This is a genomic window from Rhodanobacter sp. B04 (assembly GCF_002001125.1).
Taxonomy (GTDB): domain Bacteria; phylum Pseudomonadota; class Gammaproteobacteria; order Xanthomonadales; family Rhodanobacteraceae; genus Rhodanobacter.
This window is the reverse complement of the sequence record NZ_MUNV01000009.1, coordinates 1-115343: the sequence shown is the minus strand read 5'-3', so window position 1 is coordinate 115343 and position 115343 is coordinate 1. Positions and strand designations below refer to the sequence as shown.

88 protein-coding genes and 2 tRNA genes (1 of these 90 running past the window's edge) are annotated in these 115343 nt (G+C 63.4%); 58 read left to right on the top strand and 32 right to left on the bottom strand.

The window, feature by feature from the left end; genetic code table 11:
• Both B0E46_RS08275 and B0E46_RS08270 read right to left on the bottom strand, forming a co-directional pair.
• Positions 1–397 carry the 5' portion of an autotransporter assembly complex family protein gene (locus B0E46_RS08275; RefSeq protein ID WP_077555316.1) on the bottom strand. Its footprint begins 1376 nt before the window's first position, so the window shows 397 of its 1773 coding nt (coding positions 1–397); its start codon is at positions 395–397; its stop codon lies off the left edge, out of view.
• A gap of 165 nt (positions 398–562) precedes the next feature.
• Entirely contained in the window at positions 563–3163 is a 2601-nt protein-coding gene (locus tag B0E46_RS08270) for a glycosyltransferase family 2 protein (protein ID WP_077555315.1), read from the bottom strand.
• A 334-nt stretch (positions 3164–3497) separates the two neighbouring features.
• On the opposite strand from B0E46_RS08270, the gene B0E46_RS08265 reads away from it, so the two are divergent.
• On the top strand, positions 3498–6161 hold the full coding sequence (locus B0E46_RS08265; RefSeq protein ID WP_077555314.1) for a pitrilysin family protein: 2664 nt from the start codon (positions 3498–3500) through the stop codon (positions 6159–6161).
• 221 nt (positions 6162–6382) lie between these two features.
• Here B0E46_RS08265 and B0E46_RS08260 read toward each other — a convergent pair whose 3' ends face one another.
• On the bottom strand, positions 6383–6850 hold the full coding sequence (locus B0E46_RS08260; RefSeq protein ID WP_077555313.1) for a Dps family protein: 468 nt from the start codon (positions 6848–6850) through the stop codon (positions 6383–6385).
• A gap of 119 nt (positions 6851–6969) precedes the next feature.
• Between B0E46_RS08260 and hrpA the strand changes: the two genes are divergently transcribed.
• Positions 6970–11040 (top strand): ATP-dependent RNA helicase HrpA, encoded by a 4071-nt coding sequence (hrpA, locus tag B0E46_RS08255; RefSeq protein WP_077555312.1) that lies wholly within the window; start codon positions 6970–6972, stop codon positions 11038–11040.
• A 9-nt stretch (positions 11041–11049) separates the two neighbouring features.
• Here the strand turns inward: hrpA and B0E46_RS08250 are convergent, their stop codons facing one another.
• A complete protein-coding gene (locus B0E46_RS08250; protein WP_168171167.1) occupies positions 11050–11493 on the bottom strand; it encodes a hypothetical protein in 444 nt (147 codons plus the stop codon).
• A gap of 349 nt (positions 11494–11842) precedes the next feature.
• Positions 11843–12322 carry a hypothetical protein gene (locus B0E46_RS08245; protein WP_077555310.1) on the bottom strand — a complete coding sequence of 160 codons (480 nt, stop codon included), beginning with the start codon at positions 12320–12322 and terminating at the stop codon, positions 11843–11845.
• A 169-nt stretch (positions 12323–12491) separates the two neighbouring features.
• Between B0E46_RS08245 and B0E46_RS08240 the strand changes: the two genes are divergently transcribed.
• The 5 genes from B0E46_RS08240 (at position 12492) to B0E46_RS08220 (ending at position 20294) form a co-directional block, all read left to right on the top strand.
• Entirely contained in the window at positions 12492–14618 is a 2127-nt protein-coding gene (locus B0E46_RS08240) for a bifunctional (p)ppGpp synthetase/guanosine-3',5'-bis(diphosphate) 3'-pyrophosphohydrolase (RefSeq protein WP_077555309.1), read from the top strand.
• A 138-nt stretch (positions 14619–14756) separates the two neighbouring features.
• On the top strand, positions 14757–16457 hold the full coding sequence (locus tag B0E46_RS08235) for a hypothetical protein (protein WP_077555308.1): 1701 nt from the start codon (positions 14757–14759) through the stop codon (positions 16455–16457).
• Between the two features lie 7 nt (positions 16458–16464).
• Complete coding sequence (locus B0E46_RS08230) at positions 16465–17304, top strand: NAD-dependent epimerase/dehydratase family protein (protein WP_077555307.1); 840 nt, start codon at positions 16465–16467, stop codon at positions 17302–17304.
• 108 nt (positions 17305–17412) lie between these two features.
• Positions 17413–19758, top strand: a complete 2346-nt coding sequence (gene mrcB, locus B0E46_RS08225) for a penicillin-binding protein 1B (protein WP_077555306.1) — start codon at positions 17413–17415, stop codon at positions 19756–19758.
• A 2-nt stretch (positions 19759–19760) separates the two neighbouring features.
• Positions 19761–20294: a tetratricopeptide repeat protein gene (locus B0E46_RS08220; protein ID WP_077555305.1), complete on the top strand. Its 534-nt coding sequence runs from the start codon at positions 19761–19763 to the stop codon at positions 20292–20294.
• Positions 20295–20745: 451 nt separating this feature from the next.
• On the opposite strand, the gene B0E46_RS08215 is transcribed toward B0E46_RS08220, so the two are convergent.
• Both B0E46_RS08215 and B0E46_RS08210 read right to left on the bottom strand, forming a co-directional pair.
• Positions 20746–21138, bottom strand: coding sequence for a BPSL0067 family protein (locus B0E46_RS08215; protein WP_139350471.1), 393 nt, complete (start codon positions 21136–21138; stop codon positions 20746–20748).
• A 128-nt stretch (positions 21139–21266) separates the two neighbouring features.
• Positions 21267–21656, bottom strand: coding sequence for an MAPEG family protein (locus tag B0E46_RS08210; protein WP_077555304.1), 390 nt, complete (start codon positions 21654–21656; stop codon positions 21267–21269).
• 105 nt (positions 21657–21761) lie between these two features.
• Here B0E46_RS08210 and B0E46_RS08205 point away from each other — a divergent pair, with 105 nt between their 5' ends.
• From B0E46_RS08205 to B0E46_RS08195, 3 genes are read left to right on the top strand one after another with little or no spacing between them, the layout of a single operon-like run.
• Entirely contained in the window at positions 21762–23720 is a 1959-nt protein-coding gene (locus tag B0E46_RS08205; protein WP_077555303.1) for an ATP-dependent DNA helicase, read from the top strand.
• 11 nt (positions 23721–23731) lie between these two features.
• Complete coding sequence (locus B0E46_RS08200; RefSeq protein ID WP_077555302.1) at positions 23732–24100, top strand: VOC family protein; 369 nt, start codon at positions 23732–23734, stop codon at positions 24098–24100.
• A 43-nt stretch (positions 24101–24143) separates the two neighbouring features.
• Positions 24144–24548: a DUF4440 domain-containing protein gene (locus tag B0E46_RS08195; protein WP_077555301.1), complete on the top strand. Its 405-nt coding sequence runs from the start codon at positions 24144–24146 to the stop codon at positions 24546–24548.
• Between the two features lie 4 nt (positions 24549–24552).
• Here B0E46_RS08195 and lepB read toward each other — a convergent pair whose 3' ends face one another.
• Entirely contained in the window at positions 24553–25227 is a 675-nt protein-coding gene (gene lepB, locus B0E46_RS08190; protein WP_077555300.1) for a signal peptidase I, read from the bottom strand.
• Between the two features lie 312 nt (positions 25228–25539).
• On the opposite strand from lepB, the gene tsaB reads away from it, so the two are divergent.
• Entirely contained in the window at positions 25540–26232 is a 693-nt protein-coding gene (tsaB, locus tag B0E46_RS08185) for a tRNA (adenosine(37)-N6)-threonylcarbamoyltransferase complex dimerization subunit type 1 TsaB (RefSeq protein WP_077555299.1), read from the top strand.
• 59 nt (positions 26233–26291) lie between these two features.
• Positions 26292–27014: a phytanoyl-CoA dioxygenase family protein gene (locus B0E46_RS08180; protein WP_077555298.1), complete on the top strand. Its 723-nt coding sequence runs from the start codon at positions 26292–26294 to the stop codon at positions 27012–27014.
• Here the strand turns inward: B0E46_RS08180 and B0E46_RS08175 are convergent.
• Positions 26970–28010, bottom strand: a complete 1041-nt coding sequence (locus B0E46_RS08175) for a YeiH family protein (protein ID WP_077555297.1) — start codon at positions 28008–28010, stop codon at positions 26970–26972. The genes B0E46_RS08180 and B0E46_RS08175 overlap by 45 nt on opposite strands.
• A gap of 87 nt (positions 28011–28097) precedes the next feature.
• Between B0E46_RS08175 and B0E46_RS08170 the strand changes: the two genes are divergently transcribed.
• Positions 28098–28991 (top strand): LysR family transcriptional regulator, encoded by an 894-nt coding sequence (locus B0E46_RS08170; protein WP_077555296.1) that lies wholly within the window; start codon positions 28098–28100, stop codon positions 28989–28991.
• A gap of 126 nt (positions 28992–29117) precedes the next feature.
• Here B0E46_RS08170 and ptsP read toward each other — a convergent pair whose 3' ends face one another.
• From ptsP to B0E46_RS08110, 12 genes are all read right to left on the bottom strand, one after another.
• Positions 29118–30860 carry a phosphoenolpyruvate--protein phosphotransferase gene (gene ptsP / locus B0E46_RS08165; protein WP_077555295.1) on the bottom strand — a complete coding sequence of 581 codons (1743 nt, stop codon included), beginning with the start codon at positions 30858–30860 and terminating at the stop codon, positions 29118–29120.
• A gap of 139 nt (positions 30861–30999) precedes the next feature.
• The gene (locus B0E46_RS08160) at positions 31000–31269 is read right to left on the bottom strand and encodes an HPr family phosphocarrier protein (RefSeq protein ID WP_077555294.1); all 270 of its coding nucleotides are present in this window, start codon (positions 31267–31269) and stop codon (positions 31000–31002) included.
• Between the two features lie 8 nt (positions 31270–31277).
• Positions 31278–31670: a PTS fructose IIA subunit family protein gene (locus B0E46_RS08155; RefSeq protein WP_077555293.1), complete on the bottom strand. Its 393-nt coding sequence runs from the start codon at positions 31668–31670 to the stop codon at positions 31278–31280.
• Positions 31671–31707: 37 nt separating this feature from the next.
• A complete protein-coding gene (gene rapZ, locus B0E46_RS08150) occupies positions 31708–32610 on the bottom strand; it encodes an RNase adapter RapZ (RefSeq protein ID WP_077555292.1) in 903 nt (300 codons plus the stop codon).
• A gap of 4 nt (positions 32611–32614) precedes the next feature.
• The gene (gene hprK / locus B0E46_RS08145; protein WP_217316335.1) at positions 32615–33586 is read right to left on the bottom strand and encodes an HPr(Ser) kinase/phosphatase; all 972 of its coding nucleotides are present in this window, start codon (positions 33584–33586) and stop codon (positions 32615–32617) included.
• A gap of 97 nt (positions 33587–33683) precedes the next feature.
• Positions 33684–34007, bottom strand: coding sequence for a ribosome-associated translation inhibitor RaiA (gene raiA / locus B0E46_RS08140; RefSeq protein ID WP_077555291.1), 324 nt, complete (start codon positions 34005–34007; stop codon positions 33684–33686).
• A 146-nt stretch (positions 34008–34153) separates the two neighbouring features.
• Complete coding sequence (locus B0E46_RS08135; protein WP_077555491.1) at positions 34154–35620, bottom strand: RNA polymerase factor sigma-54; 1467 nt, start codon at positions 35618–35620, stop codon at positions 34154–34156.
• A 103-nt stretch (positions 35621–35723) separates the two neighbouring features.
• Complete coding sequence (gene lptB, locus B0E46_RS08130; RefSeq protein WP_077555290.1) at positions 35724–36443, bottom strand: LPS export ABC transporter ATP-binding protein; 720 nt, start codon at positions 36441–36443, stop codon at positions 35724–35726.
• A 3-nt stretch (positions 36444–36446) separates the two neighbouring features.
• Complete coding sequence (gene lptA / locus B0E46_RS08125) at positions 36447–37043, bottom strand: lipopolysaccharide transport periplasmic protein LptA (protein ID WP_343124468.1); 597 nt, start codon at positions 37041–37043, stop codon at positions 36447–36449.
• Positions 37012–37689 carry an LPS export ABC transporter periplasmic protein LptC gene (gene lptC / locus B0E46_RS08120; protein WP_077555288.1) on the bottom strand — a complete coding sequence of 226 codons (678 nt, stop codon included), beginning with the start codon at positions 37687–37689 and terminating at the stop codon, positions 37012–37014. The genes lptA and lptC overlap by 32 nt, the downstream gene beginning before the upstream one ends.
• Positions 37686–38225, bottom strand: a complete 540-nt coding sequence (locus tag B0E46_RS08115; protein ID WP_077555287.1) for an HAD hydrolase family protein — start codon at positions 38223–38225, stop codon at positions 37686–37688. Before B0E46_RS08115 ends, lptC begins: the two co-directional genes overlap by 4 nt.
• A gap of 44 nt (positions 38226–38269) precedes the next feature.
• On the bottom strand, positions 38270–39280 hold the full coding sequence (locus tag B0E46_RS08110) for a KpsF/GutQ family sugar-phosphate isomerase (protein WP_077555286.1): 1011 nt from the start codon (positions 39278–39280) through the stop codon (positions 38270–38272).
• A 205-nt stretch (positions 39281–39485) separates the two neighbouring features.
• On the opposite strand from B0E46_RS08110, the gene B0E46_RS08105 reads away from it, so the two are divergent.
• Both B0E46_RS08105 and murA read left to right on the top strand, forming a co-directional pair.
• Positions 39486–39725, top strand: coding sequence for a BolA/IbaG family iron-sulfur metabolism protein (locus B0E46_RS08105; RefSeq protein ID WP_077555285.1), 240 nt, complete (start codon positions 39486–39488; stop codon positions 39723–39725).
• Between the two features lie 40 nt (positions 39726–39765).
• Positions 39766–41025 carry a UDP-N-acetylglucosamine 1-carboxyvinyltransferase gene (murA, locus tag B0E46_RS08100; RefSeq protein ID WP_077555284.1) on the top strand — a complete coding sequence of 420 codons (1260 nt, stop codon included), beginning with the start codon at positions 39766–39768 and terminating at the stop codon, positions 41023–41025.
• 36 nt (positions 41026–41061) lie between these two features.
• Here murA and B0E46_RS08095 read toward each other — a convergent pair whose 3' ends face one another.
• Positions 41062–42270, bottom strand: coding sequence for a DUF4105 domain-containing protein (locus B0E46_RS08095; RefSeq protein WP_077555283.1), 1209 nt, complete (start codon positions 42268–42270; stop codon positions 41062–41064).
• Positions 42271–42324: 54 nt separating this feature from the next.
• A complete protein-coding gene (miaB, locus tag B0E46_RS08090; protein WP_077555282.1) occupies positions 42325–43668 on the bottom strand; it encodes a tRNA (N6-isopentenyl adenosine(37)-C2)-methylthiotransferase MiaB in 1344 nt (447 codons plus the stop codon).
• A gap of 241 nt (positions 43669–43909) precedes the next feature.
• Between miaB and B0E46_RS08085 the strand changes: the two genes are divergently transcribed.
• A complete protein-coding gene (locus B0E46_RS08085; protein ID WP_077555281.1) occupies positions 43910–45070 on the top strand; it encodes a lytic transglycosylase domain-containing protein in 1161 nt (386 codons plus the stop codon).
• Between the two features lies 1 nt (position 45071).
• On the opposite strand, the gene B0E46_RS08080 is transcribed toward B0E46_RS08085, so the two are convergent.
• Entirely contained in the window at positions 45072–46253 is a 1182-nt protein-coding gene (locus tag B0E46_RS08080) for a trypsin-like peptidase domain-containing protein (protein WP_077555280.1), read from the bottom strand.
• Positions 46254–46412: 159 nt separating this feature from the next.
• On the opposite strand from B0E46_RS08080, the gene petA reads away from it, so the two are divergent.
• The 5 genes from petA to B0E46_RS08055 all read left to right on the top strand — a co-directional run bounded on the left by petA (position 46413) and on the right by B0E46_RS08055 (position 50212).
• Positions 46413–47018: a ubiquinol-cytochrome c reductase iron-sulfur subunit gene (gene petA / locus B0E46_RS08075; RefSeq protein ID WP_077555279.1), complete on the top strand. Its 606-nt coding sequence runs from the start codon at positions 46413–46415 to the stop codon at positions 47016–47018.
• On the top strand, positions 47018–48319 hold the full coding sequence (locus B0E46_RS08070; RefSeq protein ID WP_077555278.1) for a cytochrome bc complex cytochrome b subunit: 1302 nt from the start codon (positions 47018–47020) through the stop codon (positions 48317–48319). The genes petA and B0E46_RS08070 overlap by 1 nt, the downstream gene beginning before the upstream one ends.
• Positions 48320–48332: 13 nt before the next feature.
• A complete protein-coding gene (locus tag B0E46_RS08065) occupies positions 48333–49061 on the top strand; it encodes a cytochrome c1 (protein ID WP_077555277.1) in 729 nt (242 codons plus the stop codon).
• A 70-nt stretch (positions 49062–49131) separates the two neighbouring features.
• Positions 49132–49770, top strand: a complete 639-nt coding sequence (locus B0E46_RS08060) for a glutathione S-transferase N-terminal domain-containing protein (RefSeq protein ID WP_077555276.1) — start codon at positions 49132–49134, stop codon at positions 49768–49770.
• Positions 49757–50212: a ClpXP protease specificity-enhancing factor gene (locus B0E46_RS08055; protein WP_254425089.1), complete on the top strand. Its 456-nt coding sequence runs from the start codon at positions 49757–49759 to the stop codon at positions 50210–50212. Before B0E46_RS08060 ends, B0E46_RS08055 begins: the two co-directional genes overlap by 14 nt.
• A 34-nt stretch (positions 50213–50246) precedes the next feature.
• Here the strand turns inward: B0E46_RS08055 and B0E46_RS08050 are convergent, their stop codons facing one another.
• From B0E46_RS08050 to B0E46_RS08035, 4 genes are all read right to left on the bottom strand, one after another.
• The gene (locus tag B0E46_RS08050) at positions 50247–50657 is read right to left on the bottom strand and encodes a DUF3301 domain-containing protein (protein WP_077555274.1); all 411 of its coding nucleotides are present in this window, start codon (positions 50655–50657) and stop codon (positions 50247–50249) included.
• 45 nt (positions 50658–50702) lie between these two features.
• On the bottom strand, positions 50703–51560 hold the full coding sequence (gene nadC / locus B0E46_RS08045; RefSeq protein ID WP_077555273.1) for a carboxylating nicotinate-nucleotide diphosphorylase: 858 nt from the start codon (positions 51558–51560) through the stop codon (positions 50703–50705).
• Entirely contained in the window at positions 51557–53869 is a 2313-nt protein-coding gene (locus B0E46_RS08040) for a DUF1631 domain-containing protein (protein WP_077555272.1), read from the bottom strand. Before B0E46_RS08040 ends, nadC begins: the two co-directional genes overlap by 4 nt.
• Before the next feature lie 129 nt (positions 53870–53998).
• A complete protein-coding gene (locus B0E46_RS08035; RefSeq protein ID WP_077555271.1) occupies positions 53999–54271 on the bottom strand; it encodes a Trm112 family protein in 273 nt (90 codons plus the stop codon).
• Positions 54272–54340: 69 nt separating this feature from the next.
• Between B0E46_RS08035 and purE the strand changes: the two genes are divergently transcribed.
• Both purE and B0E46_RS08025 read left to right on the top strand, forming a co-directional pair.
• On the top strand, positions 54341–54844 hold the full coding sequence (gene purE / locus B0E46_RS08030) for a 5-(carboxyamino)imidazole ribonucleotide mutase (protein WP_077555490.1): 504 nt from the start codon (positions 54341–54343) through the stop codon (positions 54842–54844).
• Positions 54841–55995, top strand: a complete 1155-nt coding sequence (locus B0E46_RS08025; protein ID WP_077555270.1) for a 5-(carboxyamino)imidazole ribonucleotide synthase — start codon at positions 54841–54843, stop codon at positions 55993–55995. Before purE ends, B0E46_RS08025 begins: the two co-directional genes overlap by 4 nt.
• 72 nt (positions 55996–56067) lie before the next feature.
• Here the strand turns inward: B0E46_RS08025 and B0E46_RS08020 are convergent, their stop codons facing one another.
• Complete coding sequence (locus tag B0E46_RS08020) at positions 56068–56646, bottom strand: Fe-Mn family superoxide dismutase (RefSeq protein WP_077555269.1); 579 nt, start codon at positions 56644–56646, stop codon at positions 56068–56070.
• A gap of 110 nt (positions 56647–56756) precedes the next feature.
• Between B0E46_RS08020 and grxD the strand changes: the two genes are divergently transcribed.
• The 8 genes from grxD to B0E46_RS07980 all read left to right on the top strand — a co-directional run bounded on the left by grxD (position 56757) and on the right by B0E46_RS07980 (position 68743).
• Positions 56757–57080 carry a Grx4 family monothiol glutaredoxin gene (grxD, locus tag B0E46_RS08015; RefSeq protein ID WP_077555268.1) on the top strand — a complete coding sequence of 108 codons (324 nt, stop codon included), beginning with the start codon at positions 56757–56759 and terminating at the stop codon, positions 57078–57080.
• A complete protein-coding gene (locus B0E46_RS08010) occupies positions 57077–57847 on the top strand; it encodes an SDR family NAD(P)-dependent oxidoreductase (RefSeq protein WP_139350470.1) in 771 nt (256 codons plus the stop codon). The genes grxD and B0E46_RS08010 overlap by 4 nt, the downstream gene beginning before the upstream one ends.
• A gap of 66 nt (positions 57848–57913) precedes the next feature.
• Positions 57914–58513, top strand: coding sequence for a YhgN family NAAT transporter (locus B0E46_RS08005; RefSeq protein ID WP_077555489.1), 600 nt, complete (start codon positions 57914–57916; stop codon positions 58511–58513).
• 114 nt (positions 58514–58627) lie between these two features.
• Positions 58628–60340 (top strand): lysophospholipid acyltransferase family protein, encoded by a 1713-nt coding sequence (locus B0E46_RS08000; RefSeq protein ID WP_077555266.1) that lies wholly within the window; start codon positions 58628–58630, stop codon positions 60338–60340.
• A 582-nt stretch (positions 60341–60922) separates the two neighbouring features.
• Entirely contained in the window at positions 60923–63367 is a 2445-nt protein-coding gene (locus B0E46_RS07995) for a TonB-dependent receptor (protein WP_077555265.1), read from the top strand.
• Between the two features lie 317 nt (positions 63368–63684).
• On the top strand, positions 63685–67044 hold the full coding sequence (locus B0E46_RS07990; protein ID WP_077555264.1) for a carboxypeptidase regulatory-like domain-containing protein: 3360 nt from the start codon (positions 63685–63687) through the stop codon (positions 67042–67044).
• Positions 67045–67195: 151 nt separating this feature from the next.
• Complete coding sequence (gene ppnN, locus B0E46_RS07985; RefSeq protein ID WP_077555263.1) at positions 67196–68596, top strand: nucleotide 5'-monophosphate nucleosidase PpnN; 1401 nt, start codon at positions 67196–67198, stop codon at positions 68594–68596.
• Positions 68597–68666: 70 nt separating this feature from the next.
• Positions 68667–68743, top strand: a tRNA-Asn gene (locus B0E46_RS07980).
• A gap of 55 nt (positions 68744–68798) precedes the next feature.
• Here the strand turns inward: B0E46_RS07980 and B0E46_RS07975 are convergent.
• Positions 68799–69293, bottom strand: coding sequence for a GspH/FimT family pseudopilin (locus B0E46_RS07975; RefSeq protein ID WP_168171166.1), 495 nt, complete (start codon positions 69291–69293; stop codon positions 68799–68801).
• A 218-nt stretch (positions 69294–69511) separates the two neighbouring features.
• Here B0E46_RS07975 and uvrB point away from each other — a divergent pair, with 218 nt between their 5' ends.
• The 15 genes from uvrB to B0E46_RS07900 all read left to right on the top strand — a co-directional run bounded on the left by uvrB (position 69512) and on the right by B0E46_RS07900 (position 87384).
• Positions 69512–71530, top strand: a complete 2019-nt coding sequence (uvrB, locus tag B0E46_RS07970) for an excinuclease ABC subunit UvrB (RefSeq protein ID WP_077555261.1) — start codon at positions 69512–69514, stop codon at positions 71528–71530.
• Between the two features lie 82 nt (positions 71531–71612).
• Positions 71613–71687 (top strand) — tRNA-Val (locus B0E46_RS07965).
• A 984-nt stretch (positions 71688–72671) separates the two neighbouring features.
• A complete protein-coding gene (gene tssB / locus B0E46_RS07960; RefSeq protein ID WP_077555260.1) occupies positions 72672–73193 on the top strand; it encodes a type VI secretion system contractile sheath small subunit in 522 nt (173 codons plus the stop codon).
• A 6-nt stretch (positions 73194–73199) separates the two neighbouring features.
• The gene (tssC, locus tag B0E46_RS07955) at positions 73200–74696 is read left to right on the top strand and encodes a type VI secretion system contractile sheath large subunit (RefSeq protein ID WP_077555259.1); all 1497 of its coding nucleotides are present in this window, start codon (positions 73200–73202) and stop codon (positions 74694–74696) included.
• A gap of 130 nt (positions 74697–74826) precedes the next feature.
• Positions 74827–75315 (top strand): type VI secretion system tube protein Hcp, encoded by a 489-nt coding sequence (locus B0E46_RS07950; protein WP_254425088.1) that lies wholly within the window; start codon positions 74827–74829, stop codon positions 75313–75315.
• Positions 75316–75506: 191 nt separating this feature from the next.
• Complete coding sequence (locus B0E46_RS07945; RefSeq protein ID WP_077555257.1) at positions 75507–76298, top strand: type VI secretion system accessory protein TagJ; 792 nt, start codon at positions 75507–75509, stop codon at positions 76296–76298.
• A gap of 18 nt (positions 76299–76316) precedes the next feature.
• A complete protein-coding gene (tssE, locus tag B0E46_RS07940) occupies positions 76317–76820 on the top strand; it encodes a type VI secretion system baseplate subunit TssE (RefSeq protein ID WP_077555256.1) in 504 nt (167 codons plus the stop codon).
• Between the two features lie 6 nt (positions 76821–76826).
• Entirely contained in the window at positions 76827–78710 is a 1884-nt protein-coding gene (tssF, locus tag B0E46_RS07935) for a type VI secretion system baseplate subunit TssF (RefSeq protein ID WP_077555255.1), read from the top strand.
• A complete protein-coding gene (tssG, locus tag B0E46_RS07930; protein WP_077555254.1) occupies positions 78674–79696 on the top strand; it encodes a type VI secretion system baseplate subunit TssG in 1023 nt (340 codons plus the stop codon). Before tssF ends, tssG begins: the two co-directional genes overlap by 37 nt.
• Positions 79697–79805: 109 nt before the next feature.
• Positions 79806–82538 (top strand): type VI secretion system ATPase TssH, encoded by a 2733-nt coding sequence (gene tssH, locus B0E46_RS07925; protein WP_077555488.1) that lies wholly within the window; start codon positions 79806–79808, stop codon positions 82536–82538.
• Between the two features lie 108 nt (positions 82539–82646).
• Entirely contained in the window at positions 82647–83258 is a 612-nt protein-coding gene (locus B0E46_RS17290) for a hypothetical protein (protein WP_139350469.1), read from the top strand.
• Between the two features lie 132 nt (positions 83259–83390).
• The gene (locus B0E46_RS07915; protein WP_077555252.1) at positions 83391–84314 is read left to right on the top strand and encodes a hypothetical protein; all 924 of its coding nucleotides are present in this window, start codon (positions 83391–83393) and stop codon (positions 84312–84314) included.
• A 42-nt stretch (positions 84315–84356) separates the two neighbouring features.
• Positions 84357–85487, top strand: coding sequence for a hypothetical protein (locus tag B0E46_RS07910; protein WP_077555251.1), 1131 nt, complete (start codon positions 84357–84359; stop codon positions 85485–85487).
• Between the two features lie 112 nt (positions 85488–85599).
• A complete protein-coding gene (locus B0E46_RS07905; RefSeq protein WP_077555250.1) occupies positions 85600–85887 on the top strand; it encodes a PAAR domain-containing protein in 288 nt (95 codons plus the stop codon).
• Between the two features lie 120 nt (positions 85888–86007).
• Positions 86008–87384 carry a tetratricopeptide repeat protein gene (locus B0E46_RS07900; protein WP_077555249.1) on the top strand — a complete coding sequence of 459 codons (1377 nt, stop codon included), beginning with the start codon at positions 86008–86010 and terminating at the stop codon, positions 87382–87384.
• 32 nt (positions 87385–87416) lie between these two features.
• Here B0E46_RS07900 and B0E46_RS07895 read toward each other — a convergent pair whose 3' ends face one another.
• Together B0E46_RS07895 and B0E46_RS07890 are read right to left on the bottom strand one after the other, a co-directional pair.
• Positions 87417–88079, bottom strand: a complete 663-nt coding sequence (locus B0E46_RS07895; protein WP_168171165.1) for a lysozyme inhibitor LprI family protein — start codon at positions 88077–88079, stop codon at positions 87417–87419.
• A gap of 142 nt (positions 88080–88221) precedes the next feature.
• The gene (locus B0E46_RS07890; RefSeq protein WP_217316334.1) at positions 88222–89232 is read right to left on the bottom strand and encodes a glycoside hydrolase family 19 protein; all 1011 of its coding nucleotides are present in this window, start codon (positions 89230–89232) and stop codon (positions 88222–88224) included.
• Positions 89233–89475: 243 nt separating this feature from the next.
• Here B0E46_RS07890 and tssI point away from each other — a divergent pair, with 243 nt between their 5' ends.
• The 12 genes from tssI to B0E46_RS07830 form a co-directional block, all read left to right on the top strand.
• A complete protein-coding gene (tssI, locus tag B0E46_RS07885; RefSeq protein ID WP_254425087.1) occupies positions 89476–91500 on the top strand; it encodes a type VI secretion system tip protein VgrG in 2025 nt (674 codons plus the stop codon).
• Positions 91501–91515: 15 nt separating this feature from the next.
• Positions 91516–92064, top strand: a complete 549-nt coding sequence (locus tag B0E46_RS07880; RefSeq protein ID WP_077555247.1) for a hypothetical protein — start codon at positions 91516–91518, stop codon at positions 92062–92064.
• Between the two features lie 564 nt (positions 92065–92628).
• Complete coding sequence (gene tagH / locus B0E46_RS07875; RefSeq protein ID WP_077555246.1) at positions 92629–94008, top strand: type VI secretion system-associated FHA domain protein TagH; 1380 nt, start codon at positions 92629–92631, stop codon at positions 94006–94008.
• Positions 94009–94135: 127 nt separating this feature from the next.
• The gene (gene tssK / locus B0E46_RS07870; protein ID WP_077555245.1) at positions 94136–95473 is read left to right on the top strand and encodes a type VI secretion system baseplate subunit TssK; all 1338 of its coding nucleotides are present in this window, start codon (positions 94136–94138) and stop codon (positions 95471–95473) included.
• A 4-nt stretch (positions 95474–95477) separates the two neighbouring features.
• The gene (gene icmH, locus B0E46_RS07865) at positions 95478–96851 is read left to right on the top strand and encodes a type IVB secretion system protein IcmH/DotU (RefSeq protein WP_077555244.1); all 1374 of its coding nucleotides are present in this window, start codon (positions 95478–95480) and stop codon (positions 96849–96851) included.
• Positions 96852–96856: 5 nt separating this feature from the next.
• A complete protein-coding gene (tssM, locus tag B0E46_RS07860) occupies positions 96857–100390 on the top strand; it encodes a type VI secretion system membrane subunit TssM (RefSeq protein WP_077555243.1) in 3534 nt (1177 codons plus the stop codon).
• 4 nt (positions 100391–100394) lie between these two features.
• Entirely contained in the window at positions 100395–102002 is a 1608-nt protein-coding gene (gene tagF / locus B0E46_RS07855) for a type VI secretion system-associated protein TagF (protein WP_168171164.1), read from the top strand.
• Positions 101999–102721, top strand: a complete 723-nt coding sequence (locus B0E46_RS07850; protein WP_077555241.1) for a PP2C family serine/threonine-protein phosphatase — start codon at positions 101999–102001, stop codon at positions 102719–102721. The genes tagF and B0E46_RS07850 overlap by 4 nt, the downstream gene beginning before the upstream one ends.
• 16 nt (positions 102722–102737) lie before the next feature.
• Entirely contained in the window at positions 102738–107210 is a 4473-nt protein-coding gene (locus tag B0E46_RS07845) for a protein kinase (RefSeq protein WP_077555240.1), read from the top strand.
• The gene (locus B0E46_RS07840) at positions 107207–107563 is read left to right on the top strand and encodes a hypothetical protein (protein ID WP_077555239.1); all 357 of its coding nucleotides are present in this window, start codon (positions 107207–107209) and stop codon (positions 107561–107563) included. Before B0E46_RS07845 ends, B0E46_RS07840 begins: the two co-directional genes overlap by 4 nt.
• A gap of 633 nt (positions 107564–108196) precedes the next feature.
• Positions 108197–109789: a ShlB/FhaC/HecB family hemolysin secretion/activation protein gene (locus B0E46_RS07835; RefSeq protein ID WP_077555238.1), complete on the top strand. Its 1593-nt coding sequence runs from the start codon at positions 108197–108199 to the stop codon at positions 109787–109789.
• 135 nt (positions 109790–109924) lie between these two features.
• Positions 109925–115343: filamentous hemagglutinin N-terminal domain-containing protein (locus B0E46_RS07830; protein WP_168171163.1), on the top strand; the 5419-nt coding region annotated here is incomplete at its 3' end.

Here is a 115343-nt window from a genome sequence, read left to right as displayed (position 1 = left end):
TCACGCGTTGCGCCCGGCGGATCTCGGCAATCTCGGCGGCGTCCTTGTCCAGCTGGATGTCGATGGCGATGACCGTGACCGGCGTACCCGGTTGCACGTGCAAGGTCACCTGCCAGTCCTTGCCAACCTGACGCAAGTCACCGTTGACCGTGGCGTCGTAATAGCCATACGGCTCAAGCGAGGCTCTCACCTGATCGGTTGCACGCTCATACAGGCGTCGCACCTGTGCGTCGCTGACCTCGCGGGTGGCATATTGAGACAGCTCGACGCCCGAGGTCACCGCAGCTTTCAGCGGGTCGTCGACCCCGTCCACCACCAACTGCACGCCGGCATGGGCTTGTGTCGACAACAGCACCAGCGTCAGCAGCAGGCTCAGGCGTCGGGGGATTCGGCGCATGCGTGGGGTTCCGTCCTCGATGGCGTCTTCGCAGGGTAAGGCCAGCTTACCCAAGTCGTTGTTGGCTGGGTACGAACACGGCTCGCTGCCTCGGCGTCAGAGCCGAGGCGCCATGCTTGACAGCAGGACAGGTGTGCCTGATTTGCCGATGCGGCCGTGGCCGCATCAGCCCGCCTTGTCGCCCGCCTTGTGCGCGATCCATGCACCGACCACGGCCGAGACGTAGGGAATCGACTGTGCGGCGAGGATGAACATCCACAAGGTGCCTTCGATGTAGCGCGTGCCATAGCCCAGCGCCATGCCGACGATGCACAGCAACAGGGCGATCGCCATCAGCGCCTCTTCGCGCACCGGCGCGAACGCGGCGAAGTTGCTGCCGCCCAGCCGCCGGCTCTTGGCGGTGACCACGAACGAGGTCTTCTCGCGGGTCAGGCCGTGCAGGATGCCCCGCGCGATGGCGTGGCTCAGGCCCATGCTGGCCAGCGAGGCCATCAAGGTGTCGTACCAGCTGCACGGCACGCGGGCGCGATAAAGCACGATGCCGAAGATCGCCTTGGCGAAGAAGAAGCCGATCACCGGGATCAGGAACAGCTGCATCGGCAGGCTGAAGTACTGCGGATACGCCACCATGCCGGCGGTCCAGAACAGCGCCATGAGGGTGAAGATCAGGTGCAGTGCATCGGCGAACCAGCTGAACCAGCCGGTGAGGAAGTGGAAGCGCTGGCCGGCCGAAAGCGGGCCTTTCTTCGTCATCCAGTCCCAGCGGCCCTTGAGGATCTGCATCGCGCCGAACGCCCAGCGGTAACGCTGGCTCTTGTACGCCTTGAAGTCGGCCGGGGTGAGGCCCTTGCCCATCAGCTCGTCGACGTAGACCAGCTCGTAGCCGGCGTGCATCAGGCGCAGGCCGAGCTCGGCGTCCTCGCAGATGGTCCATTCCGACCAGCCACCGGTGCCTTCCAGTGCGGTACGCCGCACCATCGTCATGGTGCCGTGCTGGATGATCGCATTGCGTTCGTTGCGGTGATGCATGCCGATGCGGAAGAAGCCGTCGTATTCCCACGCGGTCATCCGGCGGAACGTGTTGTGCACGAACTCGCGGTGTGCCTGCGGGCACTGCACCACCGCCACCTTCGGGTCATGAAAGTAGCCGGTGAGAGTGGCCAGCCAGTCGGCGCGTACCTCGTAGTCGGCGTCGATCACCGCCACCACATCGGCGCGCGGATCGGTTTCCTTCAGGCCGAAGTTCAGCGCGCCGGCCTTGTAGCCTGGCCACGGTTCCAGGTGGAAGAAGCGGAAGCGCGTGCCGAGCTTTTCGCAGTATTCCTGCACCGGCTGCCACACCGCCGGGTCCTTGGTGTTGTTGTCGATCACCAGCACTTCGAAGTTGGCGTAGTCCAGCGCGGCCAGCGAATCGAGCGTGACGATCACCATCTCCGGCGGCTCGTTGTAGCAGGCCAGGTGGATCGACACGAACGGCTGCTTTTCCGGCGGGTCCGGGCGCAGCATGCCGGCATGGCGCACCCAGCCGCGTCGCCACAGCACCTCGGTGAACTCGAAGCCGTTGATCAGCAGGATCGACAGGATCGCGATCTGGGCCGGGAACAGCAGCACCAGCATGGTCCAGTCGACCCAGCTGAGGTAGAAGTTGAACGGCAACGTGGCCGACCAGGTCAGCAGGCCGCAGGCGAGCTGGATCAGCATGCAGAAGAACAGCCGTCCCATCAGCTTGAAACGGCTGAAGCGGCGCGCGAACCAGATCATCGGCAGCAGCGACAGCAGGCTGGCGGCAATCGCCTTCCACGGCCAGGCGGTGTCCTCGGTCACCGGGCCGGTGAACGGGAATTTCGGCTGACGGTCGGCGTTGAAGATGCCCCAGTAGGCACCGGTACGGCCTTCGCCGAGGTTTTCCTTCCACGGCTGATCGAAGGCTTCGAGCAAGTAGTATTCGATGTGGTGCTGCTTGGCTAGGTTCAGCCAGTTGCGGATGAAGATCGCCTCGTTGGACACCGAAGGATCCGCGTACTCATGGCGGTCGCCGTTAGATGGCCAGCCGATCTCGCCGACTACGATGTGCTTGTTTGGAAAGCGCTGTTGGATCTCGTTGTACGCGCCCAGGGCTGCAGGGATAGCATCGCTGCGCGGTATCCCGTTCCAGAACGGGAACAGGTGGATGGTGATGAAGTCCACATGATCGGCCAGCTCGGGGTACTTCAGCCAGATGTACTCCGGTTCGGCGATCGACACCGGCTGGTGCAGGGCGGCACGTACCCGGTCCAGGTACGCCATCATCTGTTCGGGCGTGAGGTCGTTGCGGAACAGCACCTCGTTGCCGACGATGACGCGGGTGATGGTTTCCGGGTACCGGCGCGCCTTGGCGATCAGCAGCTCGATCTCGCGCTCGTTGTTGTCCAGGCGCTTGTCGATCTCGGCGCCGGCCATCACCTTCAGGCCTTCCTTCTGCGCCAGCCGATACAGCTGCGGGTTCTGCTGCATCGTGTAGGTGCGCACGTTGCCGGTGTATTTGCTCAGCAGGTGCAGGTCGGCGGCGATCTCGTCGTCGCTGGGGTAATCCTGCTTGAACGGGCTCTGGTAGCGCTGGAATACCGACAGCGAGAACCCGCTGATCTGGCCGTGCCAGTCGTCCGGGCCGTGCGGCAGGTTGCCCCACCACCACAGCCCGATATTCATCGCGGCCACGACCAGCGCAAGCACCAGGGCGGTGAACAGGGGATGCCGGCTGTCGTGGTTTGCTGCAGTGGCGCTCAAAAAAGTCCCCGGCGAAGCCTGCGCAACAGGCGATAAAGCTTGGGGAGCTTAACCAATGCATGCCCATGGGCTCAACAAAGATCGTCGGTCATGGTCAGCGCGAGGTCAGGCGCAGCAGGGAATCCGGAGCCAGGGCCGGGATAGAAACCTTGGGCGAGCCCAGTTCGGCACAGTCCGCGGCTGTGGCCGTTCTTGCCCGGTCACTCGCCTTGTGCAACGGTTATCCGGCTTTTTGTCGAAAGAGCCGATCCGGCATGCTGCAGATCACCGTGGCCAGTCGGTGGCCGGGCAAGTACCGAAACCCTGCTGCAAACCGTCTATAAGAGGACACCTTGTGAACAAGTCCATGGGATATCTCGCCGCCGCGATCGCGCTGGCCCTGGCCGGTACGGCTGCCGCGGCGACGAACGACGCGGACGTCACCCGCGCCACCCTCGACAACGGCCTGCGCGTGGTGATCGTGCGCGACTCGCTGGCGCCGGTGGTGACCACCGAGATGAACTACCTGGTCGGCTCGGACGAGGTGCCGGACGGCTTCCCCGGCAGTGCGCACGCGCTGGAGCACATGATGTTCCGTGGCAGCCCGGGGCTGTCGAAGGACCAGCTGGCGGCGATCGCCGCGAACATGGGCGGCGCGTTCAACGCCGACACCACGCAGGCCGTGACCCAGTATTACTTCGTGGCGCCGTCGCAGGATCTGGATGTGGCCCTGCACACCGAGGCCTTGCGCATGCGCGGACTGGACATTGCCGACGCCGAATGGGCGAAGGAGCGTGGTGCGATCGAGCAGGAAGTGTCGCGCGACCTGTCCAGCCCCGACTTCAAGTTCTATTCGCAGTTGCTGGCGCAGCTGTTCGCCGGCACACCCTACGCGCACACGCCGCTGGGCACGCGCGAGTCGTTCGACAGGACCACGGCGGCCATGCTGCGGCAGTTCCACGCCAGCTGGTATGCGCCGAACAACGCGATTCTGGTGATTGCCGGCGACGTCGATCCGCTCGCCACGCTGGCCACGGTGAAGGCCAAGTTCGGCGATATTCCGCGCAAGGAGTTGCCGGCACGCCCCGCATTCGACTTCAAGCCGGTGCAGGCGAAGACCGTGCAGCTGCCTACCGACAGCCCGTACGGCTCGGTCTATATCGGTTACCGCATGCCCGGCATGAAGGACCGGGATTATGCTGCGGCGCTGGTTCTGGGCGAGGCGATGGGCTCACAGCGAGCGGCGCTGTTCGGCATGGGCATGGACGGCTCCGCGCTATATGGCGGCTTCTCCGGCGAATGGATGCCACAGGCCGGCGGGGCCGTGGCGGTAGGCATCTTCCCGCGTGGCGGCAATCCGCAGCCGGTGCTGGCGAAGATGCAGGCGATTCTTGCCGATGCGGCCAGCAAGGGCATCGACCCAGCGCTGGTCGACGCGGCCAAGCGCAAGGCCATCGCCGGGCTGGAATTCAAGAAGAACTCGGTGGAAGGCCTGGCCAATGCATGGTCGGAGGCACTGGCATTCCAGGGGCTGGAGTCGCCTGACGCGATGAAGCAGGCGATCGAGGCGGTGACGCCGGAGGCGGTGAATGCGCTGGCCCGGCGCACGTTCGATCCCGCGCATGCGGTCACCGCGATCCTGACTCCGCAGAGCTCGGGCAAGCCCGGCAGCGGCAAGGGTTTCGGCGGCGCCGAGAGCTTTGCCTCCAGCCCGGACAAGCCGGTGGTTCTACCGGACTGGGCCGCTCAGGCCTTCGCCAAGCTCGAACTGCCACGCTCCACCTTGCAGCCGGTGTCGTACACGCTGGCCAATGGGCTACGCCTGATCGTGCAGCCGGAGACGATCAGCGACACCGTGCAGGTGTACGGCAAGATCAAGACCAATGGCGACCTGCAGGCACCGAAGGATGAGGACGGCGTGGACGACGTGCTCGGCGGCCTGTTCGCGTTCGGCACCACGAGCATGAATCGCCTGCAGTTCCAGCAGGCGCTGGACGAGATCAGCGCAGGCGAAACTGCCGGATCGAGCTTTTCGCTGGAAGTGCCGGCCGCGCATTTCGCCGACGGCATGAAGCTGCTCGCCGACAACGAACTGCATCCGGCGTTGCCGGCACGGGCGTTCGCCGTGGTGCAGCAGCAGGTCGCGGGGATGGCGGCCGGTGAAATCCAGTCGCCCGACTTCCTTGCCCAGATCGGCCTCTACAAGGCACTGTTGCCGGCGCACGATGCGCAACTGCGCTATGCCACCCCGCAGACGGTGGGCAGCCTCAGCCTGGACAAGGTGAAACGTTACTACGCGCAGACCTTCCGTCCGGACATGACCACCATCGTCATCGTCGGCAAGGTCGATCCCGCGCAGGCCAGGCAAGTGGTGGAACAGAGCTTCGGCGCGTGGCAGGCCGGCGGTGCCAAGCCCGATGTCGACTACGCTGCGGTGCCGCCGAACAAGCCCGGCCAGCTGCACGTGCCGGACAGCAGCGCCGTGCAGGACAGCGTGCAGATGGCGCAGACCATCGACGTCACCCGCGACGACCCCGCGCGCTATGCGCTCAATCTCGGCAACGAGGTGCTCGGCGGCGGCTTCTACGCCTCGCGGCTGTACCGCGATCTGCGCGACAAGCGCGGGCTGGTCTACAACGTGAATACCAGCTTCGCGCTGGACAAGCACCGCAGCACCTACAGCGTGTCGTTCGGCAGCGATCCGGACAAGGTCGCCGCAGCCGGTGCGCTGGTGGTGCGGGACTTGCAGCAGATGCAGCGCGAACCGGTATCCGCCGACGACCTGCGGCGCGCTAAGGGCATCCTGCTGCGGCAGATCCCGCTGGGCGAGTCGAGCTTCGCTGCGATCGGCCACCAGTTGCTGACCCTGGCGACCCAGGACCGCCCGCTGGATGCCATGAGCATCGCCGGCCAGCACTACCTGCAGCTGACCGCGCCGGAAGTGCAGCAGGCGTATGCCAAGCACATCCGGCCTGATGCCTTCGTCACGGTGGTGAAGGGGCCGGCGCCGAAGGGATAAGGCGCGCCACTCTCATCAGGCAGGGCCTGAAACGGCGCCGCCTCAAGGGAACCTCGAAAAACCGGGCTTTTGCTCGTCATTCCTGCGAAAGCATGGATCCAGCGCCATTGGATACAGTTGCTTGAAGTCGCTCGATTCCTGCTTTCGCAGGAATGACGATGTTTTTTTCGAGGCTGCCTTGGGGCGGCGCCGCTTTTCCTGGAGCCTGTGGGCTGTCGTGCCTATTTCAGCAGCGAGCGCAGCATCCAGGCCGTCTTCTCGTGTTCCTTCAGCCGGCCGGTGACCAGGTCGGCGGTGCCCTCGTCGCCGGCGGCATCGGCGCCCTTGATCGTCTCGCGGGCGGTGTGCGCGGCGATCTCGTGCCCTTCGACCAGCTGGCCGACCATCTCCTTCCACTCCGGTACGCCGGATTCCTCCTTGATCGAGGTGAGCTTGCCGAACTGGCTGTAGGAGCCCGGCGCGAAGACGTCCAGGGTGCGGATGCGCTCGGCCACTTCGTCGGCGGCCAGCCACAGCTCGTTGTATTGGGTCTCGAACATGGTGTGCAGGCTGTTGAACTGCGGCCCGGTGACGTTCCAGTGGAAGCTGTGCGTCTTCAGGTACAGCGAATAGGTGTCGGCGAGCAGCTTGGACAGCTGTTTGGCGACTATCTCGCGATCCTTCTTGGCGATACCGATATTCATGGCCATGCGCTTGCTCCTGATGGGTGAATGGAAAAGCTCGCCGGCTAGGTTAGCCATGGGTCCTTTTGCATGGAAATGAAAGCTTTCGATCCCGCCGATAGCCAGCGGCTATCATGTGCGGTTCCATGAATGACGTCACGCCGCCTGCACCCGCCATTTCCCCCGACGCCCGCCTGCGTGCCTTGCACAAGGCGCTCGACGGCGTGTGCAGCCGCGACTTCGGTCGCCTGCTGGGGCGCTGGCGCGGGCTGTCGCGCAAGCCGGAGGCGGGCAGGCTCGATGCGCTGGCCGCCGATATCGAACGTTCCGCCGCCAAGCGTGCCGCGCGCAAGGCGTCCAAGCCGGCGATCCGTCTGGACGAATCGTTGCCGATCACCGCACGCGCCGACGACATCGTCGCGCTGATCCGCAAGCACCAGATCGTGGTGATCGCCGGCGAAACCGGTTCGGGCAAGACCACCCAGTTGCCGAAGCTGTGCCTCGCCGCCGGTTGTGGCGAGGCCGGCATGATCGGCTGCACCCAGCCGCGTCGGCTGGCCGCGCGCTCGGTGGCACACCGGGTGGCGGAGGAGCTGGGCACGCCGCTGGGCGAACAGGTGGGTTTCCAGGTGCGCTTCAACGACCAGGTGTCCGAGCGCAGCCTGATCAAGTTCATGACCGACGGCATCCTGCTGGCCGAAACACAGGGCGATCCGTGGCTGTCCGCGTACGACACCATCATCATCGACGAGGCGCACGAGCGCAGCCTCAACATCGACTTCCTGCTCGGCTATCTGAAGCAGCTGGCGAAGAAACGTCCGCAGCTGAAGATCATCGTCACCTCGGCGACGATCGACACCGCGCGGTTCGCCGAGCATTTCGATGGTGCGCCGGTGGTCGAGGTGGAAGGGCGCGCGTATCCGGTCGAGTTGCGCTGGCGCTCGCTGGACGAAGTCGCCGCGCGGCAGGGCCGCAGCAAGGACATGCAGCAGGGCAGCGCCGAGCATATCGCCGCGGTGCTGGATGAAATCAGCCACGACGACCCGCGCGGCGACGTGCTGATCTTCCTGCCCGGCGAGCGCGAGATCCGCGATGCGCATCTGCTGCTGTCGCGCCGGCAGTACCGCGAGACCGAGATCATGCCGCTGTATGCGCGGCTGTCCGCCGGCGACCAGGACCGTGTGTTCAAGCCCGGCATCAAGCGCCGCGTGGTGCTGGCGACCAACGTGGCCGAAACCTCGCTGACGGTGCCGCGCATCCGCTACGTGATCGACACCGGCACCGCGCGGGTCAAGCGTTACAGCCAGCGCAGCCAGCTCGAGCGGCTGCACGTGGAGCCCATATCGCAGGCCGCCGCCGACCAACGCAAGGGCCGTTGCGGTCGCGTGGGCCCGGGCATCTGCTACCGCCTGTACGACGAGGCCGATTACGCCAGCCGCGCCGCATTCACCGATCCGGAGTTGCTGCGCTCGTCGCTGGCCAACGTGATCCTGCGCATGCTGGCCTTGCAACTGGGCGAGGTGGACGAGTTTCCGTTCATCGAGGCGCCTGATCCGCGCGTGGTGGCGGACGGCTATCGGCGCCTCGCGGAAATCTCGGCGATCGACGACGCGCGCAAGCTCACCGCGATCGGCCGCACGCTGGCGAAGCTGCCGATCGACGTGCAACTGGCGCGCATGCTGGTCGAGGGCGAGAAGCTGCATTCGTTGCGCGAACTGCTGACGATCGTGTCGTTCCTGAGTATCCAGGATCCGCGCGAGCGTCCATCCGACGCGCGCCAGCAGGCCGATGCCGCGCATGCCGCCTTCGCCGACCCGAAGTCCGACTTCGTCGGCGTGCTGAACCTGTGGAAGGCTTATCACGACGCGCACGAGGAAATGACCCAGTCGAAGCTGCGCGACTGGTGCTCGCGGCACTTCCTCAGCTTCATGCGCATGCGCGAATGGCGCGAGCTGCATCGGCAGTTGCTGCTGGTGGTGCAGGAGTTGGGGTGGAAGCTGGATGCTCTTGCTCCTTCTCCCCTGCGGGGAGAGGGCCTGGATGCGGGGGTAATCTCGCGAGAGAGCGGAAAGGAAAAGCGCGCTTCGCCTGTGCGTTCCCGCGAGCACCGGCCCCTCACCTCAATCCGCTCTCCAAAGGGAAGAGGAGGCGAACGCGAAGAGCAGGTTGTTGATGAAAAAGACACTGCACGTCTTTTCGAATCCATCCACCGCTCCCTGCTCGCCGGCCTGCCGACCCAGGTCGGCCGCAAGGACGAGAAGGGCGTCTACCAGAGCACGCGCGAGCGGAAGTTCCAGCTGTTCCCCGGTTCGGCGTTGGCGAAAGTACCGCCGAACTGGGTATTCGCCGCGCAGATCCTCGATGTGGGCGGCAAGGTGTGGGGCATGATGAATGCGCGCATCGAACCGCTGTGGATCGAGCAGCAGGCGGCGCATCTGTTGCGCGCGTCATGCCGCGATGCGCACTGGTCGAAGAAACGCGGCTGCGTGATCGCCTACGAGCAGGTCAGCCTGTTCGGCCTGACCCTGGTCGAACGCCGGCCGGTGACGTTCCAGCAGCAGGACCCCGCGCTGGCGCATGAAATCTTCCTGCGCGAGGCACTGGCCCGCGGCGACATCGACAGTCGTGCGGACTTCGTGCGCGCCAACCAGCGTGTTTTGGAGGATGCCCGCGGCATCGAGGCGAAGCAGCGTCGCGAAGGTCTGATCCGCCACGAGGACGAACGGGTGCGCTTCTTCGAGGGCAAGCTGCCGCAGGAGATCGCCAGCGGTCGCGCACTGGATGCCTGGTATCGCAAGGCGCGCCCGGCCGAGCAGGCGGCACTGCGCTGGTCGATCGACGATGTGATGCAAGGTGGTGCGGGGCTTGATACGAAAGCGTTTCCTGCGGCGCTGGAAATCCCCCCGCAACGTTACCGCCTGGAATACCGCTTCATGCCCGGCGACGAGGCCGATGGCGTCACCCTGCACCTGCCTCTGGCGATGTTGAATGCCTTGCCGGTGGCACGTTGCGAATGGCTGGTGCCGGGCCTGCTGGGCGAGAAGGTGGCCGAGCTGATCCGTGGCCTGCCCAAGTCGCTGCGACGCAACTTCGTGCCGGCGCCGGATTTCGCGCGTGCCTTCGGCGAAGCCGAAACGCCGCGTGACGAGACGTTGCCGAAAGCGTTGGCGAGTTTCCTCAAGCGAACTACGGGTGTCGAGATTGCTGCCGGTGAATTCGCCGCGGTCGAGCTTCCGGCACATTTCCAGATGCGTTATCGCCTGCATGACGAGCAGGGCAGCACGCTCGGCACCTCGCGCGATCTTGCTGCCTTGCGCGGGCAGTGGGAGGGACAGGCGCGCGAAGCGTTCTCGCGCAAGACCGACATCGAACTGACCCGTGAGGACGTCGCCCGCTGGGACTTCGAGGAAATCCCGGCGCAGGTACGTTCCGACGGCGGCCTGCTGGCGTTCCCGGCACTGGTCGACCTGGGCGAGACGGTGGCGCTGCGTGTGTTCGAGCGTCGCGACGAGGCACGGGTGGCGCATGCGCAAGGCGTGATACGGCTGCTGCGCAACGCGCTGGCCAGCGACATGAAGCAGGCGCGCCGCCGCCTGCCGATCGCCAATCCGCTATCGCTGAAATACGCGCCGCTGGGCAGCGTCGATGGCCTGCGCGAGGATCTGGTCGAAGGCGGTTTCGCCGACCTGCTGGAACGCCACGATCTGGATGTCCGCACGGCTGGGGCATTCGAGAGCCTGCGCGCACAGGCCTCACACGGGCTGTTCGCCGCCGCCATGGAACGGTTGAAGCTGGCCGAGCCGATCATCGAGGCGCAGGCCGAGCTGAAGCCCTGGCTGCAGCCGCCGCTGATGGGTTTCGCCCGCGCCAGCTACGACGACCTGCGTGAACAGCTCGACGCACTGCTCAGCTCAGGCTTCCTGCGTGCATTGCCTGCCGCACGGCTTGCCCACTATCCGCGCTACCTGAAGGCGATGCGCCTGCGTGGCGAGCGCCTGCGCCAGGATCCGGCAAAGGACCAGCAACGCATGCTGCAGGTGCTGCCGTACTGGCGCGCGTACCTGCAGCACCGCGCCGCCGGCACGCCGGCTCTCGACGAACTGCGCTGGCTGATCGAGGAGTGGCGCGTCTCGCTGTTCGCGCAGGAACTCAGGACTGCCGAACCGGTGTCGGCCAAGCGGTTGGCAAAGGCGCTCGACATGCTGGTCCGAGCTTGACGATGCGGCTCAGTTGACCGGAGTGACCCGTGCGCTGGCGTTGTAGCCCTTGACCTTGAGCAGCCAGCCGCCGAGCAGGCCGGGCTTGATGGTCACTTCGGGATCTTCAAGCGTCTTGCCCGTGGTCAGGTCGCTGTCGTCGATTACGCGCCACTGCTGGCCATTCTGCAGGGTGAACGTGGTGTGCGGGCCCCAACCCTTGAAGCTGCCGGCGATGCGGTTGAGCACGGTATCGTCGGGCACTTCGGTCTTGTTGGCCGATGTGCCGTGGTGGCTGAACCAGCCACTGCTCCGCGCGGGCTTGCCGGCGGCGGCCGAGGCCGAGGCCGCCTCGGAAGCAGGCACCGCTGCGGCCAACTCGCCGGCGTGGACGGATAACCATTGCTGCAGATGCTTCAGTTCGGCCGGAGTGAGCCGGTCCAGCCCCGACTCGTGGAAATCGTTTTCGCCCATATGCTGCTGCAGCGTGCTTGCCTGTTGGGCGTGCAGCGAGAGGCATGGCAGAGCAAGTGCGCACAAAAGAGGCAGGAACAAGTGGCACGAACGTGTCGTCATGACGAAGGTCCCGTAACGGAGATGTGGCGGACAAGAGGCGGATTCTGCGTGGCAAACCGGTATCGCACAATCGCCATCGCCAGGGCGATGACAACGCCGTTCCGTGAGGAAGCTACCGTTCACAGTTCAATGCGCATTTGGAATCACGATCCTGCCCTTCGGGGGCTTCGGGCAGGCACTCGGGATCGCCGCGCCGGCATCTGCCCGGCGTCGGCAAAGACCCTGGGCCCTGTCCTGGCTGGTGCGTTCAGCGCACGCGTTCGACGTGCACACTGTCGTTGCAGCCATCCACATACATGAGCCAATCGCCCATGATCGATGGCTTGACCTTGGCGGCCGGATTGTCCGAGTTCGCGCAGGAAGGGGCGTCCGACCCTACCTGTTTCCATATCTGGCCGTTGTCTAGCGTGAACTGGTCATGGCCATGCCAGCCGGCGAAGTGCCCCACGATGTGTGCGTTGATCTTGCTGCGCTCGGACTTGGCCGTATAGAACACCGGGTTGCCACTGGAGTCGACGACCTTGGTCGTGACCTTGCCATGCGAGTTCAGCCAGTTATCGAGGTTGGCCAATTCCTGTGGCGAGAGCTTGTCGAGTCCGGCAGCCTTGAATTCGTCGCTGCTCATGCGTTGCTGAAGGTCATTGGCCTGCTGGGCGTGTATCGAGATGCAGCAGAATGGGAGTGCAAGCAGCAAGGGCAGGATCAGGTGGCGTGGGCGAATCGGCATGGATGCATCCTCTGGCTGTGTTGGACCGCGGAACATGAGGGCAATTCTGCGCGGTAAGCACCATCAGGCCAAGCCTTGTGTCTGCTGCGGCCGTTTCATGAGATGCAGGGTGTGATGGGTACCGTCCGGCTGCGGCTACTATGACAGCCGACAGCAGGTACTTTTTCCCATGGCCCGAGCCGATAAATCTCCAAGCCTGCAGCAATGGCGCGACCGCGCCAGCAGCTTGCCGCCCGCGCTGGCCGAGGCGCTGCAGGCGTGCGGCCAGCACCCGGTGCCCGATGCCGAATGCTGCGATGTGCTGGATCTGCTGGGCATGCTCGGTTGCGACGCACAGACCCAGGCGGCGGCACTGTGGTTCGAGCTGGCGCGGGTGGATCCGGCGCTGTGGGCTGCACGGGCAGCCGGATTGCCGGCCGAGCTGCAGCGACTGGTCGGTGGCCAGCAGGCCGCCGAGCAGGTGTGGGCGCTGCATGCGCAGCGTGCCCCCGAAGGCGGTTCCGAAGGCTTGCGCCGGCTGCTGCTGGCGATCGTGCGCGATCTGCGCGTGGTATTCGTGCTGCTGGCGCGCCAGCTGGCACGGATGCGCGCGGCGGCCGCGCTGCCGGCGGAACAGCGTGAGGCACTGGCGCGGCTGACCCGCGACATCCATGCGCCGCTGGCGAACCGGTTGGGTATCTGGCAATTGAAATGGGAGTTGGAGGATCTGGCCTTCCGCTTCCTGCAGCCGGAGACCTATCAGCGCATTGCCAAGCTGCTGGACGAGCGCCGCGCCGATCGCGAAGGCTTCATTCGTGACTCGCTGGCCGAATTGCAGCAGGCGCTGACCGTGGCCGGCATCCGTGCCGACCTGGCCGGGCGGCCGAAACACATCTACTCGATCTGGAAGAAGATGCAGCGCAAGGCGCTGGAGTTCTCCGACCTGTACGACATCCGCGCGGTGCGCGTGCTGGTCGACAACGTCACCGACTGCTATGCCGCGCTGGGCGTGGTGCATGCGCGCTGGCCACACTTGCCGGGCGAGTTCGACGACTACATCGCACGGCCCAAGAGCAACGGCTATCAGTCGCTGCACACTGCCGTGCTGGGTCCGGCTGGACGTACGTTGGAGGTGCAGATCCGCACCCACGAGATGCATCGCGCGAACGAACTGGGCGTGGCCGCGCACTGGCGCTACAAGGAAGGCGGCAGCGCCGATGCCGAGTTCGAGGCGAAGATCGCCTGGATGCGCAAGCTGCTGGAGCCGCGCGGAGACGACGACAGCGCGCTGGCCGCCGACCTGCATACCGAGCTGCTCGAAGACCGCGTCTACCTGCTGACGCCCAAGGGCGAGGTGTTCGATCTCGCGCGCGGCGCCACCGTGCTGGACTTTGCCTATCTGGTGCATACCGAGGTCGGCCATCGCTGTCGTGGCGCCAAGGTCAACGGCCGCATCGTGCCGCTGACATTCCAGCCGCAGAGCGGCGATCGCGTGGAGATCCTCACCGCCAAGGTGGCCGATCCCAGCCGCGACTGGCTGTCGCCGCATCACGGTTACCTCAACACGTCCCGCGCGAAGGACAAGGTGCGCGCGTGGTTCCACCGGATCGCCCACGACACCAACCTCGCGGTCGGCCGCGGCATGTTCGAGCGCGAGCTGAAACGCCTGGCGCTGTCGACGGCGGATGTCGCGAAGCTGCCTGCGCATTTCCACCTGAAGAACCACGACGAATTGCTGATTGCGTTGGCGCTGGGCGAGATCACGCCCGGCCAGATCGCCCGCGTGCTGCAGGAGGCTGCGCAGCCGGTCGAGCCGGTGCCGGCGACAACGCCGGTTACGGCACGGCTGAGCACGCCCGAGCACGGCGCGCTCAGCATCGAGGGCATCGGCAACCTGCTGACCACGCTGGCGCGCTGCTGCCAGCCGTTGCCGGGAGATGCCGTACGCGGCTTCATCACCAAGGGCCGCGGCGTGTCGGTGCATCGCGCCGATTGCGGCAGCCTGGCGCGGCTGGCACGGCGCGATCCGGACCGGGTGATCGAGGTCAGCTGGGGACGTGTCGCGGCGAAGGCCTACGAGGTGGACGTGGAGTTGCGCGGCTACGATCGCAAGGGTCTGCAGAAGGATGTCACCGGTCTCATCAGCAATGCCGGTGCCCACATCATCGCCTCGTCCAGCCGGCTGATCGCGAATACCGGCGAGGTGGAGATGCGCTTCACCCTGCGTGTGCGCGACTTCGACCAGTTGTCGACCCTGCTCGGCAAGCTGCAGGCGCTGCCCAATGTGGTCGATGTGCGGCGTGTGGGTGCGGGCTGAACTCCCGGCATCCCCGCGAGTCTCAGGTCCGGTAGCCTCGCCACGGGTCCGCCGCAAGCTGAACGCCGGTTCGAGCGGCGCGAAGCGCGCCGGGGGCCCGATGCTAAGCTGCATCCGTTGCTTGCACAGACATGGAACATGAGCGGACGCCGAGACCAGCACGAAGCGAATTCACACGGTCGCACCGAACCTACCCTGGGTGATCTCGATCACCTCGACGAGTCGCCGCGCGTAAGCGCAGGCGATGGTTTGCCGCAAGTCAGGATCGAACCGCGCCGCCCGCGTGAACGGACGACGTCGCCAGCGTCGGGTCGCGCCGGTCGGCGCGGCTGGCTGGTGCCGTTTCTGCTGTTGCTGGTGATCGCCCTGGCCGCGGCGCTGTGGTTCAACCAGAACCGCCTGCGCGGCATGCTGCCGCGCACCGATTTCAACAACGTGCTGGGACAGGCGCAGCAGGCCTTGCAGGCTGGCCATCTGGACGGCCAGGACGGCACCAGTGCGCGCGAGCTGTTCCAGGCTGCATTGGCGCTGGCGCCGGACAACGATCGTGCCCGCGATGGCCTGCGCCAGGTGGGTCAGGCCGAATTGTCCCAGGCCGATGCCGCGCTGCAGGCCGGCCAGCTTGGTCAGGCTGCACAGCAGGCGGCGGTGGCGCGCGAGTTGCTCGGCGGCGGCAGCGACATCGACCGGCTCGACCAGTCGATCAGCAGTGCGCGTGCGGCGCAGGTGCATACCGTGGATCTGGTGGATCGCGCTCAGCAGGCACTCGCTGCCGGCCAGTTGGATGGCCCCCAGGGCGCCGGGGCTCTGTACCGGCAGATACTGCAGGCCGATCACGGCAATGCCGTGGCGTCGCACGGGCTGGACCAGGTCGGTGATGCACTGGCAGTGCGCGCGCGCAAGGCATTCGATGCGAATGACAGCACGACAGCGAACGCCAGCATCGAACAGCTCGCCGAACTGCAGCCGAACAATGGCGCGCTGCCGGCGTTGCGTGCGCTGCAGTCACAGGTGCGCCAGCAGGACAACACGGCGCTGGATGCAGCGCTCAAGCAGGGCCAGGATGCGTTGCGCGCAGGCCGCATCGGTGGTGCCGGCGAGGATACCGCGCTGACCCATTTCCAGGCTGCACTGGCGCTGGATCCTGACAACGTGCAGGCCAGGCGCGGTCTCGGCGACGTGGCGGAGGCACTGACTGTGCAGGCGAACGCAGCGATCGATGCCGGTGACACAGTCCAGGCCGGCAAATTGCTTGACCAGGCAGCTGCACTGGCACCGAAATCGGCCGATCTCGCGGCGGCGCGGGCGCGACTGGCCAGTGCCGCGCAGGCACCGGCTGCCACGGCGTCGCCGGATGACGACAACGTCGCGGCTCCTGCACCGGCACCGTTGTCGCCCCAGCAGAGCGCCCAGGTGGCGCGGCTGGTGCAGCGCGCCCAAGTGGCGACTCGCAGCGGCAACATCATGATGCCGCCCGGCGACAGCGCCTATGACCTGTATCGCAGCGCCTTGGCGATCGACGGCAACAATGCCGCCGCCATGCAGGGCCTGCAGGGGCTGCCGGGCCAGGTCGAGCAACAGTTCAACCAGGATCTCGCCAATGGCAGGCTGGGGCAGGCCAACGACATGCTGGCGAACCTCGCCGATCTGGCGCCGGGCGATGCGGCGCAAGGCGCGCTCAGCAACCGGCTGGCGTCGGCGTGGCTGGATCAGGCCGAACAGCAGCTGTCGAACGGCGATCGTGTGGGCGCGGCGCAGTCGCTTGAACGGGCCCGCAAGCTGGCGCCGAGCCACCCGCGCGTGCTGGACCTGAGCGCGCGCCTGCAGGCCAGCCAGTGAGCGCGGAATGACGGTACTGGTTCTTGGTGGCAGCAGCCAGATCGGTCATTTCCTGTTGCCGCGGCTGCGAGCCAGCGGCGAGCATGTGCTGGCGCTCAGTCGCCATCCACGACCGCTGCAGGCGGGCGTGGACTGGCTGCACGGTGCGCTGCCCGATGCCGTGCCGGAGCTGCCGCCGTTGTCGGCGATCATCAGTTTCGGGCCGCTGTGGGCGCTGGCCGAATGGCTGGCGCAGGCCCCGCTGCACGATGCGCCACGGGTGGTTGCCACCAGCTCGATGAGCGCCGAGACCAAGCGTGATTCCAGCGTGCCGGCCGAGCGCGAGGTCGCGCGCCAGCTGCGTGATGGCGAGGTGGCGCTGGCTACGGCCTGTGCCCGTCACGGCTGCGCCTGGACCGTACTGCGGCCAACCCTGATCTATGGCGCCGGGCTGGACAAGAGCCTGACGCCGATCGCGCGGCGTGCCATGCGGCTGCGACTGTTCCCGTTGCCGGCCGGCAGCGGCCTGCGCCAGCCGGTGCATGCCGACGATATTGCGCAGGCCGTGCTGGCCGCACTCGAGTGTCCGGCTGCCGCCGGTCGCATCGTGTCGATCGGCGGTGGCGAACGGCTGCCGGCCGCCGCCATGTTTGCGCGCGTGCGCCAAAGCTTGCCGCGAGCCACCGTGCCGCTGCCGCTGCCGGCATGGCTGCTGCGGCTTGGGCAGCATGCCGTGCCGCCGCTGCGCGGGCCACTGAACCGGCTGGACGCCGATCTGGTCGCCGACAACGACGAGTTGCAGCGTTTGCTCGGCATCAGTCCGCGGCCGTTCCGTCCCGAATCGTCGATGTGGATGTCGCCGGTGTAGACGCGGCCACGTCGCCCTTGTTCTGCCCCGAAATCGGCCGTGGCGTTCATATGCGCGCCGGGGTGCAGGCCCTATCATCGAACCACTTTGCTACCGGATTCCCCCACGTTGGCCTTTCTGACCCGTACTCGCTCGTTCGCGCATCGTTGCTGGCCGTGGTTGCGCATCCCGTTCTGGATCGGCACCGGCCTGTTGTTCGGCTTCGTGTTGCCGTACACGCTGGTGCTGAACAAGCGCGTGCAGGATCGCTTCAATGACCTGGTCTTTGCCGTGCCCACGCGCGTCTATGCGCGGCCATTGGCGCTGGCTGCCGACACGCCGATGACACCGGCGGCGCTCGAGCTGGAGCTGACCTTCGCCGGCTACAGCCAGGATGGCCACGGCCAGGTGGCCGGCAGCTGGGTGAAGCAAGGCACGCACTACACGATTTCCTCGCGCGGTTACGCCGGTCCGGATGGCGGCGAGCTGCCCAAGCGCATCCGTGTCACGCTGGGCAGCGGCGTGGTGCAGTCGGTGCAGGACATGGGCACCGGCAAGAACATGGCGCTGGCCCATCTGGATCCGGCGCGCATCGCCACGTTGTACGGCGCCAAGCAGGAAGAGCGTCGCTTCGTGCGGCTGGCCGACGTACCGCCGCTGCTGCTCAGCGGCTTGCAGGCGGTCGAGGATCGCGATTTCAAGCACCATCTCGGCGTCGACTTCAGTGCGATCGCGCGTGCCGCCTTCGCCAACCTGCGTGCAGGGCATACCGTGCAGGGCGGCTCCACGTTGACCCAGCAGCTGGTGCGCAACCTGTTCCTGAATCGTGACCAGAATTTCACGCGCAAGATCAACGAAGCCCTGATGTCGATGCTGCTGGAGGCGCACTACAGCAAGGACCGGATTCTCGAGGCGTACGTCAACGACGTGTTCCTGGGCCAGCAGGGCGACCAGGCCGTGCATGGGTTTGCCGCCGCGTCGGAGTTCTACTTCGGACGCCGGCTGGAGGACCTGCGGCCGCAGGAGATCGCTCTTCTGGTCGGCATGGTGAAGGGGCCAAGCTATTACGACCCGCGCCGCGCGCCCGAGCGTGCGCTGACCCGGCGCAATCTGGTGCTGCAGGAGTTCGTCAGCACCGGCCTGCTCAGCGCCGCGCAGGCCAATGCGGCGCAGGCTGCGCCGCTGGATGTGGTCAGCAACGGCCAGCTGCCGCACAACCGCTTCCCTGCCTTCATGCAGTTGGTGCGCACGCAGATCATCAATGATTTCGACGACCAGACCCTGAGCCAGGGCAACCTGTCGGTCTTCACCACGCTCGATCCGGCCGCCCAGCTCTATACCGAACAAGCCATTGCCAGTGCAATGAAGGGGCTCGGCAAGCGTGCCGATGCGCTGCAGGCGGCGGGCGTGGTGACCGATGCGCAGACCGGCAGCGTGCTGGCCGTGGTCGGCAGCAAGATTCCAGGCGACCAGGGCTTCAACCGCGCGCTCGATGCACGCCGCCCGGTCGGTTCGACGATCAAACCATTTGTCTATCTGGTGGCGCTGACCCAGCCCGCGCGCTGGAACCTGGCCAGCCAGCTCGACGACAGCCCGATCAGCATGCGCCAGCCCGATGGCAGCAACTGGACGCCGCAGAACGACGACAACCAGAGCCATGGCCAGGTGCCGATGGTCAATGCGCTGGCGCAGTCCTGGAATCTCGCCAGCATCCGTCTGGGTCTGGACGTTGGCCTGCCGCGGATCAAGTCGTTTCTCGAATCGTTCGGCCTCAGCAACGTCAATCCGGGCCCTTCGCTGCTGATCGGTGCGCTGGATCTGGCACCGATACAGTTGACCCAGCTGTACCAGTATCTGGCTGCGGACGGCCATGCGTTGCCGCTGGTGGCAGTGCGCGGCGTGGTCGATGGCAACGGCCTCACCATCAAGCGTTACCAGGTACAGGGCGGCAACGGCGAATACCAGGATGCCGTGCATCTGACCACCTGGGCGATGCAGCAGGTGGCGTTGCGCGGCACGGCCAGTGCGATCGGCAATTCCGGACTGGCCTGGCTGCACGCAGCCGGCAAGACCGGTACCAGCAACGACACGCGGGACAGCTGGTTTGCCGGCTTCACTGGCGAACATCTGGCGGTGTTCTGGATGGGTCGCGACGACAACAAATCGACCGGCCTGTTCGGCGCCACCGGCGCGCTGCGCGCATGGCGCGAGCTGTTCGCCAAGTTGCCGACCCAGCCGCTCTCCGCCGCGCCGGCCGCCGGGCTGGAGATGGCCTGGATCAACCCGGCCGACGGCAAGCGCACCGAGTCGCAGTGCGAAGGTGCGCTTGAGGTTCCGGTGATTGCGGGCACAGTTTCCACCGATACCGAAGGCTGCTTCTGGCAGGGTGTGCAGAACCTGTTCGGTGGTGGCGATCACCCGGCATCAGCCAGCAGCGCCGCACCTGCCGCCACCGATACTCCCATCCGGAACTGACCATGCTGCATCCGTTCAAGCGTTTGTCCGCCACTTCCATGCTGCTTGTCGTCAGCCTGCTTGCCGGCTGCAGTTTGTTCGAGCGGGCGCCGGCGCCGGCTACGCCGGCCGTGGTGCCGGATCACGACATGATCGGCGCGATCCATGCCGCCGGCGATCGCGAAAAATCCGTCATCGATGTCAACCCGCTGCGCGATCCCGGCGTCACCCTGTTGCAGGATCAGGCCCGGAGCGACGAGCAGGCCGGTCGCTATGCCGACGCGGCAACCAGGCTCGATCGGGCACTCAAGCTGAGCCCGGAGTCGCCCGACCTGCTGCAGGAGCGCGCCGAAATGGCGATACGCCTGAAGGACTACGCCACCGCTGAACGGCTCGCCCACCAGTCGTGGTCACTCGGTCCCAAGCTGGGGCCGCTGTGCGCACGCAACTGGCAAACCATCGTGGAGATGCGCCTGCAAGCTGGTGACGAAGCCGGCGCCGAAACGGCGCGCAAATGGGTGAAGCAGTGCCATAAGGGTGGTGTTCCGCGGTATTGAGTCAGCGTGACATCCTGCCGCTACTGGCAGTGAGCATCGAGGACACTCAACCTTGAACCGTTGCGTAATGTCCGGTACCGGACTTCGCAACGGTGCGTACCTTGCTGCACGGGTCTGGCGATGAAAAGCGAAGTGCCCGTATAAATGCACGCAGCCCAGATGGTTTCTTTGCGACTCGGTGGAAATGTCCAGTTGTCCCGGGATACTCCTTGCGCAGTTTGGCTGTCATCCGGAACCAGCGAAACCTGTTCCGAGGGCGGTCCGGCATAGAACCCGATCCGGTCGAGTACATGGTTTTTTGATGAATCGGCAATCTGCCAGCCAGCCGGCGGATTTGCCGAATTCTGCACATCGAGTGTTGTAGGGCAGTCCACCGGATGCGAAGCAGCCCAGCCGAGTGACGGCATTAGCAACATCAACCATAGGCAAGTTTTCATACGTTTTGTCTTCATTATTCGATCACGTAGAACGTATCGCCGCTATTGCTGCGTTTCGTACCTGGCGGCTTATGAAAGCTGATTGTTCTCTCCAGAACTTCTTCCTGGCTGTTCCATTGGTCCAATACAACGATGCCTCGATTGTCATGACTGAGGTAAATGGCTGCATGCTTGCCCAAGGCATCAGTGGGATATTTCCCGTTGTCGTCGAATGTGGCAATGGCGGTACCTCTCTTCAACTCGCCGGATTTGAAGGACTTGACCAGCCGCCCTCGAGTCCACTTTGAAGTTTCAGGTGCGCTCGTAGCCTGACGTATGAATTCGACGCACTCAGTGTGGTCTTTCGCGTTGACGAATTTCTTTTTCCCATAGACGGAGTTTTCTTCGACGTTCAGCAGATAGGGCATTTCTATCCTCCTTGATAGAAGCTGATGAGGCGCTTGTTCCTTCAACGCACCGACTTCAGTAGAAACTTCATCGCACAAACAGCCATGCGCGACGCAAGGCTGCTAGCCTTCACGCTTGCGATTTTGTTTCAGAACAGGGCGATCAGCAGCAGCGCGATGCCGACGATGCTTGCCAGCCAGATCAGAGTCCGCAAGTAGGGTATGCCTGCCGCATAAACCGGCACGTAAGCCAGCCTGGCCCAGAAGTAAAGTTGGGCGCCCAACACAGTCATGCCGCTGTGACGCTGCAGCAGATGGCCGGTCAGCACGATAGCGATGAAGAACGGGAAGGTCTCCAGGAAATTGGCGCGGGCACGATCCAGTCGGGCGGCCACGCCGGTCAGCGCTGGCGCGACGGCGTCGCGTGCGCCTGCGGCCCAACCCAGTCCGCGCTGACTGACCGAACAGGTCGCGGCAAGCGCGATCTGCACCAGCCCCAGCACGGCACTCCACACCAGCATGCTCAGTTCGGTCGTCATGGTGCGCTCCCCCCGTGATGGTGTCGGCATGGTGAACCTTCGCGGCCGCACACACCAGTGTGCGGCCTGGTTTGCCGCGACAGTCCACTCGGCCATACTTGAGGAATGACTGATCTCGATGATACCGGGTCCGACGACATCGGCACCCTGCTCGGTGCCGATGGCCCGTTCGCACGCGAGCTGCCGAACTTCGCGCCGCGGCTGGCGCAGCAGGCAATGGCGCGGGCGGTGCAGCACGCGATCGCCGGACGCGACACGTTGATCGCCGAGGCCGGCACCGGCACCGGCAAGACGTTCGCCTACCTGGTGCCTGCGCTGCTGTCGGGCGAGCGGGTGATCATCTCCACCGGCACCAAGACGTTGCAGGATCAGCTGTATTTCCGCGACCTGCCCAAGGTGCGTTCGGTGCTGGGTGCGCGGCTGAAGACGGCATTGCTGAAAGGGCGCGCGAATTACCTGTGCCTGTACCGGCTCGACCAGACCGTGCGCGAGGGCGCCACCTACGAGCGCACGCACGCGGCGCAGCTGGCGACGATCCGCGCTTGGTCGGCGCGCACGCACCGCGGTGACCGCATGGAACTGGCCGAGGTACCCGAGGAATCACCGCTGTGGCCACGCGTCACCTCCACGCCGGAAAACTGCCTCGGCGTGGAGTGTCCGTTTTTCGACGACTGCCATGTGGTGAAGGCGCGCCGCGAGGCGATGGAGGCCGACGTGGTGGTGGTCAACCACCATCTGTTGTTTGCCGATCTGGCGCTGAAGCAGGATGGCTTCGGCGAGATCCTGCCGGGCGCGGCAGCCTTCATCCTGGACGAGGCGCACCAGATTCCCGAACTGGCCGGCCAGTTCTTCTCGCAAAGCATCAGCGCGCGACAGCTGGCCGAGTTGGCGCAGGATGCGCTGACCGAGTGCAACGGCATCACCGGCGCGATCGGCCTGCTGCTGGAGCCGGTCGAAGCGCTGCAGGAGGCATTGCGCAAGTTGCGGTTGGCGATGGAGGCGCTGCCGTCGCGCGGTGCGCTCCAGCAACTTGAGGATCGCGTCGGCGTGCGCGAAGGGCTGCACGATCTGCGCGAACTGCTCGCCACACTGGCCGAACTGCTCGCCTCGCAGGCCGAGCGCTCGCGCGGCTTCGCCAACCTGCACGAACGCGCCGAGTTGTTCACCGGACGGCTGGACCGCATCGTCGAATCACACGGCGATCGCGACGTACGCTGGTACGAAACCTTTCCGCGCGGCTTCGCGCTGTACGCCACGCCGCTGGATCTGGCGGTGCCGATGCGCGGCTTGCGCGAGCGCACTCATGCGGCGTGGATCCACACCTCGGCCACGCTGTCGGTGGCGGGCAACTTCGACCACTTCGCGCGCCAGCTCGGGCTGGATGATCCACAGACCTTGAGCCTGGAAAGCCCGTTCGACTATGCGCGGCAGGCGCTGTGCTATCTGCCATCCGGCCTGCCCGATCCGAACGCCCGCGATTACACCGAGCAGGTGGTCGAGACGGTACTGCCGGTATTGCATGCCTCGAACGGTCGCGCCTTCCTGCTGTTCACCTCGCACCGTGCGTTGCGTCGCGCGGCCGAGCTGCTGCAGGACAAGGTGCCATGGCCGCTGTTCGTGCAGGGCAACGCGCCGCGACCACGTCTGCTCGAGGAATTCCGTGCCAGCGGCCACGGCGTGCTGCTCGGTGCGGCGAGCTTCTGGGAAGGCGTCGACGTCGTCGGCGAGGCGCTCAGCGTGGTGGTGATCGACAAGCTGCCATTCGCCGCGCCGGACGATCCGGTGCTGATGGCGCGGCTGGAGGCGCTGGAGCAAGCCGGCATCAACCCGTTCATGGGCTGGCAGGTGCCCAGCGCGGTGATCGCATTGAAGCAGGGCGCCGGCCGGTTGATCCGCGACGTGCACGACCGCGGCGTGCTGGTGCTGTGCGACCCACGGCTGACCACCAAGGGTTATGGCAAACTGTTCCTGGCCAGCCTGCCACCGGTGCCACGCACGCGCGAACTGGCGGATGTGCAGACATTCTTTGACGATGCGAATGCCGCGGCAACAGCCACGGGCTGAGGAGACAGGAGATGGCGAAAGCAATCGGAATCGGTGGGATCTTCTTCAAGGCACGCGACCCGGCGGCACTCAGCGCCTGGTATGCGAGGCATCTGGGCCTGCCTCTGGAAGACTGGGGCGGCGTGCGCTTCGACGAAGATGCGACACGTCCCGGCTCCACGTTGTGGGCGCCGTTCGCCGCCGACACCGGTTACTTCGCGCCGAGTACCCAGCCGTACATGGTGAATTTTCGCGTGGACGACCTTGATGCGCTGCTCGCGCAGTTGCGCGCCGCGGGAGTCACGGTGGACGAGCGCACGGATACCAGTGAACTGGGCCGCTTCGGCTGGATCATGGATCCGGAAGGCACGCGCGTCGAGTTGTGGCAGCCGCCGGCGTAAACGCGTGTGCCTGCGTTTCACTGCGGGCGCGGGAGTCCGATAGGTGACGGCCGAGACGGAACCCGATCTGTCCACCGCGCCTGAACTTCTCGGCGTGCAGGAGGAACTTCGTCGACGCGAACCGATCTTCCATCGCCCCGAAGTCGGCAGCACCCGCGCCGACTTCGAGCGCATGACCGAGGTGGACTTCTGGGAGGTGGGTGCCTCCGGTCGGCGCTATAGCCGGAGTTACGTCCTCGACGTGCTCGATGCGCGGCGCGACTCGCCCGAGCCGGACGTATGGGAGACCTCCGGGTTTCACTGCCGCCAGCTCGCCACGGATCTATACCTGCTCACCTACACGTTGCGACAGGGTTCGCGGCTGACCCGGCGCTCGACCATCTGGCGGCAGGTATCCGGCGGCTGGAAGATCGTGTTCCACCAGGGCACCGAAGTGGTGGGTGCCTGAGCGGTCAGTCCAGGGCTGCGCCAAAGCGATCCCCGCGCGGAAGATAGTGATGCTGCGGGTCCAGCGAGGCGGCCACGTAGCGCGAACGACCGACGATCTCGCCGCGCGGGAAGAAGCCGAGATAGCGCGAGTCCATGCTGTTGTCGCGATCGTCGCCGAGCAGCAGGTACTGGCCCGCAGGGACCTTCACCGGTCCGAAGTTGCTGGCCGGGCTTGGCCAGTTCGCCGACAACCGTATCGCATGGCGCATGTCGCCGTAGTGCTCGATTTCGTAATGCGCCGGGTTTTGCAGATCGTCATGGATGCCGTCGTAGCTGCTGGTGACGTAACTGGCTGCGTGGCCGTTGATGTAGAGCACGTTGCCGCGCATCGCCACCTCGTCGCCAGGCAGGCCGATCACCCGCTTCACCAGCCGCTCGTTGGCGGCGTGCGAATCCAGCACCACGATATCGCCACGCCGCGGGTCGGCCAGATGCAGCAGCGAGATATGGGTCAGCGGCAGGCGGATGTCGTAGGCCGCCTTGTCGACGAAGATGCGGTCGCCGATCTTGATGGTGGGCTGCATCGAGCCGGTCGGCACCACGTTCCAGTCGGCCACCGCGCTGCGGAACATGATCATGCACAGCATGAAGGTGAGGAAACCCTTGTTGCGGGTCAGAAACTTCGCCAGCGTGCGCATTGGAACCCCCAGGCCGAGTGGATGGGTGCATCCACCTCGACCAGGTCAAGGCGCGGATGCCCGAGACTGAGGGACCACATCGACTGCACGAAGTTTCTGCAGGGCAGCACCTGCTGGGGTGGAAAGGGTCCGGGAGCCCTGACATCGGGGCTACGCGGACGGCGTCGCAGGCCATGGCTGAATACCCGTCACGATCTGTTCCCGAGGGGCAGGCCCATACTCGTTACTGAACCGCCGACGGCCCTCGCACTGCCCGTCATTCGCCACTCCGGCGTGCTGTCATGGTTTTCCCGCGAATGCGAGAATGTCGTCATGAACCTGCTTGCCATCGAAACCGCCACCGAAGCCTGCTCCGTCGCCCTGATCCACGGCGACGAACTGATCGCGCGCAGCGAGATCGCACCGCGCCGGCACACCGAGCTGGTGCTGCCGATGGCCGATGCCCTGCTGGCCGAGGCCGGCATCGGCCGGCACGCGCTCGATGCGATTGCCGTCGGCCGCGGCCCTGGCGCGTTCACCGGCGTGCGGCTGGGCGTGTCGCTGGCACAGGGCATGGCGCTGGCACTGGACCTGCCGGTGATCACCATTTCATCGCTGGCCGCGCTGGCGCTGGAAGCGCCGGAAGAGGAAGGTACGGCGATCCTCGCCGTGATCGACGCGCGCATGGGCGAAATCTATGCCGCCTGTTACCGCCGAGACGACAACGGCGGAGTGATCGCGCTGGACGACGAACGCATCTGCACCGCCGAGACCCTGCAGTTGCCGCAAACCGGCGCGTGGCAGGTCGTCGGCAGCGGCTGGGCCACCTATGCCACGGTATTGTGCGAGCGCCTGACCGGCCCCCTGCATTCGGCCGATGGCCTGCGCTATCCGCAGGCTGCGCATGTTGCCGAGTTGGCGCTGCGCGAATTCAAGGCTGGTCGCATGCAGGCGCCGGAGCTGGCTTTGCCGGTGTATTTGCGCGACAAGGTGGCGTTGACGCTGGTGGAGCAGGGGAAGGCGTGATGTGTTTCATCCAAGTTTCATCCAGTCGTTCAGAACAGCCATATGCATGACGTTCGTTCATGCAGTTAAGTCAGGCTACATTTGACAGGCAGGGCTTTGCGATTTTGCCTTCCGTCATTTCGGAGGCAGAGTGCGACCGCCTGGTGTCTGCGGTCGAAGGGGCCGACAAGGCAATCGCCGGCTCCCGCCGGCTCCTTGGTGTTGAATCGCTGGCACATGCAGCCGAGAGCATCCGGAGCCATCCCGTCATCAGCCAGTTTCTTGCGGCGCGATCGCGGGCAGTGCAATGCACTTTGTTTTCGAAAGGACTCATGACGAACTGGTCGGTTAGTCCGCACCAGGACTTATGCATTCCAGTGCAGCAACGTGTGGAAACTCCCGGATGGTCAGGCTGGTCGGTTAAAGAGGGAATAACTTTTGTACAGCCACCAGTACATATCCTGGAACAACTTGTTGCCGTGCGATTGCAACTGGATACGCATTCTTCAGAAACGGGGCCGCTTGAGGTGGTGCCGGGTACACATCTTCTGGGTAGGCTTGGTAATGCGGAAATCCTGGAGCATGCGTCACGTGGAAAATATCGCTGTGTAGTCCCGCGATGTGGTGCGGTTGTCATGCGCCCATTGATTGTTCATTCGTCGGGCAAGTCGGTTATGGACAGACGCCGCCGCATACTTCATTTTCTGTTCGGGCCGCCGTTACCGATCGGCTTGGGATGGGCTGAAATGGCTTGGCGGTCAAAGTTGCCCGATCATCCATTGCACCAGCAGGCTGCTCACTGAGACGGCGATCCATACGCCCAGACCCAGCAGGATCGGCCGCGCACCGCTGGCGGCCATCCGACGCAAGTTGGCTGACAAGCCAATCGCGGTCAGCGCCACGATGATCAGGAATTCCGCCAGAAGATGGATGGCGGGCTGGATGGCGAGCGGTACCAGCCCGGCGGTGCGCACCGCCGAGGCGACCAGAAACCACAGGATGAACCACGGGAAGATGCTGGCGAGGCTGAAATGGCCGACGCTGCCTGCCTGCTTGTGCCGGCGCTTCTCGCGCGCGGCGACGGCGAAGGCGAGTACTAGACAGACCGGGATGATCAGGGTGGCGCGGGTCAGCTTGACGATGGTGGCGTAGTCGCCTGCCATATGGCTGTAGCTGTAGCCGGCCGCCACCACCGACGAGGTGTCGTTGATCGCGGTGCCGGCCCACAGGCCGAAGCCCATGTCGGACATGTGCATCAGGTGGCCGAGCAGGGGAAACAGCAGCACGGCGACCAGGTTGAACAGGAAGATGGTGGAGATCGCGAACGCGGTGTCGTGGTCGTCCGGGCGGATGATCGGTGTCACCGCGGCAATTGCCGAGCCGCCACAGATCGCAGTGCCCACGCCGATCAGGATCTTCAGCTTGTCGTGCACGCCGAGCCAGCGCCCGAGCAGCCACGCGGCGAGGAAGGCCACGGTCATCGTGACCAGGGTCACCGACAGCGATTCGAGGCCGGTCTTCGCCACCTGGCTGAGGCTGAGTCCGAAACCGAGCGCAATGATCGACCACTGCAGCACGTACTTGCCGGTGAACGCGATGCCCGGCTGGTAACGTTCGCCCGGCGGCAACAGGTTGCGCACGATGATGCCCAGCACGATGCCGATCACCGGGCCGCCGATCAACGGCATGCAACGCCCCAATGCCATGGCGACCAAGCCGATCGTCAGCGCCAGCAACAAACCGGGTGTGCGCATACGCAGCGTGGGACGGATAAGGGCGGCGATGGGTGACGCGTTCATGCATGGGCTCCGGCAACTGCGCCATTGTCCGTGTCTGCATCAATCAGGAAAATTTGGAATATCTGATCAGATGTATAAGATAGGCTGATGATCAACATCAGCCCGCGCCAGCTGGAAGTGTTCGTGCAGATCGCGCTGCATGGCAGCGTGCGTGCCGCCGCCGAGCGGCTGCACCTGACCCAGCCGGCCGCCAGCATGGCGCTGGCGGAAATGGAGCGGCAACTGGATGCGCCGGTCTTCGCACGCGAGCGCGGCCGCCTGCGGCTGAACGCGCGCGGCCGCGAACTGTTGCCGCTGGCGCAGGAGTTGCTGGAGCGGCATGCCGAATTCGGCCGCCGCGGCAGTGAAAATGGGGTGGCGCTGGGTGGCGAGTTGCGCATCGGTGCCAGCAATACGGTGGGTAATTACCGTGTAGGTGAATTGCTGGGCGCGTTCGTGCGCGCCCATCCGCAGGTGGCGATCCGCCTGCGCGTGGCGAATACCGAAGCGATCGCCGCCAGCGTGCTCGACCACAGCCTGGACATCGGTTGTGTCGAAGGACCGGTAACGCACCCGTTGCTGGAAGTGCGGCCGTGGCGCGATGACCTGTTGGTGGTGTGCGCCCCGCCGGAACATACGCTGGCGCGCAAGCGCAGCCTGAAGCCGGCGGATTTCGCCGGCGCACGCTGGGTATTGCGCGAGCCGGGCTCGGCCACGCGTACGACCAGCGAGCGCGTGCTGGCGCAGCTGCCGCCGGGTGAGACCGTGCTGGAACTGGATCAGATCGAGGCGATCAAGCAGGTCGTGGTCGCCGGCCTCGGTATCGCCTGCCTGCCTGTGGTTGCGGTGACCGATGCGCTGGCGACCGGGCGGCTGAAGGCACTGAAAACCCCGTTCCTCGATCTGCGCCGCAAGCTGTCGCTCTTGCTGCACCGGCAGAAATACCGCGGCGCGCTGCTGGACGAGTTTCTCAAGCACGCCGGTTTCGATCGGGCGGATTGAGCCGTCCCCGATCCGGCAACGCATGACATGAATGCGGAGCGAGGGTGGGCTGCGTCAACTGGGCAAAGCAAAAAAGAAGCCCTTCTTGCCCGAGGCGGGAGGCAGAGGCTGTTCGCGGTCGATCGGCTATGCGGCTGACGAGCCCACGATCTCGTTCAGCAGCGCCTCGGCCTGTTCGTGGGTATGCGCGCGCAGCAGCCGGGCGGCATGACGGCGCAGATGGGCGTGGTCCAGCGTGGCGAGGCGGTCGCGCACCTGCAGGATCTGGCCGGGATGCATGCTGAATTCGTGCAGGCCCAACAGCAGCAGCAGCGCGGTGAAGTTCACGTCGCCGGCGATCTCGCCGCACAGGCTCACCGGCTTCTTCGCGCGGCGGCCGGCGCCGATCACGTGCGAGAGCAGCCTCAATAGTGCCGGTTGCAGCGGGTTGTAGATGTTCTCCAGCGCATCGTTGCCGCGGTCGGCGGCGAGCACGTACTGGGCCAGGTCGTTGGTGCCGATCGCGAGGAAGTCGGCATGCTCCAGCAGGGCGCGCACGTTGATCGCCGCCGCCGGCACCTCGATCATCGCGCCCAGCGGCAACTTCTCCGGCAGGTCGATGTTCTCGCGTTTCAGATCCTGCCGGGCCAGCTTGAACAGCGTGCGCACCGCGATCAGTTCGTCCGGCTGGGTCACCATCGGCACCAGCACGCGTACCGGGCCGTAGCAGGCGGCGCGCAGGATCGCGCGGATCTGGGTGGAGAACACTGCGGGATAACGCAACGACAGGCGCACGCCACGCACCCCGAGCGCGGGGTTTTCCTCGCCGCGCAGCACCAGGCCGGCGGCATCGGCCTTGTCGGCGCCGAGGTCCAGCGTGCGGATCGTCACCGGCAAGCCGCCCATGCCCATCACCAGGTCGCGATAGGCGATGAACTGTTCGTCTTCCGACGGCAGTCCCTTGTGCTTGAGGAACAGGAATTCCGTACGGTACAGGCCGACGCCGTCGGCGCCACGCGCACGCGCGCTGGCCACGTCGGCAGGGGTTTCGGCGTTGGCATACAGGCAGATTTCGACATCGTCGCGGGTGCGCGTGGGCGCGTTTGCCAGCTTGGCCAGGCGGCGCCCCTCGATCGCCGCCTCGCGCTGCCAGGCGCGATAGCGCGACAGGTCCTGCGCGGTGGGATGCACGATCGCCTCGCCGCGCTCGGCGTCGAGCAGGATCAGGTCGTCGTCATGGATGGTCGACAACGCATCACGGGTGCCGACCAGCATCGGCAGGCCGAGGCTGCGCGCGAGGATTGCGCTATGCGAATACGGGCTGCCGGAGCTGCCGACCACGCCGAGCAGGCCGTTGCCGGCCAGTTGCGCCATGTCGGCCGGCGCGATGCTGTCGGCGATCAGGATCTCGCCGACGCGCGCGGCCAGCTTGCGCTCTTCCGGGCTGGTCTGCCGCTGCAGGGCGGAGATCACCCGGTTGATCACCTGTTCGACGTCTTCCTTGCGGCTGCGCAGGTATGGGTCGTCCATCGCCTCGAACACGGCGGACAGGCGGTCGCGTTGTTTCTTAAGTGCGGCACCGGGGCGGTAATGGCCGATCCGCACCAGGTCATCCAGTCCGCGCAACAACTCGGCGTCGTCCAGCAGCAGGCTGTGCGCGTCGATGAATTCGTTGACCTCGCGCGCCAACGCGCCATGCAGCTTGCCACGCAGCTCGCGCAGTTCCTGCCGGGCCGTGTCCAGCGCGCGGTGCAGATGCTCCAGCTCGACCTCGATCTCTTCCTCGGCCAATGGCCGGGTGTCGACACTGTAGCGGCTCGGCTGCACCAGCCGGGCCCGGCCCAGTGCCATGCCGTGGGCGGCGATCGTGCCGTTGAGCACGTGCCTCATGCGCGGGTTCCAGTGGGAGCGGGGAATCCCGCAAGGGGACTTCCTGACGGTCGCGGGAAACGGGGAGCGGGGCACAGAGAAGCAGCCAGCGCGTTGCGCAGGTTCGGTCGTTCGCCGTTCCCTGTTCCCTGCTTCATCCTCAGGCTCCTTCGTCGAACTTGCGCTCGAACAGCGCGACCACGGCATCCAGGGTGGATTGCTCATCCGGGCCATCGACACGGATGGTCAGCGGCGTGCCGATGCCGGCGGCCAGCATCATCACGCCCATGATGCTCTGCGCATTGATCTCGCGACCCTTGCTGACCAGCCACACGGTGGATTTGAAACCCTGCACCAGCTGCACCAGTTTGGCCGAGGCGCGGGCATGCAGGCCGAGCTTGTTGGAAACGACGATCTCTTGCTCAAGCATGATTGAAGTCAGGCATGGTCGATGAAAATTCCCCCGCGGCCACCGCTGGCCGCGATCTCGGCCAGTTCGTCCAGTGGTTTTTCCGCATAGTTGAGTACGCGCAGCAGCATCGGCAGGTTGAGGCCCGACACGCAGCGCAGGTGGACGCCCAGCGCACCGAGCGACAGGCCGATATTGCACGGCGTGGCGCCGTACAGGTCGGCCAGCACCAGCACGCCATCGCCCTGATCGAGTTCCCGCGCATGGCGCGCGGTCAGCGTACGCATCACGTCCGGATCGGATTGTGGCGGAATCTCCACGGCAGCCACCTGCAGCGGCAGTTTCGGCATCACGTGATGCGCGGCGGAGATCAATGCCTGGCCGACCGCCTCATGAGTCATCAACAGCACGCCGACGCTCATGACCGGTTCCTCGTGGCGCCTGCAGGCGGCATGGTCTTCACTCCAGCTCTCGATGGAAGGTGAGTACGCCTTCGCGGCGATCACGGTAATGCGCGGCGAGCTTCTCGACCAGATAGACCGAACGATGCCGACCACCGGTGCAGCCGACCGAGATCGTCACGTAGCTGCGGTCGTCCTGCTCGAAGCGCGGCAGCCACGCATCCAGCCAGCGCGCGGTGTCGAGAAAGTATTCGGTGACGAGTGGCTCGGCATCGAGAAATTCGCGCACCGGCGCATCCTTGCCCGACAGCGGCCGCAAGTGTGCATGCCAGTGCGGGTTCGGCAGACAGCGCGCATCGAACACGAAGTCCGCATCCAGCGGCAGGCCGCGACGGAATGCGAACGACTGGAACATCAGGGTGAGCCCGGCGGTTGCCTGGGCGTAGCCGGTGGCGACGAGGCGGCGCAGCTGGTGCACGTTGAGCTCGCTGGAATCGATCACCTTCTCGGCGATCGCCATCAGCGGGCGCAGCAGTTTGCGTTCTTCGACGATCGCGTCGGCCAGCGACACGCCGCGCGTGGCCAGCGGGTGCCGGCGGCGGGTTTCCGAATAGCGCTTGATCAGCACCGCGTCGCTGCAATCCAGAAAGATCAGATGCACCTGCACGCCGGCGCCAGCCAGTTCCGACAGGACGGTCGGCATGTGCGAGAAATCCGCGCCGCGGTTGCGCACATCCACGCCGACGGCGATGCGCCGGTGCTTGCTGTTGCCCTTGATCACGGCATTGACCAGCTGCGGCAGCAGCGCCGAGGGCAGGTTGTCGACGCAGTAGAACTCCAGGTCTTCCAGCGCGCGCAGCGCCACGGTCTTGCCGCCACCGGACATGCCGGTGAGCACGATCAGGTGGATCTCGTGCGGATCGACCAGCGGATTGAGCAGGGGCGTATCGGCTTCGTTCATGGGCTCACCACGGCGGCAGCCGACGCAGCTGGTGCGCCTGGCGGTCGATGAAGGTCTGCGCCGGATCGATGCCCTTGCTCTTCAGCGCGTGGCTGCGCACGGCGGCTTCGACCAGCACGGCAAGGTTGCGTCCCGGCGCCACCGGGATGGTGATCATCGGCACCGGCACGTCGAAGATCTCGCGATGGCCGATGTCGCCGGTGAGGCGGGTCAGTGCATCGGTTTCCTCGCCCTCGCGCATGGGCTTGAGGTGGATCACCAAGCGCAGGTACTTGGACGGCTTGACCGACATGTGGCCGAACATCTCGCGCACGTTGAGCACGCCCAGGCCGCGCACTTCCAGCAGGTCCTGCAGCAGCTCGGGGCAGGTACCGTCGATCACGTCCGGCGCGATCAGGGTGAACTCGGTGGCGTCGTCGGCGACCAGCCGGTGGCCGCGGCTGATCAGTTCCAGCGCCAGCTCGCTCTTGCCGGAACCGGCCTCGCCGGTGATCAGCACGCCGATCGAGAACACTTCCAGGAACACCCCGTGCAGGGTGGTCTTCGCCGCCAGCATGCGCGCCAGATGATATTGCAGATAGGTCAGCAACTCATGCCCGCGCTTGGGACTGATCCACAGCGGCGTGTTGGTTTCCTCGGCGACCTCGCGCAGGTCGGCCGGCACGGCCTGGTCCTTGGTCACGATCAGCGCCACCGGCTGGTAGGCGGCGATCTTGTGCATGACCTCCCAGCGCTGGCGCGAATCCAGCCCGTCGAGGAAGTTCAGTTCCTCGGTGCCGATGATCTGGATCTTGTTCGGGTAGATGACGTTGAGGTAGCCGATCAGCGAAGGCCGGCGCGACTGCGCGGCACCGGGCTCGATCGCGCGCGTTTCCCCGCGCATGCCGGACAGCCAGCGCAGGGCCATGCGTTCGTGGACGCCATCGTAGAGTTGTCGTGCGCTGATCCGGTCCAAGCGAAGATCCTTGCGTCGCATGGGGGCTGCTGCGACGGCATGACCATTGTGCCAGCTTGGACGAAGACGCGCCTTCGGAACGGAAGCGGCCCGCCGGAAGGGCGGGCCGCGGGAGGGATCAGCCGTACTGGCGCGCTTCGCGCGCTTCCTGCTGATGCTTGTCGCTGACCTTCTCGCGATGCTTGCGCAACTGGTTGACCAGCTTGTCGAACAGGATATCGATGGAGGCATACATGTCGGCCTCGGTGGCCTCGGCATGCAAGGTGGCGCCGATCACGCCCAAGGTGCCCTCGGCACGTTGTCGGAGCTTGTCGACGGACAGCACGACCGCGAGGCTGAGCAGTTTGTCGTCGAGGCGAGTGAGGCGATCGAGCTTGGCGGTGGCGTGTTCGCGCAGGGCCGGGGTGACTTCAATCTGCTGGCCGCTGAGTTGGAATTGCATGGGGCGCCTCCTCTGGTGCTGCAGGCCGCGTTTCGCGGCGGGATGGACGTGCCGTAGCCGGGAAGGCGGCGGCACATCGTCAATCATCTTTCAGGTATGGGAACGCTTTTGTGAGAACCAAGTTCCCGCACGGACGTGAATGCGGATCAGCTGGCGCGCTGACGTTCGCTGGAGCTGGGAATGCGCAGTCCCTCCCGGTATTTGGCCACGGTGCGACGGGCGACCTGGATGCCCTTGCGCTGCAACTCCTCGGCGATGGCCTGGTCGGAAAGCGGCCTGCGTGCGTCCTCCGCATCGATCAGCTTGCGCAGCATGGCCTGGATGGCGGTAGCCGAGGCGCTGCCGCCGTCCTCGGTGGAGACGCCGCTGGAAAAGAAGTACTTCAGCTCGAACGTGCCGCGCGGGGTATGGATGTATTTGCGGGTGGTGACCCGCGAGATGGTCGATTCGTGCATGCCGACCTCCTCGGCCACTTCGCGCAATACCAGCGGGTGCATCGCCTCGGGGCCGTAATCGAGGAATGCGCTTTGCCGGCGCACGATCGCCTCGGCCACCTTGAGCAGGGTTTCGGCGCGCGATTCCAGGCTCTTGATCAGCCAGCGCGCCTCCTGCAGCTGGCCGCGCATCCAGCTGGCGTCCTCGCCGCGCGCCTGCGCGATCAGGCCGCAGTAATGCTGGTTGAGGCCCAGCCGCGGCTGCGCATCCGGATTCAGGCTGACCCGCCAGCGGCTGCCATCGCGCAGCGCGTAGACATCCGGTGCGACATATTCCACCGGGGTGGCATCCAGGGCGGCACCCGGGCGGGGGTCGAGGCTGCGGATCAGTATCGCGGCGGCGGCCACCTCGTCCTCGCTGACCCGCAGGCGGCGCGCCAACCGCGCGATGTCGTTGCGCGCCAGCAGTTCCAGCTCGCTGTCGACCATGCGCAGGGCCAGCTCGCGCTGCGGCGTGCCCGGATCGAACTGCTCCAGTTGCACGCGCAGGCAATCACGCAGATCAAGGCTGCCGACGCCGGCGGGGTCGAAGCCCTGCAGCCGCCGACGCACGGCATCGACCTCGTCGAGCCCGGCCTTCAGGTCGGCCGGGAGAACCGCCAGTACCGCGTCCAGCCCCTCGGAGAGATAGCCGTCGGCATTCAGGAAGTCGATCAGCACGGTGGCGATCAGATGCTGGCGCGGGTTGAACGACGCCATGTTGAGCTGCCACAGCAAGTGTTGCTGCAAGGTCTCCGGCGCGGCGTTCTGCGGTTCGAAGTCGTCATCGCCGCGCGAGCCGACGCTGCCGCTGCTGCCGGCGCTGCTGCTGGAGAAGTCGATCGGCGATTCGGCCACGACGCCATCGGCCCACTCGCCACCGTCATCGCCGTCATTTGGGCTGCTGCCTGCGTCAGCGATGCTCTCGGCGCTTGGGTATTCGCTTTCGGCGCTTTCGCGATCGACGGTTTCCTCGTCCTCGATCTCTTCGGCGAACTCCAGCAGCGGGTTGCTCTCCGCGATCTGCCGCAGCTCGGCTTCCAGCTCCAGCTGCGACAGCTGCAGCAGACGGATCGCCTGCTGCAGTTGCGGCGTCAGGGTCAGCTGCTGGTGGAGACGAAACTGCAGTGCGGGTTTCATGCCAGCCAGGTCGAAGGAATTCGCGGCCATCCTAACGCTTGCCCGCGGGCGCGGCCATAGCCGTGCGCAACCGCTTGTCGCACAAACCTTAAGAGCATGGGGATCAGAGGCGGAATTCGCGGCCCAGATAGACCTCGCGCACCTTTTCGTCGGCGAGGATGTGCGCCGGGGTGCCGCGGGACAGCACCTCGCCTTCGCTCATGATGTAGGCGCGGTCGCAGATGCCCAGTGTTTCGCGCACGTTGTGGTCGGTGATCAGCACGCCGATGCCGCGCTCCTTCAGGTGGCGGACGATGCGCTGGATTTCGCCGACCGAAATCGGGTCGACGCCGGCAAACGGCTCGTCCAGCAGCATGTAGCGCGGCCGCGCGGCCAACGCGCGGGCGATTTCAACGCGGCGACGTTCGCCGCCGGACAGGCTGACACCTTTCTGGCCGGCGATATGGCTGATCTTCAACTCGTCGAGCAGGCCTTCCAATTCGCTGTTGCGCTGCTGTTCGCTCAAGCCCTCGCGAAGTTCCAGCACTGCCAGGATGTTGTCGGCCACGCTGAGCCGGCGGAATACCGAGGCTTCCTGTGGCAGGTAGCCGATGCCGAGCTTGGCGCGGGCATGCATAGGCAGGCCGGTGATGTCCTGCTTGTCCAGCTTGATGCTGCCGGCGTCGGCTTCGATCAGCCCGACCACCATGTAGAAGCAGGTGGTCTTGCCGGCGCCGTTCGGGCCGAGCAGGCCGACGACCTCGCCCTCGCGGATCGAGAAAGCGAAATCCCGCACCACTTTGCGCGCCTTGAAACTTTTCTGCAGACCTTCAGCGGAGAGCATCGGTTATGGCTGCCTCTGCGAAGACGCCGACGAACTGCTGGCCGGCGCCGGCGCGGGCTTGGCGCCCGTACTCGATGCCGAGGCGGGTTTGGTGCTGGAGGGTGTGGCCACCGGCTCGCCGGCGGCCGGCTTGCCTGGCGCCACCGGGTGGGGTTTCGGCAGGAAGGTCATGTGCACGCGGCCATCGCCGTTGCTTTCACCGGTGATGTAGGAGGTCTGGGTGTTATAGGTGAGCTTGTCGCCATGCGCCTCGCCACGGCCCTGCTGGTGCACCACGGCATTGGTGGTGAGCACGGCAATGCCGTTGATGTTGTCGTAGTCCAGCGTAAGCGCGTCGCCGGTCACCAGGTTGCCGCTGTCGTCCAGTTGCTCGATGTGTGCCGGCTTGCCGGTCACCACGATGCGGCTTACCTGCTGGTCGCCGTCCACGTGGATCTTGGCCAGATCACCGGTCACCTTCATGGTGCCCTGGGTGATGAGGATGTGGCCGGTCAGCGTGGTGATGCTGTTGGGTGCATTGAAGCCGTCGAAACTGTCGGCGTGCACCACGTTCATCGGCTGGTTGCGGTCATCTTGCTTGGCCAGCACCGGTTGCAGCACCAGCAGCCCCAGGAGTACCAGGCCGAACCGGATGGTTCTTCTGGCGCGGGATAAGAGTGCCGTGGACGTCATGGAGTAGCTCCAGATGATTTTCGTTGAGATTGGCGCGCATGCCGACGCCGTTCATTCTACTGTCGCCCTGCGTCATCAAGGCAGGCTCCGCGGTTTCCATGCGGTTTTCCTTGGGCCAGGCGGTGATTTCCGAGGTGTGCAGGGTGGCTACCGGCTGGGTCACGCCTTGTGCATCGACGAAGGCCGGACGGTGCAGGTAGACCGGGCCCTGCAGTTTGAGCAGGGTGCCCGGCTTGTTGACCCAGCCGTACAGGGACTCGCCCTCCCAGTCCGGTATGCCCGGTTGCTTGGCAGGCATCTGGAAGGTGGGTGAATTGAGATAGAGCGAGTCGTCGCTCTCGCGCCGCTCCAGGTGCGGCGACTGCACCCTCAGCCCGGGCATGCCGTCGACGTCGTATTCGGTGACGCGCGCATTGGTCAGGGTATAGCCGGAGCGTGGCGGCCCTACAAAATCCTGGTTGGACGACGGTGGCCCCAGCCACCACTGCAACACCTGCAGGATGCCTGCCGCCAGGGCGATCAGGACAATCGATGCAGGCAGGCGGCGGTCGCGCAACCAGAGCCACAGCTTCACTGCCAGCGCTCCCGCTCGGCCGCGCTCTTGCCCTGGGCAAGCAGGATCAGGTCGCACACTTCGCGCGCGGCGCCCATCCCGCCACTCTTGCTAGTCTGCCAGTGCGCCTGTTCGGCGACCCAGGGGTGCGCATTGGCCACGGCGATGGACAGGCCGGCAATGCGCATCGGCGACAGGTCGGGCAGATCGTCGCCGATAAAGGCGACCTGCTCAGGCGCGAGATGCAGTGCGTCGAGCAGCTCCAGCAGGCAGGCGCGCTTGTCGCCCTGGCCCTGGTAGACATGGGCGATATCCAGTTCCTCGGCACGCAGCGCCACCGGATGGCTGATCCGCGCGGTGATCAAGGCCACCTGCACACCGTTTGCCTGCAATTGCTTCAGGCCGAGGCCGTCGTGCACATGGAACACCTTGGTCTCGTGGCCATCCTCGCTGTACCACAGGCGCCCGTCGGTCAGGGTGCCGTCGACGTCGAATACCGCCAGGCGCACCTTGGCGGCACGGTCGAGGACGTCGGCAGGTAGATCAGCCAGATACATGGAGGGCGCGGACTCGAGCGGTTGTGATTGAAGGCGACGCGTGATCAGACCACACGTGCACGGAGCAGATCATGAATGTTCAGCGCACCAACCACGCGGTGCTCGTCATCGACCACCAGCAAGGCGTGGATCTGGTGCTTTTCCATCAGCTGCGCCGCTTCGGCGGCCAGCTTGTCGGCGCCGATCGTCTTCGGGCCGCGGGTCATCAGTTCGGCCACGGTGGCGCCACGCAGATCCACGCCCTCGTCGTCCAGCGCGCGGCGCAGGTCGCCATCGGTAAAGACGCCCAGCAAGCGTTGTTCGGCATCGACCACGGCGGTCATGCCCAGATGCTTGCGGGTCATCTCGACCAGGGCGGCGGTAAGACTGGCGTCCGGCGGCACCCTGGGCACGTCGTCGCCGCTGTGCATCACGTCGCTGATGCGCAGCAGCAGGCGCCGGCCAAGGCTGCCGGCCGGATGCGAGCGGGCGAAATCGTCCGAGGTAAAGCCGCGCGCGTCCAGCAGCGCGATCGCCAGCGCATCGCCCAGCACCAGCGCCACCGTGGTGCTGGTGGTCGGTGCCAGGCCCAGCGGGCAGGCCTCGCTGGAGATGCTGCCGTCGAGATGCACGTCGGCCTGGCTCGCCAGCGAGGAGCCGGGCTTGCCGGTGATCGCGATCAGCGGGATGCCCTGGCGCTTGATCACCGGCAGGATGAACAGCAGCTCGTCGGTCTCGCCGGAGTAGGACAGCGCCAGCACAACGTCCTGCGGCAGGATCATGCCAAGGTCACCATGGCTGGCCTCGCCCGGATGCACGAAGAACGCCGGCGTACCGGTGGAGGCCAGGGTGGCGGCGATCTTGCGCGCCACGTGCCCGGATTTGCCCATGCCGCTGACGATCACGCGGCCCTTGCAGGCCAGGATCAGCCGGCAAGCCTCGACGAAGTCCGGTCCGATCCGCGATTCCAGCGCCTGCACCGCCGCCGCTTCGGTGGCGACCACCGTGCGGGCACTGCGCGCGATGGCGTCCGGGTTCAGGTCGATCGGGGCGGGAGGGGCGATGCGTGCGTTCATGAGTTCTCGGGAGAAGGGGGCGGATGCCGGCATCGCCATGGCGACTGCGCAGTGGTCAGGCCGGTCGGCAGTTGCCGTCGTTTCTGTGCCAGAGGATTTCCATTACCATGGCATATTCTCATTTTAACGTCATAAGCCGCATCCTGGATTTGGCACGCGCCGGAATCCTGCCGCGGCGACCCCAGTTGTGTACGGAATATTCCCGATGGATCCAGCCAGCATCCAGGCAATGATCGAAACCGGCCTGCCCGGAGCACAGGCCGATGTCAGCGGCGCCGACGGCGTGCATTTCGAAGCCACCGTGGTGGCCAGCCAGTTTGCCGGCAAGTTGCCGTTGGCGCGGCATCGGCTGGTCTATGCCACGCTGGGCGACTTGATGGGTGGCGCGATCCATGCGCTGGCGTTGAAGACCCTGACTCCCGAGGAAGTCGCGGCGCGCCGTTGAGGCTGCAGCCGGATTTCCCCCTCATTATTCAAGGAAAACGATGGCCAAGATCCTGATCAGTGGCGGCACGCCGCTCCAAGGCGAGGTCGGCATTTCCGGCGCCAAGAACGCCGTATTGCCGATTCTCGCCGGCTGCCTGCTCGCCGACGAGCCGGTCAGCATCGGCAATGTGCCGCACCTGCACGACGTCACCACCTTCATCGAGTTGCTTGGCCAGATGGGCGTGCGGCTGGTGCTGGACGACCGCATGAAGATGCACGTCGATCCGCGCACCACCAGCACCTGCGTGGCGCCGTACGACCTGGTGCGCACGATGCGCGCCTCGATCCTGGTGCTCGGCCCGCTGGTGGCGCGTTTCGGCCAGGCCGAAGTCTCGCTGCCGGGCGGCTGCGCGATCGGCTCGCGTCCGGTCGACCAGCACATTCGCGGGCTGCAGGCGCTGGGCGCCGACATCACGGTCGAGAACGGCTACATCAAGGCGAAGGCTTCGCGGCTGAAGGGCGCGCGCATCCTGATGGACATGGTCACCGTCACCGGCACCGAAAACATCATGATGGCCGCCACCCTGGCGCAGGGCACCACGGTGATCGAGAACGCCGCGCAGGAACCCGAGGTGGTCGATCTGGCGCACTGCCTGATCGCGATGGGCGCCCAGATCGAGGGCGCCGGCAGCTCGACCATGATCATCCATGGCGTCGAGCGCCTGCACGGTGCCGAGTACGAAGTGCTGCCCGACCGCATCGAGACCGGCACCTTCCTGGTCGGCGCGGCGATGACCGGCGGCAAGGTGCGCGCGCGGCATGCCCGCGCCAATACGCTCGATGCCGTGCTGGCCAAGCTGGAAGAGGCCGGTGCGCACATTTCGACCGGCGACGACTGGATCGAGCTGGACATGGGCGGCCGCCGGCCGAAGGCGGTCAACATCAGCACCGCGCCGTATCCGGCGTTCCCGACCGACATGCAGGCGCAGTTCACCGCGCTCAACTGCGTCGCCGAAGGCACCGGCGTGGTCACCGAGACGGTGTTCGAGAACCGCTTCATGCATGCGCACGAACTGCAGCGGCTGGGCGCGGACATCCGCCTCGAGGGCAATACCGCCGTGGTGCAGGGCGTCAAGGAAATGAGCGGCGCCCCGATCATGGCCACCGACCTGCGCGCCTCGGCCTGCCTGGTGCTGGCCGGCCTGGTGGCCAAGGGCGACACCATCGTCGATCGCGTCTATCACATCGATCGCGGCTACGAGAACATCGAGGAAAAGCTCGGCGTACTCGGCGCGAAGATCCGTCGCCTGCCGAACTGAACTGGCAGGTCGTGAGCTGTAGCTGCGGCGATGGCGTCAGCCGGTGCGCCGCAGGCTCCATGCCAGTGCGATCCAGCACGGCAGGGCGAGCAGCAGCCAGGGTTGGTTCTGCTGCACGACACCGGGCAGCAGATGCAGCAGCACGGCAGCCAATCCGGCCAGCAGCTGCAGTGCGATCACGCCATCGATGAAGCGCCCCGCGGCCTGGCCGCGGCGTGCCCGCCACAGCGTCGGCAGCAGCGCGAAGGCCAGCGGATTGAACAGCAGCAGGTTGGCGTTGGCCCAGGCCGAGTGGTGCGAGGTCAGTGTCCACAGGGCAAGCAGCAGGACGCCGACAAGGCCGGCCGGCAGCAGGTAGAGCGTGCCGAGCAGGGCGTAGCCGGTGGGCCACCAGCGTCGTGTCGCGACGATCAACATGGCGATCAACACCCCGCCCAGCGCCAGCGGAAGCCGCAAATCGGGTGCGCTGGGCGGTGGCACGTCCAGCCGGTTCGGCGACAGCAGCTGTTCGTCCTGCAGCAGTGGTTGCAGGGCACCGTGGCCGCTGTCGATACGGACGTCGCGCATCTGCGTCTGCAGCACCATCGGCAGAAAACTTTCCTGCCAGGCGTTGAGCGGCTGGTCCGCATACGGACCCAGGCCAAGATCCAGTACCAGCATCAGCCACGGCTGCGCGCTCATCAGGCGCGCCGTCTGCTGGCGATAGGTCATGCCGCCGGTACGCGCGCTGAGCTGGGTCTTCAGCACGCCGCCAAGCGCCTTGTCCAGCGCATCGCGCACGCGGGTGGTGCAGTTGTCGACGTAGTAGTCGTAGTTGTAGCCGGCATTTTCCGGGCGCAGGTTCCACAACAGGAAGTCGCGCAGCGCGGCGGCCTGGTCGGCGTCCAATGCCAGTCGCTGGCGGGTCACCGAGCGACCGGCGGTGACGTAGTCGCTTTCGTCGAGCGTACTCGGTGCGGCATCCATCAGGTAATGCATGCGGCCGCGGGCGAAGTTGACGAAGAAGTTCGACTCGTTGAAATCGAACACGCCGTAGTTGAAGTTGATCGCTTCGCCCGAGGCGCTGTCGCGCAGCTCGATCGCGTCATGGCCGAAGCGTTCCCAGTAGGTTTCGCCGGGACCGTAGGTGATCAGCGACACCTCAAGGTTTGCACCGGGTGCATTGGCGATGCTGGCATGGGCGCTGGAGAGCATGCCGAACAGCAGCAACGCGAACAGCAGCAGAATGGAACTGGTGCGATGCATGCGGCGGAAGTCTCGGCAGGGGGCGTGGGGTGTCGTGCTAAGGCTAAGAACGAATCAGGCGGCCACGCCGTCCGCCAGCTGCAGACGCCCGCGCAGCGAATTGCTCATCGCTTCGGTGATCACCACATCGACGAACTGGCCGATCAGGCGCGGATGACCCGGGAAGTTGACGAAGCGCATGTTCTCGGTGCGCCCGGTCAGTTCGCGGGCGTCGCGCGTGCTGGGCTTTTCCACCAGCACGCGCTGCACGCTGCCGATCATCGCCTGGCTGATCCGCTTCGCGTTTGCGTTGATGGTTGCCTGCAACCGGGTCAGCCGGGCGTGCTTTTCCGCCGCAGGCGTGTCGTCGGCGAGATTCGCCGCCGGCGTGCCGGGGCGCGAGGAGAAGATGAAGGAGAAGCTCTGGTCGAAGCCGATGTCGTCGATCAGCTTCATGGTCTTCTCGAAATCCGCCTCGGTCTCGCCGGGGAAGCCGACGATGAAATCGGAGGACACGCAGATGTCCGGGCGCACCGCGCGCAGCTTGCGGATCTTCTGCTTGAACTCCAGCGCGGTGTAGCCGCGCTTCATCGCGCTGAGGATGCGGTCGGAGCCGGCCTGCACCGGCAGGTGCAGATAGTTGGCCAGCTGCGGCACGTTGGCGTAGGCCTCGATCAGCGAGTCGGAGAACTCCAGCGGGTGCGAGGTGGTGAAGCGGATGCGGCCGATGCCATCGATCTGCGCGATCGCGTGGATCAGCACGGCGAGGTCCGCGATGCCGCCGTCGTGGGTCGGGCCACGATACGCGTTGACGTTCTGGCCGAGCAGGTTCACCTCACGCACGCCCTGCGCGGCGAGCTGGGCGACCTCGACGATGACGTCGTCGAATGGGCGGCTGATTTCCTCGCCGCGGGTGTACGGCACCACGCAGTAGCTGCAGTACTTCGAGCAGCCTTCCATGATCGAGACGAAGGCGGTCGGACCTTCGGCGCGCGGCTCGGGCAGGCGGTCGAACTTCTCGATCTCCGGGAAGCTGATGTCCACCTGCGGCTTGCCGCTGGCGCGCTGCTGCTCGATCAGCTGTGGCAGGCGGTGCAGGGTCTGCGGGCCGAACACCAGGTCGACGTAGGGCGCGCGCTTGACGATCGCGTCGCCTTCCTGCGATGCCACGCAGCCGCCAACGCCGATCAACACCGGCTTGCCGTCCTTCTTGTGCTGCTTCCAGCGGCCGAGCTGGCTGAACACCTTCTCCTGCGCCTTCTCGCGGATCGAGCAGGTGTTGATCAGGATCACGTCCGCCTCGGACTCGTCCTGGGTCAATTCCATGCCATGCGACGCCTTGAGCACGTCGGCCATCTTGGCCGAGTCGTACTCGTTCATCTGGCAACCGTGGGTCTTGATGAAAAGCTTGCCGCTCATGGCGTGGGAATACCGTGGTTCGTGGCGCAGTAGGTGCAATCCGCTGAACCGCGCAGTCTACCTGTCTGCAGGCATGCCTGCCAGTCGATGGCATGGAGGATCAAGCACTTGCGGCAGCCGGCGCGGTATCGGACAGCTGCCCCGACTGTTGCAGAATCGAAGTGTTCGGCGAACGGTGCACGGTGCACGAAATGGCGATCGCGTACTTGGCGCCGGAAGCGCGTGACGGCACACTGCATCCATGTTCGACGTCGCAAGCCACGGGGGAAGCGTCGATCGGCCTGCCCGGAGCTTCCCTTCACACTCGATCCTGTTCCGGGTCGTGCTGGGCTGTGCGCTGCTGTGGGCCGGAGGCTGGTGCGCACAGGCACGGGCCGGCACGCTGTATCGGTGCACCGGGGCCAGTGGCGAAGTGGCCTTCAGCAGCAGCAAGATCGGCTACCACGGCTGCAAGCCGATAAGTACCTATGCCGCGTCGGCACCGGCGCACCAGGCGCCGCCGCGCATTTCGCTGACGGGAGTGACCGGTTCGGTAGAAACCAGCGCGCGCCGCCTTGTTGCGGATGAGGTTGAGCCGGTTTCGCTCGCCCGCGTGCAGGCAACGGTCGAGACCACTGCTCGGCCGCTCGATGCGGGCCAGCTGCGGCACGCATCGCTGGCGGCGGTGCATGGCTCGGTCGAAACGACGGCCAAGCTGCCCTTGGCCGCGGCCGCCGCAGGCACGCCCGGTCAATGGAGCTATCACGAATCACACGATGCACCGGCGCCGCCGGCGGTAGTCGCGGATGACCCGGGCACCCGCATCCTGCGTGGAGCGGTCTACCGCATCGTGCGGGCAGACGGCAGCGTGGAGTACACCAACCTGCCTGTGGCGGGGCAGAAGGGTCGCACCGTGACCATGTTGTTCAGCTATATCGCCACCTGCGTCGCCTGCGACCTGCATTCGACGATCCGCTGGGGCAGCGTTTCGCTCAACCTCACCGCCTATGCCGACACGATCCGCGCCGCCAGCATGGAATATGGTGTGGACGAGGCGTTCCTGCGCGCAATCATCCATGCCGAAAGTGCATTCAACCCGCGCGCGCTGTCGCTGAAGGGAGCTCAGGGCCTGATGCAGTTGATGCCTGCCACGGCCAGCGACATGGGTGTGCTGGATGCGTTCAATACCGATCAGAATATCCGTGGCGGCGCGCGCTACCTGAGCCTGCTGTTGCACAACTTCAATGGCAACGAGCGGCTGGCTGCAGCCGCCTACAATGCCGGGCCGGGTGCGGTGCAGCGCTATAGCGGGGTGCCGCCCTATGCCGAAACCCAGGTGTACGTGGAGCGCGTGGAAACCCTGCGCAAGCGTTATGGCGCGGCGATCCATCCGCCGCTGGCGAGCGCGCGCGGTCCGGGTTGAATCAGTCGCCCAGCGTGGTGTTGGCGCTCATCGGCGGCCGTTGCGCCAAGGTCACCTCGACGTGGAACGGGCTACCGTCGCGCAGGCCGGAGACTTCCACCACATTGCCCGGTTTAAGCGCAGCTTCGCGCCGGCGCAAGTCGGCGGGGTCGAGGATGTCGTCATTGCCAATGCGCAGCAGGATGTCGCGTGCCTTGATGCCGGCCTGCTCGGCCGGGCCCCCGGGAGTAACCTCGGTGACCTGGACGCCACGCGCCGCCGCCGGCAGGCCGCCATTGGCAGCCAGCGGCACGAAGGCATAGTCGGCGCCCAGCCAGCCACGGACGACATGCCCGGTGGTGATGAGCTGGTCCAGCACCTTGCGCGCGGTGGCGACCGGTATCGCAAAGCCGATACCTTCCGCGCCGGCGGCCTTGCCGATCAGCAAGGTATTGATGCCCACCAGCTCGCCTTCGGTATTGATCAGGGCTCCGCCCGAGTTGCCCAGGTTGATCGCCGCATCGGTCTGGATGAAATCCTCGGCGCTGGCGCTGTTCAACTGACGTCCCACCGCGCTGACGATGCCCATCGTGACGGTCTGGTTGAGCCCGAGCGGGTTGCCGATCGCCAGCACCACGTCACCCGCCCGCAGCAACTGCTGGTCGGCCATGCGGATCACCGGCAGGTTGCTGGCGTCGATCTTCAGGACCGCCAGGTCGGTCTCCTCGTCCGCGCCGACCAGGGTGGCCTTGGCGATGCGGCCGTCGTACAGCAGCACCTGGATGTCGGCGGCCTGGGCGATCACGTGGTTGTTGGTCAGTACGTAGCCCTGGCCCTGCGCACTGACGATGACGCCCGAGCCGAGGGTCTGCTCTCGATGCTGGTAGGTCGTGGGCTGGCCACCGAACAGCTGCTGCAGCACCGGGTTGTCGTACATCTTCACCGCCTGCTCGGTGACGATCTTGTTGGCATAGATGTTCACCACCGAGGGAGCGGCGATGGCCACTGCATCGGCGTACGAGACCGGGCCGTTGCCCATGTGTACGGTGCCGGATGCCGGGGCCGGCGATGACGTGGACAGGCCGAACCGCGCGCGCAGCCGCTCGCCGCTGCCGGGCCAGAACAGGCTGACCACAAACGCCATCGCCAGGCCGAGGACGACGAAGCGAGCGATGAAGGCAAGCGTGCCGGCGGCATGTTTCATGTCGAAAGGAGAGGGTTCCGGCAAATCATGGCGAGGGTCGCGGCGGATCAACTTCGCCGGGATGCGGTTTTATTGTACGGGGCAAGGCCTGACGCTACACTAACGCGATTTTTGCGGGGTCCAAAACCCCACCATGCATCGCAAGTACCGGAGAGCCTGATGGCGAACGAAGTCGTCGATCACGGCCGCCGCCGTTTCCTGACAGCAACCACTGCGGTGGTGGGTGGTCTTGGAATCGTGTCGGCAGCTGTGCCCTTCATCAAGTCGTGGGAACCCAGCGCGCGCGCCAAGGCCGCTGGTGCTCCGGTTACCCAGTCGTTGAAAAAGATCGAGCCAGGCCAGCAGTTGATCGTGGGCTGGCGCAGCCTGCCGGTATTCATCGTCAACCGCACGCCGGCCCAGCTGGCGACGTTGCCGCAGCAGGACCCGCGGCTGGTCGATCCGAAGTCGGACGGCAGCTCGGCCACGCAGCAGCCGAAGTACGCCCAGAACGAAACCCGCTCGATCAAGCCCGAGTGGCTGGTGATGGTCGGCATCTGCACCCACCTGGGCTGCGTGCCGAACTTCGTGGGCGAGATCAAGCCGGAGCCGTTCGATCCGAACTGGCAGGGCGGCTACTACTGCCCCTGCCATCATTCGCGCTACGACATGGCAGGCCGTGTCTACCAGGGTGTGCCGGCGCCGAAGAACATGGAAATCCCGCCGTACAACTTCATTGACGACAACACCATCCAGATTGGCGTGGATCCGAAGGGGGCTGCGTAATGGCCAACGTATTCACGAGCATCGGTGACTGGGTCACCGAGCGCGCGCCGAACATGATGCCGATGTACCGCAAGCACATGACGGAGTACTACGCGCCGAAGAACTTCAATCTCTGGTACTACTTCGGTTCGCTGGCGATCGTGGTGCTGATCAACCAGATCGTCACCGGCATCTTCCTCACCATGAACTACAACCCGAGCGCGGCGGGAGCCTTCGACTCGGTGCAGTACATCATGCGTGACGTGGAGTGGGGCTGGCTGATCCGCTACATGCATTCCACCGGCGCCTCGCTGTTCTTCGTGGTGGTGTTCCTGCACATGTTCCGCGGCATCATGTACGGCTCGTACAAGAAGCCGCGCGAGCTCGTGTGGCTGCTCGGCATGCTGATCTTCCTGGTGCTGATGGCCGAGGCGTTCATGGGCTACGTGCTGCCGTGGGGCAACATGTCGTTCTGGGGCGCCAAGGTGATCGTGTCGCTGTTCGGCACCATCCCGGTGATCGGCGGCACCCTGGTCGAGTGGATCATGGGCGACTTCCTGCCGGCCGATGCCACGCTTAACCGCTTCTTCGCGCTGCACGTGATCGCGCTGCCGATCGTGCTGCTGCTGCTGGTGGTGCTGCATCTGGCCGCACTGCACGAAGTGGGCTCGAACAACCCGGACGGCGTCGAGATCAAGAAGGGGCCCAAGGGCAACCGCTGGGACGCGCTGAAGCCGGCCGACGGCATCCCGTTCCACCCCTACTACACGGTGAAGGACCTGTTCGGCGTGGGCTTCTTCCTGCTGATCGCCGCGTTCATCATCTTCTTCGCGCCGACCTTCGGCGGCTGGTTCCTCGAGCATGACAACTCGATCATGGCCAACAACCTGGTCACTCCGGCCGAGATCAAGCCGGTGTGGTACTTCACGCCGTTCTACGCGATCGTGCGCATGGTCCCGTCCTTCCTCGGCACCGCCGTGTGGGGCGTGCTGGCGATGTTCGGCGCGATCGTCGTGTTGTTCCTGCTGCCGTGGTTCGACCGTGGCCAGGTCAAGTCGATCCGCTACCGCGGCACCGGTTACAAGGTCGCGCTGGGCGTGTTCGTGATCGCGTTCCTCGGCCTGGGTGCGGTCGGTGCCGGCATCACCGCCGAGGTGATCCCGGAGTGGTTCGGCAACGTCGACCTGACAACCTGGGAAAACGCGTTCGGCCGCACGATGACGCTCATCTATTTCGGCTTCTTCGCATTCCTTTGGGCCTACACGCATTTCGGCTGGGAAAAGACCAAGCCGGTTCCGGATCGGGTGACGATGCATGACTAAGCGGCAGATCACGATGAAGCATTTCCTCTCCGCGGCCGCGCTAGCGTTCGGTCTCCTGGTCGGCGGCATGCCGGCGCACGCCGAAGGTGAAGCCGGGCTGCTCAAGTCCGGTTCCGATGTGCGTGACCAGGCGTCGCTGCAGCGTGGTGCCAGGTTGTTCTTCAATTACTGCGTCGGCTGCCACTCGCTGAAGTATGTGCGCTACTCGCGCATTGCCGAGGACCTGGGTCTTTCCGAACAGGAGGTGATGCAGAACCTCAATTTCACCGGGGCCAAGTTCGACGACCCGGTGGTTTCGCACATGCCGGCCGACTCGGCAGGCAAGTGGTTCGGCAAGGCCCCGCCGGATCTCTCGCTGGAAGTGAGCGCGAAGAGTGCGGACTGGGTCTACACCTACCTCAATACGTTCTACCTGGATCCGCACAGCCCGATCGGCTGGAACAACACCACCTTGCCGAATGCCGCGATGCCGTTCCCGCTGTGGGAGCTGCAGGGCATGCAGGCGGCGGTGATGAAGCCGGGTACCGACGAGGTTGAGAAGCTCGAACTGGCCAAGCCGGGCAAGCTGACGCCGGCGCAGTACCAGCAGGCCACCCGCGACCTGACCAGTTTTCTGGAATACGCTTCCGAGCCGGCTGCCCTGCAGCGCCATCATTACGGTATCTGGGTGTTGCTGTTCCTGGCGTTCTTCACCTTGTTGGCCTACATGCTCAAGAAGGAATACTGGAAGGACGTCCACTGACGCCTGGTGGCATCATCCGACTGCGGCGGCCACGAGCCGCCGCAGTCGTCTCACCGATGGGGAATCGAGCATGGTTCAAAGCGTTCGCTCGCGTACCGTACTTACGCTCTACACCACAGCGGATGACATCCAGTGTCATCGCGCTCGCTTGGTGCTGGCCGCCAAGGGTGTCAGCTATGAACGTGTGCTGGTGGATCCGGCCCGGCCGCCGGAGGATCTGATCGATCTCAATCCATATGCCAGTACACCGACCCTGATCGATCGCGACCTGACCTTGTTCGATACGGCGGTGGTCTGCGAATACCTCGATGAGCGTTACCCGCATCCACCCTTGATGCCGATCGACCCGCAATCGCGAGCACGCTTGCGGGTGGCGGCGGTGCGCATCGAGAAAGACTGGCTGCCCGAAGTGGACACTATCCGCGCTGGCGGCCGGCCGGCAGACGCAGCGCGCAAGCGGCTGCGCGAGCAGCTGTTGTCCACCTTGCCACTGTTCAAGGCATCGAAATTCTTCCTCAATCCGGAGATGAGCCTGGCCGACTGCCTGGTGGCGCCGGTGATCTGGCGGCTGCCGTGGCTTGGGGTCGATCTGGGGCGCGAGGGCAAGCCGATCATCGATTATGGCGAGCGTCTGTTCCACAGCCAGGGTTTTGCGCGCAGCATGACCGATCAGGAAAAGGCGATGCGGCAACTCCATGAGCAAGCATGACACCCCTGTACCGATGAGCTCCAACCGCCCGTACCTGTTGCGGGCGATCTACGACTGGATCAGCGACAACAACCTGACGCCCTACGTGCTGGTCGATGCCACCTTCAAGGGGGTGCGGGTGCCGCCGCAGGTGATCAAGAACGGCCAGGTCGTGCTCAATCTCGCGATGCGCGCGGTGGCTAACCTGGACCTGGGCAACGAATGGATCAGCTTCCAGGCCCGTTTTTCCGGTGCCAGCCAATCCATCCAGATCCCGGTTCAGGCGATCCTGGCGCTGTATGCGCAGGAGAACGGGCAAGGCATGATGTTTCCGGCCGACGAAGAGGGCGGTGACACGCCGCCGTCCACGCCGGAGCCCGACGACACGCCGCCTGCGCCCGGGGCTGACGATGGTGGCGACGACAAGCCCAAGCGCGGTGCCCATCTGCGCGTGGTCAAGTAGAGGTCGCTCGGCGAAACCCTGCTTCGGCGGGCACTCAGTGCAGCCTGTCGCCGGCGCGGGGACGCGGGTGCATCGGTATGACGTTGCTGGTCGCCGTGGTCAGGGCTGGCGTGGACGCGGGCTGATGCGCGGACAGCAACGCAATGGTCGGCAGACTCAGGCTACTCAGTGCGTCGCCCAGCATCCACAGGCGTCCGGGCTCACGATCATGCCCGTCGATGCTCACCTCGAAGCCATAACAGCGCTCAAGCCGGTGCAGGCCATTGACGCGGCGCAGGCGCACGGCGCGCAGACCAACCGTTTCATCGAGTAGTTGCAGGCCGTGCTGCTGGCATTGCCGACGTGCTTCCCGTACGGCGCGTTCGCGCGCCACGCTGAGCTTCAGCCACAGCCCCACGATGGCGAGCAGCACCAGCAACAGCAGCAGATTGGAAAAATCGCTCATCTGCGCAGTGTGTGGGCGACAGCACCCATCCGCAAGCCGAGGTAATCAGCTCAACCGCAGCCGCAGCGAAAGGTCGATCGCCCGCACGTGCTTGGTCAGTGCGCCCACCGAGATGAAATCCACGCCGGTACGGGCAAACTCGCCGATCGTGTGCAGGTCGACATTGCCGGACACTTCCAGCGGAATGCGGCCAGCGGTGAATTGCACGGCTTCGGTCATCTGCGGCAGGCCGAAGTTGTCCAGCATGATCCGGTCCACGCCGGCATCGATCGCCTGCGCCAGCTCGTCGAGGTTTTCCACCTCGACTTCCAGCAGCAGGTTCGGGTGCAACTGCCGCGCCGACTGCACGGCGGCCGCGATGCCACCGGCCGCGATGATGTGGTTTTCCTTGACCAGGATCGCGTCGTACAAGCCGATGCGGTGGTTATGGCCGCCGCCGCAGCGCACCGCGTATTTCTGCGCGAGGCGCAGGCCCGGTATAGTTTTGCGGGTGTCCAGGATGCGTACGCCGGTACCGGCCACGGCGGCCACGTAATCGGCGGTGACTGTGGCGGTAGCGGAAAGCAGCTGCAGGAAATTCAGTGCGGAGCGTTCGGCACTGACCAGCGAACGGGCATGCCCGGACAGGCGGCAGATGACGGTGCCGGGCCCGACCCGTTGCCCGTCGCGGGTTTGCCAATCGATCTGCACGGCCGGATCGAGCCGGCGAAAACAGGCATCGAACCACGCCGTGCCGGCGACTACCGCCGGGTCGCGGCAGGTCAGCTCGGCGTGAGCGTGGGCATCGATCGGCAGCAGCTCGGCAGTGGCATCGCCCTGGCCAAGGTCCTCGGCGAGGGCGCGTTCGATATCGACAGCGACGTGGGCGGCATCCGGCGCCAGCGGCGCAAATGGTTGACTCATTCCGTGTCCGTGGCGGCAGGTGGTGCGGCGTTGTCCGATTGGCTCAGGCGGCCGACGATGGCGCTCAGGGCGCGATCAAACAGTGCATTCGCGGCGAGTATGCGGGCCAGGCCATCGATCAGCAGGACAGCCAGTTCCTGCGGCGAGTAATCCGCCACTTTCAGGCCGCGCCGGTTGACGAACAGATAGCGGCCGCTCATCGGGCTGATCCACGACAGCTTGGCGCGGGTCATGGCTTCCTCGAAGTGGCTGAACTCCAGCCAGGTGCCAGGCTGCAATGCCTGGACCTGCTGCCATTCGGGGCTGTCCGGCGGTATCGCGACATTCTCTTCCGGGCTGCTCTCTTCCGGTTCGGCCTCGCGCTGGATGACCGGCTGGATGCTGTCGGGTATGGCCAGCATCGCGCTGTCTTCGTCGGTCGTGACCACTTCGGTGGTCTCGACGGTCTCGCCAAGTTGCTGCCGGTAATAGGCATGCAGCTGGCCCAGCAGGCGCTCGGTGTCGTGCTCCTGGAAGGCCACATTGGCCAGGCCCTGGCGCAATGCACGCTCGATGCCGGGCAGCATCTGGCGCAGGTTCTGCCGGCTTTCGGGATCGGTGACGGCGCGGGTGCTGGCGATGAAGTCATCCACGAAGCGCAAGGCGCTCTTGAACTCGGGCGAAGTTTCGCCCTGGCGCAGCAAGGTCAGCACCATGTGATTCGCCCAGGCCCTTGCCAGCACGCCGTGCACCAGCGGCGGCAGCTTGCGCTCACCGATGCGATCGAGGATTTCACGCGCCGCACGCCGCCGCGCCTGCTCGAGCTTTTCACGGCCGCGGGTGGATTCGGCTACGCGCTGTTCGGCGAGTTCGGAGCGTCGCTTGTTGACGTCCTGGAACTGTTGCAGGTCGGTCAGCAGGCGCTCGAAGATGCCCATGTCATCGTCGAATTCATGCAGCAGCTGCTCGACGACCCATTTCACCTTGTCGTGCAGGCGACGATCGCGGTCGGACTCTTCCGACCAGCCCTTGGCCTGTTCGGCCAGGCAGTCCAGCAACCGGCGTGCCGGATGCTGGCGGTGCGCAAACAGCTTGCGGTCGAGGATTGCCGCCTTGAGGTAAGGGATCTGCAGGCGTGCCAGCATGACCTGCATCTCGGCAGGCAGGTTGCGGTCTTCCAGGATGAATTCGAACAGCATCCCAACCAGGTCGATGGTGTCCTCATCGATGGTGGCGACGTGACTGGGGCGTTCGCCGCGCAGCGCGCCGATCTGGCTCAGCAACTGCCCCTTCAGCTGCATGACTTCGCGGCTGAGCTCGGCAGCATCATCGGGCTGGGCCAGCGGCAACGGGCCGGCGCTGGCGATCTGGCTTTGCAACACGCTGAGGGCGCCAAGCAATTCGTTGGCCGAAGGCAGCGGCCCCGTCGGCATCGCATGCATCCCGCCGCTGCCCGCGTTGCCTGCATTGATGCCGGCCGAACCGCGGCGGGCACTGAACAGTGCATGCAGGGTCTGCAGCAGGTCGCTCGGGATGTCGCCAGCCTCCTCGCCATTTTCCGCTGCGGCACCCGCAGGCTGTTGCGCATTCGCGTTGCCTGAAGCGGCCGCGGCCTTGGCGCCGCTGCGCGCAACCTCATGCCGCAGATGCGGCAGCACGCCGGCACGGGCCAGTTCGGTATTGATTTCCTGGTAGAGCTCTTCCAGCGACGACAGCAGATAGCGATCGAACAGCTTGAAGATGATCAGCTTGACGCGCATGTCCGCGCTGAGCTCATGCAGCGCCTGACGGAAAGCCTGCGCCAGGGTCGCCGGGGCCACCGGATTGTTGGCATCGTCGATCTTGTGGCCGCCGCAGATCACCGACAGCCGCTGGTTGACGGCGAACAGGTCGCGCGCCAGCCGCGATTCGTTCTTGCCGATCATGCTGGTGATCGCGAGCGACTCTTCCAGTTCGTTGTCTGCCACCAGCGACAGCTCGACCGTGCCCGGGGATGCCGGAGCACTTGTGGATGGCTGCTGCGACGGATGGGTCAGTTCGCCCAGGCTGCGGCTGATGGCACCGAGGAAATGCCGCTCCACCGCGGGGCGACGCTTGCGCACTTCGCGCATGCCATCGAAATAGTGCATCTGGGCGGCGTTGTTCTCGGCCTTTTCGGCAAGGTCGAACAGCGCATCGTCGACATGCTCGAAGGCGTTGCCGACCCATTGCTGCAGGCGCCGATTGGCGATGCCGCGCACGGTGTTGAGCAGCTCGCCCACGCGCTCGCTGGCGGGATCCATCCGCTGGTTCAGATTGACAACTCTGGATGGATCACTGGCTTCGTTCATCGCCAATCCCCTGAAACATTGCAATGTGCGGCCGGCAACCGGAGTGCTGCACGAATGCTGACGATAAGCCAAAGCGGCTATCCATGTCATGGTCATGCGTGGGCGGCAGGGCGGTCACGGCGCAGGATTTTACGGGGCGACGGGAAAGGCCGTGAGCTGGGTAGTGCCGATGCCTTCTTCCGGCAGCATGACGGGAATGCCGTCCTCGACCCGGTAGATCACCTTGCGGTCGGTGGTGATCAGCGCTTCGGCCACCCGCTCGCGGACGCGGGTGCCGGCGACGGAGTCGACCTGGCCGGCGGCGATTGCCTCATTCAATGCGTCGAGCTCGTGCTTGCTCAAGGGACGCACCGGCGTTTTGCTGACCGGGCAGCACAGGATGTCGAGTAGACGCTTGTCCATGATGGCTTTTTTGCATGGTGCCGGGGTGGCGGAAAGCCCGTACAATAGCCGTTTTTGGACGGCTCGGCCATGACAGGTACATCCAAGCCGCCGCGCGTTGGCGTGGTGATGGGTTCACGTTCGGACTGGGAAACCATGCAGCACGCCGCCGAGGTGTTGACCGAGCTGGGCGTGCCGCACGAGGTGCAGGTGGTCTCGGCGCACCGCACGCCGGACCTGTTGTTCAGCTATGCCGAGCAGGCCGTTACACGCGGCATCCAGGTAGTCATTGCCGGCGCTGGCGGCGCCGCACACCTGCCGGGCATGCTGGCAGCGAAGACGCGGCTGCCGGTGTTCGGCGTGCCGGTGCAGTCCAAGGCCCTCAATGGCATGGATTCGCTGCTGTCGATCGCGCAGATGCCGGCCGGCATTCCAGTCGGCACGCTGGCGATCGGGCGGGCTGGTGCGGTGAACGCCGGTCTGCTGGCGGCCGCGGTGCTGGCCTTGCACGATCCCGAGCTGGCCACGGCACTGGATTCGTGGCGGGCACGCCAGACCCGGGCCGTGCTGGAACAACCGGATCCGCGCCAATGAGCGACCGACGGCAGCCTGTGCTGGGCATCCTCGGTGGCGGCCAGCTGGCGCGCATGCTGGCGCTGGCCGCGGCACCGCTGGGTGTAAAGGCCTTGGTGGTGGACAGTTCGGCCGATGCCTGCGCGGGGCAGGTCGCGCCGCTGGTGGTGGCTGACTGGACCGATTATGCCGCGCTGGAAGCCTTTGCCGCGCAGGTCGATGTCATCACCTTCGATTTCGAGAACGTGCCGGCCGAGACGGCGCACTGGCTGTCTGCGCGGGTAACGGTGTCGCCGGCACCGCAGGCGCTGGCGGTGGCGCAGGATCGGCTGGCCGAGAAGACCTTGTTCCGCGAATGCGGCCTGCCGACGCCTGAGTTCATCGCGGTGGATACGCGGGAGGGATTGGATCAGGCACTCGCAGCGATCGGGGCGCCGGCGATCCTCAAGACCCGCCGACTCGGCTACGACGGCAAGGGCCAGTTTCGTCTCGGCGGCGTCGCAGATGCCGACGCTGCATGGGCGGCGCTCGGTGCACAGGCATCAAAGCATGGCCTGATCCTCGAGGCGTTCGTGCCGTTCGAGCGCGAGCTGTCCGTGATCGCGGTGCGTGGACGCGATGGCGATTTCCGTACTTGGCCGCTGACCCGCAACTGGCATACCGATGGGGTGCTGGCGATGAGTCTGGCGCCGGCTCCGGATATCGAACAGTTGCAGCAGCGCGCCACGGCGTTGGCGCGCACGCTGGCCGAACGGCTGGACTACGTGGGCGTGTTCGCGCTGGAGCTGTTCGTCAGGAACGGCGAGCTGCTCGGCAACGAGATGGCGCCACGGGTGCACAACTCAGGGCACTGGACCATCGAGGGCGCGCACACCAGCCAGTTCGAGAACCATGTGCGGGCGGTGCTCGGCTTGCCGCTGGGCGATACCGGCGCGCGTGGCATGTCGACGATGTTCAACTGGATCGGCGAGCTGCCTGCGGCGGAACCGGTGCTGCGCGCCGTCGATGCGCACTGGCACGATTACGGCAAGCAGGCCCGAACGGGACGCAAGGTGGGGCATGCCACGTTGTGCGCGCCGGATGCCGGGCTGTTGGCGGGGCGGTTGAATGCCCTGGCCAGCGCCTTGGGGCGTGAGCTGCAGGCAGCGCCGGTGCTGCGCTCGCTCGGGTGAGCTGAAGCGCCAGGCGTGGCCATAAAAAACGGAGCCCTCGGGCTCCGTTTTCGTACCGCCAAACCGGGTCAATCAGGCCAGGTTGCTGGCCGCGAAATCCCAGTTCACCAGGTTCCAGAACGCTTCCAGGTACTTCGGGCGGGCGTTGCGGTAGTCGATGTAATAAGCGTGTTCCCACACGTCAGCGGTGAACAGCGGCTTGTCGCTGCCGGTGATCGGCGTGGCGGCGTTCGAGGTGTTGACGATGCCGAGCGAGCCGTCCGGGCGCTGCACCAGCCAGGTCCAGCCGGAACCGAAGTTGCCGGTCGCCGACTTGGTGAACTCTTCCTTGAACTTGTCGAACGAGCCGAATGCCTTGGTGATCGCGTCGGCGAGCTTGCCGGCCGGTGCGCCGCCCCCCTTGGGGCTCATCGAGTTCCAGTAGAACGTGTGGTTCCAGATCTGCGCGGCATTGTTGAACACGCCGCCGGAGGACTTCCTGATGATCTCTTCCAGTGCGGCGTCCGCAAACTCGGTGCCTTCGATCAGCTTGTTGAGGTTGGTTACGTAGGCCTGGTGGTGCTTGCCGTAGTGGAACTCCAGCGTTTCGGCGGAGATGTGCGGTTCCAGTGCGTTCTTCTCGTACGGCAACGGGGGAAGTTCGATCGCCATGTGTGGCTCCTTGACGGTGGCTGGGGAGATAGTCGGCGCAGCGGACGGCAGCCGACGGCTGACTGATACAATATCGGTCTGCCTGCATTGTAAAGATGAAACACCAAGCTATGGACATCAACGAACAAATCCGGACCACATTGGCCGAGCATTCCATCGTGCTTTTCATGAAAGGCACGCCGGAATTCCCTATGTGCGGGTTTTCCAGCCGCGCCGCCAAGGCGCTTTCCGAGGCCGGCGCGGAATATCACGCGGTGAACGTGCTGGCCGATCCGCAGGTGCGCGCCGCGCTGCCGCATTTCGCCAACTGGCCTACCTTCCCGCAGTTGTTCATCCAGGGCGAGCTGATCGGTGGCTGCGACATCATCGAGGATCTGAACGCTGCCGGTGAGCTGGCGCGCATGGCCACGGACGTGACCGGAGTGGCACCTTGAGGGGCCTGCCGGTTGCCCGATTGCCGGCGGGCTGGGTGCCGGCAACCGATGCCTTGGCGGACCGCGTCGTGCTGGTGACCGGTGCCTATGGCGGCCTCGGCAGCGCGGTTGCGCGGGCAGTCGCCCGTGCCGGCGCGACAGTGGTCATCACCGGCAAGCGCAAGCGCCAGCTGGAGCAGTTGTACGACGCGATGCTTGCCGAAGGCCTGTCCGAGCCGGTGATCCATCCGCTCGACATGGAAGTGGCCACCCCGCGCGAGTACGCCGCTCTGGCCGAAGGGTTGGAGCGCGATCTGGGCCGGCTCGACGGCATCGTGCATTGTGCCGCCAGCTTCACCGGGCTCACCCCGATCGCGATGCACAAGCCGGACGACTGGCTGCGTGCGCTGCATGTGAATGTCTCGGCACCGTTCGCGCTGACCCAGGCCTGTTTGCCGCTGTTGAATCAGGCCAGCGACAGTGCGGTGGTGTTCGTGATGGACGCCCCCGAGCTGGTGCAACGCGCGCACTGGGGTGGTTACGGCGTGTCGAAGGCGGCGCTGGAGCGCTTCGTGGCGATCCTGCACGAGGAAACCGACAGCGGCCCGCTACGCACGCATGCGATGCTGCCGGCACCGATGCGCACGGCGCTGCGGCGGCAGGCGTATTTCGGCGAGGACATCATGCAGCGCCCGCTGCCGGATGCGGCGGCGGCGGCGGCGGTCTATCTGCTCAGCGCGCAGGCACTTGAGGCGCGTGGTGCGGTGCTGGATCTGCGTGTCGACTGAATGCATGCGCCGGTGTCACCGGCGTGGTGATCGCCTCACGAGAAGGGAGTCGAGATGGAAACGCAGATGACCACGTTGTCCGCGGGAATCATGTTGTTTCTGATCATGGATCCGCTGGGCAATATCCCGTTCTTCCTGAGTTTGCTCAAGGACGTGCCGCCGAAGCGTCGGCGCCGGGTGATGGTGCGCGAATTGCTGATCGCGCTGGGCGTGCTGGTGGCGTTCCTGTTCGGCGGCCAGCACATCCTGCAACTGCTGCAGCTGAAGCCCGACTCGATCAGCATCGCCGGCGGCATCGTGCTGTTCCTGATCGGCATCCGCATGGTGTTTCCGCCGGCCGACGGTGGCGGCATCTTCGGCAAGACGGGCGAGGGCGAACCGTTCATCGTGCCGATGGCGATCCCCGGCGTGGCCGGTCCATCGGCGATGGCGGCACTGCTGTTGCTGACCAACACCCAGCCAGGTCGCACCGCCGACTGGATGATCGCCCTGCTACTGGCGTGGCTGGCGACCTCGGCAATTCTGCTCAGCGCGACCTACCTGTTCCGCTGGCTCGGCGAGAGCGTGCTGACGGCGCTGGAGCGCGTGATGGGCATGCTGCTGATCGCGTTGTCGGTGCAGATGTTCATGGCCGGCGTGGCGTCGTTCCTGCATCTGGCCGTCTGAACCCGACCGTCTGAAAGAGCGGGTCGCCGGCTGGGCTGGCCTTGCACACCGGCGCATCGACCGCTTGTCACATTCGACCTTCAGGATGGCGGAGGTCGATTCGAGGACACGGTCATGCTGAGTATCGAACAGTCTCTGCTCGAGCGTCTGCCCTGGCTGGCGCAATATCCCGTCATCCGTCGCCCGGTCGCGGGCATGCTCGGGCGGCTGGCCGACGAGGATGGTTTCAACCGCGTGCTGGATAGGGTCGGCACGGCCACGGGTTTTGATTTTGTCGAACGTGTGCTGGATGTGCTTGGAACCAGCTACCACGTCAATTCGCGCGAGCGCGAACACATCCCGCTGGATGGCCCATTGCTGGTGGTGGCCAATCACCCGCTGGGCATGCAGGACGCGCTGACGCTGCTGCAGTTGATCGGTTCGGTGCGCAGCGATGTGCGCATTCTCGGCAACGACTGGCTGGCGACGGTGCCGCAGCTGGGTCGGCTGCTGCTGCCGGTGGACGTGTTCGGCAAGGGCGCGGCATCGCGCCTGCGCGGCATTTACCGTGCGCTGGATAACGGCGAGGCGCTGATCGTGTTTCCCGCCGGCGAGGTATCGCGGATGCGCGCCGATGGCGTGCGCGACGGGCGCTGGTCGGACGGTTTTGCACGGTTGTCGCTGCGCCGCAAGGTGCCGGTCTTGCCGGTGCATGTCGCTGCACGCAATTCGACCATGTTCTATGGCATGTCGATGCTGGCCAGACCGCTGAGCACGGCGATGTTGCCGCGCGAAGCGGTGGCATCGGGCAGTCGACGGATCGGTTTCAGCATCGGGGCACTGATCACGGCCGCCGAGCTGGAACAGCGCAGCGAGGGGTCATCGGTGCAGGCTGCGAGGCTGATGCGGCGGCATGTCTATCGGGTCGGCCGACACCGTGGACTGATCTTTGGCGGACAGACACCACTGGCACATCCAGAGCCTGCCGACCAGGTTGCCGCCGAACTGGCGCGGGCCGAAAAGCTGGCCGAACTCAGCGATGGCAAGCAGGCGCTGTTGTTCAAGGGGGCTGCCGACAGCACCGTGCTGCGTGAAATCGGTCGGTTGCGCGAGCTGACCTTCCGCAAGGTCGGTGAAGGTACCGGTGCACGGCGCGATCTGGACGCCTGCGATCCGCACTACGAACATCTGGTGCTGTGGGACCGGCAAGCCTTGCGGATCGTCGGTGCCTATCGCCTTGGCCACGGCGCCCGGCTGATCGCCGAGCACGGCATGCCAGGCCTGTATACCTCCAGCCTGTTCCACTACTCGCCGGCGCTGGAGTCGCGGCTTACGCAAGGCTTGGAACTGGGACGCAGCTTTATCGCGCCGGCGTACTGGCGCTCGCGCGCGCTGGATCAGTTGTGGCAGGGCATCGGCCTGTATCTGCAGCGTCATCCGGAACTGCGTTACCTGTTCGGTCCGGTCAGCATGTCGGTCAGTCTGCCGCGCGAGGCACGCGAATGGATCGCTGCGGCACATCAGCATTATTTCGGCGCCCCGGGACTGGCAGCGGCCAGGCAGCCGTTCGTTATTTCCGACGAAGTCATCCAGGGCGTGCGACTGGCACTGGACGGGCTCGATGCGTCCGCCGGCCTGGGCAAGCTGAAGCATCATCTGGATGCGCTGGGTGTCAGTTTGCCGGTGCTATATCGCCAATATGTCGACCTGGTGGAGCCAGACGGCGTGCAGTTCCTGGACTTTGGCGAGGACCCGGGCTTTTCCGGTTGCGTGGATGGGCTGGTGATGCTGGATCTTGCCGCCCTGAAGGAAGCCAAACGGGCGCGCTACCTCGGCAAGATGGTCTGACCCACTGCATGTTCCTGCGCGGCCGTGGCCGAGATCGTTCCGGTGGTCTGGGGCGGGATTGTCGTATGCAGCAAGCAGGCATCGAGGCCTGGATCATGCGGGATCGCAAGATGGCCGTGTGACGAGTTTGCGTTGCAATTACATGGCCATTCTCGATTATCGGCAATGGCTGGAATTGTTGTAAAATTGTTGTAAGGTAAATCCGTGATCATGACGAAGTGCATTAATTCAACGGCACGACGTTTGTTGGCGACACGGAATAACCGCAAGTAATTTCGAGAATTTGATGCAATTTACCGCCCGACTGACAGGTTGGGTTTTTTTGTGCCCGAGTTTTACGTTTTTTCTTTCGGTTTTGCTAGGCATTGATAGCAATAATTTGCGATTTTGGTTTCGGGCAAGACGATGCACTGCCTGATCAACTAGGCGAGTTGGAGTGCCGGGAGTTGCCGAAGTTCCCCGATATGGCCAGCTGAGCGGGATGGGACTGCTCAGCGCCCCGGAGGACCACGGAAAAGTTGCTATGCGATCGACCGTTGAACCGGTCATTCACTTGTTTGAACTTGAGAGATGGAATCCATAATGAAACGAACCTATCTATCTGCATCCATTGCGCTGGCCTGCTGCATGAGCGCCGGCATGGTTATGGCACAGAGTGCCTCCGACCAGGCGTCGTCCGCGCCGGTCGCCAGCGCCCAGACGGCGCAGCGTGCCAGTGCATCGAGCACCTCCAACACAACCACCTCCAATGACACCAAGCGCGTGCAGCAGCTGCAGTCGGTGCAGGTCACTGCCCAGTCGCTGTCATTGGGCGGTGGCCTGATGTCGGTGCAGACCGCACCCAAGGCGGTTTCCACCATCACCCGCGATGCGATCGTCAAGGCGGCGCCGGGCGTGACGTTTGTGCAGATGATCGACAGTATTCCGGGCGTCAATGCTTCCACCGACGACTTTACCGGCCTCGCCAACGGCAACTACAGCATCCGCGGCTTCACCAGCGACGAGATCGGCACCACGGTCAACGGTGCGCCGATCAACGACAGCGGCAACTACAAAGTGTATTCGACCGAGTATGGCGACGCGGAGAACTATGGCGACATTACGGTGTTGCAGGGTTATCCGGACGTGGACACGCCGATCGGCGGCGCGGCAGGTGGCTCGATTGCCTGGGCTACCATCGACCCCTCGCATACAGCTGGCCTGGATGCGAGCCAGACCTTTGGCAGCAATGACTACCGCCGCACCTTCCTGCGCCTGAATACCGGCGATACCGGTCCGGTGCGTTCGTGGTTGTCCTACTCGAACAACAGTGCCGACCTCTGGCGTGGTCCTGGTGAGCAGAACGTGACCAAGGTGGATGGCAAGTCGCTGTGGACCATCGATGACAGCAACTCCATCTCGGCCTCGTTCCAGTACAACCGCGAGTTCAACAATACCTATGAAAGCCTGACCAAGGCGCAGGCGCAGCAGAATTACAACCAGAACTATGATGCGACCTTGCTGACGCCCACGGACACCAATTTCTACAAGCTGCACACCAATCCGTTCCGCAGCTGGCTGGTCAGCATGGATGGCGAATTCAAGCTGAGCGACAACCTGCACCTCTCGGTGGTGCCTTACTTCCAGTACGGCTTTGGCGGCGGCGGCGGCGGTACAACCTTCACCGAAACGACGAAGACGACCAATCTATACCAGTACACCAACCAGGACCTAAACGGTAATGGCAGCATCGGCGGCAAGGATCTGGCCTATTCGCTGAGTTCCTCGTACACCATGCGTCCCGGCGTCATCGCCAAGTTGAATCAGGATTTCGGCGAGAACAACAGCCTCGAGTACGGGGTGTGGTGGGAGCGCCCGCGCCAGGAGCAGCATGAGGTGTTCACCCCGGTCGACCCGACGACGGGCATTCCCTCCGACAACTGGGCGGAGACCGACCTGATCCGCTATCCCGATGGCACGGTGCAGAAGCTCTACAACGAATACACCACCACCGAAACCCGCAAGGTATTCGCCACGGACACCTGGACGCCGAATGACCAGTGGACCCTCACGGCAGGTGCGGCTTACCTGTGGGTGGAGCGCACCGGCTTCGACTACGAGTATCCGGGTTCGGTACGTTCCGGATACACGCAATACGGTGTCGCCGATATCAGCTCGACCTATCACAAGGTGAGCCCGACCCTTGGCGCGAAGTACCAGTTGAACGAGCAGAACCAGTTCTACTTCGGCTGGGGCAAGACCTTCCGCGCACCGATCAATGGCGCCACGTTGCAAAACGGCGCTGTCGCAAATGCTCCGGGCCAGGTCTCGCCGGCGAGCGATTTCATCAACAAGCCGGAAACGGCGACCACGGCCGACCTGGGCTGGCGCTTCTACAACGACACGTTCTCGGCCAGCGTCGATGCGTACTCGTCGAGTCTCAACAACAAGCAGATCTCCGGCTTCGACGAATATACGTTCGCGACGGTGTATCTGTCCCTGCCCAAGGTGCGCATGCGCGGCCTGAACACAGAGGCCAGCTACAAGATCACGCCGAACCTGACGCTGTACGGTTCGTATGCCTACACCAAGGCGACCTTGGTGGGTGATCTCGATTCGCAGGGCGACGGCATCTACAACACCAACGGCAAGACGTTGCTGAATACGCCGAAGAACATTGGTTTCGTGCGCCTGAACTATGATCAGGGTCCGTTCTGGGTCGGCCTGGACGCCAAGTACCGCAGTTCGATCTGGGGTGACTGGTCCAATACGGAGAAGGTGGGCGGGTACACCACGCTCAATGCCAGCGCAGGCTGGCATTTCCAGGACTTCGCGTCGTGGTTCCGCAAGCCGTACCTCAAGGTCAATGTGTACAACCTCACGGATCGCAAGGCGCTCACCAACGCCAACAACATCACGGCGTTCCTTGCATCCAACCCGGACAAGATCAAGGACGAGAACGGCACGACGCTGTACGCCTCGGCACCGTACTACTCGCTGCTGCCTAGCCGTACGCTCATGGTGACCCTCGGGGCTTCGTTCTTCTAAAAGCGGTCATCTCAACATGTCCACGGCTGGTACAGCGTGGTAATCAGGCCGGCACCTTAGGGTGCCGGCTTTTTTTATGGTGCGGTCACCCTCGGGCGAATGTGGGAGAGCTTCCCCGCATGGCATGAAGTTACGAATTTGTAATATATTGCGCGTAAATTTGGCTCGACTGCCTGTACCGAGCAGCAAGGCTTCGATCGGTATATTCAGGGGAAAACCAAGAAAATCATTGCCTTAAGGGTGTTCCCGGCAGGCAGGTTGCCGTGTTTTCTCCAAATTTCGTTATTTCTTGCGAATCACCATGAGGTTGATGTTCGATGAAAAGCATTGTTCGCACAAAACTGCTGCCGCTGGCGATCGCCACGCTGCTTGCCTCCTCGCCGATCCTGGCGCAGGACACCTCCTCCTCGATCAGCGGCCGCGTGCTAGACGCCAACGGCCAGCCGGTGGCAGGCGCCACGGTGCAGATCGTGCATGAGCCTTCGGGCACCACCAAGACCACCACGACGGACGCGGACGGTCGCTATGCCGCACAAGGCCTGCGCGTGGGTGGTCCGTTCGACGTGACGGTCTCCAAGTCAGGCATGCATGGCATTGAGCGGAACAACGTCTATCTGCAGTTGGCTCAGGATACGGCCATCAACCTGAGTCTCGGGCAGCAGGCAAAGGATCTGCAAAGCATCACGGTTACGGCCAATGCTCTTTCGCAGACCTTCAATAGCGACAACAAGGGCATGGCGACCAATATTTCCCAGCGTGAGCTGGAAAACACGCCGACTCCGGGCCGTTCGATCCAGGATATTGCGCGTCTTGATCCGCGCATCGTGATCTCGGACCGGGATCGTGGCCAGTTTTCAGCGCTTGGCCAGAACTTCCGCTACAACAACATCTCGATCGACACGGTGAATGCCGGCGATCCGTTCGGTCTCGAAGATAACGGTCTGGCCAGTGTCGGTACGCCGATTTCGCAGGACACGATCCAGGAATACAACATCTCGACCGTGAACTACGACGTTTCCGCCCGCCGTGGCGTCGGCGCCAACATCAATGCGGTGACCAAGAGCGGCACCAATAATTTCCATGGATCGGTGTACTACGCGTTCCAGAACACCAGTGACATGCTTGGCAAGATCCAGAATTCGTCCGGCAAGACGGCACAGTACACCGGCTTTGATCGTAACTGGACGGGCGGCATGACGCTTGGCGGCCCGATCATCAAGGACAAGTTGTTCTTCTTCGCTTCTTACGAGCAGGCAAAGAAAACTGGTGTGGGCGCCACCTACGGCCCCAGCGACTCTAATGCCACCAACACGGTGCAGGGACTGACTCAGGCACAGGTAGACGCGATCGCCGCCGCCGCCCGCCAACTCGGTTTGAACCCGGGCGACAGCACGAGCAAGTTCGATCTTCTCGACAAGCGCACGCTGGTGAAACTGGACTGGAACATCACCGACGGCCACCGTGCCAGCCTGCGCTACACCCGTACCAAGGAAAACCAGCCGATCATCAATGATGGCGGCGCCAGCTACATCAATCTGAGCAGCAATTGGTTCTACAAGAATCGCGACAGCAAGAGCTATGCGCTGAACTTGTACGACGACTGGAACAGCACGTTCTCCACTGAGGCTTCCGTTTCCTACGCCACCTATGATCAGGCACGTGGTCCCGCCGTCGGCGGCGCGCAGCCGTATGTACAGGTCTATCCCAGCTACGGCATCGATAACAATCCGAACGTCGCTTTCGGCACCGACTACAGCAGCATGGTCAATGTGCTCAACGTGAAGAGCTGGAACGCCTATATGGCCGGTACGCTGTTCCTGGATCAGCATACGGTGAAGGGCGGTGTGGATTTCCAGAAGGACGATTACTTCAACGCCTTCCTGCAGCGTTATTACGGTACCTACCAGTTCCGTTCGCTGCAGGACTTCGAAAACGGTGCCTGGTACAACTACCAGTTGAAGTTGCCGGTGAACGGCAACGATCCGCGAGACCCGAACAGTGTGGCCGCGCGTTACGCCATTACCCAGTACGGCGCTTTCCTGCAGGATAGCTGGCAGATCACCGATCGGCTGTCGATGCAGTACGGTGTTCGCCTCGATATCCCTCTGACCAGTGACAGGCCACTGCTCAATGAATGTTTCCTCGCCACGCCGGGGGTATCGTTCACTGCGCGTAATGCGGACGGTTCCGTACGTTGCCAGGCGGCCAAGGGTGGCTTTGGTTATTCCAATACCACCACCATCAACGGCAACCGGGTCGTGCAGCCGCGCATGTCGTTCAACTATTCGTTCGATACCGAACGGTCGACTCAGTTGCGTGGTGGTGCCGGCCTGTTCATTGCCAACAACCCCAGTGTCTGGATTTCCAATTCCTACGCCAATCCGGGCATCAACGTGGGCACGTGGAATGTGACTGACGCCAATCGCCTTCTGCCTGGCGTCAATCTGCCTGGTGTCGGCCTGAAGCCCGCGCCGAGCTATGACCCGAACAACCCGATCATCCCGGGCAATTCGGCGATACTTGGCTCCTCCAATGCCAAGATGGCGGTCGATACCGTCGACCCGAACTTCCGGCAGCCGACGGTATGGAAAATGAGCCTTGCCCTGGATCGCGAATTGCCCTGGATGGGTATCGTCGGTTCGCTGGAGTGGGTGCATCTGAAGGCGCGTGATGCGATCTTCTATCAGAACCTGAACATTGGCGATCCGAACAGTCATTTGACTCCCGACGGTTTCGCCCAGGATGGCCGCAATCTGTACTGGGGCACGGTCAGCAAGACGGCGCTCTCCACCGAGCGCGTGAATGCGAACCCGGCGTTCGATCGTTCGGTCACCCGTCTGACCAATACCAGCAAGGGTCGTTCGGACAACGTCACACTATCTTTCAAGAAGGCATTCGCGAACGACTGGGCGGCGATGGTTGGTTTCAGCTGGAACAAGACCACCGACGTGAACCCCGTGCCGAGCAGCACGGCCAGCTCAAACTATCAAGGCAACTTCTGGGTCAATCCAAATGTGGCGAAGGAATCCACCTCGCTGTATTCGATTCCGAAGCGTGTGCTGGCTTCGGTGACCTGGAGTCACCGATTCTTCGGCAATTACGCGACCACCGTCGGTGCCGTGTTTGATGGCCATTCGGGTTCTCCGTACAGCTGGTCATTCGGCAATGACATCAATGGCGACGGCTATGCCCGCGATCTGGCTTACATCCCGAGTTCGCTGACGGACGTCGAGTGGAACACCAAAGTGACTGATGCGCAGAAGCAGCAGTTCATGGACTTCATCAACAACGACAAATACCTGAGCAAGCACAAGGGCGAGATCGCTGGCGTCAACGGCGCGCATGCACCCTGGATCAGTCAGCTGGACCTGAGCTTCCGCCAGGAAATCCCGGGCATCTTCAAGGGCAACAAGGGCATACTCAGCCTTGACGTGTTCAACTTCACCAACATGCTGAACAAGAAGTGGGGCGTCGAACATCGTGCCACCTTCCCGGGTTACCGCAATCTGGCCAACGTGACGGGTATCGACCCGGTTACCGGCAAGTATGTGTATGACATCTCTGGTGCGGCTTATCAGAAAAATGGTGGGTACAGCCCGGCTTCCTTGCCGATCAACGAGTCGTTGAGTCCGTCACAACGCTGGTCGCTCCTGCTTACCGCTCGCTACACGTTCTAGTCAAAGCGGGTGTATTGAAAACCGGCGCCCGTAAGGGCGCCGGTTTTTTTGTGCGCTTGACCATACAGGACCGGCGCGGGAAGCTACTCGTTCTGTCCGACGTGAGTGGCAGGCCAACAAGCCGCGAGAAGCGGTCAGGAGAACAACAGGAATGAATGACACGAATGCCGTATCGAACGGCAAGTCAGCCACCGTCAGCGCGCGTATCTCGCCGGTCGGCGGGCTGGATATTCTTTCGCGCAACGAAGTGGCTCGGTTGCGCGGCGCGAGCGACTCGGGTCTGCATGCCTTGCTGCGCCGCTGCGCGCTGGCAGTATTGACCTCGGGCAACATCAGTGACGATCCGCGCGCGATCCTCGAGCAGTATCCGGATTTCGACATCCAGGTGCTGCAGCAGGATCGCGGCATCAAGATCGAGCTCAACCATGCACCGGCGCAGGCCTTCGTGGAAGGCCAGATCATCCGCGGCATCAACGAGCTGCTGGTGGCGGTGGTGCGCGACATCGTCTACGTGTCGACCCAGCTTGAGCAGATCGGTTTCGACCTGGACGGCTCGGCCGGGCTGACCCAGGGTGTGTTCGAGATCCTGCGCAACGCGCGCATCCTGAAGCCGAATATCGATCCCAACCTGGTGGTGTGCTGGGGCGGCCATTCGATCGCGCGCGAGGAATACGAGTACACCAAGCTGGTCGGCTATCAGCTGGGCCTGCGTGGACTGGATATCTGCACCGGTTGCGGTCCGGGCGCGATGAAGGGGCCGATGAAGGGTGCGACCATTGCGCATGCGAAGCAACGGCGCCGGCACAATCGCTACATCGGCATCACCGAGCCGGGCATCATCGCCGCCGAATCGCCGAATCCGATCGTCAATCACCTGGTGATCATGCCGGATATCGAGAAGCGGCTTGAGGCGTTCGTGCGCATGGGCCACGGCATCATCGTGTTTCCCGGTGGTGTCGGTACTGCCGAGGAAATCCTTTATCTGCTCGGCATTCTGCTGCACCCGGACAATGCCGGCACGCCATTCCCGCTGATCTTCACCGGGCCGCGGCAGTCTGCCGCGTACTTCGAGCAGATCGATCGCTTCCTGCGGCTGACCCTGGGCGATGACGTGGCGCAGCACTACCAGATCATCGTGGACGACCCGGCAGCGGTGGCAAAAGCGATGATCAAAGGCATCGACAAGGTGCGCAATCACCGGCTGGACACCAAGGACGCCTTTTTCTTCAACTGGGCGTTGCGGATTCCGTTGGCATTCCAGACCCCGTTCCGCCCCACGCATGAAGCGATGCGTGCGCTGCAGATACATCACGACCGGCCACGGCACGAGTTGGCGGCTGACCTTCGACGTGCCTTCTCCGGTATCGTCGCCGGCAATGTAAAGGAAGAGGGCGTGCAGGCGATCGAACAGTCCGGTCCGTTCGATATCGACGGCGATGCCGACATCATGCATGCGCTGGACAAGCTGTTGCAGGCTTTCGTGGATCAGCACCGCATGAAGCTTCCGGGCGGTGCCGCGTACGTGCCTTGCTACCGGGTGCTGACGAGCTGAAAAACTGCCAGGTCATCTGCCTGCGACGGCTTGACAGCCAGTCGCGACACCGACAAACTACGCAGCTCACGCCCGAATAGCTCAGCTGGTTAGAGCACTTGACTGTTAATCAGGGGGTCGTTGGTTCGAGTCCAACTTCGGGCGCCAGTTTGGCAAAGGCCGGCTTATAGCCGGCCTTTTGCTTTTGCGGCGATACACTGTGTCATTCCATCTGGGCGCAACCTGCAGCCTCGGCTGCACTGGCAGGGGCGCCGCGAATCCGGCCGGAATTGGAAACGACCACGTTGAGTGCGTTTCGTGGGCTTGACCGCTGGCAAAACACCAGGGTGAGGTTGCTGCCGCTGGCGCTGCCATCGGGTTGAAAGCGCACGAAGCGTCGTCCGGTACTGCTGTGGATGATCAGCTGGTCGGTGTAGCCGTGGCCGGTATACAGCGGTTGCTGATCCGGTTGATTGTTGCGATTGGCGTTGTGGCCGAGCAGCCAGCCGCTTTCCCAGCGCCACTCATTGCTGCAGTTGCGGCCATCGCGGGTCGGACAGAACAAGGTAGGCTTGCCGGTGGTCGCTGCGGTTTCGCGGGCGTGCTGCAGGGCCGCGATGAAGTCGGTCTGGGCAACCTGCAGCCGGTTGCCGCTCAGTAGCTGCCGCAACGGTGGTATGGCGATGCCGGTAAGCGTCGCCATGAGCGCGAGCACCATGATCTGTTCGATCAGGGTTACGCCGTGTTGCCTGCATACGATCCATGTATTCCTGCCGTTCCTCATGACGATATCCCTGAGCGGTCCAGGAATGCCATGCTAGGGCGGTGCTGGTGTGCGGCCAGTAGCGTGCTCGCTGCGCGATCGTGGGATTCTGCTGACGCTTGCTGTCAGCAGGCCCGATTTAGAATGCCCCGTCTTGCCCACATCTGTAGCCGATGACCGACCGTTTCCAACTCGTGGCACCCTATCAGCCGGCTGGTGACCAGCCGCTGGCGATCCGGCAATTGGCTGCAGGTTTCGAGTCTGGCCTGGCAGCACAGACGCTGCTTGGCGTCACCGGCTCAGGCAAGACCTACACGATTGCCAACGTCATCCAGCAGGTGCAGCGGCCGACCATCGTGATGGCGCCGAACAAGACGCTGGCGGCGCAGCTGTATGGCGAGTTCAAGGAGTTCTTCCCGCACAACGCGGTGGAGTACTTCGTCAGTTACTACGACTACTACCAGCCGGAAGCCTATGTGGTGGCGTCGGACACCTTCATCGAGAAGGATGCCTCGATCAACGAGCACATCGAGCAGATGCGGCTGTCGGCGACCAAGGCACTGCTGTCGCGTCGCGACGCGATCATCGTCGCCACCGTGTCGGCGATCTACGGACTCGGCAACCCGGAGGATTACCTGAGCTTGCGGCTGATCCTGGCCAAGGGCGAGCGCATCGACCAGCGCAAGCTGATCCATCAGCTGACCGAGCTGCAGTACACCCGCAACGAGATGGAACTGCGCCGCGGTACCTACCGTGTGCGCGGCGAGATCATCGACGTGTTCCCGGCGGAGTCGGAAACCGAGGCGTTGCGTATCGAGCTGTTCGATGGCGAGGTGGAGAACCTGGCGTTGTTCGATCCGCTCACCGGCGAGACGATCCGCAAGGTGCAGCGCTACACGGTCTATCCCCGCACGCACTACGCCAGCACGCGCGAGAGCGTGCTCAACGCGATCGAGACGATCAAGGTCGAGCTTAAGGAGCGGCTGGAGCAGCTGTACAAGGACAGCAAGCTGGTCGAGGCACAGCGGCTGGACCAGCGCACCCGCTTCGACATCGAGATGATGGCCGAGGTGGGTTATTGCCAGGGCATCGAGAACTATTCGCGTCACTTGACCCGGCGTGCGCCGGGCGAGCCGCCACCGACCCTGTTCGATTACCTGCCGGCCGATGGCCTGCTGGTAGTGGACGAATCGCATGTCACTGTGCCGCAGCTCGGTGCGATGTACAAGGGTGATCGTTCACGCAAGGAAACTCTGGTGGAGTTCGGCTTCCGTTTGCCGTCGGCCATGGACAACCGGCCGCTGAGGTTTGAGGAATGGGAAGAGCGTGTGCCGCGCGCAATCTATGTCTCCGCCACGCCGCGTGCGTACGAACTGGACAAGTCCGCTGATGCCGTGGTCGAGCTGGTGGTACGCCCCACCGGCCTGGTCGATCCGGAAGTGGAGGTGCGTCCGGTACGTACCCAGGTCGATGACCTGCTCGGTGAAGTGCACAAGCGCGTGGCGATCGGTGATCGCGTGCTGGTCACCACCTTGACCAAGCGCATGGCGGAGAACCTCACCGAATACCTGGCCGAGCACGACGTGAAGGTGCGCTACCTGCACTCGGACATCGAGACGGTCGAACGCAGCGAGATCATCCGCGACCTGCGCCTGGGTGAGTTCGACGTACTGGTCGGCATCAACCTCTTGCGCGAGGGCCTGGATATGCCGGAGGTATCGCTGGTGGCGATCCTCGATGCTGACAAGGAAGGTTTTCTGCGTTCCACCGGCTCGTTGATCCAGACCATCGGTCGTGCTGCCCGCAACGTGCGCGGCAAGGCGATCCTGTACGCCGATGCGGTCACGCGATCGATGCAGGCAGCCATGGACGAAACCGCACGTCGTCGCGAGAAGCAGACCGCATGGAACCAGCAGCAGGGGATCGTTCCGACCACCATCGTGCGCCGCATTGCCGACATCATGGAGGGCGCGCGTAGCGAAACGGGCAACCGTCGAGGCAGCAAATCAACGCGAATCCGTGCCGTGGCCGAGCAGGCCGCCGATTACGCGGGGCTCAGTACGCAACAGGCGGCAGGCGTGCTGAAGAAGCTCGAGGCGCAAATGTACAAGCATGCGCAGAATCTGGAATTCGAGGAAGCCGCCCGGTTGCGCGACCAGATCCACCAGTTACGCGAACAAGCCTTGCGCTGAGTCGCCCGGGGATTCGGGATATTGTCGGAAGCCGATACCTGCCGTATACTGCGCGGCTCGCGCGGTCATCCCGAAGCGAGACGGGCGGTTAGCTCAGCGGTAGAGCACTACCTTGACATGGTAGGGGTCACAAGTTCGATCCTTGTACCGCCCACCACTTTTTACAGTGGCGTAGGTGTAGGCCTACACGTGTTGCCGACGCAATTGTACGCAAAAAGTCCCCAAAGCCACCCTGCGACAGGGTGGCTTTTTTGTTAGTGTGGCCGTGATAGTGGTCCGCAGCTTGGCTGGTGATGGCTGGAAGCAGTCTCATCGAATGACCGCACTTCCCTCGATCATCGTTAAGCAGGGTGAACTGCCCAGCTCCCTTGCAGCAAACAAGAATTCGGTGGCGTCGGGATTCATCGCTGGCTGTTGTCGGCTGCATCCGGGTTCAGAGAAGCGGCAAGAGGGGGCTGGTTCAAATTCAGCTTGCAGACGATCGTTGGCGGATGTAGGTTAATGAGTGAACAGCTCTTGTTCTTGGCCTGAAGGTGCGCCGGATCGGGGGGAGCTTGTCGCCATGCTATGGGGGCTTCTGTCGATCGTGCGAGCTGCGCCATTCAGTCCGTGCTGCTGATGACGCTATGCGATAGTGAATCACAAAGTCATAACTCGTCGGGGTACTGGCGGGTGCCTTGGTCAACCGAGATTTTCGGGTAAAGATTCGGGCGGTGAAGCGGTGATGTGCGGTTGAGGCGAGTAGGAATGCCTCATGTCTGTCCGACGCATGGAATGGAGGGGGACGACCACGCTTGCGAAAATACCTGGCAACTATGGGCATGGCCCAGTCGTGCGCAGCCATTCGGCATTCCGATGTGCCGAGCGTCAGGTATCGAGGATCGCAGCATTCAAGAATATTTAATCTGACGATGCCAAGGCTTAGGGTGGTGCGTGTACTGTGCGGCGCTGTGGCGTTGCCAGTGACGATGGCATGAAAGGCATCGATACAGGTCGCCAGCAAGTCAGTCCCATCCCGGCCACCTTGCTGGGCTGCCATCACACTGAAGCCTGCTTTTCCTGCTGCAAGCCCGTCTGCGCGCTGCACTGAAACCGATCGTTCCATTTGAATCCGTACGAGCATTTACTTGGGAGACATCGCATGGCCAAGCAAAGTAGTCAGAAATTCATCGCACGCAATCGTGCGCCGCGCGTGCAGATCGAATATGACGTAGAGGTCTACGGCGCACAGAAGAAGGTGCAGGTGCCGTTTGTGATGGGTGTGATGTCCGATCTCTCCGGGGCAAATGCCGGGGAGTTGCCGCCGATCGAAGACCGCAAGGCACTTGAGATCGACGTCGACAACTTCGACAACCGCATGCAGGCAATGAAGCCTCGGGTGAGCTTCGCCGTGCCGAATACGCTGACCGGAGAAGGCAATCTTTCCGTCGATATCACCTTTGAGAGCATGGACGATTTCTCTCCCGCTGCCGTGGCAAAAAAGGTAGGCGCGGTAGCGAAACTGCTGGAGGCGCGCACTCAGCTCGCCAATCTCGATACCTACATGGACGGCAAGGCCGGTGCTGAAAAACTCATTGCGCAGGCCTTGAAGGATCCGGCATTGCTGCAATCCCTGGTATCAGCACCCAAGCCGGCCGACGGCAACAACAACGACGGGGAGTAATCGAGCATGGCCACCGAAAACCTAGCCGAACAACAGGGCGGCGCAGTTCAAACTCTTGATGCAGGCGATTTTGCCTCGTTGTTGAGCAAGGAATTCAAGCCGAAGAGCGATCGCGCAAAAGAGGAAGTGGAGTCTGCGGTCCGCACGCTGGCCGAGCAGGTGTTGAGCAAGTCCGACATCGTTTCCGACGATGTTGCGCAGACCATCAATGCTTACATCGCTGAACTGGATCGCAAGCTCAGTGAGCAGATCAACCTGATCATGCATCACGCCGATTTCCAGAAACTGGAAAGCGCATGGCGCGGCCTTCATCACTTGGTCAACAACACCGAGACGGATCAGCAGTTGAAGATCCGCGTGATGAACATTTCGAAGAAGGAGCTGGCCAAGACCCTGAAGCGCTACAAAGGCACCGCCTGGGATCAGAGCCCGATCTTCAAGAAGATGTATGAGGAGGAGTATGGCCAGCTGGGCGGCGAGCCGTATGGTTGCCTGATCGGCGACTACTACTTTGACCATAGTCCGCCCGATGTCGAGTTGCTTGGCGGCATTGCACAGGTTGCTGCAGCCGCGCACGCGCCGTTCATTGCTGCCGCCAATTCAACCTTGATGGGCATGGACAGCTGGAACGAGCTGGCCAACCCGCGTGATCTGGCGAAGATTTTCTCGACCCCGGACTATGCATCGTGGCGCTCGCTGCGTGAATCGGACGATGCCAAGTACATTGGCCTGACCATGCCCCGTACGCTCGCACGCCTGCCTTATGGCGCGAAGACGGATCCGGTCGAGGAGTTCAATTTCGAGGAAGATACCGCGGGTGCCGATTCATCCAAGTACACCTGGCAGAACGCCGCGTATTCGATGGCGGTGAATATCAACCGCTCGTTCAAGGAGTATGGCTGGTGCTCGCGGATTCGTGGCATCGAGTCCGGTGGCGCAGTGGAAGGACTGCCATCGCATACCTTCCCCACCGACGACGGCGGCGTGGACATGAAGTGCCCCACGGAAATCGCCATTACCGATCGCCGTTCCGCTGAACTCGACAAGATGGGCATGATGCCGCTGGTGCACCGGAAAAATTCGGACATGGCGGCCTTCATCAGTGCGCAGTCCTTGAGCAAGCCGGAGGAGTACGACGACCCGGACGCAACGGCCAATGCAGCCTTGGGCGCGCGCTTGCCTTACATGTTCGCCTGCTGCCGTTTCGCGCATTACCTGAAGTGCATCGTGCGCGACAAGATCGGTTCGTTCAAAGATCGCGATGCGATGGAACGCTGGCTGACGTCTTGGATACTGCAGTATGTCGACGGTGACCCCGCCAACTCCAGTGAAGAGACCAAGGCACGCAAACCGTTGTCTGCTGCAGAAGTCGTGGTTGAGGAGGTCGAGGGGGCGCCGGGCTACTACACCTCGAAGTTCTTCCTCAAGCCGCACTACCAGCTGGAAGGCCTGACTGTTTCCCTGAGGCTCGTGTCTCGTCTGCCGTCAGCGGCCAAGAGCTGATTGAGTGTAAGTGTCACCTGGTTTCAAAAAGTCGCATCAGCAATTGCAACGCAAGCAACTACCAGTAGCGTCCGTGAAATACGTGCGGTACGGCTGGTTCAACTGAAACAAACAGTCCAGGAGAATTCTGATGTCATTAGACATGCATTTGAAATTGGAAGGCGGTTCGACCAAGTTCACCGGCGAATCGAAGCATGCGAAGCACAAGGACGAGATTCAGGTTCTGGCTTGGTCCTGGGGCATGTCGCAGAGTGGTTCGTTTGGCCACGGTAGCGGTGGCGGTGCCGGTAAGGCGAATGTGCAGGACATCAGCTTCACCAAGTACATCGACAAGAGCTCGACCTCGTTCATCAAGGCACTGACCACGGGCGATCACATGGATACCGTGACCTTGGCGATCTCGAAGGCTGGCGGCAAGCAGGAAGACTACTTCACCATCAAGCTTACGAGTGCGATGGTCACCAGCTATTCCACCGGCGGCTCCGGTGGCGAAGATATGCTGACCGAGAATGTGTCGATCGCCTTTGCGAAATTCGATGTCGAGTACTTCGCACAGACCGACAAGGGTGTGGTTGCCTCGGCCGGTACGGTGTCTTACAGCGTCGAGACCGTAAGCTGATCTAGGCTGTTTTGATCGAGGTTCATGGAAACCCTGTACGAGTCGGTCGTGCAGTGTGGCGGTGCGCATGAGTCTGCAATTGCAAGACAGCCATATGCCGGCCGCTTGTCCAGAGTTTCCCCTTGAGCCAGACACTTCATGGGCTTGGTCATGCTGCGGGCATGACCAAGAGTTGGCCTGCGAGAGAAGAAATGACGCCTGAAAGCAAGCTCAAAGAAGGCCGGCTCGACGAGGCATTGCAACTGCTGACGGTGGAAGTACGCAACAACCCGGCAGACGCCAAACGCCGGGTTTTTTTATTTCAGCTGTTGGCCTTGCTGGGGCAGTGGGAGCGTGCGCAGAACCAGTTGAACATCAGTGGCGAGCTTGAGCCACTCAACGCGATGATGGTCGGTGCCTACACCGAAGCGTTGAAAGGTGAGCTGGTACGTGCCGAAGTTTTTGCCGGAAAGCGTCTGCCGGTGGTGATCGGCGAGCCCGAGCAGTGGCTCGCATTGATGCTTCAGGCACTCAAGCTGACGGCTGACGGATTCTATGAACAGGCCGCGGCCTTGCGTGAGCAGGCTTTCGAGCAGGCCGCAGCGGTAAGCGGGACGATTGACGGTATACCGTTCGACTGGATCGCAGATGCCGATCCGCGGCTCGGTCCCTGCCTTGAGATCATCGTCAATGGTGGATATTCCTGGGTGCCGTTTTCGCGCTTGAGGGAGCTCAAGTTCGAAGCACCGTCGGATTTGCGCGACAAGGTATGGGTGCCGGTGCAGGTGACATGGGTCAACGGCGGACGTGCAATCGGCTTCATACCCAGTCGCTATCAGGGTTCAGAGCGAGCCGGCGAGAGTGATCTCGTGCTGGCACGCAAGACGGATTGGGTCGAGATCGCGGCGGATTTTCCGGTCGGCTGTGGTCAACGGATGCTGGCGACTGATGCAGGCGACTATCCGTTGCTTGATGTTCGCCTGATCGCGTTTGATGCGTCATGATGCGGGCGTGAGGGCGTCGTGGCCGAGCTGACAACTCAGGAAAGGCTTCAGCCCTCGCTGCTCGATCGGCTCACCGACGACGAGCCTGGCAAGGCCGAGGAAAGCCGCGAAAAGCGCGTGATCTCGGCTACCCGGCTACGCGATTGTGTGTCGCGAGACATGTCCTGGTTGCTGAACTGCGTGAGCATGTCGGCAGATGTGGATTTGGTTGACTACCCCGAGGTGTCTCGTTCAGTGCTGAATTTCGGTATTCCGGATCTCACCGGCGTGGCCCTGTCTGGTATCGACGCGGATACGCTGCAGCGCCAGGTCAAGGAAGCCATACTGGCCTTCGAGCCTCGTCTCACGGCCAACACGCTGCGGGTCACGGTGAACGCGAATGCTTCACGGATGGACCGGCAGGCGCTGATGTTCAACATCGAATCGGAGATGTGGGCTCAACCGATCCCGCTCAATCTCTATCTGAAAACCGAAGTGGACCTGGAGACGGGCAAGTTCAAGGTATCGGAGGGCTTCGGCTGATCATCCATGGATCCACGTTTGCTGCGTTACTACAATCGTGAGCTACAGCACGTCCGCGAAATGGGCGGCGAGTTCGCGCGTGAATACCCGAAAATAGCCGGGCGTCTTGGGCTGGAAGGTTTCGAGTGCGCAGATCCTTATGTGGAACGCCTTCTGGAGGGGTTCGCATTCCTCGCCGCGCGAGTGCAGCTGAAGCTGGATGCACAATACCCCGTGTTTACCCAGCACATGCTGGAGATGATTTATCCGCACTACCTGGCGCCGGTTCCTTCGATGGCCGTAGTGCAGATGCAGCCTGACCTCAAAGAGAGCGGATTGCTCACGGGGCATACCGTAGCCCGCCATACCGCACTGCGCAGCCTGACGGGCAAGGACGACCGTACTGCATGTGAATATCGTACGGCGCACGATGTCACGTTGTGGCCGCTGGAACTCACCGAGGCCAAGTACTTCGAAACCCCGGCGGCCATTGCGGCGGCTGGAGTGGCACTGCCGGCGGGCAGGCCGGTACGTGCAGGCCTGCGTTTGAAGTTTCGTACGGCCGCGGGTGCGCAGGCGAACATGTTGGCGCTGGACAAGCTACCGGTATTCATCGCCGGTGCGGATGAGTTGCCCAAGCGCTTGTACGAACAGTTGCTCGGCAATGGCGTGAGTTACATCGTGCGTGCGCCTGGCGCAAACGGTGAAGTCAGCCAGAGTTTCGACGCCTCGAATATCCGGCGCAGGGGGTTCGATGATGATGAGGCGTTGATCCCCTATACCGGGCGCTCGTTCAGTGGCTATCGGTTGCTGCAGGAGTATTTCGCTTGCCCCGAGCGCTTCTTGTTTGCTGAATTCACGGGTCTCAAGTCGGTGCTGGCACGCATTGCAGGCACCGAATTCGAGATTGTGGTTCTGTTCGACCGCAGTGTGGCCAGCCTGCACAACGCGATTGATGCCAGCAATTTCCGCCTGTTTTGTACCCCGGCGATCAACCTGTTTCCACGCCGCGCCGACCGCATCCATCTGCAGCAGGGCAAGACCGAATATCACGTGCTTGCCGATCGCACACGCCCGATGGATTTCGAAATACATAGCGTCGGCAACGTCGAGGGGTTCGGCGACAAGCAGGAACCAGAGCAGCGCTTCCTGCCGTTCTACGGCTGCGATGAGCGTACCTGGCATAGCCAGCACTCTGCTTACTACACCGTTCGGCGCGAGCCGCGGCTGGTCTCGTCGCGACAGAAACGACAAGGCGCACGCTCCAGCTACGTCGGCAACGAGATGTTCATCGCGCTGGTGGATTCCAACGATGCACCGTACTCCACTCAGTTGCGCCAAATCGGCATGCAACTGATGTGCACCAACCGGGATCTGCCGCTGCAGATGCCGGTTGGCAAATCCAAGACCGATTTCACGCTGGAGACGGGGGCACCGGTCGAAGCCATCCGTTGCGTTGCCGGCCCGACCAAGCCGCGAGCACCGGTAGCCACGGGGGAAACCGCCTGGCGCTTGTTGAGCCATTTGCAGCTGAACTACGTATCGCTGCTGGAAAACAACAGCGGCGAGGGGGCAGCCGCGCTGCGTGAAATGCTGACGCTGTACTGCGACGAGTTCGATTCCAGTGCCTTGCGCCAGGTCGAAGGCGTGAAGGCCGTGAGTTCGCAGCCGATCGTTCGGCGGATTCCGGTGCCTGGACCGATCACCTTTGGTCGCGGGCTGGAAATCACGCTCACTTGCGATGACGGGGCCTTCGAAGGTACTGGTGCCTTCCTGCTGGGGGCGGTGATGCAGCACTTTTTTGCACGTTACGTATCCATCAATTCCTTTACCGAAACCGTTCTGCGCACATTGGAACGCAACGAGGTCGCTCGATGGCCCGCCAAGCTGGGAACGCGGCAGACGCTGTAGCGCTGGAAAACGCGCTGCGCGACCATCCGGAGAGCTTCGAATTTTTCGAGGCTGCCCGCCGGCTGGAGTGCGCGTTTCCGGAGCGGCCCCGGTTGGGGCAGTCAACCAAGGCGGCGGATGACTTCGTGCGCCTGTGCCAGACGCCTTCGCTGCTCTTTGCACCGCGCATGGTCGATCGTTATCAGCCCGGTGGCGGTGGCCGGCCGGCACGCATGTATGGGCTTTTCTTCGGCCTGTTCGGGCCCAATGCGCCGCTGCCACTGCATCTCACCGAATACGCGATGGATCGCGAGCTGAACTCCAAAGACGGCACTTTCATCGCATTCGCAAACATCTTCCATCACCGGATGATGAGCCTGTTCTATCGGGCATGGGCCGACTCCCAGCCCACCGTGCATCTTGATCGCCCGACCGAAGATCGCTTTCGTCTTTATATGGGCGCGATGGTGGGACTGGCCACGCCGAACCTCGGTGAGCGCGATGCACTGCCGGATCAGTTCAAACGCTTTTTTGCCGGCCGACTGCTGCAGCAGTCGCGCAATGCCGAAGGTTTGAAGGGAATGCTCGAACGATTCTTCCGCATCCCGGTTGGCATCGTCGAATTCGTGGCCGAGTGGATGCGCCTGCCGCCTGCATCCCACCTTCGCCTTGGCTCATCGAGTGAAGTAGCCGGATTGGGGCGTACGGCAGTCACGGGCGAGTACGTCTGGGGTTGTCAGCAGCGTTTCCGTCTGCGGCTTGGGCCGCTCAGTCGCGCCGAGTTCAACAATTTCCTGCCTGGTGGCGAAGCGCTCAGGCAACTGGTGGCAGCGGTCAAGACCTATGTGGGCGAGGAAAAGGCCTGGGACGTGCAACTGGTACTGAAGCGTGCCGATATTCCCGCGACCCGCCTGGGGCAGAACGGGCGCGTGGGGCTGACCACATGGATGGGCCAGCCATTGCAGAAAAGCGATGCCGACGATGTCGTGCTCAAACCCGTAGGGTGATTGAACGCGCACGGCATCGAGATCGGACAAGAGATGCGGCCTCACGATATTGACTTGACTTCGTTCCAGCAAATCCGGATTGACAACCATCGCACAAGGATCAATGACCATGGCCGAAATCAGTCGCGGCGCCCTGTTCGGGAAGCTCAACAAACTCGCCTTTCGGGGCATCGAAAGCGCTACCGTTTTCTGCAAGCTGCGTGGCAATCCGTATGTGGAGCTGGTGCACTGGATCCACCAGATCCTGCAACTGCAGGATTCGGATCTGCATCGCATCGTCAAACAGTTCAACCTGAACCCGTCGAACCTGGTGCGTGACCTTACCGACGCGCTGGATCGCCTGCCGCGGGGTTCATCCAGCATCTCCGACCTTTCAAGCGACGTCGAAGAGGCCGTCGAGCGAGGCTGGGTGTTCGCCACCTTGATGTTCGGCGAGGCACAGGTGCGCACCGGCTATCTCATCGTCGGTTGCATGCGCACGCGCAACCTGCGCAACGTGCTGGTGAACATCTCGGCGGAATTCGACAAGATCAAGCCCGAGGCGCTGATGGAGAAATTCGCCGAAGTCATTGCCGGGTCGCCGGAAGACGGGCAGAGCGCGAACGACGGCTTCAAGATGGGCGGCGGCAGTGCCCCTGGCGAAGCCAGCGGTGCGATGTCGCCCGCGCAGATGGGCAAGCAGGAGGCATTGCGGCAGTTCACCGTCGATCTCACCGAGCAGGCGCGCAGCGGAAAGATGGATCCGATCGTGGGTCGCGACGACGAGATCCGCCAGTTGGTCGACATCCTGATGCGTCGTCGGCAGAACAACCCGATGCTGGTCGGCGAGGCTGGCGTGGGCAAGACGGCGGTGATCGAGGGCTTCGCATTGCGCATTGTCGCCGGCGATGTGCCACCGCCCTTGAAGGATGTGCAACTGCGTGTACTCGACGTTGGTCTGCTGCAGGCCGGCGCCAGCATGAAGGGTGAGTTCGAGAACCGCCTGAAGCAGGTGATCGAGGAAGTGCAGTCCTCGACCAAGCCGATCATCCTGTTCATCGATGAAGCGCATACCCTGGTCGGCGCTGGCGGTGCCGCGGGTACCGGTGACGCCGCGAACCTGCTCAAGCCCGCGCTGGCTCGCGGCAATCTGCGCACGATCGGCGCCACCACCTGGGCCGAGTACAAGAAGCACATCGAAAAGGATCCGGCACTGACCCGTCGCTTCCAGACCGTGCAGATCGATGAGCCCAGCGAGGAAAAGGCGATCCTGATGATGCGCGGTGTTGCCAGCGTGATGGAGAAGCATCACAAGGTGCAGATCCTCGACGAGGCGCTGGAAGCCGCGGTCAAGCTTTCGCATCGCTACATTCCGGCACGCCAGCTGCCGGACAAGGCGGTCAGCCTGCTCGACACCTCGTGTGCACGCGTGGCGATCAGCCAGCATGCGGTGCCTGCCGAAGTGGACGACACCCGCAAGCGCATCGAGGCGCTGGAAACCGAGCTGGCCATCATCGGCCGCGAGAAGAATGTCGGTGTCGACGTAAAGGTACGCGAGGAAGCGGCCACCGAGAAACTGGCGGCGCAGAAGGCGCGGCTGGAAACCCTGGAGGCGAACTGGATCACCGAGAAGGAGCTGGTCGAGAAGATCCTTGATATACGCGCCCGCTTGCGCGGCACGGCGGCGCCGGTGGAAGGCACTGGCAGCAAGCTGGAGGAGTCTGCCAACAAGGAGGCTGCGGCTGAAGGCGTGGCAGCACTCGACGGCGCCGAGCGCACGGCAGCGCTGGAGGAACTGAAAGGACTGCAAAACCAGCTTGCCGAGCTGCAGGGTGAGCATCCGTTGATCCTGGCTTCGGTGGATTACCAGGCGGTCGGCTCGGTGGTCTCGGACTGGACCGGCATTCCGGTCGGTCGCATGGTCAAGAGCGAAGTCGAGACCGTGATGAACCTGGCCAAGCTGATGGGCGCCCGAGTCATCGGCCAGGATCACGCGATGGAGATGATCGCCAAGCGCATCCAGACCTCGCGCGCCGGACTGGTCGATCCCAACAAGCCAATTGGCGTGTTCATGCTTGCCGGCACTTCCGGCGTCGGCAAGACCGAAACCGCCCTGGCGTTGGCCGAAGCGCTGTACGGTGGCGAGCAGAACATCATCACGATCAACATGAGCGAGTTCCAGGAAGCGCACACCGTGTCTACCCTGAAGGGGGCGCCTCCTGGCTACATCGGCTATGGCGAAGGCGGCGTGCTGACCGAGGCGGTGCGTCGCAAGCCGTATTCGGTGGTGCTGCTGGACGAGGTGGAGAAGGCCCATCCGGACGTGCATGAAATCTTCTTCCAGGTATTCGACAAGGGCGTGATGGAAGACGGTGAGGGTCGCTCGATCGACTTCAAGAACTGCCTGATTCTGCTGACTACCAATGCAGGCACCGAGATGATCGCCAGCCTGTGCAAGGACCCCGAATTGATGCCCGATCACGAGGGCATGGCCAAGGCCTTGCGCGAGCCGTTGCTGAAGATCTTTCCGCCAGCGCTGCTGGGGCGTCTGGTGACGATCCCGTACTACCCGCTCAGCCCGGAGATGCTGGGCAAGATCGTCAAGCTGCAGATCAACCGCATCAAGAAGCGTGTCGAGGCCCGCTACAAGATCCCGTTCGAGTACGACGAGGACGTGGTGAGGCTGGTGGTCGAACGCTGCACCGAGACCGAGTCGGGCGGGCGCATGATCGACGCGATCCTGACCAACACCATGTTGCCGGACATCTCACGTGCGTTCCTTACCAAGATGATGGAAGGTGATGCGATTGCCCAGGTACGGGTCGGTGTGAAGGATGGAGAGTTTTCGTACGAATTTGCTTGAAAGTGAAGGTGTGGGGATTGGATGACTTAATCGTTTATTTTCTTTGTCATTAGAATCCGGGTGCACATTGAATGTTTTTGTGCATTCGAAATTTGAATGGAATCAGTCATGCAAAATACATTCACGGCAACAAATAATGATTACAGGCCATGGGGTGACAACATTCCTCTGGCATTGGGCACCAAGGGCACGGCTCTGACAGATGCGGGGCATCCGGTTAATGTCTGGAGGCCGAATGATGGTATCCCACAAAAATACAGATACTGGTGCCACGGGCACGCTACATTCAGCCATTGGCTTCATGGCTTTTCCATTTTCAGCAACGAGGATATGGAAACTGTTTTGAGCGACGAGTGGGTTCGTATCAACAAGAAGCCCACAGTCGGTGACATCATTGTGTTCAGGGCCGATGCCGATGGAGTGGGCTATGCAAGCGGCGCCATACTCCACACCGCCAGGGTAGAGGCTGCCGTTCACCACTACGGTGGGCGAACCAATATCACGGTGAGCAGCAAGAATGGTGCGGCCAAACTGAAGCTCGCATCGACGCCATCGGAAGTGCTTGGTGTGTATAACGACTGCTACTGGTTCAAAACAGAACAGTCATGTTGTTGCTCAACGAAACGTATCGACAAGCAATATTATCGAAGATTGGACAGGACGGTTGCTCAAGGCACTTTTGTCGCATGGGCCAATCAACATATGGACAGATTGCGTTGAGTAAATGAGGAAATAGCCTGGACATGAAGAGCCTACCGGCTCGGAAACCACCTGCGCCCATTGGTGGAATCGCCCCGGAATTTTCATTCGGACTCATCCGCAAACTCGATTCATTGCAAGGGGGAATCCATCATGGGAACACTAAGCGACGCTGAAATCATTGCCGATTTCGCCAAAGGTGCGCGCCCGATCTACGAGAACTGGCAGAAGAACACGCCGATCGCCAACCAGAATGCGATCGTGAATCTGCTGCGCGCCGCTGTCCGCAACACGCCGATCACGTCATATTCGTACTCGTTCAGGGACTTCGCCAATGGCAGCGGCGGCCAGTTGACCTCCGAACACTGGCGCCTGGAAATCAATCGCACCTATACGAACCAGCATGCGTTGCCGGCTTATCTATTCCAGTGGTTGTGCGGCATCCTCTACCACGAGGCGCGCCACGGCGAGCAATGGTTCTGTTGCGCGCAGGGTATCCACGAAGGAGATCTTGTGCTGACCACGCCGTTGAGTGGTACTGGCACGAAGAGCCAGCAGATCGCCGCCGCCATGGGCAACATGCCCGCAAACGTGGTCACCGATGCCGAGAATACGAGCAGCTATCGACTCAAAACCGGTGCCGAGAAAACCACGATCGCCGCGTGGTTCAACTCGGTATGGGGAACCCAGGCGGGTCACCGGAACACCGTATATGGAATGGGCGACCTGTTTACACCGGGATCAGCCGGCAACCTTGCCTATACCAGCCTGCCTGAAGAGGTCGATGCCTATGCGGTTCAGGCGGCCGTCGAGGCCGCCGTTGGGGCGGAGATCAACACGGTCGTACAAATCGTCGTGGCCGAAAAGACGCCGGTGGCCACGCTGAAGACCCAGGTCGTCAGCGGCCCTCCTGCGGTGACCGGGCCGAAGCCCGTCATCACAACCGGTGCGACGCAGGGCGCCTCGCAGCTGGCCGCCAGTTTTTCCAGTGCGCCCACGCTGCCTTCCGCCGACGCCGTGAAACCTGCGGTCAGCCGCAACACCGTCGCTTCGCTGGCAAGCCTGTTTTCAAAATGATCTTTGGGTGGAGATCCGTCTCCGATTGACAGGGTTACGATCATGGCCGGCAATGACTATCTATCGAATTATCAGAACCTCAGGTTGAACGAAGTCGTCATACCTGGCAGCCACGATGCGGGCGTGTACACCGCCAATAAATCCAATGTGCAGACGCAGGCGCTGGACATCGCAGGCCAAGCCAATGCGGGATGCCGCTTCTTCGACCTCAGGATAGCGACGTACAGGTCGACGGTGGGTGGCCAGACAACGTATACAAACAAGGCCTTTCACCTTGACCAGAGTCTGGTGGTCGATCACAAGGTCAAGAACACCCCAGGGGTTACGTCGTATCAGAACGTTGGTCATGCAGGTGGCTGGGGTGGTGGTCTGGACGACATGCTTGATGATGCCCGGACCTTTGTCACGACAAATCCGACCGAGTTCCTGATCCTGAAGTTTTCGAAGTGTGCCAACTGGGCAAGCATTGCAAACGCGTGCATAACGAGGCTTGGGCCCGCGCATTACACGGATGCCGGAAATCTCAACAACAAGACCGTTCGGCAGTTATCGGGAAGAGTGATTACCGTATTTGACGAATCAGCCAGGCCGAAACTGATTCCCGTCATCACGGCACAAGGCGGTCGCCCCCACGGAATACTGTTCATCAAGGCGCTGTATGACAGCGACTCCGGCACAAGCAAGACCTACGATCCCAATTTCTGGGGCATTCAGTACTTCGGCAAATTTTCGAGTACTGACAAGGTCAGCAAGAATACTGCCAAGCAGGGAAGAACTCTGGTCAACGGTGCGGCCACGCATATGGATGTGCTGGGCATGATGTACTGGACAACGACTGGGTTGTTCGGGGACATACGTCAGCGCAACAACACCATGTGGAACCAGACCAATGTCGCCGCCCTGCAACAGACCTGGAAGTCGGGTCTGGAAGCATCGATCACACAGCGTTTCGGCAACGAGAAAGACAGTGCCATGCTGCTGGCCCAGACTCATGGTGGCGCACTCGGTGGCCGGTTGAAGTCATTCATGCCGAACATCGTCATGATGGATTTCGTTGACCAGCAGAAATGCGACATCGTGGAGCAATTGAACGCCGTGGCGGCGACGTCGTTGCTGCAACTCATGATCCCTGCGCCGCGTGGCCCGCAGCCGCACCCTGATCCGATTGGTTGATTCCATGTCTATGCTGGTGCCGCTTTCCCGGTTCATTTCCACGGTAGCGTTGCATGCGGTCGAATTTTTGAAGTAGCGTGCCATAGCCGAATTGATGACGAGGACGTCGATCATGCCTCCAGCAGCCAGAATTACCGACATGCATGTCTGTCCCATGGTAACGGGCATCGTTCCGCACGTCGGCGGTCCCATTCTTCCGCCCGGTGCGGTCACGGTGCTGATCGGCGGCTTGCCGGCAGCGCGTGTCGGTGACATGGCTACCTGCGTGGGGCCGCCGGATGTCATCGCGCTGGGCTCGTTCAAGGTGCTGATCGGCGGGATGCCTGCGGCGCGCATGGGAGACATCACGGCACATGGTGGCACGATCGTGCTGGGGTGCCCTACCGTGATCATCAACTGAAGGCAGGCATTGGATCGCCGTTGCGGTACTTGGTCAATCAGGTGGGAGCTGGTTCATGGAAAGGGATCAGATGAAAGCGTGCAGCCGTTGGGCTGAGTGCGACATGCCTGGCACCTTGGCATGAGCCGGGCTTCGTCCAGCAAAGCCGGACGCAGGCATCGTGGTGAGCGGGGCGTCAGCATCGCTCTGCAGGAGGCAATTCACGCCCATCAACTGGGTCATCTTGACCTGGCGGAGCCGCTCTACCGCAAGGCCCTGGAGCTGCATCCGGGGCAGCCGGATGCGCTGCATTTTTTCGGTGTGCTATGCCACCAGCGCGGGCGCAGTGAAGAAGGGGTCGGACTGATCCGCATGGCGCTGCGCGCGATCCCGCTGCATGCCGACGCGCACAACAATCTCGGCAATATCCACAAGGAAAGCGGGAACCTCGTTGAAGCGGAGGCTTGCTACCGGAAGGCGTTGAGCTGTGCGTCGTACCATCACGATGCATTGAGCAACCTCGCACTCGTGCTGGAAGCGCAGGAGCGGACGGAAGAAGCCTTCGAAGTCTACGAGACCTTGCTTGCGCATGCAGGAACGCCGCAGCTTGCGCGGGCAAACTATCTGATGGGGCTGTACCTGAGCACGCATGCGCGCACGTTCGAGGACGTCGAACATGCGGTTGTCTGCTTCAGGGCTTCCTTCAAGCAGGACAACAGGGACATGCGGACGCTCGAGTTGCTGGGCATCGCGCTTTACATGCTTGGCCGGCGCGATGAGGCCATCGAGGTATACCGCGACTGGATCAGGCGCGAGCCGGATAACCCCGTGGCGCGGCACATGCTGGCATCCTGCGGTGGGGAGGTGGCTCCGCCGCGGGCGGACGATGCCTACGTGCGCAAGGTTTTCGACAGTTTTGCCAGCAGTTTCGACGAGCAGTTGTTGAACAAGCTCGCTTATCGTGCACCACAGATCCTGGTTGAAGTATTGGCTCAGATACTCGATCCCCCATGTGCGGGACTCGATGTGCTTGATGCGGGTTGCGGTACCGGCTTGTGCGGCCCCCTGATCAGGCCTTACGCGCGCCGGTTGAGCGGCGTGGACCTGTCCGGCGGGATGATCGAAAAAGCACGCGTACGCGGTGGTTACGACGAATTGACCGTAGCCGAACTGACCGCCTACCTGCAGGCCAGTCCTGACACCTGGGACCTGGTGCTGTCGGCCGACACCCTGGTCTATTTCGGCGACCTGCAAGCGGTTCTATGCGCGACTTATGCTGCTTTGCGGCCGGGTGGCTGGTTGGGGTTCACGCTGGAGGCGCTGAACAGTGAAGAGGATCGCGCAGAGCTGAGTCACAGCGGCCGTTACCAGCATACGCTGCATTACGTGCAGCATGTGCTGGACACGAATGGATTCACGGACGTGAAAATTTCTCCTGAATCGCTGCGCAAGGAAATGGGGGTGCAGGTGGCTGGCTGGGTGGTGCTGGCGCGCAAGGGAAAGATCACCAGCGAATAGGGCAATCCCGTGTTTGACGACCGGCCTCGTGCCTATTGCTGCATAAGCTGATCGACCCGGTCACGCATGTTTTTCTCCAGGCATGCAGCGTCAGCACCGCAGGCATTCCGGGTCTTGAGCCAGTCGAGCTGTTCCTGCCTGACCGAGGCGGCATCGTCGCCCGACACCGACAGGGCGCGACGATAGGCTGCAGTAACGCTGCGGTCATATCCGGCCAGGGCAGCCGATGTGCAGATGGCATGTTCGGCCGTGCTTTGGGCGTTGCCGCAGGCGAACGAGGGTTTGATTGGATCGGTGCCCTGGCGGCGACGCAACACCAGCACGTAACCGTTGTTGTCGTAATTGGTCAACAGACGATCCGGCGCGATGGGAATGAGCCAGGCGCCGTTCCATGCCGAGGTATCGGGGTCACAACTGATCTGCAGGGGTTGTACCGATGAATCAGGGAGAGTCAGGCCGAAATCGGCCAGGGTTGGATGGATCGGTGTCCCGTACTGCGGAGCACGCGGGAATTTCCGCCCGATGTATTTCTGCAGTTCGGTTTTCGGAAGCGTGGACAGGGCCGGCTTTGAGCAGTCGCGCGAATCGTCGTTCAGGCTGATTACGGCCTCAGCGATGTGCAGCTCGCGACCGAGCAGTCGCGGATCCGCCGGGAAGTACAACCAGTGCGGTTGATCCCGCTGGTCGACAGCCACCTGGACTACTTCCCAGCTGCCTTGCAGCTGCGATGGCGATGTGGCGGCGGTGCATCCCGCGACACATCCAATGGAAAGCAGGATCCTGCGCAAGAACGGTGGCAAGTGAAATGGCATCGTGTGAGGCATCGTGGTTTCCGGCTCAGGATTTTGCAGCGATCAGGATGGTTTCGAAATCTTTGGCGACCGTGGCGATCTGTATCGCATGGTCAGTGCCGTTGACCATGGCGCGTGCCTTGATGTAATCGGTGGTTGCGCCGTGAAAGTATTTTTCGAGCTTTCGGCCATTGGCGAAACCTTCCCCGGTAAGCATGCCTTGGGCCATCAGTTTGTAGGCGATTTCCGGCTGCAGCACCATGTCCGGATCCAGCAACAGCTGCAGCCCCATGTTCAGGTTGGCTCCAGCCTTGGCGTAGTTCGACCACCAGGTCAGTTGTACGTAGCCGCGACCGTAATACTTCAGTTCGGTGCCATCGTCGTCGGAATAGGATTTCACCGCCTTCTGCGTGGCGGGGACGCCCAGCTTGGCACCCTTGGTGATCGCGCTTTCCCTGCCTTTTGCGGTGACCGTGAACTGGTCGCCGTCCTGTTCGGTGACACGGGCTTCTCCGGTGGGCAGGGACTTGACCTTGACCGGCAGGAAATACTGCCGGTTGGCACCCTTGCCAACTTCCTCAACCGGCGACATCGTCATGAGCCAGCGTTGCCGGGAATGCACCAGCGGATTGCCTTTCTTGTCCATGCGCTGCTTGCCGTGCTTGTCGAGGGTGGGCACGGTTTCTTTCTTGAGGGAGGTGGTTTCCCAATAGGCAGTGGCCAGCATGTATGCCATCCAGCGAATATCGGTAATGCGGATGTCGCTCTCGATGAAGCCGAGCAGCAGCTCCATGTGCGGGATGGCCGACGTATCGAAATGAGGGTCTTTGCCGAACTCTTTGATGAAGCCTTCACGCAGCTTGATCCGGTCGAATTTCCCCTGCCAGACATAGATGGCCATCGCAGCGACATCGGCGGCACTGTTGGTGGCGACGGGGGCGGCAACAGGATGGGCCGGCTTGTGACGAGCCTTGCCTGGGCCCGGCTGTTGCCCCGGCAGCGGGTGCTGGAGGACCTTGCGTGTATGTCCGGGGTGTGCGGATCGGAAGTTGGCCATGGCATCGCTCCATTGTCAGGTTCAGGACAACCGCACACCGGCGATGGGAGTCTAATCGCGGTCAGGCATGGCGGCCATGTTGGCTGCACTTGGAAGCAAAGGACTTGCCATCCGGGAAAGCGGTAAATTCAGGGATGCCTGACACAGCGGAAGCTACCCGCACCTAGCGGAAATATGGTAAACAATCGAGCTTGCCAGTCCGTCATCGCGGGCTCGCTGGGGAGAATGGATATGACGCATCGGATGACACTGAAGTCAAACCTCGGTGACAAGCTGCTGCCCGCGAGTCTATCGGGCAGCGAGCAGCTTGGAAGGCTTTTTTCCTACCAGTTGAAAATGCTGAGCAAGGAAGGCGCGGTCGCGCTGCGTGACCTGCTTGGCAGCTCGATGACCGTCACGTTGGATACGGATGGCTACAAGCGCTATTTCAACGGCATCGTTTCGGAAATTTCCCAGACCGGCTTCGAGAGCTTCAAGAACGAGCGGTACGCCGAATACGCCGTGACCCTGGTGCCCAAGCCATGGCTTTTGCAGCACAAGGTGGACTGCCGCATCTACCTCAGCACCTCGGTTCCCGACATCATCAAGACTGTCCTGTCCGAGGTGGGTTATACCGACGTCAAGCTGAGCCTCAGCGGCAGTTACGAGCCGCGGGACTACTGCGTGCAGTATCGCGAGGACTACTTCAACTTCATCAGCCGGCTGATGGAGCAGGAAGGCATCTATTACTTTTTCCAGCACACCGGCGATACCCACACCATGGTTCTGGCGGATTCGCTGGGTGCCCACAGCGCAACCAGCGGATTCGACAAACTGCCCTATCGGCCGCAGGGCGCCAACAGCCGCGGAAAGCAGGAGGTGGCGATCCACGACTTTTCCACCGTGCGAACCGTGCAGACGATCAAGTATTCGCTGACTGACTACGATCCGCTGAAACCGAAGACGTCCTTGCTGGGAACCGACCAGATCAGCAATGCCGACGACAACCACGGCGTGAATGGGCTGGAGTCGTTTGATTATCCGGGCGATCACCTAACCGCCGCCGATGGACAACATTACGCACAGGTTCGGCTTGAAGCCCTGAACGTGCCGCAATCCCAGTGCAGCGGTTCGACCACGGCATGTGGATTGTTGACCGGCGGCCTGTTCACCCTGAGCGAATTTCCGCGCAGTGAGCTGAATCTGGAATACCTCGTCACCGGCTCGACCATCCATATCGAGGACGACACGTACATCTCCGGGCAGCAGACCGGCGGCGATCTTTTCTATTGCCATTTCTCGGCAATCCAGAGTCGGCAACCGTTCCGCACCATGCACACCGCAGCCAAACCGATGATCGTTGGCTTGCAGACGGCCGTGGTGGCCGGTAGCGACACGTCCGAGGACATCAGCGTCGACAAGTACGGACGCATTCAGGTCACTTTTTTCTGGAACCAGGCGGACAAGAAGAACGCGCACATTTCCTGCCCGGTCAGGGTGGCGTCGTCCTGGGCTGGCCAGAACTGGGGCGCAGTGAATATTCCACGCGTCGGCCAGGAGGTCGTGGTCAGTTTCCTGGAGGGCGACCCGGACCGGCCGCTGGTGATCGGCAGCGTCTACAACGCGAGCAACATGCCGCCGTACACGCTGCCCGACAACAAGACGCAAAGCGGCATCAAGAGCCGGAGCCTGCTGGGCGGGGCGGACGATTTCAACGAGATCCGCTTCGAGGACAAGAAAGGCAGCGAAGATTTCTTCATGCATGCGCAGAAGGACATGCATGAAGAGGTGGAGAACGACCATACGGTCACGATCGACCATGATGAATCAATCACCATCAAGAATGACCAGACGGTCTCCATCAAGCACGACCAGACCGAGAGTGTTTCTAACGACCGCAAGATCAGCGTGGGCAACGACGACAAGCTCGATGTCACCCAGAATGGCACGACCACGATAGGTCAGAAATTCAGTCTCAATGCCGGTAGCGAGATCGAACTGGTCACAGGTGCCTCCAGCATTGTCATGAAAAGCGATGGTTCCATTGAGATCAAGGGTGTCAACATCACGATCACCGGCCAGATGGGCGTAAAGATTGAAGGTCAGACCCAGGTCGGCATCAAGGCTGGCGCGACGATGGACGTCGGCGCAGGGGCCAGCCTGAAGATGCACTGCGACGCGATATTGGAGGTGGCAGGCACCGCCATGACGACAGTCAAGGGAACCATGTTGACGCTGAAGGGCGATGCCATGGCACAGATGTCCGGCGGCATCATCATGATCGGGTGAGCGGAGGACACGCACATGTCAGCAGTCATGCAAGCATGCATTCAGATGGAACTATCCGAGCCGGCGGGTGCGCTGCTAAGTCCCGATATGACTCCGCAAGCGGCAGTACAGGCCTTGGTTGGTGCCGGCAAAGTACAGGATGCGCTGAAATTGCTTGCGCGGCTGTTGCCAAAACGTTACGCCGTGGCTTGGTTGTGCCAATGCGCGCGCGATCAGGTGCTGAGTCCCGAGGACAAGGCGGGGGCATCTCTGGCTGAAAAGTGGGTGCGCGAACCGAATGAAAGCAACCGGCGCGCTGCCTTCGAGTTCGCCAGTGCGGGCGGCTACAAATCGACCGGGGCGTGGCTGGCCGCTGCGGCTGGGTGGTCCAGTGGAAGTCTGGCACCGGCTTCACAGGCAACGCCAGTGCCACCGCCGGATCATCTGACGGCCTACGCCGTGGTGGCCGGAATCAACATGCTGGCGGCGCTGGTCATCGATAAATTCGAGATCCGCCGGGCAGGGTTCATCGAACCGGCCATGACTTTGCTGAATGGCGCAGGTGGTGGCTCAGGCGGAGCATGAATCTGCTGCTCCCAGAACATGCTTTCGCGGCGACTGCCCTGCCGAATGGGAGCACCGTCGAGATGGTCGTGCCACTCGTGCAGTGGGCTTGAGTGTAGTCGTTCGATTGCATCGCTGAGGGGCTTCGCTGTCAGCCATGGCGGACTTGCTGCGAACGACTCGCGCACGTGTCGTGTCGTGTTTTCGGCGGCTTGCCCGTTGTGCGGAGGGGCGATACGATGGCGAGCGGCAGATGCATCGCGCCTGGGTTGCCCATGGTGGGGTTCGACCTGAGGTTGGTTGGTCGAGAGCTGTGGAGCATCCACTAGTGGCGGCGTGCTGCGTTGGTTGATGAGGGTAGGGATTACCGATTTGTTAGATGCAAGGGGGGCGGGACGATCTGACGCTGATGAGAGAGTCATCTGCGCTCGTGCCAACTCCCGGGTAACGCCTTTTGTCCGTGAACGAGTGGCCATCGTGGTTTGGTCGCAGGTGATCCGGGTCAGGTGGGTCATACAGACACGAGGCGGTTCATCCACCGCTGTCTTGGTTGCAGTGACAGCTCCAGGGAAATAGAGCGTACCGATGTCGCAGACCCTGATCCTCGCAGTTGCCGGCCATCAGGCTGTCCAATTCGGCAGTCGCAGCCGCAAGACGTTCGAGGCCAGGGGCGGCAGTATCGGCCGCTCGGAAGATTGCGACTGGGTGCTTGGTGCCTCGGGTGTATCCCGAGTTCACGCGATGATCCGCTATCTGAACGGCATGTACTTTGTCGAGGATCGCAGCACCAACGGCATGCTGTTGAACGACGTGCCGCTTATCAAAGGTGAGCCCTCCGCATTGAAGGAAGGTGACCGCCTGCTTATCGATACCTTCGAAGTGGAAATCCATCTGCAGGATGCCAGTGCTGCATCGGCAATGCCGGATCTGTTGGACGCGGCGCCTGTGCCTGCAGTCGAGCCGGCACGGGCACCGGCGATGATGGACCCACTCGATTTCGGCCTGCTCGATCCGGCGCCGCGTGCAAGCTACCCGCCGACGGCATCGGTCATTCCGATGGATGCCGAACTGATTCCGGGGGCAGTCAGCTCGACCTCCGGCAATGAACTGGATCCGCTGAACCTGTTCGGCCCGGCCGACACCGCGTCGTCGGGGCTGTTGTCCTCTGCCACGACAGGCAATGCCAGTTCTGGATGGAACCACTCGGTCAGCACCGAGGATTATTTCCGGCCGCCGATAACGACGGAGCAGCGACAGGCTCAGGCGTTGCCGGACGACTGGGACCTCACCATGGGCGATTTTGGATCGTCCCCGGCATCGCCAGCCCCCAGTCCACCGCCTGCGCCCATGCCTTCGCCACCTGCCGCCGGGCCGGTATATCAGCCGGCCGTTGCCGTGGCTCCGATCGCGGAAGCGACGGCCTCCGCTGCTGCGTTGCCGGCGAATGTCGACCAGATTTTTCGTGTCGTGGTCGACGGTGTCATGGACGTCCTGCGCGCCCGCGCCGAGATCAAGAACACGTTCCGGCTGCCGGTGACGATCATCCAGCGCTCGGAAAACAACCCGCTGAAGTTCGCACCGAACCCGGAAGAGGCGCTGCAGAAGATCATGGGGCCATCGAATTCGGCCTTCATGTCCGGAACCATGGCATTCGAGGATGCGTTCGACGACATCCGCTGCCATCAGATGGCCATGCTGGCCGGGGTACGCGCAGCGTTCGAGTCGCTGCTGGCGCACTTCAACCCCGACCGGTTCGAGCAGGAGGCGGATGGCGGTTCAAAGCGTTCCGCGTTCGCCGGCAAGGGCAAATACTGGGAGAAGTACCGCGAGGGCTTCGACGGGTTGTCAAAGGACCCCGACGAATGCTTCCGCAGGCTGTTCGGCGACGAATTCGCGCGTGCCTATGAGGAACAGTTGTCACGCCTGAAGTCGGCGCGGAGAATGCAGAAGTCAGCACGTCACTGAGGCGCAGGGGGCGCTACGGGTCGCAGCAGCAAAGATCCAGGGGAGGGCGTTGCCGGCAGCGTGCCGACAACGCCTGAATGGCCGGCAGCATCGCCGGGCGAAATTCTGACACGGGCAGACGCGACGCATGGCGGATAACAACAAAGTCGTCTGGAGCGAGGGACTGTTCCTCCGGCCCCAGCATCTGCAGCAGCAGGAGCGCTATCTCGAGCGCTTCGTGGAGCTGCGCTCGGGCAGTCTGCGCCCCTACACCTGGGGTTTCTCGGAGCTGGAGCTTGAGACCGACCTGCTGGCGATCGGCAAGCTCGGCATCAAGCGGGCACGGGGCGTATTTCCCGACGGCACGCCTTTCTCGATGCCGAACGACGATCCATTGCCGTTGGCGCTCGAGGTCGACGGCAACTGGCGCGATCAGACCGTTTTTCTGACCTTGCCGTTGCGCTCACCGGCGCAGCCCGACAGTGGACGGCCCGAAGCTCCGGCCGACAAACTGTTTCGCTTCCGCGTGCGGGAAACCGATGTGCGCGATGCGTCCGGCAGTGTCGATGGCCTGACGACGCTGGAAGTGGGTGGCCTGAACAGCCGGCTGCTGCCGCAGTCGCAGCCGCTGGAGGGTCTGGCACAGATCCCGCTGGCGCGGATCGTGGAGTGCCGCTCCGATCGGCGCGTGATCCTCGAAGAAGCCTTCATGCCGACGGCGCTCAGTTGCCAGGCCGCCCCCAAGTTGACCACGTTCCTCACCGAGCTTCTCGGCCTGCTGCACCAGCGCGGCGAGGCGTTGGCCAGTCGTGTGGCTGTGACGGATCGCGGTGGTGCTGCCGAGATTGCCGATTTCCTGTTGCTGCAGGTGGTGAACCGCTACCAGCCGTTGATAGCCCATCTGGCCGCGGCGCCGGTATTGCATCCGGAGGATTTCTACCGGGTGCTGGCGGGCATGGCCGGCGAACTGGCCACGTTCACCATGCCCGGCAAGCGGCCGTCGGCGTTTCCGCCGTACCGGCACGAAGCCCTGTATGAGAGTTTCGAGCCGTTGATCGTTGCGTTGCGCAGCAGCCTCAGTGCCGTGCTGGAGCAGACGGCGATCCCGATTCCAATGCAGCAGCGCAAGTTCGGGGTGTGGGTGGCTGTGGTGCCGGATCTCAGCCTGATCGACACCGCCGCGTTCGTGCTGGCGGCCAAGGCCGACCTGAAGTCGGAGGATCTGCGGCGGCAGTTGCCTGCGCAGTCGAAGATCGGCCCGGTCGAGAAGATCCGCGACCTGGTGAACCTGCAGCTTCCCGGCATTCCGGTGACACCGATGCCGGTGGCGCCACGGCAGATTCCGTACAACTCCGGCTACCTGTATTTCGAGTTCGACAAGAATTCCTCGATGTGGCGGATGTTGAAGACATCCGGCGGCATCGCCTTCCATTTTGGTGGCGAGTTCGCCGGTCTCGACCTGCAGCTCTGGGCGATCAGAGGTTGAGCGCATGAATACCAATGGCCCGCATGATGACGATCCGCTGCGCGACGCTACCGTCGTCCGTCCGCGCGGACCGGCGACCCCTGCCGCACCCCCGCCGGCTGCCCCGGCGCCGCCGGTTGCAGCGCCGGCGGCTGCAGCGACCCGTGGCCAGGCGGCCCGTGCGCCGAACCTGGGAGTTCCGCCTGCTGCGATCAGCGAGTTTCTAGGCGGTGGGTTGAACGCGCTGGTGCAGGCTGCCAGCCCGTTGCTGTTGCTGGCGGTACAGTTGCGCAACAGCGTGTCGCAGCCGGACGCGGCGCATCTGCGCGAGCAGGTGATTGCCCAGGTTCGGCAGTTCGAAAGCAATGCGCAGGCTGCCGGCATCGCCTCGCAGACGATCACCGCGGCGCGCTACGTGCTGTGCACGATGATCGACGAATCGGTGATGAACACGCCCTGGGGACAGCAGAGCGGCTGGGCTGCCAAGACGCTGCTGGTGGTCTTTCACGGCGAGTCCTACGGCGGCGAGAAATTCTTCATCATCCTCGATCGGTTGTGCGCGGATTTTTCGCGGCATCTCGATTTGATCGAGATGATGTACATCTGCCTCACCCTGGGTTTCGGTGGGCGCTACCAGATCGAGGCCAATGGCCGCGCAAAGCTGACCGACATCCAGGAAGACCTGTATCGGCGCATCAAGGGCCAGCGTGCTCCGGCGGCGGAGGAACTGGCACCGCATTGGAAGGGGCTGGAGGATCGCCGCAATCCGCTGGTGCGCTACGTGCCGCTGTGGGTGATCGTGGCCGCCGGTGCATGTCTGCTGCTGGGTGGCTTCCTGTACTTCTATACGCGGCTCAACGAACTGTCGTCGCCAGTCAGTGCGCAGGTTGCGCAGATCGGCCTGCAGGGTGCGGTGCCGCCGGATGAGGCGAAGTTGCGGCAAACCCAGCCGAAGCCCGATCGCAAGAGCCTGAAGCAGCTGCTGGCGCCGGAGGAACAGGCGGGCCAGCTGAGCGTCGACGAGAAGCCGGACGGCTCGGCCAAGGTGCGCCTGAACGCCGCGGTGATGTTTGCCTCGGGCGGCACCGATGTCAGCGCCGCGCAGATTCCCTTGCTGCACCAGATCACCGCCGCGCTGAACCAGGTGCCCGGGCGCGTGGTCGTGGTCGGCCACACCGACGACCAGCCGGTGCACTCGCTGAAGTTCAAGGACAACTACGCGCTGTCGGCGGAGCGTGCACGATCGGTGATGCAGATCCTGAGCCAGGGGATCGACAACGCCGGAAGGCTGGAATCGAGCGGCGCCGGTTCGTCGCAACCGATCGCGATACCGCCGGACCTGCCGGAAAACCGCGCGCGCAATCGCCGCGTCGAAATCCTTTACAGCCCGGAGGACTGAACACCGTGGGCAAGCTTCTTGCGCTGTTCAAATCCCGACTGTTCATCACCCTCATCGGCTTGCTGCTGCTGTCGCTGCTGATCTGGTTCGGTGGCCCCTATCTCGGCTTCGGCGATTCCCAGCCGCTGGCCAGTCCGGTCGCACGCCTCCTGCTGATCATCGTGATCGTGGTGATCTGGGCCGTTTGGCTGCAGATCCAGCAGATGCGCGTGCGCGGCAAGACCAAGCAGATGGCCAGCGAGCTCAGCGAACAGGGCGCACCGGCTGCCGGGGGTGAGCGCGACGAGCGTTCCGCCAACGAACGCGCCCAGCTGCAGGGCCGCTTCCAGGAGGCGGTCGAAACGCTGCGCAAGAACCGCAGCGGCGGCACCAATCTCTACGCCTTGCCGTGGTACGTGGTGATTGGGCCGCCAGGTTCGGGCAAGAGCACGTTGCTGCAGAATTCCGGCCTCAATTTTCCGTTGTCGAACAAGTTCGGCAAGGAAGCGATCCGCGGCGTCGGCGGCACCCGCAACTGCGACTGGTGGTTCACTGACGAGGCGGTCTTCCTCGATACCGCCGGCCGTTACACCACGCAGGATTCCGACCGCGGTGCCGATGCCTCTGCCTGGGAGGAATTCCTCAACCTGCTGCGCAAATACCGCAAGCGCCGGCCGATCAACGGCGTGATCGTCGCGATGAGCCTGTCCGACCTGCTCACGCTCGACACCGCAGGCCGCCAGCAGCACATCATGGCGATCCGGCAGCGGCTGGATGAGTTGGCCAAGTATCTGCGCATCGGTGTGCCTGCCTATCTGGTGTTCACCAAGTGCGACCTGGTCGCCGGCTTCACCGAGTTCTTCGACGATCTCAACCCCGAGTTGCGCAGCCAGGTCTGGGGCGTTTCCTATCCGGTCGACAAGACCATGGACGGCACCGCCGCGAAGCAGTTCCTCGACGAGTTCAACCTGCTGCTGGATCGCCTCAATACGCGCATCCTCGATCGCCTGCATGGCGAGCGCGATCCCACCCGGCGCGCGGCGATCCTGTCGTTCCCGCAGCAGCTTGGCGCGCTGCGCGACATCACCCGGCAGTTCGTCGAGGGCGTATTCACAGGCCACCAGTACGATGCGCCGCTGCTGTTGCGCGGCACCTACTTCACCTCCGGCACGCAGGAAGGCACGCCGATCGATCGCATGATGGGCGCGGTCGCGCGCACCTTCGGCCTGGACGCTTCGCGCCTGCACGTGCCTGGCGCACAGAGCCGCACGTTCTTCGTCGAACGCCTGCTCAAGGACGTGCTGTTCAAGGAGTCGGGTTTTGCCGGCACCAACCCGAAGCTGGAGCATCAGAAGATCCTGATCCAGGCGGCATCCTATATTGGCGTGCTGTTGGTCTGCGCGCTGCTGATCTTCGGGCTGGCCAGCAGCTTCCGCCGCAATGGCAGTTACCTGACCGAGGTACAGGCGGCGCTGCAGAAATATCCGGCGCAGAGCGACATGTCGCTGGCGCCCACCCAGCAGGCATATTTCGCGCTGGTGCTGCAACGGCTGGAGGCACTTTCCGCTGCAGTGGATGTGGCTGATCAGCACAAGGGCAATGTGCCGCTGTCGATGCGCTTCGGCCTGTACCAGGGCAATGCGGTGGGTGACGAAGTGCGCGACGCGTACTACCGTGAGCTCAACGGCATCCTGTTGCCAGGTGTGGCTTCGCAGTTCCGCGCCGGCCTGGCGGCAAACGCCAGCGACCCGCAGATGCTGTACTACTACCTGAAGGGCTATTTGATGCTGGGCGAGCCGCAGCATCTGGATCACGACGAGATCGTGGCCCTGTCCAGCATCGAATGGCGCCGGTTGTTCCCGGATGATCCGGTGCTGCAGAAAGCATTGACCAAGCACTTCGATGCACTGGTATCGCATGAAGGCCGGCTGCGCCCGTTGAGCCTGGACAACACGCTGGTGGAGCAGGCGCGCAATACGCTGCGCACGGCGGACTTGCCGACCCTGATCTACGGCAATATCAAGCTGACCGCAGACAACGGCGCGTTTCCGCCCCTGCGGTTGGACAAGGAACTGGGCCTGCTCGGCAATGTGTATCGGCGCAAGAGTGGTGCGGCGCTGTCCGATCCGCTGCCGGCCATGTTCACCCAGCCTGCATTCAAGAACGAGGTCGACAAGGGCATCGATCAGGCCGTGACGCAGTTTGCCAACGACGACTGGGTCTTTGGCGCCAGCAAGATCGATTCACTGCAGAAGGCACATCTGGCACAGCAGGTGCTGGCACTGTACGAGCAGGACTACATCAAGGCCTGGGACAGCATCCTCGGTGATCTTGAGCTGCAACCGATCAACAATATCCAGGATGCCAGCGCCACTGCCGCCAAGCTCGCCGGTCCCAATTCGCCATTGAAGCTATTGCTGAAGGTGGTGCGCGACAACACCAACGACCTGATGCGTGCACCGCCGGCGGATGCCGAAGACAAGGCGCTCGCCGCAGCCAAGCAGGCGGCGCAGGCCAAGGCCACCCAGAGTGCGCTGGCGCGTGCACTGGCCTCGGCCGGAGGTGCCGGCGCCGCCAATACGGCCAGCGCAGCGACGGAGCAACCTGGGGCCGTGATCAGCGAGCACTTCGCGGAGATCAACAAGCTTACCGACGGGCCGCCTGGCGCGGCGCCGATCGACCAGACGCTGAGCACGCTCGATCAGCTCAGCAAGACCCTGCTGACCATGGGTGATTTCAGCAATGCCGCCGGCCAGCCGAATCCACAGCTGCTGATGGCACAGCAGGCGGCCGCGCAGCTGCCGCCGCCGGCATCGGGCTGGTTTGCCGCGCTCACCGGCAAGAGCCAGGCCCTGGTGGCCAGCGGCACCAAGGGCGCGCTGGACGACCAGTATCAGCAGATGGTTGCCAAGGACTGCGCCGATTTCACCCGCGGCCGTTATCCATTCACGCCAGGCAGCAACAATGACATCCCGCTGCAGAATTTTGGCGAGATGTTCGGTTACGGCGGTCGTTTCGACAGCTTCTACACGCAGACGGTCGGCAAGCTGATCGATGCCAGCGGCCGCAATTGGCAGTGGAAAACTGGGCCTGGTGCAGTCAGCGGGTCGGCTGGCATGTTGGCGCAGTTGCAGGGGGCCGATCGCATCAAGCAGATGTTCTTCCGCAGCGGCAACGTGCCCGAGGTCGATTTCACCTTGCTGACACCGGTACTCGATGCCGGCATCGGCAAGCTGGTCATCAATATCGATGGCCAGAAGTACGAATACCAACCCGGCGGGCCGACCAATATCACGATGAAATGGCCTGGGCCGACGCCTGGCAGTGTCTCGATTTCGGCCTACGATCCAGCAGGTACGCTGCTGACGACTTTCGATTATCACGGTGACTGGGCGTTCTTCCGCGCGTTGCAGGCGGCCAATCTGCAGAAAGAGTCCGATCTGAGCTTTGTGGCCAGCTTCAACTTCGGTGGCCATGTCGCGAAGGTGACGATCCGCGCCAACAACCTCAAGAACCCCTTCCTCAGCAATGCCCTGCAAAGTTTCAGGTGCGGGGGATAAACGCATGCCGAATCCCGTCGCAGGCTTCTTTGGAAAGCTGCCCAGCGCCGGGGATTTCGTGCAGCGACGCTTGCCAGCGGGTTTTGTCGACGTCTGGGATCAGCATTTCGAGAATGCCGTGGCAGCCAGTCGCGGCGCACTTGGTGGTGACTGGCATGAGGCTTATCACGCCAGTCCGGTCTGGCGCTTCTTGCTGGCGCCTGGCGTATGCGGCGACTCCGCATGGCTTGGTGTGATGGGGCCGGGTACGGATCGCGTGGGTCGCTGCTTTCCGATGGTCATCGCCATACCGCTGGCTGCGGATCCGGAATCCTGTCGGCAGACCTTGCTCGATGACGGTGGCTGGTGCGATGCCGCCGAGCGATTGCACAACATGGCGCAGAATGACGCCGCGCTCGGCGTGGACGCTTTCGACGAGCAGGTGGCTGCACTGGCGGGTTCGCTGGATGCCATGCTGCCCAGTCGTGGCTTGGGCTTCCTGCGTGGCGTGGACTGGAATGCGGCAGCCCATTGGCGCCTTCCGCTGCCGACCGAGCCTGCCATGGGCGCCTTCCTGAGCGAGCTGTGGGCTCGACTCGGCGCTGCGCCTGGCCACTGGTGCCTGTGGTGGACGACGGGTGCCGGACGAGTGCCTGCCAGCGTGCTGGTTACCAACGGGTTGCCGCAGCCGGCAGCTTATGCAGGGCTTCTCGATGCCGGTCACAGCGCGGCCGCGTGGCAGTCGCTGGGTGTGTTCGAGCAGAGCCCGGCATCCCATCGCATGGCACCTGAACCCATGGTTGCCGTTGCAGCAGCCAATCCGGAGCCGGCGCCTCCAACCGCATGGCTGCCGGACGACCTGGAGCTGCTCGCCGATCTGGATGTGACCGCCGTGCCGCTCGCCGCCGCAGCTTCACCGGCCGCTGCTGCAGCCGGTGCGGTGGCGGAGGTGTCCGAGCAGGATTCCTATCAAGCCGTCGTCGTGCTGCATCGGCAGGACTTTGCGTTGACCCTGGTGGCTGCCGAGGTCGGTCATCGGGATCCCCGGCAGCAGGCGGTTGCCGCTGTCGGCACGATCGGCCGTGAGCTGGTCGAAGCCGATCTGGCTGCAGGCATGCAGACCCTGCGGACACGGATCATGGCCTTGAACCCGCGACTGCGGCAGGCCGGCGAGGATCTGATCGATCCGGTGACGGAGGATTGCGCCGTGATCGCCGCGCATGTAGCCGCCGGCCAGGTCGGCCTGTTGCGCATCGGCACGGCGGCGGCTTGGCATTGGCGGCATGGACGGTTGCAGCCGATCTTTGCCGAAGGCGAGGCGTCCTCCATGGCTGCCGATGCGGGTGCCGCCGATGATTTCGATGACCTGCTGTTCAATCGCGCGTCACTGACGGCACCAGGCCTTGGTGCAATCGAGCAGCCGGCCTGCAGTGAAATCTCTTGCGCGACGGCGGCGGGCGATCGCCTGCTGCTGGCGGCGGCACCCGCGCTGGTGCAGTTACCGCCGGAGGTTCTGGTTCACAGCCTTGCGATGCCGTCCTGCGACGACGCGCGTCTGCATCTTGCCACCGCTGCAGGCCTTGGCGCAGATCCCGCGCAGTGGCCACTGGCGATCATCGAGATTGACGCATGACGACTCGATACCTGTCCGCTGGCCGCACAGTGACCGGGAAAGTGCGCAGCCACAATGAAGACGCCATCCTGGTGCGTGACGACGCCGGGTTGTGGGTGGTTGCCGATGGCCTCGGCGGCCATTCGGCCGGCGATTATGCCAGCACGATGATCACCGAGCGCCTCGGTGCGTTGCCGCGCACTGGTAGCGTGTTCGACTTCATCGAATCAATCGAGGACACCCTGGTCCAGATCAATGCCGAGCTGCTGCAGACGGCAGCGGCTCGTGGTGTCGACCTGATCGGCTCGACGGTGGTGATCCTGGTGTATGACCCGGACTTCATCCTGTGCGGCTGGGTCGGCGACAGTCGTGCGTACAGTTTCGAGGGCGGTCGCCTGCAGCAGATCACGCGCGATCATGTGCATGGTGGCGAAGAGGATGATGTCACCCATTTTGGTACCACACCGACCCAGCAGCAGCCCGGTTCCGGCGTGCTGACGCGCGCGATTGGCGCAGAGGATCAGCTGTTCGTGGACTGGGTGGTCGCCGGCAATCACCCTGACACGGCCTTCGTGCTCTGCTCCGACGGCATCAACAAGGAAATGTCCGATGTCGAACTTGATGACCAGTGCCGCCGTAGACAGCAACCGCAGGATCTCATCGACAGCCTGTTCGAACTCGCTCTCAGCCGTGCCGGTCGCGACAACATTTCGGCGGTCGTAGTGCGCCTCCAAGAATGAAAAAAGTCCCCCACTCATGAATTCCATTGCCGAACTGGTTGCTGCCTACCGCACCGACAAGCTCAAACTTCCTGCTGTCTTCGAGGCGCTGGCTGCGCGCGGCGCGCTGCCCGATGTCGACTATCAGGCCGAGGTGGCGTGGCTTGAGCGGCAACGCGCCGAGGGTGCGCTTGATCCGTTGATCATCAAGGCACTGCTTGCCAAGCTTGTGCAGGTGCAGACGTCGCCGGCGGGTAGTGCGGCGGATGCCGACGTCACCGTCGTCAAGCCTGCGACACAGCGGCCGGTCGCGCCACCTGGGACACCCGGCGATGCCGATGCCACGGTGGTTCAGCCGACGTCCCGACCTGCGTCGCCCGTGTCGCCACCGCCAGCGCCCGTCACGGACGAAGCCACCGTCGTCAAGCCGGCGTCCCGCCCTCCGGCGCCACCGCCACCACCCGCGGGCGACGAAGTCACGATGGTCAAGCCCGCCTCGGGCACGCCACGTCAGCCCGCCGGCGATCCTACGGTAGGCACCGGTACACAGCGTAGCGCTACCGGTACCCAGGGCATGACGGGAACCAGTTCGAGTCTCAGCAGTTCGAGCTCGAGCTGGCAGAACATCGCCGATGCCGAACAGGGCGATTTCGTCGCGGTCGGTTCGCTGCTCAAGGGGCGTTTCTATCTCGAGAAGGAAATCGGCCGCGGCGGCATGGGCGTGGTTTACATGGCGCGGGACGAGCGCAAGGTCGAGGCGCGTGACCGCGACCCGTATGTAGCGATCAAGGTGCTGAATGACGAATTCCGCCGTCATCCCGATTCGCTGATCTCGTTGCAACGCGAATCACGGCGATCGCAGCAGCTGGCGCACGACAACATCGTGCGTGTGTTCGATTTCGACAAGGATCGCACCATCGTCTTCATGACGATGGAATACATCGATGGCTCCGATCTCAAGCAGCTGATCCGCGAAAAGGCCTTCAACGGCATGCCGCTGGCCGAGGCCAGGCCGCTGATCGAAGGCATGGCGCGGGCGCTCACCCGCGCGCACAGCGCCGGTGTGGTGCATTCCGACTTCAAGCCGGGCAACGTCATGGTCACCCGCGACGGTGTGCCGAAGGTGTTCGATTTCGGCATCGCCCGTGCCGGCAAGCACATGGGCGACGCGGTGGGTGAGCAGACCGTGTTCGACGCGGGCACGCTGGGCGCGCTGACTCCCGCCTACGCCAGCCTGGAGATGATCCAAGGCAAGGAGCCGGCGCCAAGCGACGACGTATATGCGCTGGGCTGTGTCACGTTCGAGCTGCTGACCGGCAAGCACCCGTACGACAAGGTCAGCGCTGAAGTGGCGATGAAGGAGGGGCGCAAGCCGCCACCGGTGAAAGGCTTGACCAAGCACCAGTACAAAGTGCTGTGTGCGAGCGTGGCTTTTACCAGCGAGCATCGCCTGAAGAGCGCGAACGAACTGATCGAAGGTTTGCGTGAAGTCGGCTTCGGCGAGCGAATCAGGCCTTACCTGCTCTACGGCTTGCCAACGATCCTAGTGCTGGCTGGCGGCGTGTGGGGCTGGATCGTCTACCAGCAGAAGCATCAGGTCGCCGAAGTGATCGCCCGGTTCACGACGACCCGCCCGGACCATTACGTCGACGAGAACCAGGCGCTGCAGGCGCTCAACAGCCTGGGTGAAGACGACCGCAAGCGGATCGTGGTGGATCAGAGCGACCTGATCCAGACCTACCTGCTGAGCCGCATCGACACCTACTGGAACCCCGACAAGGATCGCTACGACTACGTCAAGGCACAGCAGGTGTTCAAGCTGCGCGATGATCTGAAACTGTATTCGCCGACGCTGGACTTGCGGCGCAGCGCGATCGACAAGCAGAAGAACGACCTGCTCAACACGCTGGATACCCAGCTCAGCCAGCAGATCGAAGCCGGTGCGATCTTCGAGAATCAGCCGAACAACGTCGTCAAGACCTTGAGCCACATCCGTGCGATCGATCCGACCAGCGCCTTGCTCAAGAACGCCGAGCTCGAGCTGAAGTACGACACGGCCATCGGCAAGTCGCTCGATGCCGGTCACGTCGACGAAGCAGCCGCTGAACTCAAGCTGGCCAGCAGCCTGTTCCCGGATTCCGCACGCCTGAAGCAGCGTGCCGCCCAGCTCGACGAACTCGGCAAAGCCCTGGCGGCACAGCAGCAGCAGGAGCAGCAGGCGAGGCAGCAGCAGCAACTGCGCGAGCAGAGTCTGCAGACACTGACCAGCCAGATCGATCACGCGAACAACGCCGACGACTGGCGCACCCAGGTGGCTGCGGCTTATCGCGATGCGGCCAAACAGCTCGGCGATGACCCTCGGCTTGCCGCGCAGGCGACCCGGTTGAAACAGCTGCTGGCAGCGCAGGCGACGGAAAAGCAGACCGCCGGTGATCTTGCCAGCGCCATCAGCATTGCCGGCTTCGGCATCGACCTGTTCCCCGGCGACGCCTCACTTTCCGCGACGCGGCAGACCCTGTTGGACCAACAAAACCAGCAGGCGCAGAAGGCGGCCAGTGAAGCGCAACGCAACGCGCTGGCCAAGAGCCGCGTTACCGACCTGCTGGCAAGTCCGCAGGGCACGGTAGTCTGGCTGCAGGACGTCAAGAGCGCGCTGGGCAGCGCGCGTACCCAGATCGGCGAGACGGCACCGGATTATGTCCAGTTGCGTGGCAGCGTCGATGCCAGCCTGATCAAACTGGCGCGCGACCGCATGGCCGCGAACGATTTCGATACCGCGCAGAGCGTGATCCAGGCCGGCCAGCAGATGGATCCGAGCGAGGCCGGTTACGCCAAGGCGCTGGCTGACATCGCGACGGCGCGTTCCTCGATGCTGAAACAGACCCAGCAGGCCCAGGCGCAGGCGATCGCGCAGGCGCGCACCACCTTGTCTGGCCTCATCGCGAAGCCGCTGCTTACGCCGGACTGGCAGCAAGCGGTGGCCGCTGCGATGAGCAAACTGCAGGGCGACAATTCGCCCGAGACCCAACGCGCCGTTGCCGCGCTGGGCACGGCGGTCGCCGGTGCGGCCGCGCAGCTTGCCGATCCGCAGCATCTGCCGCAGGCCAGACTCGCTGTGGATTTCGGCCTCAAGTACGTGCCCAAATCGCCCGAGCTGATTGCGCAAAGCGGCAAGCTCGATGCATTGCAGGCACAGTTGCAGGCGCAGGCGGCGCAGGAAAGCGCCGATGCCGAAGTGAAGTCGCGCATCGAGTCGATGCGCAGCGCAGCGGCCGCGGACGATGTCGGCAAAGCCACCCAGTCACTGGATCGGATCAAGGCCTTGCAGCCGGACAATCCGTTCCTCAAGACGGAGGGCCCGAAGCTGCTGGCCGATGCGTACCTGGGCCTGGCCAAGGACACCTTCCAGAAAAGCCATTACCAGAAAGCGGCGGACGTTCTCGGACAGGGTCTCAAGACCCTCGGTGGCAACGCCGATCTGCGTGCGGCGAAGGCGCGCTACGATCTGGTCGCCGCGATCATGGCGGCGGGCAAGCAGCCGCTGGCGAGCGCCACCGAATACGCGCAGCTGAAGAAGCAACTGGATGACGCCCGCCGGACCGATGCGACGGCCCTGGCCAGTCTCGAGGCGGACATGAAGATACGTGGACAACTGTCCGCAAAGTCGCTGTCAGATCAGCTCGACAAGCTCAAGCCCACCGGCGCCGCACCGGTGCCGGTGGTTCAGCCTGCGGCAACGCCGAACGCGCCCGTCACCGAAGCGCCGCCCTCGCCGGGCGTCGAACCCGGCAAGCCGGTGGTTCCCGGCAAGCCGGGTGCGGCACCCGTGACCAAGCCGGCTGCGAACGTCGGCGGGGCGACGCCGGCGGCTGCCAACGGAGCGGATCCTTGCGACAAGCCGGAGCTGGTCGGTACCGGCAAATTCTGCTTCGATAAATCAGCGACCGCACGTGGGCCGTTGCTCGTGGTGGTACCCGGTATGGGTGGCGGCAAACCGTATGCCATGTCGCGCGCCGAAATTTCCATCAGCGAGTTCAACCAGTTCTGCCGTGCCACCGGCAAGTGCGCGGCGTTCTCGGTGGACGACCCGGATTTGGCCAGCGCACCAGTCAGTCGAATCAGCCTCGATCAGGCCCAGGCCTATGCGCGCTGGCTGAGTGACGTCAGTGGTTATACCTATCGCCTGCCCAGCGATGCCGAATGGACACATGCGGCCAAGGCAGGGGGCAACTGGAAACAGGCCGATGACAGCAACTGCATCCCGCCATCGGCCAATGGCGGCGACAACAATGGTGCGGCGGTATCGCCCAAGGGCCGTTCACGCAATCCGTGGGGTCTGGTCAACCTGACCGGCAATGTCTGGGAATGGGTGGTGAGCGGCGGCAGTGTCATGGTGCGTGGCGGCAGCTACAACAGCTACTGGTCGGACTGCAGCGTCGACACACATCGCGCGGACAGTGGTTCGCCACAGAAGGATGTAGGTTTCCGGATACTCAGGGAGCTGAAATGACTGAATGGGAACAGGCAGTCAATCGTGATCTCCGGGCCTTGGACGAGGCGCATCGGCTCGGTCGGATCACACGTGCCGACTACCGTGCGCGGCGTCGCAAGCTGCTGCAATCGCTGCACGACAGCAGCAACGTCGTCACTGCACGCAAGGCACTGGTGCACCCGGATGCGTTGACGGCGCCGCGTGCAAGGCATGCCCAGACGCCGTCGGGCGAGGCATCGAACGGATCCGGCAAAGCCTTGACGACCCTGTTGTCGATGCGACCGGCGATCGCCTGGAAACCCTTGCTCGCGCTCGCTGCGGGCGTCGTGGTATTGATCCTGCTGACTTGGTGGCTGCTGCGCGGTGAATGAAAATAAAACTATCTGTCATCGCAGCTTCACCGGTTTCGCGAACACTTGCGATGCGTCGATGGGTTCGTGCGGTCATGAGTCGCTAGTTTCTGTGCGCGGTGTTGTTTTGTGGATGGCGACACTTTTGGTGGTGGCTATGCAAGCCATCGCGATTACCCGCTGGTAGGCCGGTAATTGATGTGGTTAAGCTGAATAATCTGCCGAAAAGCCTGCAGCGGCAGACGGTTTGAGTGAGCGTTTTCCCTGCGATGCTGTAGGTGTTTTCCCGACAGAAAATGGCCTGTTCTTTTCAACGGGTAAAGGTGTATCCTGCCGCTGGTAACAAGCCAGTGCAGGCAGCAATTGCTTGAGTTTCATCGGCTTGGAATTTCGCAGCCGGCGCGACCTTAGATGTTCCCGGGGCGCGTCGCCAATGGATGATGGTGCGGCCCGGGGGAAAGTATCGTGCGAACTGTTTGCCTCGCAGCAGCGTTGGCTTCTGCATTGACTGGCGGAGTCGTCTGGGCGCAAGACGCCAGCACTTCCGCGTCGGTTCAAGCATCCAACAGATCGGCTTCTGATGCCGGAAATCCTGCGGCCACGGCCGCGTCACCACCCACCGCCGCCTCGCCGCCGCAGGCATCGGCTGGAGTCGTGCCGCCGGTGCGGGATCGCGATACCGGCAACCGGGGCTCCCAGAAGATCGAGGTGGCTGGTTTTCGCGTCAGCGGTGTGGCCAACCATGCAGATATTGGCGTGACGCCGGCGAGCATCCAGGCACTGGCTGATGCGCAATACCAGCAGCTGGCCAAGAACGGCACGCCGGTGGAATTGACCTTCGCCCAGATGCAAGCTATCGCCGACAAGATCACCGAGCGCTATCGGACGGCTGGTTTCATCGTTTCCAATGCATTTCTGCCGGCGCAGACCATCGGCCCGGACCGGGTTGTCCAGATCCAGGTGCTCGAAGGTCAGATCGGCAAGATCATCGTCAAGGGCAACAAGCGCTATCGCTCCAGTGTGATCGCCGCGCCTGCGGAGAAACTCAAGGGCAAGCCATTGCTGAAAAGCGATGTCGATACGGCGTTGCTGTATGCGCGCGACCTGCCGGGCGTCTCGGTATCGTCGACGTTCCAGCCCGGCGCCAATACCGGCGACACCGACCTGGTGATGATCGCCAACGAGGCGAAAAGGCCTTACCAGATCACGCTGGGCGCCAACAATTACGGCACTGATCTCACCGGCCAGTACCGCGCCGATGCAGGTCTGGAGTGGGACAACCCGCTGGGTATCGGCGACACCTTCAATGCCAACCTGGAATATGCGCTCGATCCGAACAACAACGTCTACGGCTCGCTGAGCTATCGCGCGCCTGCGCCGATCGCACCCGGTCTCAGTGCGGTCGTGGGCGCCTCGCGCAGCGAGTTGCAGGTCAATACCGGCACCTTCGCAGCCCTCAACGTCAAGGGTCCCACTTCGCAGTATTACGGTGGCTTCGACTGGAAGTTCATCAATGACGACGACCTGAAAATGCAGGGCACGCTGCATCTCATCGAGGAAGAGTCGAAGCTCAGCAGTCTTGGTACCAGCCTGTCGGATGAGAAGTTCCTGGTGGCCGACCTGGGCTGGGGCATGATGCGCACCGATCGCCGTTTTCATGGCGTCGATATTCTGCAGGTGGATGTGCGCAAGGCCATCAACGACAACTCCAGTGAACCGGATCTGGTCAGTCCGCAACACGACAGCAATTTCACCGTGGCCAAGTTGTCGTATACACGGCTGCAGTTCCTGACCCAGTCGCAGCGACTCAATTTCAAGTTCGTCGGCCAATACACCAACAATGCGTTGGTGCCGCTTGAGCAATTCGTGCTCGGTGGTCCTGACAGCACGCGCGCCTATCCCATTGCCGATGCCTTGCGCGATCGCGGCTACTACACCTCGCTCGAGTATCACGTCGATGCGCCCGGGTTCGGCAAGGTCATCTCGCCTTTCTACGGCCGCCCATGGCGCGAGCTGCTCGAGTTCGAGGTGTTCGTCGACTACGCGAAGGGTTATTCGGCAGGTGCCAACCGCCTCACCACGCCGGCGACAGCGACCCTCAGCGGTGCTGGCGCAGGTCTGATCTTCCGCCTGCCGCGTTTCAACCATTTCGAGTTCCATCTCGATGGTTCGAAAGCTATCAGCTCCCAGAATGCCTCGGATGGCAAGGGCTACCACGTCTACGCTCGATTCAGCTTCACGTATTAACGGATGATGATCATGAGCAAGCACACCAGCACTCATCGGAATGAGCAGCGCAACTCTGCGCGGACACATGCGACTTCGGCATTGGCCAAAGCGTTGCCATTACGCAAAACCTGGCCAATCAGCCTGTGTATCGGCTTGGCCGTCGGATCGATCATCTTCAGCGGCGATGCGCTGGCTGGCGGCCCGACCGGAGGCGTGGTGGTTGGCGGCTCAGGTTCGATCACGCAAAGCGGCAATCAGACCGTCATCAACCAGGCCTCGAATCAGCTCGCGTTGAACTGGAACACGTTCAACCTCACCGCGAACGAATCGGTGATTTTCAACCAGCCTTCGCGTTTTGCGGTGGCCCTGAACCGAATACTCGATCAAAACCCCAGCCAGATCTTCGGTCGCATCAACTCGAACGGCCAGATCTTCCTGATCAACACGCACGGCATCATCTTCGGCGCCACGGCGCAACTGAATGTCGGCGGTCTGATGGCGAGTACGCTGGATCTCACGCCGACCAATTTTCTCGCCGGCAACTACACCCTCAACGCGGTGGGCGGTGGTGCGGGCATCGTCAACTACGGTCTGTTGCAGGCGGCCAGCGGCGGCTCGATCAGCCTGATCGGCGGCAGTGTCGTCAACAACGGCGTTATCCTCGCCAATTACGGAAGCATCAATCTCGATGGTGCCGATCAGGCCGTGCTCGACTTCGACGGCAACGGCCTCATCAACATCCAGCTCACCGGCGAGCTCAAGCAGCGCCTGGAAGCCGACCAGGCTGCCGTCAGCAATAACGGCACCTTGAGTGCCACCAGCGGCACCGTGGTGCTGCAGGCCTCGGCGGCCAAGAACCTGTTCACCGACCTGGTCAACAATACCGGCGTCATCAATGCCAGCGGAATCAATACCGATGGTGGTGTGGTACGCCTGATTGCCAGTGGTGGCAACACCGTCGACAGTGGCACGATCAATGTCACAGGCTCACATGGCGGCAGTGTGCAGCTTCTGTCCGACCAGAACGTCGGTGTCCTGGGCGGCAGCATCGACGCCTCGGGCACTTATGGCGGTGGCAGCATCCGCGTCGGCGGTGGTTGGCAGGGCGGTGAAGGACTGCAAACGGCTGCAGCGACCTATGTCGGGCCGGATGCCATGCTCAAGGCCGATGCAACGCAATGGGGCAATGGCGGCTCGGTAGTGGTGTGGGGCAACGACGTCAACAATTTCTACGGCAACATCAGCGCGCGTGGCGGTGCGATCAGCGGCAACGGCGGCAGGGTCGAGACGTCGTCGCATTATGGCCTCGACGCGCAAGGCCAGGTGGATGCATCGGCGCCACATGGTTATGCGGGTACCTGGCTGCTGGATCCATACGATGTGACCATCAGCAATGCCGCTGACAGCAATGTCAATGTCAGCGGCAGCATTTACACGGCCAGTGGCAATACCTCGAATATCAAGGCCAGCGAGCTAAGCAGCGCACTGACCGGCGGCACCAACGTATTCGTGTTTACAAACAATGCCGCGAATGGTGCGCAGAATGGCGATATCACGCTCAATAGCGCGATCACGGCCAGCGGGGCCGGCTCGCTGTATCTGGAAGCCGCCGGCAGCATTTTCCTCAACAACAACATCACCGGTGCCAGCACGGCCAACCCGCTCAACGTATACCTGTGGGCAAATTATGGCGGTGCTGCTGCAGGAACCACCTACAGCAGCAATGCGACATGCGCCTCTTCCACCGCCTGCGCGGTGGTGATCGGCAATACCGGCAATGCCACGATCAATACCCGTGGCGGCAATGTGGATATCGAAACCACCGGTGCGGTGCAGATCGGTAATCTGACGCATACGGGCGCCATCAACACGGGTGGCGGTACGTTAAGCATCGGCAACCTCGTGGCTGCCGCGTCCATCGCGGAAGGTAGCGCTGGTGTGCTGACCGTCGGTGGCACCAGCAGCTTCAATGCCGGCGCGAATGCGATCACGCTGACCAATGCCAGCAATGCGTTCACGGGAGCGGTGAGCCTGACCGGCGGCAACGTGGGTTTGACGAACAACCGTGCGACCGTGCTGGGTGCCAGCACGGTAACGGGCACGCTGGCCGTGAACAGCACGGGCGCGTTGACCGAGACGGGTGCGTTGACGGTGACGGGTGCGGCGACGTTCACCCAGAACAGCACGACGGCGGGTACCACGCAGGACATCAACCTGGGTACCCAGGCGAACGATTTCAAATCGGGCGTGAGTTTTGCCGCCGGTGCCGGAGCGGCGATCAACAACCTGTCGCTGGAGAACACTGACGCGACGCCGGGTACGCTGACGCTGCCGGCCAGCGTGGCGGGCAACCTGACCTTGAACTATACCAATGCCGCGTTGACGATCCCGGTGGTGGGTGTGGGCGGTGCGCTGAACGTGAGTGCGGGCGGCGGCATCACGATCGACGGCAATGTGAGCACCGGCGGTGGTCAGACGTACAACAACGCGGTGACGCTGGGTGCGGATGCGACGCTGGCGAGCACCGGCAATGGCGCGATCGACTTCGTCTCGACGGTGAACGGTGCGTACAACCTGGCGGTGAACACCGGTGGGCTGACCACGTTCGGTGGCGCGGTCGGCGGTACGACGGCGCTGGCGAGCCTGACCACGGATGCGGCGGGCAGCACGATGCTGGATGGCAACGTCAGCACGACGGGAGCGCAGACCTACAACGATGCGGTGACCCTGGGCGGCGACGCGACCCTGGCGAGCAGTGGCGGCGGTGCGATCGACTCGGGTTCGACGGTGGACGGTGCGCACAACCTGATCGTGAACACCAGCGGTGTAACCACGTTCGGCGGAGCGGTCGGTGGTACGACGAAGCTGACGAGCCTGAATATCCAGAATGCGGCGGGCAGCACGACGCTGGGTGGCAATGTCAGCACGACGGGAGCGCAGACGTACGGCAATGCGTTGACGCTGGGTGGGGATGCGACGCTGGCGAGCAGCGGCAATGGCGCAATCGACTTCGTCTCGACGGTGGACGGTGCGCACAACCTGATCGTGAACACGGGCGGCCTGACCACGTTTGGTGGCGTGGTGGGTGGCACGGCGGCGCTGGCGAGCCTAACCACGGATGCGGCAGGTACGACAAGGCTGGATGGCAATGTCAGCACGACGGGTACGCAGACTTACAACGATGCGGTGACCTTGGGCGGCAACGACACGCTGACGGGCACGACGGTGAGCCTGGCCGGCGTGACCGGTGGCGGCAACAGCCTGACCGTGACGGGCAATGCGGTGCTGGGCGGTGCATTGTCGGGGGTGAACGCACTGGCGATCAGTGGCACGACCGCGATCAACACGGCGAGTGTGAGCACGAGCGGTGGCCAGACATACAGCGGTGCGGTGACGCTGGGAGCGGATACGACGCTGACGAGTACGGGTAGCGGTGCGATCGACCTGGCCTCGACGGTGGACGGTGCGCACAAGCTGAGCATAAGCACGGGCGGTGCGGCCACCTTGGGTGGCGCGGTCGGCGGCACGACGGCGCTGACCAGCCTGACGACGAACAGCGGCACGTTCAGCGCGAATGCGCTGACGATCAATGGCCCGTTGTCGGTAACGACGACGGCCGGTGGCATCACGCAAGGCGGTGCGTTCACGGTAGCGGGTACGTCGAGCTTCAATGCCGGCGCGAATGCGATCACGCTGACCAATGCCAGCAATGCGTTCACGGGAGCGGTGAGCCTGACCGGCGGCAACGTGGGTTTGACGAACAACCGTGCGACCGTGCTGGGTGCCAGCACGGTAACGGGCACGCTGGCCGTGAACAGCACGGGCGCGTTGACCGAGACGGGTGCGTTGACGGTGACGGGTGCGGCGACGTTCACCCAGAACAGCACGACGGCGGGTACCACGCAGGACATCAACCTGGGTACCCAGGCGAACGATTTCAAATCGGGCGTGAGTTTTGCCGCCGGTGCCGGAGCGGCGATCAACAACCTGTCGCTGGAGAACACTGACGCGACGCCGGGTACGCTGACGCTGCCGGCCAGCGTGGCGGGCAACCTGACCTTGAACTATACCAATGCCGCGTTGACGATCCCGGTGGTGGGTGTGGGCGGTGCGCTGAACGTGAGTGCGGGCGGCGGCATCACGATCGACGGCAATGTGAGCACCGGCGGTGGTCAGACGTACAACAACGCGGTGACGCTGGGTGCGGATGCGACGCTGGCGAGCACCGGCAATGGCGCGATCGACTTCGTCTCGACGGTGAACGGTGCGTACAACCTGGCGGTGAACACCGGTGGGCTGACCACGTTCGGTGGCGCGGTCGGCGGTACGACGGCGCTGGCGAGCCTGACCACGGATGCGGCGGGCAGCACGATGCTGGATGGCAACGTCAGCACGACGGGAGCGCAGACCTACAACGATGCGGTGACCCTGGGCGGCGACGCGACCCTGGCGAGCAGTGGCGGCGGTGCGATCGACTCGGGTTCGACGGTGGACGGTGCGCACAACCTGATCGTGAACACCAGCGGTGTAACCACGTTCGGCGGAGCGGTCGGTGGTACGACGAAGCTGACGAGCCTGAATATCCAGAATGCGGCGGGCAGCACGACGCTGGGTGGCAATGTCAGCCCGACGGGAGCGCAGACGTACGGCAATGCGTTGACGCTGGGTGGGGATGCGACGCTGGCGAGCAGCGGCAATGGCGCAATCGACTTCGTCTCGACGGTGGACGGTGCGCACAACCTGATCGTGAACACGGGCGGCCTGACCACGTTTGGTGGCGTGGTGGGTGGCACGGCGGCGCTGGCGAGCCTAACCACGGATGCGGCAGGTACGACAAGGCTGGATGGCAATGTCAGCACGACGGGTACGCAGACTTACAACGATGCGGTGACCTTGGGCGGCAACGACACGCTGACGGGCACGACGGTGAGCCTGGCCGGCGTGACCGGTGGCGGCAACAGCCTGACCGTGACGGGCAATGCGGTGCTGGGCGGTGCATTGTCGGGGGTGAACGCACTGGCGATCAGTGGCACGACCGCGATCAACACGGCGAGTGTGAGCACGAGCGGTGGCCAGACATACAGCGGTGCGGTGACGCTGGGAGCGGATACGACGCTGACGAGTACGGGTAGCGGTGCGATCGACCTGGCCTCGACGGTGGACGGTGCGCACAAGCTGAGCATAAGCACGGGCGGTGCGGCCACCTTGGGTGGCGCGGTCGGCGGCACGACGGCGCTGACCAGCCTGACGACGAACAGCGGCACGTTCAGCGCGAATGCGCTGACGATCAATGGCCCGTTGTCGGTAACGACGACGGCCGGTGGCATCACGCAAGGCGGTGCGTTCACGGTAGCGGGTACGTCGAGCTTCAATGCCGGCGCGAATGCGATCACGCTGACCAATGCCAGCAATGCGTTCACGGGAGCGGTGAGCCTGACCGGTGGCACGACGCAGATCACGGATGCGGGTGCATTGACGCTGGGCACGTTGAGCACGGGCGCGCTGACGGCGATCAGCACGGGAGCGCTGAACCTGGGTAGCGGCAGCATTGGCGGCAACCTGCAGGCGACCA

What these genes read in the sequence shown, in the direction of transcription:
- tsaB (WP_077555299.1), top strand. Translation starts at nt 25,540, where the DNA reads ATGAACCTGCTTGCCATCGAAACCGCCACCGAAGCCTGCTCCGTCGCC.
- B0E46_RS08205 (WP_077555303.1), top strand. Translation starts at nt 21,762, where the DNA reads ATGACTGATCTCGATGATACCGGGTCCGACGACATCGGCACCCTGCTC.
- B0E46_RS08050 (WP_077555274.1), bottom strand. Translation starts at nt 50,657, where the DNA reads ATGAGCGATTTTTCCAATCTGCTGCTGTTGCTGGTGCTGCTCGCCATC.
- B0E46_RS08250 (WP_168171167.1), bottom strand. Translation starts at nt 11,493, where the DNA reads ATGGGCGAAAACGATTTCCACGAGTCGGGGCTGGACCGGCTCACTCCG.
- ptsP (WP_077555295.1), bottom strand. Translation starts at nt 30,860, where the DNA reads ATGAGGCACGTGCTCAACGGCACGATCGCCGCCCACGGCATGGCACTG.
- B0E46_RS08235 (WP_077555308.1), top strand. Translation starts at nt 14,757, where the DNA reads ATGAGCGGACGCCGAGACCAGCACGAAGCGAATTCACACGGTCGCACC.
- tssF (WP_077555255.1), top strand. Translation starts at nt 76,827, where the DNA reads ATGGATCCACGTTTGCTGCGTTACTACAATCGTGAGCTACAGCACGTC.
- B0E46_RS08135 (WP_077555491.1), bottom strand. Translation starts at nt 35,620, where the DNA reads ATGAAACCCGCACTGCAGTTTCGTCTCCACCAGCAGCTGACCCTGACG.
- B0E46_RS08110 (WP_077555286.1), bottom strand. Translation starts at nt 39,280, where the DNA reads ATGAACGCACGCATCGCCCCTCCCGCCCCGATCGACCTGAACCCGGAC.
- B0E46_RS07945 (WP_077555257.1), top strand. Translation starts at nt 75,507, where the DNA reads ATGACGCCTGAAAGCAAGCTCAAAGAAGGCCGGCTCGACGAGGCATTG.
- B0E46_RS08040 (WP_077555272.1), bottom strand. Translation starts at nt 53,869, where the DNA reads ATGAACGAAGCCAGTGATCCATCCAGAGTTGTCAATCTGAACCAGCGG.
- B0E46_RS08055 (WP_254425089.1), top strand. Translation starts at nt 49,757, where the DNA reads ATGAGCAAGCATGACACCCCTGTACCGATGAGCTCCAACCGCCCGTAC.
- hprK (WP_217316335.1), bottom strand. Translation starts at nt 33,586, where the DNA reads ATGCGACGCAAGGATCTTCGCTTGGACCGGATCAGCGCACGACAACTC.
- B0E46_RS07850 (WP_077555241.1), top strand. Translation starts at nt 101,999, where the DNA reads ATGACGACTCGATACCTGTCCGCTGGCCGCACAGTGACCGGGAAAGTG.
- B0E46_RS08065 (WP_077555277.1), top strand. Translation starts at nt 48,333, where the DNA reads ATGAAGCATTTCCTCTCCGCGGCCGCGCTAGCGTTCGGTCTCCTGGTC.
- B0E46_RS07910 (WP_077555251.1), top strand. Translation starts at nt 84,357, where the DNA reads ATGGCCGGCAATGACTATCTATCGAATTATCAGAACCTCAGGTTGAAC.
- icmH (WP_077555244.1), top strand. Translation starts at nt 95,478, where the DNA reads ATGAATACCAATGGCCCGCATGATGACGATCCGCTGCGCGACGCTACC.
- uvrB (WP_077555261.1), top strand. Translation starts at nt 69,512, where the DNA reads ATGACCGACCGTTTCCAACTCGTGGCACCCTATCAGCCGGCTGGTGAC.
- raiA (WP_077555291.1), bottom strand. Translation starts at nt 34,007, where the DNA reads ATGCAATTCCAACTCAGCGGCCAGCAGATTGAAGTCACCCCGGCCCTG.
- B0E46_RS08000 (WP_077555266.1), top strand. Translation starts at nt 58,628, where the DNA reads ATGCTGAGTATCGAACAGTCTCTGCTCGAGCGTCTGCCCTGGCTGGCG.
- B0E46_RS08020 (WP_077555269.1), bottom strand. Translation starts at nt 56,646, where the DNA reads ATGGCGATCGAACTTCCCCCGTTGCCGTACGAGAAGAACGCACTGGAA.
- B0E46_RS08105 (WP_077555285.1), top strand. Translation starts at nt 39,486, where the DNA reads ATGGATCCAGCCAGCATCCAGGCAATGATCGAAACCGGCCTGCCCGGA.
- B0E46_RS08115 (WP_077555287.1), bottom strand. Translation starts at nt 38,225, where the DNA reads ATGTATCTGGCTGATCTACCTGCCGACGTCCTCGACCGTGCCGCCAAG.
- lepB (WP_077555300.1), bottom strand. Translation starts at nt 25,227, where the DNA reads ATGCGCACGCTGGCGAAGTTTCTGACCCGCAACAAGGGTTTCCTCACC.
- B0E46_RS07950 (WP_254425088.1), top strand. Translation starts at nt 74,827, where the DNA reads ATGTCATTAGACATGCATTTGAAATTGGAAGGCGGTTCGACCAAGTTC.
- tagH (WP_077555246.1), top strand. Translation starts at nt 92,629, where the DNA reads ATGTCGCAGACCCTGATCCTCGCAGTTGCCGGCCATCAGGCTGTCCAA.
- ppnN (WP_077555263.1), top strand. Translation starts at nt 67,196, where the DNA reads ATGAATGACACGAATGCCGTATCGAACGGCAAGTCAGCCACCGTCAGC.
- B0E46_RS08085 (WP_077555281.1), top strand. Translation starts at nt 43,910, where the DNA reads ATGTTCGACGTCGCAAGCCACGGGGGAAGCGTCGATCGGCCTGCCCGG.
- B0E46_RS08095 (WP_077555283.1), bottom strand. Translation starts at nt 42,270, where the DNA reads ATGCATCGCACCAGTTCCATTCTGCTGCTGTTCGCGTTGCTGCTGTTC.
- petA (WP_077555279.1), top strand. Translation starts at nt 46,413, where the DNA reads ATGGCGAACGAAGTCGTCGATCACGGCCGCCGCCGTTTCCTGACAGCA.
- B0E46_RS07990 (WP_077555264.1), top strand. Translation starts at nt 63,685, where the DNA reads ATGAAAAGCATTGTTCGCACAAAACTGCTGCCGCTGGCGATCGCCACG.
- B0E46_RS07975 (WP_168171166.1), bottom strand. Translation starts at nt 69,293, where the DNA reads ATGGTGCTCGCGCTCATGGCGACGCTTACCGGCATCGCCATACCACCG.
- lptB (WP_077555290.1), bottom strand. Translation starts at nt 36,443, where the DNA reads ATGCTCTCCGCTGAAGGTCTGCAGAAAAGTTTCAAGGCGCGCAAAGTG.
- B0E46_RS08080 (WP_077555280.1), bottom strand. Translation starts at nt 46,253, where the DNA reads ATGAAACATGCCGCCGGCACGCTTGCCTTCATCGCTCGCTTCGTCGTC.
- B0E46_RS08200 (WP_077555302.1), top strand. Translation starts at nt 23,732, where the DNA reads ATGGCGAAAGCAATCGGAATCGGTGGGATCTTCTTCAAGGCACGCGAC.
- tssH (WP_077555488.1), top strand. Translation starts at nt 79,806, where the DNA reads ATGGCCGAAATCAGTCGCGGCGCCCTGTTCGGGAAGCTCAACAAACTC.
- tagF (WP_168171164.1), top strand. Translation starts at nt 100,395, where the DNA reads ATGCCGAATCCCGTCGCAGGCTTCTTTGGAAAGCTGCCCAGCGCCGGG.
- hrpA (WP_077555312.1), top strand. Translation starts at nt 6,970, where the DNA reads ATGAATGACGTCACGCCGCCTGCACCCGCCATTTCCCCCGACGCCCGC.
- B0E46_RS08240 (WP_077555309.1), top strand. Translation starts at nt 12,492, where the DNA reads ATGGCCCGAGCCGATAAATCTCCAAGCCTGCAGCAATGGCGCGACCGC.
- B0E46_RS07905 (WP_077555250.1), top strand. Translation starts at nt 85,600, where the DNA reads ATGCCTCCAGCAGCCAGAATTACCGACATGCATGTCTGTCCCATGGTA.
- tssB (WP_077555260.1), top strand. Translation starts at nt 72,672, where the DNA reads ATGGCCAAGCAAAGTAGTCAGAAATTCATCGCACGCAATCGTGCGCCG.
- B0E46_RS07880 (WP_077555247.1), top strand. Translation starts at nt 91,516, where the DNA reads ATGTCAGCAGTCATGCAAGCATGCATTCAGATGGAACTATCCGAGCCG.
- B0E46_RS08175 (WP_077555297.1), bottom strand. Translation starts at nt 28,010, where the DNA reads ATGAACGCGTCACCCATCGCCGCCCTTATCCGTCCCACGCTGCGTATG.
- B0E46_RS08170 (WP_077555296.1), top strand. Translation starts at nt 28,098, where the DNA reads ATGATCAACATCAGCCCGCGCCAGCTGGAAGTGTTCGTGCAGATCGCG.
- B0E46_RS07845 (WP_077555240.1), top strand. Translation starts at nt 102,738, where the DNA reads ATGAATTCCATTGCCGAACTGGTTGCTGCCTACCGCACCGACAAGCTC.
- B0E46_RS07840 (WP_077555239.1), top strand. Translation starts at nt 107,207, where the DNA reads ATGACTGAATGGGAACAGGCAGTCAATCGTGATCTCCGGGCCTTGGAC.
- B0E46_RS08155 (WP_077555293.1), bottom strand. Translation starts at nt 31,670, where the DNA reads ATGAGCGTCGGCGTGCTGTTGATGACTCATGAGGCGGTCGGCCAGGCA.
- B0E46_RS08210 (WP_077555304.1), bottom strand. Translation starts at nt 21,656, where the DNA reads ATGACGACCGAACTGAGCATGCTGGTGTGGAGTGCCGTGCTGGGGCTG.
- nadC (WP_077555273.1), bottom strand. Translation starts at nt 51,560, where the DNA reads ATGAGTCAACCATTTGCGCCGCTGGCGCCGGATGCCGCCCACGTCGCT.
- B0E46_RS07995 (WP_077555265.1), top strand. Translation starts at nt 60,923, where the DNA reads ATGAAACGAACCTATCTATCTGCATCCATTGCGCTGGCCTGCTGCATG.
- tssK (WP_077555245.1), top strand. Translation starts at nt 94,136, where the DNA reads ATGGCGGATAACAACAAAGTCGTCTGGAGCGAGGGACTGTTCCTCCGG.
- B0E46_RS07915 (WP_077555252.1), top strand. Translation starts at nt 83,391, where the DNA reads ATGGGAACACTAAGCGACGCTGAAATCATTGCCGATTTCGCCAAAGGT.
- B0E46_RS08035 (WP_077555271.1), bottom strand. Translation starts at nt 54,271, where the DNA reads ATGGACAAGCGTCTACTCGACATCCTGTGCTGCCCGGTCAGCAAAACG.
- B0E46_RS07890 (WP_217316334.1), bottom strand. Translation starts at nt 89,232, where the DNA reads ATGGCCAACTTCCGATCCGCACACCCCGGACATACACGCAAGGTCCTC.
- tssI (WP_254425087.1), top strand. Translation starts at nt 89,476, where the DNA reads ATGACACTGAAGTCAAACCTCGGTGACAAGCTGCTGCCCGCGAGTCTA.
- B0E46_RS08220 (WP_077555305.1), top strand. Translation starts at nt 19,761, where the DNA reads ATGCTGCATCCGTTCAAGCGTTTGTCCGCCACTTCCATGCTGCTTGTC.
- B0E46_RS08160 (WP_077555294.1), bottom strand. Translation starts at nt 31,269, where the DNA reads ATGCTTGAGCAAGAGATCGTCGTTTCCAACAAGCTCGGCCTGCATGCC.
- tssC (WP_077555259.1), top strand. Translation starts at nt 73,200, where the DNA reads ATGGCCACCGAAAACCTAGCCGAACAACAGGGCGGCGCAGTTCAAACT.
- B0E46_RS08070 (WP_077555278.1), top strand. Translation starts at nt 47,018, where the DNA reads ATGGCCAACGTATTCACGAGCATCGGTGACTGGGTCACCGAGCGCGCG.
- grxD (WP_077555268.1), top strand. Translation starts at nt 56,757, where the DNA reads ATGGACATCAACGAACAAATCCGGACCACATTGGCCGAGCATTCCATC.
- B0E46_RS08025 (WP_077555270.1), top strand. Translation starts at nt 54,841, where the DNA reads ATGAGCGACCGACGGCAGCCTGTGCTGGGCATCCTCGGTGGCGGCCAG.
- B0E46_RS08230 (WP_077555307.1), top strand. Translation starts at nt 16,465, where the DNA reads ATGACGGTACTGGTTCTTGGTGGCAGCAGCCAGATCGGTCATTTCCTG.
- B0E46_RS07900 (WP_077555249.1), top strand. Translation starts at nt 86,008, where the DNA reads ATGAGCCGGGCTTCGTCCAGCAAAGCCGGACGCAGGCATCGTGGTGAG.
- tssG (WP_077555254.1), top strand. Translation starts at nt 78,674, where the DNA reads ATGGCCCGCCAAGCTGGGAACGCGGCAGACGCTGTAGCGCTGGAAAAC.
- B0E46_RS08060 (WP_077555276.1), top strand. Translation starts at nt 49,132, where the DNA reads ATGGTTCAAAGCGTTCGCTCGCGTACCGTACTTACGCTCTACACCACA.
- murA (WP_077555284.1), top strand. Translation starts at nt 39,766, where the DNA reads ATGGCCAAGATCCTGATCAGTGGCGGCACGCCGCTCCAAGGCGAGGTC.
- B0E46_RS17290 (WP_139350469.1), top strand. Translation starts at nt 82,647, where the DNA reads ATGCAAAATACATTCACGGCAACAAATAATGATTACAGGCCATGGGGT.
- B0E46_RS08215 (WP_139350471.1), bottom strand. Translation starts at nt 21,138, where the DNA reads ATGCCCTATCTGCTGAACGTCGAAGAAAACTCCGTCTATGGGAAAAAG.
- rapZ (WP_077555292.1), bottom strand. Translation starts at nt 32,610, where the DNA reads ATGAACGAAGCCGATACGCCCCTGCTCAATCCGCTGGTCGATCCGCAC.
- B0E46_RS08245 (WP_077555310.1), bottom strand. Translation starts at nt 12,322, where the DNA reads ATGCCGATTCGCCCACGCCACCTGATCCTGCCCTTGCTGCTTGCACTC.
- B0E46_RS08005 (WP_077555489.1), top strand. Translation starts at nt 57,914, where the DNA reads ATGACCACGTTGTCCGCGGGAATCATGTTGTTTCTGATCATGGATCCG.
- B0E46_RS08180 (WP_077555298.1), top strand. Translation starts at nt 26,292, where the DNA reads ATGCAGTTAAGTCAGGCTACATTTGACAGGCAGGGCTTTGCGATTTTG.
- purE (WP_077555490.1), top strand. Translation starts at nt 54,341, where the DNA reads ATGACAGGTACATCCAAGCCGCCGCGCGTTGGCGTGGTGATGGGTTCA.
- B0E46_RS08260 (WP_077555313.1), bottom strand. Translation starts at nt 6,850, where the DNA reads ATGGCCATGAATATCGGTATCGCCAAGAAGGATCGCGAGATAGTCGCC.
- miaB (WP_077555282.1), bottom strand. Translation starts at nt 43,668, where the DNA reads ATGAGCGGCAAGCTTTTCATCAAGACCCACGGTTGCCAGATGAACGAG.